General features: G+C 66.1%; 102 protein-coding genes, 2 pseudogenes and 2 riboswitches (1 of these 106 cut by a window edge). Of the genes and pseudogenes, 44 read left to right on the top strand and 60 right to left on the bottom strand.

The genetic code is table 11. From position 1 onward, the window contains the following. A protein-coding gene (locus PXJ20_RS27580; RefSeq protein ID WP_421032513.1) for an ABC1 kinase family protein crosses the window boundary here: on the top strand, window positions 1-995 show its 3' portion. The gene continues 568 nt to the left of window position 1, outside the view; the window shows 995 of its 1,563 coding nt (coding positions 569-1,563); its start codon lies off the left edge, out of view; it ends in the stop codon at window positions 993-995. Between the two features lie 47 nt (window positions 996-1,042). Here the strand turns inward: PXJ20_RS27580 and PXJ20_RS27575 are convergent, their stop codons facing one another. Together PXJ20_RS27575 and PXJ20_RS27570 are read right to left on the bottom strand one after the other, a co-directional pair. Next, window positions 1,043-2,461: an FAD-binding oxidoreductase gene (locus PXJ20_RS27575; RefSeq protein ID WP_421032514.1), complete on the bottom strand. Its 1,419-nt coding sequence runs from the start codon at window positions 2,459-2,461 to the stop codon at window positions 1,043-1,045. After that, window positions 2,458-3,465, bottom strand: a complete 1,008-nt coding sequence (locus tag PXJ20_RS27570) for an isopenicillin N synthase family dioxygenase (RefSeq protein ID WP_421032515.1) — start codon at window positions 3,463-3,465, stop codon at window positions 2,458-2,460. Before PXJ20_RS27570 ends, PXJ20_RS27575 begins: the two co-directional genes overlap by 4 nt. 271 nt (window positions 3,466-3,736) lie before the next feature. Here PXJ20_RS27570 and PXJ20_RS27565 point away from each other — a divergent pair, with 271 nt between their 5' ends. The 7 genes from PXJ20_RS27565 to PXJ20_RS27535 all read left to right on the top strand — a co-directional run bounded on the left by PXJ20_RS27565 (window position 3,737) and on the right by PXJ20_RS27535 (window position 9,288). Beyond that, entirely contained in the window at window positions 3,737-4,564 is an 828-nt protein-coding gene (locus PXJ20_RS27565) for a transporter substrate-binding domain-containing protein (RefSeq protein ID WP_421032516.1), read from the top strand. Window positions 4,565-4,573: 9 nt separating this feature from the next. Next, on the top strand, window positions 4,574-5,224 hold the full coding sequence (locus PXJ20_RS27560; protein ID WP_017778309.1) for an amino acid ABC transporter permease: 651 nt from the start codon (window positions 4,574-4,576) through the stop codon (window positions 5,222-5,224). Window positions 5,225-5,251: 27 nt separating this feature from the next. Then, window positions 5,252-5,914 carry an amino acid ABC transporter permease gene (locus PXJ20_RS27555; protein ID WP_017778308.1) on the top strand — a complete coding sequence of 221 codons (663 nt, stop codon included), beginning with the start codon at window positions 5,252-5,254 and terminating at the stop codon, window positions 5,912-5,914. 144 nt (window positions 5,915-6,058) lie between these two features. Continuing rightward, window positions 6,059-6,958, top strand: coding sequence for an amino acid ABC transporter ATP-binding protein (locus tag PXJ20_RS27550; RefSeq protein WP_421032517.1), 900 nt, complete (start codon window positions 6,059-6,061; stop codon window positions 6,956-6,958). A 180-nt stretch (window positions 6,959-7,138) separates the two neighbouring features. Then, window positions 7,139-7,930, top strand: a complete 792-nt coding sequence (gene hutC, locus PXJ20_RS27545; protein ID WP_017778306.1) for a histidine utilization repressor — start codon at window positions 7,139-7,141, stop codon at window positions 7,928-7,930. A gap of 145 nt (window positions 7,931-8,075) precedes the next feature. Further along, the gene (locus PXJ20_RS27540; RefSeq protein ID WP_017778305.1) at window positions 8,076-8,261 is read left to right on the top strand and encodes a hypothetical protein; all 186 of its coding nucleotides are present in this window, start codon (window positions 8,076-8,078) and stop codon (window positions 8,259-8,261) included. Between the two features lie 145 nt (window positions 8,262-8,406). Then, window positions 8,407-9,288 carry a DMT family transporter gene (locus tag PXJ20_RS27535; protein ID WP_421032518.1) on the top strand — a complete coding sequence of 294 codons (882 nt, stop codon included), beginning with the start codon at window positions 8,407-8,409 and terminating at the stop codon, window positions 9,286-9,288. Between the two features lie 98 nt (window positions 9,289-9,386). On the opposite strand, the gene PXJ20_RS27530 is transcribed toward PXJ20_RS27535, so the two are convergent. Beyond that, a complete protein-coding gene (locus PXJ20_RS27530; RefSeq protein ID WP_421032519.1) occupies window positions 9,387-10,361 on the bottom strand; it encodes a L,D-transpeptidase in 975 nt (324 codons plus the stop codon). A gap of 309 nt (window positions 10,362-10,670) precedes the next feature. Between PXJ20_RS27530 and nadE the strand changes: the two genes are divergently transcribed. Further along, window positions 10,671-11,528, top strand: a complete 858-nt coding sequence (gene nadE, locus PXJ20_RS27525; RefSeq protein WP_421032520.1) for an ammonia-dependent NAD(+) synthetase — start codon at window positions 10,671-10,673, stop codon at window positions 11,526-11,528. Window positions 11,529-11,726: 198 nt separating this feature from the next. On the opposite strand, the gene PXJ20_RS27520 is transcribed toward nadE, so the two are convergent. Continuing rightward, window positions 11,727-12,269 carry a hypothetical protein gene (locus PXJ20_RS27520; protein WP_421032521.1) on the bottom strand — a complete coding sequence of 181 codons (543 nt, stop codon included), beginning with the start codon at window positions 12,267-12,269 and terminating at the stop codon, window positions 11,727-11,729. Window positions 12,270-12,663: 394 nt separating this feature from the next. Here PXJ20_RS27520 and PXJ20_RS27515 point away from each other — a divergent pair. The 4 genes and pseudogenes from PXJ20_RS27515 to PXJ20_RS27500 all read left to right on the top strand — a co-directional run. Next, window positions 12,664-12,888 (top strand): annotated as a pseudogene (locus PXJ20_RS27515) (SDR family NAD(P)-dependent oxidoreductase); the annotation flags it as partial. A 1-nt stretch (window position 12,889) separates the two neighbouring features. Next, window positions 12,890-13,042: pseudogene (locus PXJ20_RS27510) on the top strand (L-rhamnonate dehydratase); the annotation flags it as partial. A gap of 556 nt (window positions 13,043-13,598) precedes the next feature. After that, the gene (locus PXJ20_RS27505; protein ID WP_421032522.1) at window positions 13,599-15,062 is read left to right on the top strand and encodes a mechanosensitive ion channel; all 1,464 of its coding nucleotides are present in this window, start codon (window positions 13,599-13,601) and stop codon (window positions 15,060-15,062) included. A 42-nt stretch (window positions 15,063-15,104) separates the two neighbouring features. Continuing rightward, window positions 15,105-15,818: a S41 family peptidase gene (locus tag PXJ20_RS27500; protein WP_421057453.1), complete on the top strand. Its 714-nt coding sequence runs from the start codon at window positions 15,105-15,107 to the stop codon at window positions 15,816-15,818. A 25-nt stretch (window positions 15,819-15,843) separates the two neighbouring features. Here PXJ20_RS27500 and PXJ20_RS27495 read toward each other — a convergent pair whose 3' ends face one another. Together PXJ20_RS27495 and PXJ20_RS27490 are read right to left on the bottom strand one after the other, a co-directional pair. Further along, window positions 15,844-17,559 carry a S10 family peptidase gene (locus tag PXJ20_RS27495; protein ID WP_421032523.1) on the bottom strand — a complete coding sequence of 572 codons (1,716 nt, stop codon included), beginning with the start codon at window positions 17,557-17,559 and terminating at the stop codon, window positions 15,844-15,846. Window positions 17,560-17,679: 120 nt separating this feature from the next. Then, window positions 17,680-19,242, bottom strand: a complete 1,563-nt coding sequence (locus PXJ20_RS27490) for a S53 family peptidase (RefSeq protein WP_421032524.1) — start codon at window positions 19,240-19,242, stop codon at window positions 17,680-17,682. Window positions 19,243-19,534: 292 nt separating this feature from the next. On the opposite strand from PXJ20_RS27490, the gene PXJ20_RS27485 reads away from it, so the two are divergent. Beyond that, entirely contained in the window at window positions 19,535-20,050 is a 516-nt protein-coding gene (locus PXJ20_RS27485) for a DUF1993 domain-containing protein (RefSeq protein ID WP_017778295.1), read from the top strand. A 68-nt stretch (window positions 20,051-20,118) separates the two neighbouring features. On the opposite strand, the gene PXJ20_RS27480 is transcribed toward PXJ20_RS27485, so the two are convergent. After that, the gene (locus PXJ20_RS27480; RefSeq protein ID WP_421032525.1) at window positions 20,119-20,802 is read right to left on the bottom strand and encodes a LysE family translocator; all 684 of its coding nucleotides are present in this window, start codon (window positions 20,800-20,802) and stop codon (window positions 20,119-20,121) included. A 62-nt stretch (window positions 20,803-20,864) separates the two neighbouring features. On the opposite strand from PXJ20_RS27480, the gene PXJ20_RS27475 reads away from it, so the two are divergent. From PXJ20_RS27475 to PXJ20_RS27460, 4 genes are all read left to right on the top strand, one after another. Further along, a complete protein-coding gene (locus PXJ20_RS27475; RefSeq protein WP_421032526.1) occupies window positions 20,865-21,422 on the top strand; it encodes an Lrp/AsnC family transcriptional regulator in 558 nt (185 codons plus the stop codon). 174 nt (window positions 21,423-21,596) lie between these two features. After that, a complete protein-coding gene (locus PXJ20_RS27470) occupies window positions 21,597-21,830 on the top strand; it encodes a hypothetical protein (protein WP_042303213.1) in 234 nt (77 codons plus the stop codon). 237 nt (window positions 21,831-22,067) lie between these two features. Next, window positions 22,068-23,102, top strand: a complete 1,035-nt coding sequence (locus tag PXJ20_RS27465; protein WP_421032527.1) for a DUF72 domain-containing protein — start codon at window positions 22,068-22,070, stop codon at window positions 23,100-23,102. Window positions 23,103-23,307: 205 nt separating this feature from the next. Continuing rightward, window positions 23,308-24,462, top strand: a complete 1,155-nt coding sequence (locus tag PXJ20_RS27460) for a methyl-accepting chemotaxis protein (RefSeq protein ID WP_421032528.1) — start codon at window positions 23,308-23,310, stop codon at window positions 24,460-24,462. A gap of 37 nt (window positions 24,463-24,499) precedes the next feature. On the opposite strand, the gene PXJ20_RS27455 is transcribed toward PXJ20_RS27460, so the two are convergent. The 9 genes from PXJ20_RS27455 to cbiE all read right to left on the bottom strand — a co-directional run bounded on the left by PXJ20_RS27455 (window position 24,500) and on the right by cbiE (window position 35,096). Continuing rightward, window positions 24,500-25,183, bottom strand: coding sequence for a Fe2+-dependent dioxygenase (locus PXJ20_RS27455; RefSeq protein ID WP_199541267.1), 684 nt, complete (start codon window positions 25,181-25,183; stop codon window positions 24,500-24,502). Window positions 25,184-25,271: 88 nt separating this feature from the next. Next, window positions 25,272-27,533 (bottom strand): TonB-dependent receptor, encoded by a 2,262-nt coding sequence (locus tag PXJ20_RS27450; protein WP_421032529.1) that lies wholly within the window; start codon window positions 27,531-27,533, stop codon window positions 25,272-25,274. Window positions 27,534-27,888: 355 nt separating this feature from the next. After that, window positions 27,889-28,257, bottom strand: a complete 369-nt coding sequence (locus tag PXJ20_RS27445) for a hypothetical protein (protein ID WP_199541265.1) — start codon at window positions 28,255-28,257, stop codon at window positions 27,889-27,891. A gap of 378 nt (window positions 28,258-28,635) precedes the next feature. Further along, a complete protein-coding gene (locus PXJ20_RS27440) occupies window positions 28,636-29,283 on the bottom strand; it encodes a DsbA family oxidoreductase (RefSeq protein WP_017778286.1) in 648 nt (215 codons plus the stop codon). 110 nt (window positions 29,284-29,393) lie between these two features. Then, a complete protein-coding gene (locus PXJ20_RS27435; RefSeq protein ID WP_421032530.1) occupies window positions 29,394-30,959 on the bottom strand; it encodes a methyl-accepting chemotaxis protein in 1,566 nt (521 codons plus the stop codon). A 278-nt stretch (window positions 30,960-31,237) separates the two neighbouring features. Continuing rightward, window positions 31,238-31,978, bottom strand: coding sequence for a precorrin-4 C(11)-methyltransferase (cobM, locus tag PXJ20_RS27430; protein WP_421032531.1), 741 nt, complete (start codon window positions 31,976-31,978; stop codon window positions 31,238-31,240). Window positions 31,979-32,005: 27 nt separating this feature from the next. Continuing rightward, entirely contained in the window at window positions 32,006-32,743 is a 738-nt protein-coding gene (locus PXJ20_RS27425) for a cobalt-precorrin-6A reductase (RefSeq protein ID WP_126879441.1), read from the bottom strand. Further along, complete coding sequence (locus PXJ20_RS27420) at window positions 32,740-33,843, bottom strand: cobalt-precorrin-5B (C(1))-methyltransferase (protein ID WP_421032683.1); 1,104 nt, start codon at window positions 33,841-33,843, stop codon at window positions 32,740-32,742. The genes PXJ20_RS27425 and PXJ20_RS27420 overlap by 4 nt, the downstream gene beginning before the upstream one ends. Beyond that, window positions 33,843-35,096 (bottom strand): precorrin-6y C5,15-methyltransferase (decarboxylating) subunit CbiE, encoded by a 1,254-nt coding sequence (gene cbiE, locus PXJ20_RS27415; protein ID WP_421032684.1) that lies wholly within the window; start codon window positions 35,094-35,096, stop codon window positions 33,843-33,845. Before cbiE ends, PXJ20_RS27420 begins: the two co-directional genes overlap by 1 nt. Before the next feature lie 98 nt (window positions 35,097-35,194). After that, a riboswitch (cobalamin riboswitch) is annotated at window positions 35,195-35,450 on the top strand. A gap of 130 nt (window positions 35,451-35,580) precedes the next feature. On the opposite strand from cbiE, the gene cobG reads away from it, so the two are divergent. From cobG to cobJ, 4 genes are read left to right on the top strand one after another with little or no spacing between them, the layout of a single operon-like run. Then, window positions 35,581-37,095: a precorrin-3B synthase gene (gene cobG, locus PXJ20_RS27410; RefSeq protein ID WP_421032532.1), complete on the top strand. Its 1,515-nt coding sequence runs from the start codon at window positions 35,581-35,583 to the stop codon at window positions 37,093-37,095. Next, window positions 37,088-37,714 (top strand): precorrin-8X methylmutase, encoded by a 627-nt coding sequence (locus PXJ20_RS27405; RefSeq protein ID WP_421032533.1) that lies wholly within the window; start codon window positions 37,088-37,090, stop codon window positions 37,712-37,714. Before cobG ends, PXJ20_RS27405 begins: the two co-directional genes overlap by 8 nt. Continuing rightward, window positions 37,711-38,469, top strand: a complete 759-nt coding sequence (locus PXJ20_RS27400; protein ID WP_421032534.1) for a precorrin-2 C(20)-methyltransferase — start codon at window positions 37,711-37,713, stop codon at window positions 38,467-38,469. Before PXJ20_RS27405 ends, PXJ20_RS27400 begins: the two co-directional genes overlap by 4 nt. Beyond that, complete coding sequence (cobJ, locus tag PXJ20_RS27395) at window positions 38,457-40,382, top strand: precorrin-3B C(17)-methyltransferase (protein WP_421032535.1); 1,926 nt, start codon at window positions 38,457-38,459, stop codon at window positions 40,380-40,382. The genes PXJ20_RS27400 and cobJ overlap by 13 nt, the downstream gene beginning before the upstream one ends. A 66-nt stretch (window positions 40,383-40,448) precedes the next feature. Here cobJ and PXJ20_RS27390 read toward each other — a convergent pair whose 3' ends face one another. Genes PXJ20_RS27390 through cobW form a run of 4 tightly spaced genes read right to left on the bottom strand, consistent with a single transcriptional unit; the run spans window position 40,449 to window position 47,457 of the window. Then, a complete protein-coding gene (locus tag PXJ20_RS27390) occupies window positions 40,449-41,081 on the bottom strand; it encodes a vWA domain-containing protein (RefSeq protein ID WP_421032536.1) in 633 nt (210 codons plus the stop codon). 56 nt (window positions 41,082-41,137) lie between these two features. Next, entirely contained in the window at window positions 41,138-42,256 is a 1,119-nt protein-coding gene (locus PXJ20_RS27385) for an ATP-binding protein (RefSeq protein WP_421032685.1), read from the bottom strand. Between the two features lie 26 nt (window positions 42,257-42,282). Beyond that, a complete protein-coding gene (cobN, locus tag PXJ20_RS27380) occupies window positions 42,283-46,323 on the bottom strand; it encodes a cobaltochelatase subunit CobN (protein WP_421032537.1) in 4,041 nt (1,346 codons plus the stop codon). A 6-nt stretch (window positions 46,324-46,329) separates the two neighbouring features. Further along, entirely contained in the window at window positions 46,330-47,457 is a 1,128-nt protein-coding gene (gene cobW, locus PXJ20_RS27375) for a cobalamin biosynthesis protein CobW (protein ID WP_421032538.1), read from the bottom strand. Window positions 47,458-47,667: 210 nt separating this feature from the next. Further along, a riboswitch (cobalamin riboswitch) is annotated at window positions 47,668-47,950 on the bottom strand. Window positions 47,951-48,106: 156 nt separating this feature from the next. Here cobW and PXJ20_RS27370 point away from each other — a divergent pair. The 3 genes from PXJ20_RS27370 to PXJ20_RS27360 are packed head-to-tail and all read left to right on the top strand — an operon-like array spanning window position 48,107 to window position 50,632. Then, window positions 48,107-48,700 carry a cobalamin biosynthesis protein gene (locus PXJ20_RS27370; RefSeq protein WP_421032539.1) on the top strand — a complete coding sequence of 198 codons (594 nt, stop codon included), beginning with the start codon at window positions 48,107-48,109 and terminating at the stop codon, window positions 48,698-48,700. Then, the gene (gene cobO / locus PXJ20_RS27365) at window positions 48,697-49,299 is read left to right on the top strand and encodes a cob(I)yrinic acid a,c-diamide adenosyltransferase (RefSeq protein WP_017778270.1); all 603 of its coding nucleotides are present in this window, start codon (window positions 48,697-48,699) and stop codon (window positions 49,297-49,299) included. Before PXJ20_RS27370 ends, cobO begins: the two co-directional genes overlap by 4 nt. Before the next feature lie 19 nt (window positions 49,300-49,318). Further along, window positions 49,319-50,632 (top strand): cobyrinate a,c-diamide synthase, encoded by a 1,314-nt coding sequence (locus PXJ20_RS27360; RefSeq protein ID WP_421032686.1) that lies wholly within the window; start codon window positions 49,319-49,321, stop codon window positions 50,630-50,632. A 54-nt stretch (window positions 50,633-50,686) separates the two neighbouring features. Here PXJ20_RS27360 and PXJ20_RS27355 read toward each other — a convergent pair whose 3' ends face one another. Further along, window positions 50,687-50,983, bottom strand: coding sequence for a hypothetical protein (locus tag PXJ20_RS27355; protein ID WP_421032540.1), 297 nt, complete (start codon window positions 50,981-50,983; stop codon window positions 50,687-50,689). A 731-nt stretch (window positions 50,984-51,714) separates the two neighbouring features. Between PXJ20_RS27355 and PXJ20_RS27350 the strand changes: the two genes are divergently transcribed. Beyond that, a complete protein-coding gene (locus tag PXJ20_RS27350; RefSeq protein ID WP_421032687.1) occupies window positions 51,715-53,643 on the top strand; it encodes a phosphatase PAP2 family protein in 1,929 nt (642 codons plus the stop codon). Window positions 53,644-53,767: 124 nt separating this feature from the next. On the opposite strand, the gene PXJ20_RS27345 is transcribed toward PXJ20_RS27350, so the two are convergent. The 8 genes from PXJ20_RS27345 to PXJ20_RS27310 all read right to left on the bottom strand — a co-directional run bounded on the left by PXJ20_RS27345 (window position 53,768) and on the right by PXJ20_RS27310 (window position 62,855). Next, window positions 53,768-54,562 (bottom strand): glucose 1-dehydrogenase, encoded by a 795-nt coding sequence (locus tag PXJ20_RS27345; RefSeq protein WP_421032541.1) that lies wholly within the window; start codon window positions 54,560-54,562, stop codon window positions 53,768-53,770. Between the two features lie 49 nt (window positions 54,563-54,611). Continuing rightward, a complete protein-coding gene (locus PXJ20_RS27340; RefSeq protein ID WP_421032542.1) occupies window positions 54,612-56,093 on the bottom strand; it encodes an FGGY family carbohydrate kinase in 1,482 nt (493 codons plus the stop codon). A gap of 104 nt (window positions 56,094-56,197) precedes the next feature. Beyond that, the gene (locus tag PXJ20_RS27335; protein WP_421032543.1) at window positions 56,198-57,733 is read right to left on the bottom strand and encodes a sugar ABC transporter ATP-binding protein; all 1,536 of its coding nucleotides are present in this window, start codon (window positions 57,731-57,733) and stop codon (window positions 56,198-56,200) included. Window positions 57,734-57,744: 11 nt separating this feature from the next. Continuing rightward, window positions 57,745-58,686 carry a sugar ABC transporter substrate-binding protein gene (locus PXJ20_RS27330; protein ID WP_017778263.1) on the bottom strand — a complete coding sequence of 314 codons (942 nt, stop codon included), beginning with the start codon at window positions 58,684-58,686 and terminating at the stop codon, window positions 57,745-57,747. A 200-nt stretch (window positions 58,687-58,886) separates the two neighbouring features. Continuing rightward, window positions 58,887-59,954: an ABC transporter permease gene (locus PXJ20_RS27325; RefSeq protein WP_421032544.1), complete on the bottom strand. Its 1,068-nt coding sequence runs from the start codon at window positions 59,952-59,954 to the stop codon at window positions 58,887-58,889. 167 nt (window positions 59,955-60,121) lie between these two features. Further along, window positions 60,122-60,919 (bottom strand): GolD/DthD family dehydrogenase, encoded by a 798-nt coding sequence (locus tag PXJ20_RS27320; RefSeq protein WP_017778261.1) that lies wholly within the window; start codon window positions 60,917-60,919, stop codon window positions 60,122-60,124. A gap of 111 nt (window positions 60,920-61,030) precedes the next feature. After that, window positions 61,031-62,011 carry a transketolase family protein gene (locus PXJ20_RS27315; RefSeq protein WP_421032545.1) on the bottom strand — a complete coding sequence of 327 codons (981 nt, stop codon included), beginning with the start codon at window positions 62,009-62,011 and terminating at the stop codon, window positions 61,031-61,033. Further along, complete coding sequence (locus tag PXJ20_RS27310) at window positions 62,004-62,855, bottom strand: transketolase (RefSeq protein ID WP_042303194.1); 852 nt, start codon at window positions 62,853-62,855, stop codon at window positions 62,004-62,006. The genes PXJ20_RS27315 and PXJ20_RS27310 overlap by 8 nt, the downstream gene beginning before the upstream one ends. Before the next feature lie 309 nt (window positions 62,856-63,164). Between PXJ20_RS27310 and PXJ20_RS27305 the strand changes: the two genes are divergently transcribed. From PXJ20_RS27305 to PXJ20_RS27265, 9 genes are all read left to right on the top strand, one after another. Then, the gene (locus tag PXJ20_RS27305) at window positions 63,165-63,941 is read left to right on the top strand and encodes a DeoR/GlpR family DNA-binding transcription regulator (protein WP_017778258.1); all 777 of its coding nucleotides are present in this window, start codon (window positions 63,165-63,167) and stop codon (window positions 63,939-63,941) included. Window positions 63,942-64,050: 109 nt separating this feature from the next. Next, complete coding sequence (locus PXJ20_RS27300; RefSeq protein WP_421032546.1) at window positions 64,051-64,758, top strand: FadR/GntR family transcriptional regulator; 708 nt, start codon at window positions 64,051-64,053, stop codon at window positions 64,756-64,758. Between the two features lie 79 nt (window positions 64,759-64,837). Next, the gene (gene ltnD / locus PXJ20_RS27295) at window positions 64,838-65,728 is read left to right on the top strand and encodes an L-threonate dehydrogenase (RefSeq protein WP_421032547.1); all 891 of its coding nucleotides are present in this window, start codon (window positions 64,838-64,840) and stop codon (window positions 65,726-65,728) included. A gap of 63 nt (window positions 65,729-65,791) precedes the next feature. Beyond that, window positions 65,792-67,162 (top strand): 3-oxo-tetronate kinase, encoded by a 1,371-nt coding sequence (gene otnK, locus PXJ20_RS27290; protein ID WP_421032548.1) that lies wholly within the window; start codon window positions 65,792-65,794, stop codon window positions 67,160-67,162. Beyond that, window positions 67,162-67,800 (top strand): aldolase, encoded by a 639-nt coding sequence (locus tag PXJ20_RS27285; protein WP_277599582.1) that lies wholly within the window; start codon window positions 67,162-67,164, stop codon window positions 67,798-67,800. The genes otnK and PXJ20_RS27285 overlap by 1 nt, the downstream gene beginning before the upstream one ends. Before the next feature lie 192 nt (window positions 67,801-67,992). After that, entirely contained in the window at window positions 67,993-68,769 is a 777-nt protein-coding gene (otnI, locus tag PXJ20_RS27280; protein WP_421032549.1) for a 2-oxo-tetronate isomerase, read from the top strand. An 87-nt stretch (window positions 68,770-68,856) separates the two neighbouring features. Next, entirely contained in the window at window positions 68,857-69,840 is a 984-nt protein-coding gene (denD, locus tag PXJ20_RS27275; protein WP_421032550.1) for a D-erythronate dehydrogenase, read from the top strand. A 139-nt stretch (window positions 69,841-69,979) separates the two neighbouring features. Next, window positions 69,980-70,966 carry an alpha/beta fold hydrolase gene (locus tag PXJ20_RS27270; protein ID WP_421032551.1) on the top strand — a complete coding sequence of 329 codons (987 nt, stop codon included), beginning with the start codon at window positions 69,980-69,982 and terminating at the stop codon, window positions 70,964-70,966. Window positions 70,967-71,032: 66 nt separating this feature from the next. Further along, window positions 71,033-71,323 (top strand): hypothetical protein, encoded by a 291-nt coding sequence (locus PXJ20_RS27265; protein ID WP_017778250.1) that lies wholly within the window; start codon window positions 71,033-71,035, stop codon window positions 71,321-71,323. Between the two features lie 177 nt (window positions 71,324-71,500). Here PXJ20_RS27265 and PXJ20_RS27260 read toward each other — a convergent pair whose 3' ends face one another. The 4 genes from PXJ20_RS27260 to PXJ20_RS27245 form a co-directional block, all read right to left on the bottom strand. Beyond that, a complete protein-coding gene (locus tag PXJ20_RS27260) occupies window positions 71,501-72,067 on the bottom strand; it encodes a DUF3005 domain-containing protein (protein ID WP_017778249.1) in 567 nt (188 codons plus the stop codon). A gap of 88 nt (window positions 72,068-72,155) precedes the next feature. Further along, entirely contained in the window at window positions 72,156-73,775 is a 1,620-nt protein-coding gene (locus PXJ20_RS27255; RefSeq protein ID WP_421032688.1) for a pyrrolo-quinoline quinone, read from the bottom strand. 374 nt (window positions 73,776-74,149) lie between these two features. Then, window positions 74,150-74,968 carry a flagellin domain-containing protein gene (locus PXJ20_RS27250; protein ID WP_042303184.1) on the bottom strand — a complete coding sequence of 273 codons (819 nt, stop codon included), beginning with the start codon at window positions 74,966-74,968 and terminating at the stop codon, window positions 74,150-74,152. Window positions 74,969-75,297: 329 nt separating this feature from the next. Further along, entirely contained in the window at window positions 75,298-76,482 is a 1,185-nt protein-coding gene (locus tag PXJ20_RS27245; protein ID WP_421032552.1) for an acyl-CoA dehydrogenase family protein, read from the bottom strand. A gap of 238 nt (window positions 76,483-76,720) precedes the next feature. Here PXJ20_RS27245 and PXJ20_RS27240 point away from each other — a divergent pair, with 238 nt between their 5' ends. The 3 genes from PXJ20_RS27240 (at window position 76,721) to PXJ20_RS27230 (ending at window position 78,444) form a co-directional block, all read left to right on the top strand. Then, on the top strand, window positions 76,721-77,137 hold the full coding sequence (locus PXJ20_RS27240; RefSeq protein WP_421032553.1) for a MarR family winged helix-turn-helix transcriptional regulator: 417 nt from the start codon (window positions 76,721-76,723) through the stop codon (window positions 77,135-77,137). A 49-nt stretch (window positions 77,138-77,186) separates the two neighbouring features. Continuing rightward, complete coding sequence (locus PXJ20_RS27235; RefSeq protein WP_421032554.1) at window positions 77,187-77,474, top strand: hypothetical protein; 288 nt, start codon at window positions 77,187-77,189, stop codon at window positions 77,472-77,474. A 145-nt stretch (window positions 77,475-77,619) separates the two neighbouring features. Beyond that, window positions 77,620-78,444: a MetQ/NlpA family lipoprotein gene (locus PXJ20_RS27230; protein WP_421032555.1), complete on the top strand. Its 825-nt coding sequence runs from the start codon at window positions 77,620-77,622 to the stop codon at window positions 78,442-78,444. 13 nt (window positions 78,445-78,457) lie between these two features. Here PXJ20_RS27230 and PXJ20_RS27225 read toward each other — a convergent pair whose 3' ends face one another. The 5 genes from PXJ20_RS27225 to PXJ20_RS27205 all read right to left on the bottom strand — a co-directional run bounded on the left by PXJ20_RS27225 (window position 78,458) and on the right by PXJ20_RS27205 (window position 83,184). Continuing rightward, window positions 78,458-79,480: an SGNH/GDSL hydrolase family protein gene (locus PXJ20_RS27225; protein WP_421032556.1), complete on the bottom strand. Its 1,023-nt coding sequence runs from the start codon at window positions 79,478-79,480 to the stop codon at window positions 78,458-78,460. A gap of 145 nt (window positions 79,481-79,625) precedes the next feature. Further along, window positions 79,626-80,921, bottom strand: coding sequence for an NAD(P)/FAD-dependent oxidoreductase (locus PXJ20_RS27220; RefSeq protein ID WP_421032557.1), 1,296 nt, complete (start codon window positions 80,919-80,921; stop codon window positions 79,626-79,628). A gap of 2 nt (window positions 80,922-80,923) precedes the next feature. Continuing rightward, a complete protein-coding gene (locus tag PXJ20_RS27215; protein ID WP_017778242.1) occupies window positions 80,924-81,682 on the bottom strand; it encodes an amino acid ABC transporter ATP-binding protein in 759 nt (252 codons plus the stop codon). Further along, complete coding sequence (locus PXJ20_RS27210; RefSeq protein WP_042303179.1) at window positions 81,679-82,335, bottom strand: amino acid ABC transporter permease; 657 nt, start codon at window positions 82,333-82,335, stop codon at window positions 81,679-81,681. Before PXJ20_RS27210 ends, PXJ20_RS27215 begins: the two co-directional genes overlap by 4 nt. Before the next feature lie 81 nt (window positions 82,336-82,416). Further along, on the bottom strand, window positions 82,417-83,184 hold the full coding sequence (locus PXJ20_RS27205; protein WP_421032558.1) for an ABC transporter substrate-binding protein: 768 nt from the start codon (window positions 83,182-83,184) through the stop codon (window positions 82,417-82,419). Window positions 83,185-83,370: 186 nt separating this feature from the next. On the opposite strand from PXJ20_RS27205, the gene PXJ20_RS27200 reads away from it, so the two are divergent. After that, complete coding sequence (locus tag PXJ20_RS27200; protein ID WP_277599570.1) at window positions 83,371-84,177, top strand: IclR family transcriptional regulator; 807 nt, start codon at window positions 83,371-83,373, stop codon at window positions 84,175-84,177. 66 nt (window positions 84,178-84,243) lie between these two features. On the opposite strand, the gene PXJ20_RS27195 is transcribed toward PXJ20_RS27200, so the two are convergent. The 3 genes from PXJ20_RS27195 to PXJ20_RS27185 form a co-directional block, all read right to left on the bottom strand. Next, complete coding sequence (locus PXJ20_RS27195) at window positions 84,244-84,543, bottom strand: antibiotic biosynthesis monooxygenase family protein (protein WP_017778238.1); 300 nt, start codon at window positions 84,541-84,543, stop codon at window positions 84,244-84,246. A 140-nt stretch (window positions 84,544-84,683) separates the two neighbouring features. Further along, entirely contained in the window at window positions 84,684-85,904 is a 1,221-nt protein-coding gene (locus tag PXJ20_RS27190; RefSeq protein WP_277599569.1) for a YeeE/YedE family protein, read from the bottom strand. A 364-nt stretch (window positions 85,905-86,268) separates the two neighbouring features. Then, the gene (locus PXJ20_RS27185; RefSeq protein ID WP_199541234.1) at window positions 86,269-87,291 is read right to left on the bottom strand and encodes a hypothetical protein; all 1,023 of its coding nucleotides are present in this window, start codon (window positions 87,289-87,291) and stop codon (window positions 86,269-86,271) included. On the opposite strand from PXJ20_RS27185, the gene PXJ20_RS27180 reads away from it, so the two are divergent. Continuing rightward, window positions 87,284-87,595 (top strand): hypothetical protein, encoded by a 312-nt coding sequence (locus tag PXJ20_RS27180; RefSeq protein ID WP_421032559.1) that lies wholly within the window; start codon window positions 87,284-87,286, stop codon window positions 87,593-87,595. The two genes, PXJ20_RS27185 and PXJ20_RS27180, sit on opposite strands and share 8 nt — an antisense overlap. Here the strand turns inward: PXJ20_RS27180 and PXJ20_RS27175 are convergent. The 5 genes from PXJ20_RS27175 to PXJ20_RS27155 form a co-directional block, all read right to left on the bottom strand. Then, window positions 87,556-88,788: an MFS transporter gene (locus PXJ20_RS27175; protein WP_421032560.1), complete on the bottom strand. Its 1,233-nt coding sequence runs from the start codon at window positions 88,786-88,788 to the stop codon at window positions 87,556-87,558. The two genes, PXJ20_RS27180 and PXJ20_RS27175, sit on opposite strands and share 40 nt — an antisense overlap. A 33-nt stretch (window positions 88,789-88,821) precedes the next feature. Then, on the bottom strand, window positions 88,822-89,385 hold the full coding sequence (locus PXJ20_RS27170) for a hypothetical protein (protein ID WP_421032561.1): 564 nt from the start codon (window positions 89,383-89,385) through the stop codon (window positions 88,822-88,824). A gap of 51 nt (window positions 89,386-89,436) precedes the next feature. Continuing rightward, a complete protein-coding gene (locus PXJ20_RS27165) occupies window positions 89,437-90,177 on the bottom strand; it encodes a hypothetical protein (protein ID WP_421032689.1) in 741 nt (246 codons plus the stop codon). Window positions 90,178-90,401: 224 nt separating this feature from the next. Next, on the bottom strand, window positions 90,402-91,772 hold the full coding sequence (locus PXJ20_RS27160; protein WP_421032562.1) for a sigma-54-dependent transcriptional regulator: 1,371 nt from the start codon (window positions 91,770-91,772) through the stop codon (window positions 90,402-90,404). Continuing rightward, complete coding sequence (locus tag PXJ20_RS27155; RefSeq protein WP_421032563.1) at window positions 91,757-93,241, bottom strand: sensor histidine kinase; 1,485 nt, start codon at window positions 93,239-93,241, stop codon at window positions 91,757-91,759. The genes PXJ20_RS27160 and PXJ20_RS27155 overlap by 16 nt, the downstream gene beginning before the upstream one ends. Before the next feature lie 372 nt (window positions 93,242-93,613). Here PXJ20_RS27155 and ilvD point away from each other — a divergent pair, with 372 nt between their 5' ends. Together ilvD and PXJ20_RS27145 are read left to right on the top strand one after the other, a co-directional pair. Continuing rightward, entirely contained in the window at window positions 93,614-95,476 is a 1,863-nt protein-coding gene (gene ilvD / locus PXJ20_RS27150) for a dihydroxy-acid dehydratase (protein WP_421032564.1), read from the top strand. Between the two features lie 182 nt (window positions 95,477-95,658). Further along, a complete protein-coding gene (locus tag PXJ20_RS27145) occupies window positions 95,659-96,828 on the top strand; it encodes an epoxide hydrolase family protein (protein WP_421032565.1) in 1,170 nt (389 codons plus the stop codon). A 48-nt stretch (window positions 96,829-96,876) separates the two neighbouring features. Here the strand turns inward: PXJ20_RS27145 and poxB are convergent, their stop codons facing one another. Continuing rightward, window positions 96,877-98,598 carry a ubiquinone-dependent pyruvate dehydrogenase gene (gene poxB / locus PXJ20_RS27140; RefSeq protein ID WP_413214429.1) on the bottom strand — a complete coding sequence of 574 codons (1,722 nt, stop codon included), beginning with the start codon at window positions 98,596-98,598 and terminating at the stop codon, window positions 96,877-96,879. A 386-nt stretch (window positions 98,599-98,984) separates the two neighbouring features. Next, entirely contained in the window at window positions 98,985-99,560 is a 576-nt protein-coding gene (locus PXJ20_RS27135) for a TetR/AcrR family transcriptional regulator (protein ID WP_413214428.1), read from the bottom strand. 156 nt (window positions 99,561-99,716) lie between these two features. Between PXJ20_RS27135 and PXJ20_RS27130 the strand changes: the two genes are divergently transcribed. Then, window positions 99,717-101,126 (top strand): amidase, encoded by a 1,410-nt coding sequence (locus PXJ20_RS27130; RefSeq protein WP_421032566.1) that lies wholly within the window; start codon window positions 99,717-99,719, stop codon window positions 101,124-101,126. Between the two features lie 193 nt (window positions 101,127-101,319). On the opposite strand, the gene PXJ20_RS27125 is transcribed toward PXJ20_RS27130, so the two are convergent. The 7 genes from PXJ20_RS27125 to PXJ20_RS27095 all read right to left on the bottom strand — a co-directional run bounded on the left by PXJ20_RS27125 (window position 101,320) and on the right by PXJ20_RS27095 (window position 110,548). Further along, window positions 101,320-102,711 (bottom strand): c-type cytochrome, encoded by a 1,392-nt coding sequence (locus PXJ20_RS27125; protein WP_421032567.1) that lies wholly within the window; start codon window positions 102,709-102,711, stop codon window positions 101,320-101,322. 10 nt (window positions 102,712-102,721) lie between these two features. Further along, window positions 102,722-104,497 (bottom strand): GMC family oxidoreductase, encoded by a 1,776-nt coding sequence (locus PXJ20_RS27120; RefSeq protein ID WP_017778224.1) that lies wholly within the window; start codon window positions 104,495-104,497, stop codon window positions 102,722-102,724. A gap of 3 nt (window positions 104,498-104,500) precedes the next feature. Continuing rightward, entirely contained in the window at window positions 104,501-105,220 is a 720-nt protein-coding gene (locus tag PXJ20_RS27115; RefSeq protein WP_421032568.1) for a gluconate 2-dehydrogenase subunit 3 family protein, read from the bottom strand. 252 nt (window positions 105,221-105,472) lie between these two features. Then, the gene (locus PXJ20_RS27110; protein WP_421032569.1) at window positions 105,473-107,026 is read right to left on the bottom strand and encodes a methyl-accepting chemotaxis protein; all 1,554 of its coding nucleotides are present in this window, start codon (window positions 107,024-107,026) and stop codon (window positions 105,473-105,475) included. A 327-nt stretch (window positions 107,027-107,353) separates the two neighbouring features. Further along, entirely contained in the window at window positions 107,354-108,856 is a 1,503-nt protein-coding gene (locus PXJ20_RS27105; RefSeq protein WP_421032570.1) for an alginate export family protein, read from the bottom strand. Beyond that, complete coding sequence (locus PXJ20_RS27100; protein WP_017778220.1) at window positions 108,853-109,767, bottom strand: VOC family protein; 915 nt, start codon at window positions 109,765-109,767, stop codon at window positions 108,853-108,855. Before PXJ20_RS27100 ends, PXJ20_RS27105 begins: the two co-directional genes overlap by 4 nt. 94 nt (window positions 109,768-109,861) lie before the next feature. Then, window positions 109,862-110,548: a hydrolase gene (locus PXJ20_RS27095; RefSeq protein WP_017778219.1), complete on the bottom strand. Its 687-nt coding sequence runs from the start codon at window positions 110,546-110,548 to the stop codon at window positions 109,862-109,864. A gap of 262 nt (window positions 110,549-110,810) precedes the next feature. Between PXJ20_RS27095 and PXJ20_RS27090 the strand changes: the two genes are divergently transcribed. Next, on the top strand, window positions 110,811-112,394 hold the full coding sequence (locus tag PXJ20_RS27090; RefSeq protein ID WP_421032571.1) for a Na+/H+ antiporter: 1,584 nt from the start codon (window positions 110,811-110,813) through the stop codon (window positions 112,392-112,394). 130 nt (window positions 112,395-112,524) lie between these two features. On the opposite strand, the gene PXJ20_RS27085 is transcribed toward PXJ20_RS27090, so the two are convergent. From PXJ20_RS27085 to PXJ20_RS27065, 5 genes are read right to left on the bottom strand one after another with little or no spacing between them, the layout of a single operon-like run. Then, window positions 112,525-112,929: a hypothetical protein gene (locus PXJ20_RS27085; RefSeq protein WP_421032572.1), complete on the bottom strand. Its 405-nt coding sequence runs from the start codon at window positions 112,927-112,929 to the stop codon at window positions 112,525-112,527. Beyond that, window positions 112,926-113,057 carry a hypothetical protein gene (locus PXJ20_RS27080; RefSeq protein WP_421032573.1) on the bottom strand — a complete coding sequence of 44 codons (132 nt, stop codon included), beginning with the start codon at window positions 113,055-113,057 and terminating at the stop codon, window positions 112,926-112,928. Before PXJ20_RS27080 ends, PXJ20_RS27085 begins: the two co-directional genes overlap by 4 nt. Before the next feature lie 17 nt (window positions 113,058-113,074). After that, on the bottom strand, window positions 113,075-113,212 hold the full coding sequence (locus PXJ20_RS27075; protein WP_017777619.1) for a hypothetical protein: 138 nt from the start codon (window positions 113,210-113,212) through the stop codon (window positions 113,075-113,077). A 36-nt stretch (window positions 113,213-113,248) separates the two neighbouring features. Continuing rightward, the gene (locus PXJ20_RS27070) at window positions 113,249-113,413 is read right to left on the bottom strand and encodes a hypothetical protein (RefSeq protein ID WP_421032574.1); all 165 of its coding nucleotides are present in this window, start codon (window positions 113,411-113,413) and stop codon (window positions 113,249-113,251) included. Between the two features lie 15 nt (window positions 113,414-113,428). Then, entirely contained in the window at window positions 113,429-113,593 is a 165-nt protein-coding gene (locus tag PXJ20_RS27065; protein ID WP_421057452.1) for an OmpA family protein, read from the bottom strand. Between the last annotated feature and the right edge of the window lie 177 nt (window positions 113,594-113,770).

The raw sequence follows: 113,770 nt of genomic DNA, 5'->3' as shown, positions 1-113,770 counted from the left end.
CGGAGTCGTTCACGCAAGATATTCAGCGCCGCTTCGATCTGCGCGAGCAGGCCGCCAGCCTCAGCCAGACCGGTCGACAGTTCGAAGGCGACGCGCGGCTCGTGGTGCCCGACGTGATCTGGGAACTGTGCACGGCGCGCACGCTCGTCGTGCAGCACGTCGAAGCGGTGCCGGCCCTCGATATCGCAGCGCTGCACGCGCACCACGTGAACGTAGCCGAAGTGGCCGTGCATCTGATCGAGGTCGTGACGCAGCAGGCGTTCGAGCACGGCTTCTTTCATGCGGCGCTCGACGCGAGACGCGTGCGCGTGAGCGTGGAGCCCGAGAGCCGCGGGCGGCTCGTGCTGGCCGAGTTCGCCGTGATGTCGAGCCTCTCGTCGCCGGAGCGCGACTTCTTCGTGCACGGCGCCACCGCGCTCTTCGAACAGGATTACGGACGGCTCGCGCAGATCCACCAGGCCGCCGGCCACGTGCCCGCCGACACGCGAACGGAACAGCTCGAAGCCGAACTGCGCACGCGCAGCGAGGCCCATTTCGCAGCCACCCCCGAAGACCGTTCGGCGGGCGCGGCGTTCCACCATCTGTTGCACGCTGTGCAGCCATTCGACGGCGCCGTGCCCGCGCGGCTCGTCACCGCGCAGCGGGCCTTTAGCCAGGCCGAGACGCTTGCGCGTGCCCTTCATCCCGAGATCGATTCGTGGAACATCGCGAGAAGCGTGCTGGCCGATATCGCGCGGCGCGATCTGGGCCATCGCGGCTGGATCGCACGGCTCTCGCGCGAGCTGCCGCACCTCGCGCATATGGTGCCGCGCACGCCGCAGCTACTCGTGCGCTATCTGGAGCGCGAGCATCGCGCGGATCGCAGTGAAACGCGGCTGCGGCTTGCCGCGGACATCCGGCGTGAGCATCGGCGCACGCGTGCGCTGCTGTGGGCCTGCGCGCTCTGCGGCGGCGTGCTGGGCGCCAGCGCGATCATGCTGACTGTGGTTCGCTGAAGGGATGCTGCGCGATGCCTGCCAGGAAGGCACCGCCCAGTACTGCGCTAAATCACCTTCCCCGGATTCAAAATCCCGTTCGGATCGAGCGCGCGCTTGATCGCGGCCATCGCAGCCAGTTCTTCGGGCGAGCGCGACACTGGCAGAAACTCCCTCTTGAGCAAACCGATGCCGTGCTCCGCCGAAACGGAGCCACCATACGGCGCGAGCATGGCGTAGACGAACGCGTAGACGTCGTGATGCGAAACGCCCGGCACCGAGTGTCCATCCACGGTCACGTGCAGATTCGAGTCGCCGATATGACCGAAGAAATACGAGCGATTGCCGGGCCACCGGCGGTCCAGCTCGGCGCGGCAATGATCGACGAAGCGCCCGATGTCGCCAATCGGCAGGCTCACGTCGAAGTTGACGGGATCGAGCCGCGACGGAAACTCCGCCGTGCATTCGCGGATGGCCCACAGCGCGCGGGCGTCCGCCTCTGTCTGCGCGATCACGGCGTCGCGGATGGCGCCGTCTTCCAGCGCCTCGCCCAGCAGGGTGGCGAACCGCTCGCCGCCGTCGGCCGCATCGAAGCTCGTGTGCTCCACGAGCGCATAGAGCGGGTGCGCCGTGGCGAACGGCGAGCGAGCGCTTGCCGTGAGCGCGACGCCAAAGTCGAAGAAGTCCGGCCACATGATCTCGAATGCGCCGATGTCGTTGCCCACCCGCGCCGATAACCGCCGCAGCAGACTCACCACGGCATCGTAGCTTTCGAGCGCGACGAGCGCCGTATGCCGCGCCGCGCGTCGCGGCTGCAGGCGCAACACGGCGCGCGTGATGATGCCGAGCGTGCCTTCGGAGCCGATGAAGAGCTGCTTCAGGTCGTAGCCGGTGTTGTTCTTCACCATCTTGTTCATCGAACTGAGCACGGCGCCGCTCGCGAGCACCACTTCGAGCCCGAGCACCTGCTCGCGCGCCGTGCCCGACTGGATCACGCGATTGCCGCCCGCATTCGTCGCGAGGTTGCCGCCGATCTGGCACGAGCCGCGCGCCCCGAGGTCCAGCGCAAGTTCGAAACCCGCCGCTTCGGCCGCTTCCTGCGCAGCCTGCAGCGTCGTGCCCGCGCGCACGGTCAGGGTGGCCGCGGCGCGGTCGATCTCTTCCACGCCCGCGAGACGGTCGAGCGCAATCGCGATGTCGGTGGCGCGCGCCACGGCGCCTGCCGCGAGTCCCGTCATGCCGCCTTGCGGCACCACGGGCTGACGCGCAGCGTTGCAGATGGCGAGCGCTCGCGAAACGTCATCGGTCGTGCGCGGCAGCAGCAGCGCCGCGGGACGCGCCGGGGCGTGATGCGTCCAGTCCGTCATGGAACGCTCGCCAATTTCGTCGCCTGTGCGCACCGCGTCGTTGCCCAGGGCCTCGCGCAGCGCCGCGAGAGTCGATGCAAGCGAAGCGCTCTCGCTCTCGCCCGCGCCCGAATCCGTCATGCCGTTTTCTCCTGTTCTCCTGGTTGTTGCTGTTGCTGGGCCGCGAGTTTTTTGCGGTAGCCCATCGAATCGTTGATGCGCCCAAGGATGTAGTCGCCCGCCGCCACAGGCGGATAGCGCACCTCGGCGGCCGACGTGCCCAGATCGCGCGGGTCGACCGTCGCACTGTACGTGGGATCGTAGAAGGTCGCGATGGAATAGCGCTCGCGGCCCGATGCATTGATTACGCGGTGCAGCGTGGAGCGGAAACGGTCGTTGGTCCAGCGCGCGAGCAGATCGCCCACGTTCACCACGAAGCTGCCCGCCATGGGCGGCGCATCGACCCACGTTTCGTTCGCGATCTCGCGCACCTGAAGCCCGCCCACCTGGTCTTGCCACAAGAGCGTGATGCAGCCGTAGTCCGTGTGCGGCGCGACGCCGAACTGGTCTTCGTCGGACTGCGGAGGCTGGGGCGGGTAATAGACCATCTGCGTGCGCTGCATCCGCTTCGTATAGCGCGAGGCGAAGAAGTGTTCGTCAATGCCGAGCCCCACGGCCACCGCGCGCAGCAGGTCCGCGCCGCACTGCGCGACGGCTTCGTAGTAGCCGTACAGCACCGGTTGCAGCGACGGCATGAAGTCCGGCCAGTTGTTCGGCCCGCGCAAGGCCTGGCCCGCGAGCACGTCGGGATCGTCTTCGGGCAACTCCAGGCCGATGCTGAAGAACTCCTTGTAGTCGGGGCGCGTCGCCTGGTACATCGTGGCGTCGCCGAGCGAATTGAAACCGCGGTGCCGTTTGTTGACCGCCGCGCGCCGCTTCGTTTCCACCGGGAACGCGAAGAACGTGCGCGCGGCTTCCTCGGCCGCGTCGATCACGTGCTGCGGCACGCCGTGATTCACGATGTAGAAGAAGCCGATCGTCGTGCACGCGTCGTAAATCTCGCGGCCGGCGCGCGCGAGCGCAGCGGCGTCGCCCGCGCGCACGCCGGCGAAGTCGATCACGGGAATGGTGGCAACGGACGGCATCGGCGGCTCCTCGAATGGGCTTCTGGGGTACGTAAGGCGCAGGTATCGAAGCGGTATATACCGCCAAAACGCCGGCCGCAAGCTGCATCGCAATGCGTGTTTTCACGGAGCCGCAAGCGCTTGCCAGATAGCGCGCGCAAGGCCGTGCGTGGCCGTTTATCCCTGCGGTTTTTATTTTTTTCGCGCCAAACCAGCGGTATATACTGCCCCGCACACTCGCGCCGTTTCGCGTTCCCGCGCGACTTTCGCTTTGCCACCCGGAGAGAGACCCATGAAGATCGCTGCAGGCTGGAAGCGTGGTTTGCTGATGCTCGCGCTGTGTTCCGCGAGCATCGCGGCCTACGCCGAAGATCAGCTCACGAAGGTGAAGAAAGCCGGCGAGCTCGTTGTCGGCACCGAGATGCAGTTCGCGCCGTTCGACTTCCTCGAAAACGGCCAGCAAGCGGGCTTCAACAAAGACCTGTTCGCCGAGGTCGGCAAGGAACTCGGCGTGAAGGTGCGCTTCATCGACCTGCCGTGGCCCAGCGTGCTGCCGGGCCTCGAAGCGGGCAAGTTCGACATGGTGGGCGGTCCGCTCACGGTCACGAAGGCGCGCATGGAACGCTACACGTACACGCTGCCCATCGCCGACGCCACCGACGCGCTGCTCAAGCGCGCCAACGACACCAGCATCAAGCAGTCGTCCGACATCGCGGGCAAGACCGTGGGCGCGGGCAAGGGCTCGGCGCAGCTCGATCAGTTGAAGAGCTATGTCGCCACGCTGCCGAAGGCGCCGGAGATTCGCGAATACGTGGACAACAACCAGGCCTACGCGGACCTCGCCGCCGGGCGCATCGTGGCCGTGGCCAACTCGATGACCAACATCGCGTATGTCGCGAAGCAGCGGCCCGAAACGTTCGCGGTGGTGCAGCCGCCGTTCGGCGCGAAGGTCTACTTCGCGTACTGCCTGCGCAAGGACGCCGACAGCAAGCCGCTCGCCGACGCCTTCAACGCAGCGCTCGTGAAGATGAACAAGGACGGCCGGCTCGCGGCGCTGCAGAAGAAGTGGTTCGGCGTCGCGATGGACGTGCCCTCCACGATGCCCTCCCCGAACTACTGAACTCCTGACATGTTCAGCCTGAGCGCGTTCGTGCAGGGGCTGCCGCTGCTGTTGCACGCGGCGGTGGCCACTGTCTCGATTTCGCTCGCCGGGCTCGTGATCGGCTTCTTCGTCGCGGTGGGCGTGTGCGCGGCGCGGCTTTCGTCGCATCGCGCCGCACGGCTTTTTGCCGGCGCCTACGTGTTCTTCTTTCGCGGCGTGCCGATGCTCGTGCAACTGCTGCTGGTCTACTACCTGCTGCCGTTCGCGGGCATCAACGTGCCGCCGCTCGTGGCCGCCATCAGCGCCGTGTCGCTCTGTTCGGCCTCGTACATTTCCGAGATTCTGCGCGGCGGATTCCTCAGCATTCCGCCTGGACAGATCGAGGCCGCGCGGCTGCTCGGGCTCGGTTCGTTCGACACGCTGCGCCGCATTCTCGTGCCGCAGGCGTTTCGCCTCACGCTGCCTTCGCTCGTCAACGAGATGGTGCTGCTCATCAAGGCGTCGTCGCTGATTTCCGTGGTGGGCGTGGCCGAAATTACGCGCACGGCGCAGAACATCGCCGCGAGCACGTATCGTCCGCTCGAAGCCTACGTCGCCGCGGGGCTCATCTACTTCGTGATCTGCGGCACGCTCGCGCTCGTGGCGCACGCCGCCGACGAACGCCTGCAGCAGAGTTAGCGCACGCCGCCCACCGCACAGACCGCCATGCAGCAGCTCGATCCCACCGTCATCACGCACAACCTGCCCGCCATCGGCGCGGGCTTCGCGATGACGCTCGGCACGTGGCTTGCCGGCGTCGCCATCGGCATCGTGCTCGGCTTCGTGATCGCGCTGCTGCAACTCTTCTGCGGACGATGGGTGCGCGGCGCGTTGCGCGTCTACATCGAACTGCTGCGCGGCACGCCGTTTCTCGTGCAGCTGTTCCTGCTCTACTACGGCGGCCCGTCATTCGGCATCACGCTCGAGCCGCTTACCGCAGGTGTGCTCGGGCTCGGCGTGTACGGCAGCGCCTATTTCGCCGAGGTGTTTCGCGCGGGCTTTCGTTCGGTGCCGCGCGGACATCTGGAAGCGGCGTCGTGCCTCGGCTTCACGCGCTGGCAAGCGGTGTGGCGCATCCAGCTGCCGCAGATGGCCGTGCTGATCGTGCCGGCGCTCGTGAACCTCATCATCGTGCTGAGCAAGGAAACGGCGGTGCTTTCGATCGTCACCGTGCCCGAGCTGACGTTCGTGCTGACCGGCATCGGCTCCGCCACGTTTGCCTTCGTCGAAACGCTGCTCGCGCTGTGCGTCTGCTATCTCGTGCTGGTGGAACTCGCGTCGCGCACCGGGCAGTGGGCCGAGGCGCGGCTCGCACGGTTTATGGCCTGAGCGTGAAGACTGCCTTCACGCGCCTCGCGCTCTGACTGCTGCCTCACAACTTGCTGTCTCACGATTGCCTGCCTCGCGATTCCCGGCCCGATCACCAGCAAAGCGGAACATCCCGGAAGGATCCGGAACAAGCGGAACAACCCGATGAACGTCATGACCGACCTGCCCTCCTCCTCTTCCGGCGCGCCGGCGCAAGCCGCCGGCCGCGCGACGCCGCTCATCGAAGTGCGCGGGCTCGGCAAGCGCTTTGGCGACGTCGACGTGCTGCGCGGCGTGAACCTGGACATTGCGCGTTCCGAAGTGGTCTGCATCATCGGGCCATCCGGTTCGGGCAAAAGCACGCTGCTGCGCTGCCTCGCCGCGCTCGAAACCTACGACGAGGGCGAGGTGCTCATCGAAGGGCAACTGCTCGGCTATAGCGAACGCAACGGCCGGCGGGTGCGCGCCACCGCGGCCGAGATCAACCGCGTGCGGCGCAACGTGGGCATGGTGTTCCAGCAGTTCAACCTGTGGCCGCACATGACGGCGCTCGGCAACGTCATGGAAGCGCTTGTGCGCGTGCGCGGCCTGCCGCACGACGAAGCACGGCGCCGCGCGGGCGCGATGCTGGAAACCGTGGGCCTTTCGCACAAGGGCGACGCCTACCCCGCGAAGCTTTCGGGCGGCCAGCAGCAGCGCGTGGCCATAGCCCGCGCGCTCGCCATGGAGCCGCACATCATGCTGTTCGACGAGCCGACGTCCGCGCTCGACCCCGAACTCGTCGGCGAAGTGCTGCAGGTGATGAAGCAGCTTGCGCGCGACGGTATGACGATGGCCGTCGTCACGCACGAAATGGGTTTTGCGGCGCAGGTGGCCGACAAGGTCGTGTTCATCGACCAGGGCCGCATCGCCGTGCAAGGCAATCCGCGCGAGGTGTTTCACGACGCTTCGCATCCGCGGCTGCGGCAGTTTCTGCAGAACTACTTCGACCGCAATGCGTTCTGGACGCGCGCGGAAGAGGCGGGCCCAGACGCGGGCCCGGACGTAGGCCGGGGCGCGGCATGATGGCGAACGGCGGACATCGCGGCGACTGTTGCGCCCGGCGCGCTGGGCACGGCATGAGCCTCGAAGGCTTGGCGAGGCTCATCCGCAGCACGCGCCGCTGTTGCGCGCGCTATCCGCGCGCGTGCCCAACGCGAGCTTTATCGACGCATTACACGCATCACTGAACGAGGAGGCTGCGCGATGTCCGTCACCACGCACCACGGGGCACGCGAGAAAGCCGGGGCGGCCAGCCCGGCACATGCTGGCGACGCGCCGGTGGCCCGCTACGAGCAGGTCAAGCACTACATCCGCTCCTCGATCGAAGCGGGCACCTGGCAGCCCGGCGACCGCATTCCATCCGAAAACGATCTGGTGGCCTCGCTCGGCGTCTCGCGCATGACCGTGAACCGCGCGCTGCGCGAGCTCACGGGCGAAGGCTGGCTTACGCGGCTTTCGGGCGTGGGCACGTTCGTCGCGGAGGCCAAGCCGCAATCCACGCTGCTGATGATCGCCCACATCGGCGACGAGATCCGCTCGCGCGGTCACGAATACGCCTGCGAAACGCTGCTCACGCAACGGGAGACGGCGCCGCTCGTAGTCTCGAACGCGCTGGAGTTGCCCGCGGGCGCGTCGGTTTTTCACGTGACGTGCGTGCATCGCGAGAACGGCTTGCCCGTGCAACTGGAAGACCGCTACGTGAATCCCGCCGTGGCGCCGGCCTTCATCGAGCAGGACTTTTCGACGGTGCGGCCGTCCGAATATCTCTATGCGGTCGTGCCCGTGCACGACATCGAGCACGTGGTCGATGCCGGCCTGCCCACGCCCGAAGAAGCCGAGCTTCTGCACATCTCGCCGGGCGAGCCTTGTCTCACGCTCGTGCGCCGCACGTGGTCGAACGGCGTCGCGGTGACCTACGCACGCTTCGTGCATCCCGGCTCGCGTTACCGGCTGGGCTGCCGCTTCACGCCGGAGTTCGCGCAGCGGCAAAGCTAAGCGGCGTTCGGTTCGCGTGCGAATCGCGAAGGAAATTCGGACTTCGTCAAGCCGCGATCGGCAGGACTGCATTTCGCAGCGGGCACGAATCGGGGGCGGTTGCGTTGCTACACTGCGCGCTCGTCAGTTCAAAGGAGCACGCGACGTGTACCGAAAGGGAATTGCGGTCGAAATCCAGTTTCCACCCGAACGGCTCAATGACGCAGCCGGCGATCCTTACTGGATCGATCTCACGCTGGACGAGGCGCGCCGGCTCTACGAGCAGTTGCGCACGCGCTTTGCCGGCGACACCAGCACGAATCAGCCGGTGGATACCTTTTCCATCGAATAACCGCTGCGCCGGATCGAAGCCGGCACAGGCCGCACGGGCCGCACGGGCCACACATACGCCGGCATTGCACGACTGAACAAGACGCGGCCCCGGGCCTCACGCGATACTGCGGGCTTTCGACTGCCCACGCCCGATTGCCCCACCCATGCCCATGCTCATTGCCACGCTGGCTGCCGCCGTGTTCGTCGTGCTCTGGTCCACGGGCTTTGTTGTCGCCCGCGCCATCACGCCGTTCGCCGACCCCAACCTGTTCCTGCTCGCGCGCTTCGGCGGTACCGCCCTGCTGTTCGCGCTTGCGGCTCTCGCGGCGCGGGCACGCTGGCCTTCGGGACGCGACCTCGGCAAGCATCTGTTCGCGGGCGCCCTGCTGCAGGGCGTGTACCTCGGCGCCGGATACTGGGCCGTCGCGCAAGGGCTGAGTGCCGGCGTCATGGCGCTGCTCGGGGCATTGCAGCCGCTTTTCACGGCGGCTGCGGCGGCTCCGCTTTTCGGCGAACGGCTGCATCGACGTGGCTGGGCCGGCATGGCGCTCGGCCTTGCCGGCGTCGCGCTGGTCCTCGCGCCGAAAATCACCGCGCCTGCCGGGCAGGTGACGCACGGCGCCGCGCCGCCGTGGCTCGTCGTGGCCGTCTCGATTCTCGCGGTGGGCGCCATTACCGCCGGCACGCTGTTTCAGAAGACGTCGCTCGCAAGGGCCGACCTACGCAGCGCCAGCGCCGTGCAGAACTTTGGCGCCGCGCTCGTCGCGTGCCTGCTCGCGCTTGCGCTCGGCGAGCATCGCTGGATTCCTTCGCCGGCACTGTGGGCTTCGCTCGCGTGGGGCATCGTCATGCTCTCCGGCATGAGCGTCACGCTGCTCGTGTGGATGGTTCGGCGTGGCGATGCCGCGCGCGCCACTGCGCTGCTCTTTCTTGCACCGCCGCTCGCGGCCGTCGAGGGGTATCTCGGGTTCGGCGAGACGCTGCTGCCGGTGCAGATTGCCGGCTTCGTACTGGCGCTTGCAGGGGTGACGCTGGCCCGGTCGTGAAGCGCCGATCACTGGCGCGGGGCATCCGCTCCACTCGGAGCGTCACGTCCGCTCGGGCGGTGCCGGCTTCCTCTCGATGCCGCTTCGGCCGTTCGCGCTCAATCCGCCGTGTCGCCGCCCGGCGGCAAGTTGGCTCCCGCCTTCGGCCCCGGCAAGGGCGACCATGCCGGGCGTACCTTGCGCTCCGAGTCCACGACCACGAGATAGCGCCCGGCCCACGGCGTGACGACGCGATCTCCATGCAGCACCCACAGCGGCTTGCCGGCTTCGACGGTCGCTTCGTATTCGGCATCGAGAATGCCGTAGTGATCGAGGAACGCATTGAGCGACGCGGGGATGCGCACACAGCCCTTCGAGTGCCGGACGCCGAGCAGCGGCTCGAGGCGATCGGGGTCGGTCGCATGCATCTGGAAGCGCATCTGCGAGGTGCCGCCCTTGCCCCACCCGCGCTCGGCCTCGGCCCAGCCGAAATCGAAAATGCGCATGTCGCGTTGGCCATAACCGCGCACGCCGTTCTCGTTCATGGTGCCTTCCGCGCGAAAGTCCATGTTCGCCGGCGTGTGCTCGAATACGCCGAGCGGCGTGACGAAGTGATCGTACTGGCCCGGCAGACCGGTCGCGACCGGTGACGCGCCGAGCAGTTGCCACCCTTCCACGGGCAGCGCGCGATAGTAGATGAAGAGCGCCTGCACGTTCTCGTTGCGATCCACGAGCACGACGTACTCGCCCGCAAGGCTCCCCAGGTTGTGCGCAGCGAGCGCGCCCTGCAACTGGCCGGCATAGAAGCGCTGATCCGCGTCGGGCACGTCGAGACGGCGCGTGACTTCGTGCGCGAAGGCGTCGCGCATCTTCAGGGCCGCGTTGGGGTCGCCGGGCTTTGCGCCTTCGGGAACGAACAGGCTCGATGCGGCCTGCGCAGGTGGTTCGGATGGCGGCAACGATGCGGACGACGCCGGCAGCGACGACTGCGCCAATGCGGCCGTTGCGACCGCACCGGTCGTGAGGCAGACAAAGAACGTCGCGACGACGTGCGCGGCCCATCGTGACTGCGCCCGAGCTTTCGCCGGCAACATGCGGCGATCCGGCGCGCGATCACTTTCGTGGCGATTGTCCATACCTTCCCCGTGTGTGCCGATACAGCCCGTGCCGGCACAAGTTTGTCCGTTCTGTTTCATGACGTATTCGAAAACAGGCTTCTGCGTATCATGAAGGCTAGTGCGTTCAGGCGCATCGACGCGCGCGTCGTAAGGCCGCGCATCGAGGTCGCATCATGAACAATCACGCATGATGCATGCCCGAAACAACTGGCCTGGCCAATCTTGAGTAGTGTGGAGCAGATGGATGACATCCGCTGCCCACGAGGCCACGAAGGAGATCGCCCCATGAAGCCATCGAATCATGCCGCGCACGAGGCGCGCATCCGCGCGGAAATGCACGTGACGCCCGACATCGATCCCGCCGCCGAAATCGAACGGCGCGTCGCGTTTCTCGCGCGTTATCTGCGTGCTAACGGATTGAAAGCCTACGTGCTGGGCATCAGCGGCGGGATCGACTCGGCCGCGGCCGGGCGACTCGCACAACTGGCGGTGGAGCGGCTGCGCGCCGACAACTATGAGGCACGCTTCGTCGCGATGCGTCTGCCCTATGGCACGCAACACGACGAAGCCGATGCCCGGCAAGCGCTTGCGTTCGTACGCGCCGACGAAACGCTGACCGTCGACGTGCGCCCGGCCGCGGACGCGATGATGACCTCGCTGGCCGCAAGCGGCCTTTCATTCGCGAGCCACGAACAACAGGACTTCGTGCACGGCAACGTCAAGGCGCGGCAGCGGATGATCGCGCAATACGCGGTGGCGAGCGCACGCACGGGCATCGTGATCGGCACCGATCACGCCGCGGAATCCGTCATGGGTTTCTTCACGAAGTACGGCGACGGCGGCGCCGACGTGCTGCCGCTGGCCGGCCTCGACAAGCGGCAGGTGCGCGCGGTAGCGAAAGCGATGGGCGCATCCGAAGCGCTGACGCAGAAGATTCCCACCGCGGATCTCGAAACGTTACGGCCGCAGCGTCCGGACGAAGAGGCTTATGGCGTGACCTACGAGGTCATCGACAATTTTCTGGAAGGCAAGCCCGTGAGCGAAGAGGCGCGCGAGACCATCCTCCGTTTCTATGACGTCACGCGGCACAAGCGCGCATTGCCTTACACGCCATACGATGAGTGGCCCGGCCGCGACGGGTGAAGTCAACGCGTCGACGGGCAAGCGTGGGGGCTACGGCGAGGCCGGTGCCGAGGCATCATGTTTGCGCGGGGCGCCTGACGTCGTGAGCACGTGGCGTTCGCGTGGTGCGCTTCGAGCGCTTCACTCGCTTCGCGCACTGGCACGCGCTCCCGCTATTAACGCAGGCTCGTGCTGAGGAATCCCAGCACCCTAAGCCTCTCAAGAGCCGTTGTCGCCAGACCTTTCGGCACTCGCGCTCGCGCCGTCGTCAAGCTCTCCATCGCAGCGGCGCGCAAGACGCCCGTACCGCGCCGGCCAGTTGCCGACGATGGCGGCCTGTGCCTCGGCCAGCGTCATGCGCCCCGCGCACACGCATCGCTTCAGCCTCGCGGTCAGCAATTCCTTGCGGCGCTCGCCGGCGTGCCCGGCCCATGGGCGCAGCTCGAAATTCGCGGCAGCGTCCGGAGAACCACCCAGCACGATAGGCACGCGGCGATCCAGCGCGTACGAGGTGCCGTCCTCGGCATCGATACCGTGCTTCGCCAGCATGCGGTCTTTGCGGGCCATGATGCTGTCGAGCGACGGAGACACCGCGTCGGCATAGCCGGGCCGGCAGATCGTGTCGGCAACTGAGTGCTGCGTCACACGATCGTCGAGCAGCGCCGCGTCTTGCGCCCACGCAGTGTGCATGCCCTGCATGCCGACCAGCCCGATTGCGAGTGCGAGTACGGTGCGTACTCTCCGCTCACGCAGCGTCTTCACGCCTCCACCAGGCGACAGGCGCGCCGTCTGGCGATTCTCTTCTGTGTCTGCGTCCGATGTGTTTCCTGTGCTGGCTGTTTTCCCTGCGTTCATTGGTCGGCACACCATGGATGCGGAATGGATGAGTTGAAGGCAATTAAAACATATCGAGGATGGCTGCGTCGTGAAAGACTGCCGTGGTCGCATGCGCCGCGGCAGCGTCGGGGCCAGCGCCTATGCGCCACACCCGCCATTCACAGCGTCAAATTGGCACCCCCCTTGGCCATCGAAGACATGGCACTTGTCCATCTGAAAAACAGAATCGTGTCGTTCTTCACGCCGCTTGTTCGCGAGCGCCCCGAGGTGGCCGGCGGTCGGCGGTCCGCGGGCAAGCGGCACGCGAACGGAACACCGGCAACTGGAGCCGGCCGTGTGGCGACGCGTGATCGAATGATCGAAGTCAATCTGATCGGCTCCTACCTCACGTGCCGCAGCGTGGTACCGCACATGGTGGCAAAGGGCTTGGGACGTATCGTCAATCGTCAACATCGCCTCGGTGGCCGGCAAGGAAGGCAATCCGAACGCGTCGCACTACAGCGAGTCGACGGCCGGTGTGATCGGCCTCACCCGATCGCCTGGCAATGGGCATGCCAACAACCAAGCACATTCGGACGTTCACGCTGCGCGGAGCGGGCGCCGACAACCACGATCAAGGCCAGCGACACTGGATCGACGATCACTGCGCAACGCCGATGAGCCGCTACCCCGAGTACCGCAGCAGCCGGCAGAGCTTCGCTGCTGACGCACGTATTCGACGATTCCGTTGCTCACGCGCCGCCTTGCGAACAGGCTGCCGGAGCAAAGCTTGCGATGCATGCTCAAGCATTCGCTTCGGCTGACCGACCGTTGGATCTGCAAGGAGTCGTAGTGTGTCGAATGTTCCCGCGTGCGAGACGACACAACTTCGTGACAAGGCGCGTACGGCTCATGAATCTGCCTCCTGGAAGTTATGTCGTGACGCCCTTAACGCACCCTTAACGCGCCCTTAAGGCGAGAGGGCAATTCTTGACTTATGCCGCACGCACGCACGCATGGAGACTGTGAATATTTCTGAACTCCGGTCGGCGCTCAGGCCAAGCGCATTTCGCTAGCCATCTCTTCCTCCATGGCCGAGCTGCGAGGCGCACTCGAGCGGGGGGCACGCTCAAAAAGATCCGATGCCGCATTGTCACGAATAGTCAAATCCGGCACCTGTCAGCGCTACCGCGATGTATGCTCAGCGAGCAGGTTCTATTGCTGATGTCCTACGTAGTCCAAATTGTGTTTCAACGACGGGGAGGGAATAAAAAAATGGACGTATCCAGTTTCGTTTCGCCATTGCTGGCCGCCTTGGGAGGTTTTCTACCGAAGATCGCCGGAGCCATTGGTCTTTTGATCGTCGGTTGGATCGTCGCCGCGATTCTTCGAGTGGCCGTACGCAAGCTCCTGTCCGCGTTGAAGGTGAATCAGCAGATCGCGCACGGCACAGGTCAGGTGATTCGCGTCGAACAGGGCATCGCGGCGGGCGTGTTCTGGTTTGCGATGCTCGTCACCGTCGTCGGCGTGTTCAACGCGCTGAATCTCTCCGCTGTCTCGAATCCCTTTTCCGCGCTCATTGCGCGGATGGTGGATTACCTTCCGAACCTGATCGGCGGCGTCACGCTCGCGTTGATCGCGTGGCTCGTCGCATCGCTACTGCGTAGTCTGGCGAACCGCGCGCTGAGATCGGGCAAGTTCGACGACAAGCTCACGGGCGGCGCGGGCATCGCGCCGGTGAGCGGCTATCTGGGCGACGTTCTGTTCTGGCTCGTGATCCTGATGTTCCTGCCCGCGGTACTGTCCGCGTTTGCGCTGTCCGGGCTGCTCGCGCCCGTGCAAGGCATGATCGACAAGCTGCTCGGCGTCGTGCCGAACCTCTTTGCGGCGGCGGTGATCGGCTTCGTGGGCTGGATCGTCGCGCGCGTGCTGCGCGGGCTCGTGACCAACCTGCTCGCCGCGGCGGGCGCGGACAAGCTGGCGCAGAACCTGGACAGCCCGACGCCGGTGCGCGTATCGAGCCTCGTTGGCACCCTCGTCTACGTGTTCGTATTCGTGCCCACGCTGATCTCCGCGCTCGATGCCCTGAAAATCGAGGCGCTCTCGGGCCCTGCCACCAACATGCTCAACCAGTTTCTCGGCGCGGTGCCGGACCTCTTTGCGGCCATCGTGATCGTGACGGTCACGTTCTACGTTGCGCGCTTCGTTGCCGCGCTCGCGCAAAAGCTGCTCGTCGCCGCGGGCGTCGACGGGCTACCCGCCGCACTGGGTCTTGAGCGCGTGTTCTCCGGCATGCTCCAGCCGTCCGTGCTGGCCGCGCGTCTGATCGTGTTCTTCGCAATGCTGTTCGCGACAGTCGAGGCCGCCAACCGGCTCGGCTTCGCGCAGGTACGCGACGTCGTGACACTGTTCATCGAGTTCGGCGGCCATGTGCTGATGGGCGGCGTGATCCTCGTGATCGGTTTCTGGCTCTCGAATCTCGCGCGTCGCGTCATCCAGCAAGCGGACAACGAACATAGCGAGTTGTTCGCCCGCATCGCGCAGTTCGCCATTCTGGGCCTCGTGTTCGCGATGGGGCTTCGTGCGATGGGCATTGCCAACGAGATCGTGCAACTCGCGTTCGGCCTCGTGCTCGGCGCAATCGCCATCGCTGTCGCGCTCTCGTTCGGTCTGGGGGGCCGCGAGGCGGCGGGCAAGCTGCTTGATCGATGGATAGGCCGCGGCCGGTCAGGCGAATAATCGTGGGGGCGCGAGTCACGTCGCGCCCCGCGTAATGCGGCAATTGCCTCGCCTGAAAACCGTGCGACTCGTCTACCGGCCGGCAGAAGACCGGTCGATGACCTTCGTTCTGACGCGCGCATTCATTCACCAGAACAACGTCACGTTGGAGCGCCCGGCACCAGGCTTCGGCTGCCGCAGCGTTGCAGGACACACATCGCCGTCGTGATGGGCAGCGCAACGTTCGGCAAGGCGACGATCCAGGTGACTGCTCCCTTGACGGGCGGCGCCGGCCTCATGCTGACCGTCGCGCGCTACTACGCGCCTACGGGCCGGTCCATCCAGAACGTGGGCGTTCAACCGGATCTGCCCGTGGACGACCACCCGCCCGATCACTCCGGCGACCTGCCTGCCGTGAGGGAGATCGATCTCGATCGCCATCTATCGAGCCAGGCCGGTCGCCCGGACACCGCGCTGGAGCAAACGCATGCGCGTGAGGTCACAGGGCAACTGCAGACAATCGAGGCTCAACGTGCGCAGTCGTCCAACCCGAGCGTCGGTAGGCGGCCGACGACTCAGCCAGTGGTGTACTGGCAAACCCGGCGACTTCATGTTGAGCCAGGCGCTGAACTGGTTGCAGCACAAGCCGGTGAGCTTGTCGAAAGCGAAGCCGGAATAGTGCGCGACACCACCGCAGTCGACACACCGCCAATGCATCGCCGATGCATCGCGCTTGCCGCCACCGAGACCGACGGCAAGCGCAACGCCGCCACCTGACGCCTGGCGCTTAACCGCGACGCCGCTAACTCGCCTTGCGTGCCTGGAGCGCCCGAATGCGGCCCACCGCCGCCGTGTCGGACACGGTTGCGTCGTACATCTTCGCGAGGTCAGCCTTGAGCGCGGTACGTGATCCGCCGTCCAGATAGACCATGTGCCCCGATGGGTAGAACCGCGCCGACAGGTTTTGCCGCACCGACTGGCTCACGAGCGGCATCTGCTGGAGATCGAGCACCGTCTGGTAGAACGGCGTGACGAAGTCGTAGAAGCCGTTTGCCGAAAGCACCTTGAGATCGACGTTGAGCGCCATCACGGCCGCGAGATCGCCCGCCGTATAAAGCACGATGTTGCCCTTCGAGTCCAGGCCCTTCTGTTCGCCCGTTGGGTCGATGTGGCTGAAGTCCCAGTTCAGGAACGCCTGGTCGTTCAGATCCGTGAACGACGAGTTCGACGTGTACTTGAGCTGCTCGTTCAGGTACTGGTTCCACATCGCGGTATAGACGCCGCTCACCGCCGTCATGGTCGGATCGTTGCCGCCCGAGTTCGGATCGATCTTGCCGGCAATGCCGGTATCGATAGCGGTGACGCGACCGTCATAGGCGCCCAGCGCCACGCCCTTCGACTTGAGCAACGTCGTCAGGAAGAGCGAATTGCCGCGGCTGTCGTAGGCTGCAACGTCGAGACTCCATGCAAGCAGCGTCGTCTTGTCGATGCCGGTGTACTCGGAGAGTTTTTCCACCGTGGCGTCGTCGGTGGACGGAAACTTGCGCAGAGCGGCGAGATAGTCGGTGCGCGCGAACTGCGCGACCTCTTCCACGAACGCACCCAGGTCCGTTGGTGTGGGCGCCACGCCGAGTTTGCGGTGATACCACGCGTCCGCTGCTGCCGTAGGCAGCGCACCCACCGGATTGCCCGCCTGTGTGTAGTCGAGGATCGACGACTGCAGCGTGACGCCGTTCAGATCCACGCCGTCCTCATGCAAGCGGTACGCGAGCACGCAACTGCGCGCCGTGCCGTACGACTCGCCGAACAGATACTTCGGCGAATTCCAGCGGTTGTTCTTCGTGAGGAACCGCTTGATGAACTGCTTGATGGAGTCGGCGTCTTTGTCCACGCCCCAGAAATCCCGGTTCTTGTGCGGCGCGATGGCTGCCGAATAGCCTGTGCCCACCGGGTTGATGAACACGAGGTCGCTCTTGTCCAACAGACTGTCTGGGTTGTCTTCGAGCTGATACGGCGCGGGCGGCGTGAAACCCGGCATCGAAGTCTTGATGCGCTTCGGCGCAAACGAGCCAAGCAGGACGAACACTGAAGACGAGCCCGGCCCGCCGTTATAGAAGAACGTGACGGGCCGCGCTTCCTCTTTCTGCCCGTCTTCGGTGAACGCCACATAAAAGATCCTGGCGTTCGGCAGCGAACTGCTCGGGTCGACCGTGACGAGATGGCCCGCCGTGGCCGTGTAGTTGATCTTCTTGCCGCCAATCACGATGGAATGCTTCGTAATGGCCGCGCTCTCGCTCGTATCCGTAACCGAATCGTCGGGACCGTTGCCGTAGGCGACGGGGTCGAAGAATGGCTGGTCGCCGCTGCGGTGCGCTGCCGGCGACGACGGCACCGGCGCCGGAGAAGGTGCCGCCAGTGCGGACGAAGCCGCGGAGGCTACCGACGCGCGCGATGCGGGCGACGCGTGGGAATTGTGGGACGACTGCACACTGCCGGAAGCTGAATCGGGGTTCGTCATGATCGCTCCATCGGATTCGTTATGCGTTTTCACGCCACGCGACCGCCCGGTGGCGAGCCGCGCCAGACGGAAACCGCCGGCAAGCCGGCGGCCCTTTCACCACACCACGTTCGCCAACGACTATAGAGCCGCGGCGATTTTCTGACCATTGGGGCTGCCAAGCCCCGTGCAGGCGTCCCAGCCCGGCGCCGCCTCGAAACTGCCGTTGTTGCCCTGGGTGATGTCGTTGCACACGCGTTGAGCCTTATACAGCTTCGGATTGATGAACCCGGCCGGCTGGCCCTTCGCTGCATTGATGCGCGCGATCAGTCCCGCCCACAACGGCGCCACGGCGCTCGTTCCGCCCACCACCGTTTGCGCGCCGTCCACCAGCACTTCATAGCCCGTTGCCGGCGATGCGTCTCCCGCAACATCGGGCACACCGCGACCGGAAAGCGCAATTTTCGAACCACCGGTTCGCGTTACGCTCAAGCCTTCCTGCCAGGCAGGGACCGGGAACGCCCCGCTCACCCCGCCACCGCCCGCGCCGCCTGAAGGTCCGTCGTTCCAGACGGTTTCGCTCGTCACCGACTGACCCGATGCCTGCACGCTCGTGCCGCCGCAGGCAAGCACATAAGGGCTCGACGCGGGAAAGTCGACGTGATCTGCGCCGTCGCTCACGCCGTCGCTCGATCCGCTGTCGCCCGATGCCACACATACCGTGACGCCCACCGCGACCGCGGCTTGCAGCACGTTGTTGAAGGCCTGCAGCGATTGCGCTGTCCACGCCGTTTCCGGTGCTCCCCAACTGATCGCGATGACGGATGGCTTGTGCGTGGTGTCGTGCACCGCACGGCTCACCGCGTCGACGAAGCCGGCATCGCTGTTCTGGGTGAAATAGACGGCGATGGTCGCGCCCGGCGCAACGGCGCCCGCGATCTCGATATCGAGCGCTACTTCGCCGTCGGGCCCGCCCGGGTCGCCTGTCGGCCGATTGCTGCCCTGGTCCACGCCCACGGCCACCACCTTCGGCGCCGGCACGCCGAGGCTCGAGAAATACTGCTGCAGGTCGGCGTTGCGATATCCGCCGCCCAGTTCGATAACGCCAATGCATTGGCCGGCGCCGTCGCCAGCCGGAAACTCGTAGAGCGCGGCCAACTGCGGCGGCGTGAACGACGCGGTTTCGCGCGCCTGGGCCGGCCGGAACGGGGGGCGGATACGAAAGTGCGGCCGCGCCTGCGGACGATTGTCCAGCCCGAGCACGGCGGTGACGACGCCGTGCAGATCGTCTGGCAAGTTGACCGGCCCGGTGCGCCCGCGATAGCGGCCGATGGTGTGATGCTCGTAATGCTGCAATTCGACGTCGAACGCCTTCTGGAATTCGGCAATCGTGCCCTTCAGTACGACGGTGCACGCGGCGGCGTCGGAACGGACGACGGCCAACCCATGCTGCGCCGCGAAAGCCTGCACCTTGGCAAGGTCGTCAGCGGGCGTGCCGAAGCGCTTCGCGAACTCTTCCCTCGAAAGCGGCTTCGCGTCCGGGGCGCCGGACTCCAGCTTCTGCATGAGCGCGTGGAACGCCGGTTCGTCCCGGCGACGCAGCATGACCACCACCTCGATTACCTCGGCCGGGTCGCAATGCCCAACCACCTTTGATCCTTCAGCAACTGCACGCTCACTTCCTGCCAGCGGATGTTTCGCCATGGTTTCGACACCTCCGGAATGCACGACGGTAGCCACGCGTTGCCCGCGCCGGGCACGGCCGCAGCACGCACGCTGCGACTCGAACCCGAGGGGAATTTCGTTTCAGTGGGATAGCGCAGAACCGTCCGACAAAACCATTCAAGCACAGTTCCTGCGCACCGGCACCTGTCCGTATGGCCGATGGCGACGCATTCAGAAGATGACGCATAATGGGCCGCCCGCAGCTTCCGGTGCGTCGCAGTGCGCAACCGGGCGAAGCGCGGCGCACACCATCGAAGAACGAGGAATTCCCATGTCCATTTCCATGTATCAAGCATCGGTGCCCGTGCTGCTGCACGGCTTGACCAACCTGCAAGCCATTCTCGGCAAAGGCGAAGCGCACGCGGCCGAAAAGCAGATCGATCCTTCGGTGTTCACGGGCGCACGCCTGTTCCCGGACATGCTGCCGCTCGCGCGCCAGATCCATATCGCGACCGACACCGCCAAAGGCTGTGCCGCGCGGTTGGCCGACGTGGAAGCGCCGCGCTACGAGGACGTCGAATTCACGTTCGACGAATTGCAGGCCCGCATCCAGAAGACGATCGATTACCTGAAGGAATTCAAGCCCGCGCAGATCGACGGCTCCGAAGAACGCACGATCACGCTCAAGATGCGCACCGGCCCCATCGAGTTCACGGGCATGAGCTATCTGCTGCACTTCGTGCTGCCCAATTTCTTCTTCCACGTGACCACGGCCTACGACATCCTCCGCCACAACGGTGTGGAACTGGGCAAGCTGGATTACCTCGGAGCAAAGCGGGGCGCTTGAAGATGTAGAAGGCGTTGGAGAGTGCCGCTGCGGCGGTCTCGATCGCCCAAATCGCCTCAACAATCGCCTCAATCGAGCGAGAGTCGCACCGCGAACCCGATCAGCGCAGCGGAAAATGCCCAGCGCTGCGCAGTCTGCGCGAGTGGATGCGCGCGGACCCAGTTCGCGATGCGTGCCGCCCCCAGCACGTAGAGGGCGTCGAAGCACGCGCCCATTGTGACCAGCACGACGCCCAGCTCCGTGACCTGAAACGCCACGGGGCCAGCGTCGGCACGCACGAACTGGGGCAATAGGACTGAGCAGAACAGCAGGGCCTTCGGGTTGAGCAGGTTCGTCAGCAGCCCCTTGACGAAGTCGACGCGCCGCGGCCGCTGCAGCGCCGCCGACACCGCGGCTGCGCTGGCCGCAGGCTGACGAGGCGTGGCCGCGCGACTATCGCCAGCTCCGGCCCCCGGCAACGCAAACACGGGCGAACGGAATATCTGCACGGCGACCCATGCCAGATAAACCGCGCCCGCATACCGCACCACCTCGTAGAGCCAGGGTGCGTTGTGAAGCAGCGCGGCCACGCCGCACGCAGACAGCGTCACATGCGTCGCGCGCGCCGTGCCCAGGCCGGCTGCGGCCGCGAGGCCGCTGCGCACGCCTCGTCCGATACTGGTTTGCAGGATCAAGGCCATGTCGGGGCCCGGCAAGGCATAGACAACGATCAGTGCGGCAACGAAGACGACCAGAAGGTGAGTGGAAACCATCGCAGAAAACCCCGGCAGGAACCCGTTTTGTCGGGCTCTATCTTGCTATCGCCACACGAGGGATGTCTGGCGACTTTCATTCCGTGACCGGCTTCGCCTGGAGGAATACGCTAACATCCACACTTAATTTCGAGAATTCCATTTTCGCCGTGAACAACCCCGAACTCGACAGGATTGACCGCGCCATCCTCTCCGCCGTACAGGCGGATGGCCGCATCCCGAACGCGCGCCTCGCCGAAACGGTGGGGCTCAGCGAGACGCCCTGTGCGCGGCGTCTGAAACGACTCGAACAGGAAGGCTATATCGAGCGGTATCGGGCCATGCTCTCGCGCGAAGCGCTCGGGCTCGGTGTGGTGGCGTTCGTGTACGTGCGCTTTGCCGTCCACGACCGCGCGCTCGCCGACCGCTTCGAACGCGAGGTGTTGGCCATTCCCCGCATCCTGTCGTGTCATAACGTCTCGGGCAGTGCCGATTACATCCTGCAGGTCGTTGCCCGCGACCTGGACGACTACGGTACGTTCATGCGCGACGAGCTTCGCTGCCTGCCGGGCGTGACGTCCGTGGAATCTTCGCTGTCGCTGCGCGAAGTGAAGGCCAACGGCGGACTGCCCGTGCCGTGAGCAGCACGGATTGGCGGGCGCGCCGCAGAGACCTTGCCGCCCTGCGGGCGGATCTCGTCGTCGCTCGCACCGTCGCCTTCCGCAGCGCGCCGCACGCCCGATCCACTCCGATCCACGGTCCCGCCGAACGCGAGCCGTTTTTCCCGAATCTGATTTGAACCTGACGGAGCATCCATGACACCCGAAGAAGCACGAGCCGAAGAAACCCGCGCAATGGACCGTGTGCTCGCGGCGACGCAGCGCGTCCACACCACCTTTGCCGCCCTTCAGTCCCAGTTTCCGCCCAAGGGCGACGGACGCCCGTCGCAACTCGCCTTGCAGACGTTCGACGCCGCGCTGGAGGAGCTCGAAGAAGCCCAGGCAGCGTTCGACGAATTGCTGAACGACCTGCTTGACGGGAACCGCTGACCGGCATACCTGCCCACCCCGGTCGCTTGCCAGCCGGCGAAGCACGATGGATCGAGCAGGCAGGTGACCGGAACCGATTCGGAGGTGCCCTGCGGGACAGACCGTTAGTTGCGAACAAACATTCGGGACGTCACGCCCCAATGCGCTCGCTCGCCAGCGAAACACCATCCGCGTTCACGCTGTCTCACCCGATATCCGGCGCCGGCGCGCCGCGATAAGGGAAACAAGGGGGACGGCATGAAAACCATCCGCATCGGCATTTCGGGTTGGCGCTATGCGCCCTGGCGCGGCGTGTTCTATCCGCCCGGGCTGCGGCAGGCGCAGGAACTGCACTACGCCGCGCAGGCGTTGCCCACCATCGAGATCAACGGGTCGTTCTACAGCCTGATGCGCCCGTCCGATTACGCCGGGTTCTACGAGCAGACGCCGCCCGGCTTCGTCTTCGCCGTCAAGGCGCCGCGCTTCTTGACGCATCGGTTGCGCCTCAAGAACATCGAAGCCGCGTTTGGCAACTTCCTCGCATCGGGCGTCTTCCAACTCAAGGAAAAACTCGGCGTCTTGCTCTGGCAGTTTCCGGGCTCGTTTCGGTTCGACGCCGAGCGCTTCGAGCACTTCTTCGCCCTGCTGCCGCGCGACACGCAAGCGGCGCTCGACTTCGCACGCGAGCATCACGACGAGCGCGTCGCCGGCCGCTCGACTCTGGCTATCGACCGCAAGCGGCCGCTGCGCCACGCCATCGAGATCCGACACGAAAGCTTCCTCTGCGAAGCCTTCGTCGATCTGCTGCGCCGCCATCGCATCGCACTCGTGTTCGCGCATTCCGCCGGCAAGTGGCCCTATGCCGAAGACGTGACGAGCGACTTCGTCTATCTGCGGCTGCATGGCAGCGAGCAGATGTACCACGGCGCCTATCCCGACGACGCCCTCGCCCATTGGGCCGAACGGATCGCGGCCTGGCATGCGGGCGCGGAGCCCGCGGACGCCCGGCGCATCGGCCGCCCGGCACCGAAGCCGCGCGGCCAACGCGATGTCTTCTGCTATTTCGACAACGACGTGAAGGTGCGCGCACCGTTCGACGCGCGCCGCCTGATGACCCGCCTCGGGCTCGACGCGCACCTCCCGCCCCTGCCCGAATACGAAGGCAAAGCACCCCGCACGGGCAGCCGCCCGCCATCGCCGGCAAGCGACCGGGAAAGCAGACCCGAAAGCAGCCCAAAAACCGGTCCAAAGACGGGCCCAGAAAGCGCCCCGCCAAGCCGCCGCGCGAATTGACTAAACGATCGCTTATGCATCGCCCGAAAAAACGCTGCAAGTCTGTTGCACGCTTCGCGTAAACCCCCGTGAATCGCCGTCCCCCGCCTTGCCGTAATAACGCGTAGATGCTGGCCGGCCGCGGAATGGAACATCGCGCCGATGCCGCACGCGCCACCCGAGCCGCGTGCCTGGCAGCCTTTATAGAAGCGTGACCGAGGTGACTGTGATCCGACTCTCCAATTTCCGTCTCACGACGCGTATTTCCGCGGGCTTCGCCGCAATGATCCTGCTCGTGCTCTGCGCGAGCGGCGCCGCGCTATGGGCGGTGCAACTCGCCAGCTCGGAGCACGCCGCGGGCACCGCCACAAGCACAGCGGCGAGCGCGCTCGTGCCGGTGGTGATCGTGTCGTCGGGGCTGGCGGTCGCGGTGGGCGTGATGCTGGGCTGGGGCATCCGGCGCGCCATCAAGACGCCGGTCGAGGGCGTGGTGGCGACCGTGGGCCGTATTGCGGGCGGCGATCTGGCGACGAAGATCGAATCGGCCGGTCGCGACGAAATCGCGTGGCTCAACTACGAACTCAACATGATGCGCAAGAAGCTCCAGTCGACCATCGCCGAAGTGCGACAGTCCGCGGAAACGGTGGCGCAGGCCTCGTGCGAGATCGCCGCCGGCAACAACGACTTGAGCACGCGCACCGAGCAGCAGGCACTGAGCCTGCAGCGCACCGCGCATTCCATCGCCGCGCTCACGGACGCCGTGAAGAACAACGCCGAACACGCCGCGCAGGCCAACGATCTGGTCGCCTCCGCGAGCGAAGTGGCCACCGAAGGCGGGCGCACGATGAGCGAAGTCGTCGCGACGATGGGCGAGATCAACACGAGCGCGACGAAGATCGGCGACATCATCAGCGTGATCGACAGCATCGCGTTCCAGACCAACATCCTCGCGCTCAACGCCGCGGTGGAAGCCGCCCGCGCCGGCGAGCAGGGCCGCGGCTTCGCCGTGGTCGCAACCGAGGTGCGCGCGCTCGCGCAGCGCAGTGCCACGGCGGCCAAGGAGATCAACGAGCTCATCAGCCGCTCCGTGGAGCGCATCGAAACGGGTGTGCGGCTCGTGGACGTGGCCGGCCGCACCATGGAAGAGATCGTGAAGAGCGTGAAGCAGGCCGAGCAGATCATGGGCGAGATCAGCACGGCCACGACCGCGCAGCGCACCGGCATCGAGCAGATTCACACCGAGATCGCGCAGATCGATAACGCCACGCAGCAGAACGCGGCGCTCGTCGAGCAGGCGTCGGCGGCGGCCGGGTCGCTGCAGGAACAGTCGCAAACGCTGGCCGAAGCCGTGAAGATCTTTCAGGTGAAGAAAGCCGGATAACGCAGGCGGCCGCCCGTCTAGTCCTACCGGTTCAGGCCTACGTCTCGCTCCAGAGTCGCAGCAGGTTGTGATAACAGCCGACGAGGCTGCGGCGCGCCGCGTCGTCGGCGCCTGTTGCATTGAGGCGCTGGATCGCCGTGTCCATGTCGAACAGCAGCGCGCGCTGCGTGTCGCTGCGCACGAGGCTTTGCACCCAGAAGAAACTCGCGAGCCGCGTGCCGCGCGTGACCGGCGTCACCTGATGCAGGCTCGTTGCGGGATACACCACCATGTGCCCGGCCGGCAGCTTGACCTGGTGCACGCCGTAGGTGTCTTCGATCACGAGTTCGCCGCCGTCGTATTCGTCGGGATCGCAGAGGAAGAGCGTCGCCGAAACGTCGGTGCGCAGCTTCACGCCGTTCGGCAGTACGCGCACCGCGCCGTCGACGTGACTGCCGAACGTCATCCCGCTCTCGTAGCGATTGAAAAGCGGCGGATACACCTGATTCGGCAGCGCCGCGCTGATGAAGAGCGGATTGCACTCGATGGCGCCCACGATCACGTCGCCCAGTTCGCGCGCCACCGGCGAATGCTCGGCGATCTGCTGGTTGCGCTTCACGGGCGCGCCCTGATAACCGGCTGTCGCGCGGCCATCCACCCACGCGTCGCCTGCGCCTTCCAGACGCTCGCGCACGTAGCGCACCTGGTCGGCGGTCAAAACATCGGGAATGGGCAGCAGCATGGGTGGACCTTCGATACAGATTGAATGACGCCCGCCGCGTTCAGAGGCGAGCTTGAAAGCGCGTTCAAAACCGGCTTCAGGACCGGCTTCAGAACCGGTAATTCGCCGTCGCCAGCAGCGTGCGCCCAATGCCCGGCACCGACCGGCCCCCGTCCGACTGAATCAGCGCGTCGTAGTAGCGCTTGTTCGTCAGATTCAGCACGTTCAACTGCACGTCGTAGCGCTTCGTGTGATAACCCGCCATCGCGTCCCAGCGCGTATAGCCGCCCACCTCGACGAGATTCGTGTTGGCCGCATAGCGCGCGGACATGTAGGTCGGACCGCCGCCGATCTGCCAGTGCGGCGTGATCGCATAGGTGCTCCACAGCGTCAGCGTGTTGCGCGGCGTATTGGCCGGCACGTGGCCCTGGGTGCCGTCGCGTGCGGAGACGATGCGCGCGTCCATGTACGTGTAACCCGCGAAGATCTGCCAGCGCTCCGTGAGGCGGCCCGTCGCGCTCGCCTGGAAACCGTTCACGCGCACGTCGCCGTCGAGCGTGTATTCCGTCGACGACACCTGGGTTCGCGCGTTGCGCTTTTCCTGCTGGAACAGCGCCGAGGTTACCGAGAGGTTGCCGTTCAGCAGATCCCACTTGCTGCCCACTTCGAACGAACGCGTCGTTTCGGGCGGCAGGTTCTGCGTGAGATTCGTGACCGTGAGCGCTTCCAGCGACGGATCGAACGACGTGCCGTACGACGCGTAATACGACTGCCAGTCGCTCGGCTGCCAGATCACGCCGCCGCGCACGCTCGTGTAGTTGTTGGTCTGCGCGGCATAGGCCGGCGCGTTGATGGTGTTCGAGATATGCGCCTGGTAGCGGTCCCAGCGCAGCCCGCCCACCACCTTCCAGTGCTGGCCGAGCGAGACCGTGTCGTTGACGTAGGTCCCAATCGAATTCGCCGACGACGACGCGTAGTTTCCCTTCGTCGTGGTCACGCCGGCCGGATCGGACAGATAGACCGGATCGATCAGCGACACCACCGGCAGGTTGCCGCGCGTGTAGGCCTGGTTCGAGTACGTCTCGTGGCCCAGTTCGACGCCCGCGATCAGGTCGTGCGCAACGGGACCGGTCGTGAATTTGTACTGCGCCATCGTGTCGTTGTAGATGGCGTGGTTCTGGATCACGCGGTCGTGGCTTTGCAGCTTCACGTACAACTGGCTCAGCGGAATCTGCGTGTAGTTGCCGTTCGAGAGCGCGGTGCTCGTGGCGAGCGGCCCCGTGAGCACCGCCTGCGGCGCGGTTTCGCGCGCGTCCGTCATGGAGTGCGAAATCTGCGTGCGGTTGGTGATCGTGAAGTGGTCGTTGAAGCGGTGCTTGATGCTCGCGTTGAACGTCTGCACGTCCTGGATCGTGCGGTCCGACGTGATGCCGTAATACGTGTTCCGCGAAACCGGCGCGGGATGGCCGTTGAGCGGCGGCACGCCGTAGTCGGGCTGATCGTAGTTGTGCTGGATGAGCGCGGACAGCGTGATCTCGGTGGGCGTGCCGATACCGAAGCGCGCTTCGGGCGCAAAACCGTAGTCCTTGTTGTGCATCTCGTCGCGGCTCGAGCCGAGCGACTGGCCGAACGCATTGAGCCGGATCGCCGACGTATCCGTGAGCGGCCGGTTCACGTCGACTGCGGTGCGGTAGCGGTCGTCGGTGCCGATCATCGTGGAAATTTCCGCCGAAGGTGTGAGATTCGCCTTCTTCGTGACCTGGTTGATGACGCCGCCCGTGGAGCCGCGGCCGAACAGCATCGACGAAGGCCCGTACAGCACTTCCACGGCTTCCAGGTCGAACGTGTCGCGATAGTACTGGTTGCGGTCGCGAAAGCCGTCCAGATAGATGTCGTTTTGCGCCGTGAAGCCGCGCAGGTTCACGTTGTTGCCGATCTGCCCGCCCTCCGCGCCGCCGATCGTCACGCCCGGCGCGTTGCGCAGCGCGTCCTGAAACGACGTGGCGGCCTGTGAGTTGAGCAGCGCCTTGTTGATGACGGTAACGGTCTGAGGAATGTCCCGCAGCGACGTGGGCGTCTTCGCGCCCACGGTCGCGCGGTCGGCCTGGAAGTCCTGCTGGTCGGTGGCACTGGACACCACGACAGCAGGCAAAGTGCCTTCGCTGGCAAGCTGGGTGCTGCCCTTCGCGTGGGCGCTGGCCGTATTGGTGGTGCTGGTGGCGCTAGCGGTGCTGGTAGTGCTGCGCGTCCCGCTGGCGCCGGCAGGCGCCGCAGCAGCGGATGCGGATGAGGTTTGAGCGGACGCGTGCGTGGCGGCCGATGTGACGCACAGCAGTGCCATCGCTGTGGCCAGCGGCTTCTTGTCGAACATGGAATCCCCGTCGAAGATGAACACGCGCCAACCGGTCGAACGAAACCGGGGGCGGCGCGATGCTGGCTGGCGGGGCGACCTTTACGCGCGGAGCGAAGGTGCGAGGCTGGCTACGATTAGTTTTGCGTTGCGATCATCGGACGATGCGCGGCATGTCGCCACGCATCCAGATGCGAATCGTTATCATTACACGCGTTTCAAAATCTTTCAAGCCTTCGGCTGGTGCTCGACGAAAACGAGGCCACGGCGGAACGGCGGCAATGCGCCTTCACGGCGTCGAGCCTTCGAGCCTTCACGGATTCAAGCCTTCAAGCCGATCTTCGGCAAACCGCGCCGGCAACCCGCACGCAGCCCCCTACCGTGCCGCGTCGCGCGTAGTCTGCTGCACGGGCGGCAGCGCGGAAAGCGAGGACGAGCAGGCCTGCAGCGCCGCCATCGCTTTTCGCGCGACGGCCAGCGTTTCCTGGCACACGAGCGGGCGCACCGAGTGCGGACAGCCGCCGTCCGCATCGATTCGAGCCAGCGCGTCGCGCACTTTGCCGAGTGCCGCCTCGGGCGAACCGGCGTCCTTGACGAGGTGGGCAATGTCGAATGCGCTGCCCGAAGGCAGTTCGACGTAAGCGGGGCATGCCGATTTGGCGAAGGCGTCCGTCACCGGCATGGCAACGAGGAAAACGGCCGCGCACCAGACTGGAACGCGCGACCCGTCGGGAATGTCTTGCATGATTCGCCGCTCCCGTCCGTGATGCCCGGCCCGACGGGCCGGCGCACGCGCCGCAGAGGCCGACGGCGCAAACCCTGGCGGCCGGCGGCAAGGCCTGACCGCAGCCCACTGCGCTCCGGCGAAGGGTCCACGCCGAAGCGAGCCATGCTCAATGCATTCTAAGAGACCGTGCCGACAATTCAACGTCGCGACGGACGCTTTGTGCGGTGACGCACTCTGCAAAGCGCTTTGCAGTGCGTTTGCAGACGGTCTGCAAACGCTTTGAAGACATCTCGCGCCGTGCTCGCCACATGGGCGCAAGAGCCGCATTTGTCGTACCCGACAGGGCACGCAGAGCGCTGGAGACCCGCCGCAGATCACGGCCGCTTCACAACCCCATCAAGCCTGCGCCTCCGCCAGCACCTGCCGCACCACCTGCTCGAACGCTTCCACCGGCTGGCCGCCTGTCACGAGATAGCGGCCGTTGAAAATGATGGACGGCACCGACTGAATGCCCATCGACTGGTACTGCGCTTCTTCCGCGCGCACCTCGTCGGCGTAGGCGCCGCTTTGCAGCACCTGGCGCGCCGCGTCGGCGTCGAGCCCTACCGATCGCGCCGCCTCCACCAGCACTTCGTGATCGCTCGGGTCTTTGCCTTCGCCGTGATAGGCGCGCAGCAGCGCGAGCTTGAGCGGCAACTGCTTACCTTCGATGCCGGCCCAGTGCAACAGCCGGTGCCCGTCGAAGGTGTTGTAGACGCGCGTGCGCGGACCGAAGGTGAAGCCCACGCTCTCGCCGCGCTCGCCGATCATCGTCTGGGTCTCGGCGATCTGCTCGGGCGTACGGCCATATTTCTTGCCGAGATAGTCCACAATGGCCTCGCCGCCCGGGCCCATCTGCGGATTCAGTTCGAAGGGATGCATCACGACCTGCGCGTCCACCTCGTTGCCCAGGCGTGCGAGCGCAAGTTGAAGCGAAGAAAGGCCGACGGCGCACCACGGGCACGCGATATCGGAGACGAAATCGATTCTGAGCGGTTGGGTCATTGCGTTCCTGAAAGCGATAGCGGTTGCGGCCGCGCCCTGTGCGCAGCGTGAGGCGCACAGGTTAACCGGAATCGCCGCAGGCCGCAGAACGCGGCCGTGCACCTATGCGCTCACGCCATCGCCTCGTCCCGCACGTTGAACTGCGCGACGGCCTCATAGAGCCGCGCGCTCTGCGCTTCCAGCGAGAGCGCCGCCGCCGATGCTTCCTCCACGAGCGCCGCGTTGCGCTGCATCGTCTGCTCCATCTGCGTCACGGTGGCGTTCACCTGTTCGATGCCGGCGGACTGTTCGTCGGAGGCGAGGCTGATCTCGTTCATGATCGTGTTCACGCGCGCCACCGCATCGACGAGCGCGCTCATCGTCGAGCCCGCCTGTGTGACGAGCTTGCTGCCGTCCTCCACCCGCTGCGTCGAGTCGCCGATCAGTTCCTTGATCTCCTTGGCCGCCGATGCACAGCGCTGCGCGAGCCCGCGCACTTCGGCTGCGACCACGGCGAAGCCCCGGCCCTGCTCGCCCGCGCGCGCCGCCTCCACCGCGGCGTTGAGCGCGAGGATGTTGGTCTGGAACGCGATGCTTTCGATCACGCTCACGATGCCCGCGATCTTCGACGCGCTCTCCGAAATCGAGCCCATCGTCAATACGGCGCGCTGCATGGCATCGCCGCCGCGCGAGGCGAGATCTGCGGCGCCCGCGGCATGGCTGCGCGCGTCGCGCGCGTTGTCGGCGTTCTGGCGCACCGCCGCCGTCAGTTGCTCGACGCTCGCGGCCGCTTGCTGGAGCGAAACCGCCTGCTGTTCCGTGCGAGCGGAAAGGTCGACGTTGCCGCTCGCAATCGCGCGCACGTCGCCCACGATGGTGTGTGCGCTCGTGCGCACCTGCAGCACCGTCTTCGCGAGCCCCGTCTGCATCTGCTTCAGGGCGTCGAGCAGGTACGCCATCTCGTTTCGGCGCGTCGCCACCACTTGAGCGGTGAGGTCACCCTGCGCGATCTTCTGGAAGTGATCCACCGCGAGATGAATGGGCCCCACCACCGCCTTTGCGAGCGCGCGCTGCGCCACCACGCCGATCACGAGCGCGAAGAGCGCCACGGCCGCCATGCCGCCCACGAGCTTGCGCAGGCGCGCATCCGCCGCTTCGTAGCGGGCTTTTTCACGCGCCACCTGGAAGTCTTCGAGCGCGCCGATGGCCTGCTGGTAGGACGCGAAAAGCGCGGGCGGCATCTCGCGCTGGGTCTGGAGAAAATTGAACGTGTCGTCCTGATCGAGCTGCGCGAGCGCCTTCGTGACCACCTGATCGAGCAGCGCCTGGCGGTGTTGCTGCAGCGTGGCGACGAGCGCCTGTTCCGCCGCGTCGGCCGCATGCAGGCGTGTGTAGGCGTCGAGTTCCGCATTGCTTTGCGCGAGCAGTTCATGCAGCCGTGCAATCGCCTCTTTCGCCGGTTGCCCCGCGCTCAGCATCTGCCCCACGTCGCCCAGCGCGCCGCGCAGCACGAGCATGCGTTCGGAACTGGTTTTCAGATGCAGCAGCGCGGCCGTATCGTCGCGATACATGGCTTCGAGCGAGGCGTTGCCCGCATAGAGCCCGGCGATGCAGGCGCCCACGACGAGCATGAGCAGGACGGTATAGCCGCCGATGGTCGCGGCCAGCCCGCCGCGGATGGTGAGTTGTTTTCGCATGACGTGCCCTGAAGCGCCAGCCGGCGCATGTCGGCTGGGCGCGGGATACCCCGGTTCGGATGAACGAGCTGCGTGTGGCGCCCGGCAATCGAACGAAGAATCGAACACGTGTCGAACGCGTGCCGAACGATTGATCGCGGGGCCCAATCGGGATGACGTCAGAACACGTCACGAAATTTTGCGCGCATCCGACATGGATATGACGAATTGCGCCAGCGGCGCACGGGCCGGGCTCAGTCAGATGCGTTGGCGAGATGCGTTGGCGCCCTGCCCAACCTTCATTGACCGGCGGCCAGCGCCCTGGCATAGAGCGACGAATCGGCGAAACCTTCCGCAGCCAGCACGCGGCCCACGAGAATCAGCGCCGTGCGTTCGATGTCGGTCTGCCCGACTTTCCCCGCGATGTCGGCGAGCGTGCCCGTCACGCGTTCCTCGTCCGGCCAGCTCGCGCGGTAGATCACCGCGACGGGGCAGTCCGCGCCGTAGTGGGGCAGCAGTTCGTCGACGATGCGCGCCATGTGACGCACGCCCAGATGAATCGCCAGGGTGGACCGATGACGCGCGAGGTCGCCTAGTTGCTCGCCCTCGGGCATCGCGGTCTTCGTTGCATAGCGCGTGAGAATCAGCGTCTGCGAGATGCCGGGTAACGTGAGTTCGCAGCCGAGCGCCGCCGCGCACGCCGCCGTCGCCGTCACGCCCGGCACGATTTCGTAGGGAATGCCAAGCGCGCGAATGCGGCGAATCTGCTCGCCGATCGCGCCATAGAGCGACGGGTCGCCCGAATGCACGCGCGCCACGTGCTGCCCGTTTCGATGCGCCTCGGCGAGCAGCGCGACGATCGTATCGAGATCGAGATCCGCCGTATTGACCACGCGTTCAGCCGTGTTGCCCGCGAGCACGGCGGGCGGCACGAGCGACCCCGCATACAGGATCACGGGACAACTGCGCACGAGCCGCTGCCCCTTGACCGTGATGAGTTCGGGGTCGCCTGGCCCCGCACCGATGAAGTACACCGTCATTCGTTCGCTCCGTGATGATTCGTCGGATTACCGCCGGTGCGCGGCGCGCCATGCACGGATGGCGTCGAGCAGCGCAGCTGCGTCGTCGAACGCGCGATCCGCTTCGGGCAGCGTGGGCCGCTGCAGCAGGATCACCGGCAAGCCGCGTTCGCGCGCCACGTCGAGCTTCGCTTCGGTCGCGACGCCACCGCTGTTCTTGCTGACCACGACGTCGGTGCCGCACTCGTCGAACAACGCGCGCTCGCCTTCCAACGTGAACGGACCGCGCGCGCCGATCACGCGGCAACGCGCGTTGCCGGCGTGCGCGTCGAGGCAGCGCACGGTCCAGTATTGATGCGCGGGAATTTCGTCGAGACGCGCGAGCGGCTCGCGCCCCGAGGTGAAGAGCGGCCGCGCGAACGGCGCGAGCGCCGCCATCAGTTCGGACCAGTTGCGCACGAAACGCCAGTCGTCGTGCGGCCCCGGCTGCCATGCGGAACGCCGCAGCGCCCAGCACGGCACGCGAGCCGTGCGGCACGCCGCGACCGCGTGCCCGCTGATGTTCGCCGCATACGGATGCGTCGCATCGACCACGAGGTCCATGCGCTGCTCGCGCAGATACCGCGCGAGCCCGTCGCTGCCGCCGAAGCCGCCCACGCGCACCTGGCATGCCAGATCGCCGGGCACCTTGCCGAGTCCCACGAGGCTATAGACGTCGTCGCGCGCCAGACCTCGCGCGATCCTGAGCGCGTCGCCCGTTCCGCCGAGCAGTAACAGGCGCTTCATCGTGCTTCGCCGACGAAGCAGCCCTCGCGGTTGATGGCGAACATTTCCACGGCAACTTCGGGCGGCACGATGCCGCGCGCCACCTCGAGCGCCTCGCGACACACGATATCCCCCAGCGCGATGCCCTCTGCCTGCGCAAGCGCGAGCGCCTGCTGGCTCGTGTTGGACGCGCGCATCGCGGCCTGCAGTTCGTCGCTCGCGCCGTGTTCGGCGGCCCATTGCGCGAGCAGCGGCAAATCGATGCTCGACTGCCGGCTGTGTAGATCGAGGTGCCCGGCGGCGAGCTTGCTCAACTTGCCGAATCCACCGCACAGGCTGAGCCGGGCGACGGGCGCGCGACGCAGATGCTTGAGCACGGCGCCCGCGAAGTCGCCCATTTCGATCAGCGCCATGTCGGGCAGGCCGTAGTGGCGACGCATGGCGTCTTCGCTCGCGTTGCCCGTGCAGGCGGCGATGTGCGTGATGCCGTTGGCGCGCGCCACGTCGATACCCTGATGGATCGACGCGATGTAGGCCGAGCACGAGAACGGCCGCACGATGCCCGTGGTGCCGAGAATCGAGAGCCCGCCCACGATGCCGAGCCGCGGGTTCATGGTCTTGAGCGCGAGAGCCTCGCCGCCTTCCACGCCGATCGCCACCTCGAAGCCGCCCGTGTACGCATACTGCGCCGCGAGTTGCGCGAGGTGGTCGCGCATCATCTGGCGCGGCACGGGATTGATCGCAGGTTCGCCGACGGGCACGACGAGCCCGGCGCGCGTCACGGTGCCCACGCCGGGCGCCGCGTGAAAGCGCACGCCGGGTTCCGTGCTCAATCGCACGCGCGCGAAGACCACTGCGCCGTGCGTGACGTCGGGGTCGTCGCCGGCATCTTTCACGGTGCCGGCTTCGGCACCCTCGGCGCCATCATGACCGTTCACGAAGCGGCAGTACTTGAGCTTCATCGCAACGTGCTGCCCCTTCGGCAAGACGATTTCAGCCACATCACCTGTCTCGCCGCCCAGCAGCAGACGCGCCGCCGCGAGCGACGTTGCCGTCGCACAGCTTCCCGTGGTGTAGCCGCTGCGCAGTGGCCGCGGCGTTTCAGACGTTTCGTCGCGCATCATCGTTGCTCGCCGTTGCGAGCGGTCGCGCCGCCATCGTCGGGCGAAGGCTTCGTGACTTCGTAGAGCGTGACCGGCAGCGCCGGCCGCCATGTGTCGAAGCCACCCAGCGGCAGCGCCTCGTTGAGTGCGATGCGCGTGAGTGTGCCGCCGCAACGGTCGCGCCACGCCACGAGCGCAGCATCGCCCTGCAACGTCACCGCGTTGGCCACGAGCCGGCCGCCTTCCCGCAGGTTCGACCAGCACGCCTCCAGCACGCCGGGCACGGTCACGCCGCCGCCGATGAACACGGCATCGGGTGCCGGCAAGCCAGCCAGCGCATCGGGCGCACGGCCCGCCACCAGCACGAGCCCGGGCACGCCGAGCGCGTCGCGATTGTGCTCGATGAAACGCTGACGGTCCGCATCGGCTTCGATAGCAAGGGCACGACATGCGGGATGCGCGCGCATCCATTCGATACCGATCGAGCCGCTGCCCGCGCCCACGTCCCAGAGCAGTTCGCCGGGACGCGGCGCGAGACGCGCGAGTGTGATGGCGCGCACGTCGCGCCTGGTGAGTTGGCCGTCGTTGAGAAAAGCGTCGTCGGGAAGACCGCAGGTGAGCGGCAACGAACGCGCGTGCGTGGCCTCGCATGCGAGGGCTACGACGTTGAGCGCGGCCACGTCCTTTGCTTCGTCGGTCTGCCAGGCGGTTGCGCGCGTGTCGATGCGCCGTTCGCGATCTCCGCCCAGATGCTCGAACACGTGCATGCGCGTGGCACCGAACCCGCGCTCGCACAGCAGCGCCGCGATGGCGGCCGGCGAGCCGCCGTCGCGGCTCAGCACGAAGATGCGCGCGCCGTCGTGAAGATTTGCATTCAGTGCCGCAAGCGGGCGGCCCACCAGCGACACCACCGCCACTTCCTGCAACGCCCACCCGAGCCGCGCCGCCGCGAGCGAAAGCGACGACGGCGCCGGCAGCACGCGCCATTCGTCGGCGGGCAATGCCCGCGCGAGCGTAGCGCCTACGCCGTACAGCATGGGATCGCCGCTCGCGAGCACGCACACCGGCTTGCCGCGACGCGCGAGCACCGGCGCAATGTCAAACGGCGAGGGCCAGGGCTCGCGTTGCGCCCCAATGCGCGCGGGCAGCATGGCGAGGTGCCGCTCGCCACCCACCACCACATCTGCTTCGAGCAACGCGCGCCGCGCGGCCCGGCCGAGCCCGGCAAACCCGTCTTCCCCTACCCCCACCACCGTCAGCCAGGCCGGCATCGCATCGTTTCCTTTGAGCTTGATCAGTGCCGCCTCGCCTTCGCTTGTTCGGGCTTCCATGCGGCCTCGCCACGGGGTCGTGCCCGTCGCAAAAAAGAGGATAATACCGCCTCGCCGGTGCCCTACGGGGCTGAAAAGGGAACACAGCAAAGCTGTGGCTGCCCCCGCAACTGTGAGCAGAAAGTCCGCGCCGCCACGCGCCACTGGACGATCGGGCAAGCCAGCCGATCCACCGGGAAGGCCAGCACGGACGCCGGGTCGCACATGGTGTTCAGCGCGTTTTTTCGTGCGTCGTCCATGAGGCAACCCGGCAAGCTGCGAGCCAGGAGACCTGCCGGCAAGAACGTTCGTGCAAGCCAACACCGGGCGGGGTGCACCGGTGCAGCGTGCTCTCCTCGCCACGCAGGGAGCGCACCTGGCCGCAGCGCGACGCCTGATTCTTCGTTGAGCCTTCTCACCGATTTCACTGAACGAGCGCTGCGCATTGAGCCACGATTTCTCTCTTTCGCTTCGGCCTTCCGCCTGTCCCGCGCTTACGCGCATCGTGAACGCACGCGACGGCGGGTTGTGCCGCATCAAGCTGCCCGGCGGCGAACTGCTCGCCGCGCAGGCCGTCGCGATTGCCGAGGCGGCCAGCGAACACGCGTCCGGCGTGATCGAACTGACGAACCGGTCCAACGTGCAACTACGCGGCGTGCGGGCGGGTCACGAGGCCGCGTTGATCGCGCGACTGCTCGCGGCGGGGCTCGGGCCGCGGCAACTGCCGGGCGCGTCGCCCTTTGCGTCTGACGCGTCATGCAACGCACCGTCGTTGACCCCGCGCCTCGCTGCCGCCGACGACGTGCGCAACGTGATGGTGAGTCCCACCGCGGGCCGCGATGCCGGCGCGCTCATCGACACGCGTCCGCTCGCCGCGCAACTGCTCGCGCTGCTGGAAGGCGAGCCGCGTTTCGCGGCGCTCTCGCCGAAGTTCGCGTTGCTGCTCGACGGTGGCGAGCAGCTCGCGGCGCTCGATCATCCGCACGACATCTGGCTCTCGGCCATCGCGCCCGAGCAACATGCCGACGAAACGTGGTTCGCGTTCGGCCTCGCGGGCAAGCCTTCGTGCACGCAGCGCTGCGCACTGGCCGCCGTGCAGACGGCCAACGTGCCCGCGCTGGTTCGCGCGCTGCTCACGCTCTTTCTCGACCTCGCCGGCCCCGACGACACGCGCATGCGCCACCTCGTCGCCACCCACGGCGAGGCCGCGCTGCTCGAACACCTGGCATGCCGTATCGATTTTCCGTTGCGCCGTGACGCCGCCGTCGACGCGTGGCGCCGCCAGCCGGCCGATGCATCGCTGCGATTCGGCGCGCATCGGCAACGCGATGGCGAACGCTGGTACGTGGGGGCCCAGCCGCCGCTCGGTCGGCTCGATGCGCCCGCGCTGCACGAACTCGCGCGGCTGACCGAACAGGTCGCCGCAAAGCACGGCCGCGCGACGCTGCGCGCCACACCGTGGCAAGGCCTGCTGCTGCCCGACCTCGAAGCGGCCGCGCTAGCGCAGGTCGAACGTGGGCTGGATGCACTCGGACTGATTCAGGACGCGCGGCATCCGCTCGCAAGGCTCGTCGCGTGCGCCGGCTCACCGGGCTGTGTGAAGGCGCATGCCGACACGAAAGCCGATGCCCTCGTGCTCGCGCCGCACCTACCTGCGGACATGAACGTGGAAGTCCACCTCAGCGGCTGCGTGCGCTCGTGCGCCGCCGCGCACTGCGCGCCCTATACGCTGCTGGCGGTGGAACCGGGACGCTACGACGTCTATCGGCGCATCGAGCAGGCGGCCGCGCAAGCGCCTTCCGATGAAAACGAAGCTCTTGACCTGGCCTTGCGCCCCGAAAACCCGCGCTTCGAACACCCGCGCTTCGGCGAACGCCTCGCTGCCCACCTCACCCTCGACGAGGCTGCCCGCGTGCTTCACGCGGCACGCCCGGACGCCGGAGTTTCTTCCCATGCTTGATTACGTCCGCGACGGCCAGGCCATCTACCGCGAGTCTTTCGCGACGATACGCGCCGAGGCCGATCTCTCCCGCATCCCGCCCGACCTCGAAAAGCTCGCGGTGCGCGTGATCCACGCGTGCGGCATGGTCGATGTCGTCGATGCGCTCAAGTTTTCGCCGGGCGCCGGCACGGCGGGGCGCGAGGCACTCAAGCGCGGCGCCCCGATTCTCTGCGACGCCCGCATGGTGGCCGAAGGCGTCACGCGCGCGCGGTTGCCCGCGGCGAACCCGGTGCTCTGCACGCTCGGCGACCCGGCCGTGCCGCAGTTGGCACGCGAGCTTGGCAACACGCGCTCGGCGGCGGCGCTCGAACTCTGGCGGCCTCATCTGGAAGGCAGCGTGGTCGCCATCGGCAATGCGCCCACGGCGCTCTTCCATCTGCTCGACATGCTCGACGCGGGCGCGCCGCGGCCCGCGCTGATTCTCGGCTTTCCGGTGGGGTTCGTGGGCGCCGCCGAATCGAAAGCAATGCTCGCCGCCGACAGCCGCGGCGTGCCCTACGTGATCGTGGCAGGCCGGCGCGGCGGCAGTGCGATGGCCGCGGCCGCCGTGAACGCGCTCGCCTCGGAGGCTGAATGACGACGCAGAGGACAACGCAGCAGACAACGCAGCGCGGACGACTCTACGGCATCGGCGTCGGCCCAGGCGACCCCGAACTGCTCACGCTCAAGGCGCTGCGTTTGCTCAAGGCCGCACCCGTGGTCGCGTATTTCGTCGCGAAGGGCAAGAAGGGCAACGCGTTCAGCATCGTCGAAGCGCACCTCGCCCACGAGCAGATCCAGTTGCCCCTCATCTACCCCGTAACGACCGAAACGCTTGCGCCACCGCTGTCGTACGAAGCCATCATCGCGGACTTCTACGACACGGCCGCCGCCGTGGTGAGCGCGCATCTGGATGCGGGCCGCGACGTGGCCGTGATCTGCGAAGGCGACCCGTTCTTCTACGGCTCGTACATGTACCTGCACGACCGCCTCGCGCCCCACTTCGACGTAGACGTGGTGCCCGGCGTCTGTTCGATGCTGGGCGGCGCGGCGGTGCTGGGCGCGCCGCTCGTCTATCGCAACCAGAGCCTTTCGGTGCTCTCCGGCGTGCTGCCCGAAGACGAACTACGCCGCAGGCTCAAGGACGCCGATGCGGCCGTCGTCATGAAACTGGGCCGGAACTTCGAAAAGGTGCGGCGCGTGCTGGATGAACTGGGTCTCGCGAGCCGTGCGCTCTACGTGGAGCGCGCCACGATGGCGAACCAGCGCATCGTGCCGCTCGCCGACGTGGACCCCATGGCGTCGCCGTATTTTTCGCTGCTCGTCGTGCCGGGGGAAAAATGGCAAGGGTAAGCGCACCGCCCGCGATCGTCGTGCTGGGGCCGGGGGCGCTCGACACCGCGCGACGCATTCAGGCGAGCTACGCGGGCGCGCAACTGCACGGGCTGCACGCGCGCGTGGATGCGGACGTGGCGTTCACCGAACTCGGCGTCCATCTGCGCACGCTCTATGCGCAGGGCACGCCCATCGTGGCGCTGTGCGCGGCGGGCATCGTGATTCGCAGCCTCGCGCCCGCGCTGGCGAACAAGGGCACCGAGCCGCCCGTGCTTGCCGTGGCCGAAGACGGCAGCGCCGTCGTGCCGCTGCTGGGCGGACTTGCGGGCGTCAACGTGATAGCGCGCGAGATCGCCGCGACGCTCGGCGTAGCGCCCGCCATCACGACGAGCGGCGAACTGCGCTTCGGCACCTGCCTGCTCAATCCACCCGAAGGCTACGCGCTCGCGAGCCTCGAACAAGGCAAGCGTTTCGTCTCCGATCTGCTGGCGGGCGAGCATGCGCGCATCGAAGGCGAAGCACCGTGGCTCGACGGCGTGCCGTTGCCGGTGGACGCATCCGCGCGGCTCACGATCCGCGTGACGGCCGAGGCATCGGACGAACGGCGCGATGAACTCGTGGTGCATCCGAAGAGTGTGGTGGCGGCCGTAGGGGATTTGAACGCGCCGGATGGCGCGCATACGGCCTGCAACGATGGCGCAGCGAAGAACGGCGCGCACGACCTGACGGCGAAGAACAGCACGAGCGGCGAAGAGAACAATCTGGACGGGACCGACCACTCAATCGCAGCACCCGGCCTCAACAGCCGTTCCGGTTCCGATGGCGAACCCGACTCGACCGGCACGCCAATCACCAAGGCCGCCTCCCTCGTGCACCGCGTTCACGAGGCGCTGCGCGCGCAAGGTTTGGCACCGCTTGCGCTCGCCGCATTGCTCGCGCCTGAAGAGCGCATGGACGACAACGCCCTCGAAGAAGCGGCGCGCTCATTGGGCGTGCCGCTGCGGTTTAGCGCCGCCGGTGACGCAACGGAGCAAGGCAACGCGCCCCACGAGCGCGCCGGACACCTGCTCCGCACAGCGTTGCGCGTGCCTCACGAAATCCATACGCACCACAACGGCATTGCCCTCGCCGTCGCGTCGCGGCCCGTTGCGGCGGCTCTGCCGGGCGAGGCGCGCGGACGCGTGACGGTGGTGGGTCTGGGCCCCGGCAGCGCCGAACTGATGGTGCCGGCCGCACGCACGGCGCTCCATGAGGCCACCGACATCCTCGGCTATGCGACCTACGTGAACATGGCCGGCCCGTTCCGCGACGATCAGCGCGTGCATCCCACCGACAACCGCGAAGAGCTTCAGCGCGCGCGCCACGCCTTCGCGCTCGCGAGCGAGGGGCGGCGCGTCGCGATCGTCTCGTCCGGCGACCCCGGTGTGTTCGCGATGGCAGCCGCCGTGCTCGAAGCGCTCGATACCGCCGACCACCCGCGCTGGCGCAAGGTGGCGCTCGCCATCGTGCCGGGCGTTTCGGCGGCGATGGCCACCGCGGCGCAGGCAGGCGCGCCGCTGGGCCACGACTTCTGCATGCTCTCGCTCTCGGACAACCTCAAGCCCTGGCGCATCATCGAGCAACGGCTGCGCCACGCCGCCGAGGCCGATCTGGTGATGGCGTTCTACAACCCGATCTCCCGCGCGCGGCCCTGGCAGCTCGACCGCGCGCTCGACATCGTGCGCGGCTACCGCGCGCCGCAGACGCGCGTGGTGCTGGGCCGCGACATCGGCCGGCCCGGCGCCACGCTCGTCACGACGACGCTGGGCGCCTTGCGCGCCGATCAGGTGGACATGCGCACGATGGTGATCGTCGGATCGTCGACCACGCGCGGCGTGGCGGGCGGCCCCCACGGCGAGTGGATTTATACGCCGCGGTGGTATGAGGCGTAAGGGCGGGTTGGCGCGCCGGCTTTTTTCAGTCGTGACCGGTCTGCCGCGCCCTGCTCGCCGCTCACCTCATCCGGTCAGCGCTTCCGCCCGCACCCACTCCGCGTCCCACGCCTGCGCGAGCCGGCCGCACACCTGAAGCGCCGGCACCTCGCGCTCGAAGTCCACGAACACGATGCGATCGGCCCAGGCCGGCTTCGCGGGGCGTTCGCTGCTGCGGCCGTCGGTGAGAATCCAGAGCGCGCGGTGCTGTGCCGGTTGTCTGCGCGCGGCACGCTGAAGCACCTGGCCCGCTGTGCGCAGACCGAGCGCGAAAGGCGTTCCGCCTCCGCCGCCCACCGGCGCGAGCCATCGTTCGTTCCACCAGCGCGGCACGCCCGGACCGAAGCGCACGTCAGCGCGCACACCGCCGAAAGAGACCAGCGCCACCTCGACGCGTGCCCGCGCCGCGGAATCGAAGCAGCGCACCAGCAGGCCCTTGGCGAGCGCGAGACGTTCGCCGCCCAGCATCGACGCCGAGCAGTCCAGCACGAAGCAATGCAACTCGCCGCGCTCCGCGGTTTGGCGCACGTAGCGCAGATGGTCCGCGCGCAGCGGCGCGTTGCGCTTGCGCGCGAAGGTGGCGGGCCACGCGATGCGCGTGCTGCCGCCCGTGCCGATGCTCGTGCGAGATCCGCCATCGCGCCGTGCGCTCACGCCCACTTCACCCGGCCATCGGAATCCGCTGCGCGAGTCAGCGGCGGCGCCTTTCCGATGGCTCAGCGTTTTTTTACGGACAGCGGGATCACGCCCTTCACGTTGGCGATGCCCGTGTGCTCGGGCGCAAGGTAACCCCAGTCGCGCTCGCCGCCCGGGCTCGGCGTTCCGGCATCGGGTTGCGCCGCTGCCGCGTGCGGCGGCGATCCATGACGAACGTCGCCGCCTTCTGTGGAACGGCCTTTCTCTTCGTGAGCGGCGCCAGCCGTGTCACCTCGCGGTGCAGACGACGAGCCAGGCGATGCAGCCCGCTCGCCGCGTTGCCCGCCCTCCTCCTCGCGTCGCCGATGCCGCAACACCGCGGGCGCCACGCGGTCCACGTGTACGGTCGTGATGGCCGTGGCGCGCGCCAGCGCGGCCAGCGCGCGGGCTGCACGCAACATGACGAGGTCGGCACGCAAGCCGTCCACGCCGGCTTCGATGCAACGCGCGCTCACGTCGGCGTGAATCGCGTCGTCGAAGGCGAGCGCGGGCAGCGCTTCACGTGCCTCGCGGATGCGTTGCGCCACGGCTTGCTGCTCGTCGGCATAGGCGCGGCAAAACGCATCGGGATCCGCGTCGAATGCGAGCCGCGTCTTCACGATTTGCTGCCGCGCGGCCACATCGAAGCAGTTGTCGAGTTCGACCATGAGCCCGAAGCGGTCCAGCAGCTGCGGGCGCAGTTCGCCCTCTTCCGGGTTCATGGTGCCGATCAGCACGAAGCGCGCCGCGTGGCTGTGCGACACGCCGTCGCGCTCCACCACGTTCACGCCGCTTGCGGCGGCGTCGAGCACGGCGTCCACGAGCGCGTCGTCGAGCAGGTTCACCTCGTCCACGTACAACACGCCGTGATGCGCCTGCGCGAGCAAGCCTGGCGAAAACGTGACGCTGCCGCCGCGCAGCGCTTCGTTCAGGTCGAGCGAGCCCACGAGCCGCTCCTGGGTCGCGCCGAGCGGCAGCGTGACGAAGCGGCCCTCGGGCAGCAGTTCGGCCAGCGAGCGCGCCGCCGTCGATTTCGCCGTGCCGCGCGGCCCGCTCACCAGCACGCCGCCCACGCCGGGGTCCACGGCGGCGAGCAACAGCGCTTCGCGCAACGCGGTCTGGCCGACGAGGGCACTGAACGGATAAGACCGCGGCAACATGCCGGGCACGGATTCAGCGGATGCGTTCACGATGACCTCTCTTCAATGCGCTCGTCGATGGCGAGCAACTGGCTTTCGATCTGCGCGCGCCGTTCGCCGGGTGCCTGCCACAGGCCGCGGTCCATCGCCTCGACCAGCCGCTCGCACACCGAACGCAGCGCGTGCGGATTGTGCTGCTGCATGAAAGCGCGCGTGTCGGCGTCATTGACGTAGGCGTCCGCCACCAGCGCGTATTGATGGTCCGAGACGACGCGCGCGGTTGCGTCGTAGCCGAACAGGTAGTCCACGGTCGCGGCGATTTCCGCGGCCCCCTTGTAGCCGTGGCGCTTCACGCCGTCCAGCCACTTCGGATTGACCACGCGCGAGCGGATCACGCGCGCTATCTCTTCGGCGAGCGGCCGCACGCGCGGTGCGGCAGGGTTGCTGTGGTCGCCGTGATAAACCTGCGGCTGCTGTCCCGCGAAATGGCGCACGGCCGCCGTCATGCCGCCGTGGAACTGGTGGTAGTCGTTCGAATCGAGCACGTCGTGCTCGCGGTTGTCCTGGTTCTGGAGCACGACGTCGATGGTGGCAAGCCGCGTAGCGAACGCGCCGTGCGCGGCTTCGCCCGCGCCCGTCTGCGTGTAGGCGTAGCCGCCCCAGGCGCGATAGGCCTCGGCGAGGTCTTCGTCGGTCTGCCACTGGCGCGTGTCGATCATCTGCTGCAAACCCGCGCCGTAGGTGCCGGGCCGCGCGCTGAACACGCGCCAGCCGGCCCGCTGGCGGGCTTCCTGCGCGTCGAGCCCGCGTGCGATCCACGCGTCGCGCTCGCGCAGCACGCGCGCGCGGATGGGGTTCACGTCCTCGGGCTCGTCGTCGAGATCCGCCACGGCCTGCACGGCGGCGTCGAATAGATGCATCACGTTCGGAAACGCGTCGCGAAAGAAGCCCGACACGCGCAGCGTGACGTCGATACGCGGACGCTCCAGCGCGCCCGCCGGCAGAATCTCGAAGTCCGTCACGCGATGGCTGCCCGCCGCCCACTTCGGCCGCACGCCGATGAGCGCCAGCGCCTGGGCGATGTCGTCGCCGCCCGTACGCATGGTCGCCGTGCCCCAGACCGAGAGACCGATGGCGCGCGGATAGTCGCCGTGCTCCTGAAGATGCCGCTCCACCAACTGGCGCGCCGACTTCACGCCGAGCGCCCACGCGGCCTGAGTGGGAATGGCGCGCGTATCCACCGAATAAAAGTTGCGGCCCGTGGGCAGGACGTCGGGGCGGCCGCGTGACGGCGAGCCGCTGGGGCCCGGCGGCACGAAGCGGCCTTCCAGACCGCGCGTGAGCTGGCGCAATTCTTCGCCACCGCAGGCGTCGAGACGCGGCAGCACGTCGTCGCGCAGACGGTGCAGCACCTGGGTCGCGAGCGGCAAGGCGGTTGCTGCTTGCGCGGCATCGAGCAAACCGGCAAGGCGGGATGGCCCCGCATCCGCGCGAGCCGCTTCTGCCGCTTCTGCCGCTTCTGCCGCTTCTGCCTCTTCTGCCTCTTCTGCCTCTTCTGCCTCTTCTGCCTCTTCTGCCTCTTCTGCCTCTTCTGCCTCTTCTGCCGCTTCTGCCGCTTGTGCCTCTTCTTCCGCTTCAATCCCTTCAGCCGCATCGCCCGCCGTCGCTTCGCAGACGCCTTCGAGCAACACCGCCGCCAGTTGCTCCAGCCGCTCGCGGGTGTCGCCGTTGTGGCGCCACGGCGCATCGCTCACGGCTTCGAGCCACGCGGGCCGCGGGCCGGTCCACGGCGTGGACCATTCCGCCGTCAGCGGATCGAAGCAATCAGCGATGCCGAGATCTTTCGCGAGCGCATCGATCAAGCCCGCGTTCGCGCCTTGGCCGTCGCCGGCAGGAAAGCGTGCGAGCGCGAGCAGCGTGTCGCGTCGCTCGCGCCCTTCGGGCGAATGGCCGAACACGTGCAGGCCGTCGCGGATCTGCGCTTCCTTCAGTTCGCAGAGCCATGCGTCCACGCGCACGAGCAGCGCGTCTTCCTCGTCCGCCCCGCGCGGCTTTGCGACGCTCAGTTCCTCGTGCAGACGATGCTTCACGATGGTCTCGAGAATGCTTGCGCGCAGCAGCTTCGCGCGCCGCGCGTCGACCATCAGTGCCTCGTAGTATTCGTCGACCTGGCGTTCGAGGTCCTGCATCGGCCCGTAGTTTTCGGCGCGCGTGAGCGGCGGCATTAGATGATCGACGATCACCGCATGCGCGCGCCGTTTCGCCTGGCTGCCCTCGCCGGGGTCGTTGACGATGAACGGATAGAGATGCGGCGTGGGCCCCAGCGTGAGGTCGGGCCAGCACTGCTCGCTCAACGCCACGCTCTTGCCGGGCAGCCATTCGAGGCTGCCGTGCTTGCCCACGTGGACGATCGCGTCCACGCCGAACGTGTGGCGCAGCCAGAAGTAGAACGCGAGATACGCGTGCGGCGGCACGAGGTCGGCGTCGTGATAGCTCGCGTAGTCCGCGGCCTCGCGCGAGCGCGAGGGCTGAATGCCCACGAACACGTGGCCGCAGCGCCATCCCGCGATCATGAAACGGCCGCGGCGCACCGTGGGGTCCTGCTCGGGCGCCCCCCATCGTGCGTTCAGCGCGTTGCGCACCTCGGCGGGCAATGCGTTGAAGTGCGCGAGGTAGTCGTCGAGCGCAAGGCTCTGCAAGGCGGGGCGCAGGTCGCGCACGGTGGGGTCGTTGGTCACCCCTTCGGTCAGGCGGTTCATCAACGCGGCGCCGTTTGCGGGCACTTCGGCCACGCGATAGCCTTCGGCAAGCAACGTTTGCAGAATGCCCACCACCGACGCCGGCGTATCGAGCCCCACGCCGTTGCCGATGCGCCCTTCGCTCATCGGATAGTTGGCGAGCACCAATGCGACGCGCTTGTCGCTGTTCGGCAGGCTGCGCAGCCTGCACCAACGCCGGCTCAACTCGGCCACGAACGCCACGCGTTCCGCGTCGGGCTGATAGCGCACCACGTCCACTTCGGTATGCGGGCAGCGCCACGCGAAGCCCTTGAAACTCACGGCGCGCGTGATGATGCGCCCGTCCACCTCGGGCAGCGCGACGTGCATGGCGATGTCGCGCGAATGCAGGCCCTGGTTGTCTTTGAGCCAGTCATCGCGATTGCCCGAACTCAGAATCACCTGAAACACAGGCGCGTCGCCGGTGAGCGCGAGCGATGCAGGGGCAGCGGGTTCATCCAGCGACGACGCCGCGAACGCCGTCGTATTGAGCACGAGCGCGACGCCATGGTCGGCACACAACTGCGCGACGACGTCGCGGCTCATCGCATCTTTCAGCGACGTCACGGCAATGGGCAGCGGATTCATGCCGCGCGCTTCGAGCGCTTCGATCAGCGCATCGAACACGGCCGTGTTGGCGGCCTGCACGTGCGCCCGATAGAAGAGCAGCGCGACCACCGGCGCGCCTTCACGCCAGCGGGCCTGCCAGTCTGCGACCGTCGGCAGGGTTGCCGCCGTGCGGGCCTCATTCGCGGGATTCGCCGGGTAGTACAGCATCGCAGCGGGCAGCGGCACGGGCGGCGCGGGCTCGCGGCCCCAGCCCAGCGCGTGCCAGGCGATGGCGCGCAGGAAGCCTTCGGCATTCGCGAGGCCGCCTTCGCGCAGATAGCGCCACAGTTGCCGGCACAGCGCGGCGTCGGCGGTGCTTCTCGCAATGAGATTCGGGTCTTCCTGCAAGTCGCCCGAAAACATCGCGAGCGTCTGGCCCCTGCGCTGCGCGAGTTCCACCACGCGCTCGATGCCGTAAGGCCAATACGCTTCGCCGCCCAGATGGTCCACCACGACCACGCGCGCGTGCTGCAACACGTCGTCGATATAGAAGTCCACCGACGCGGGCTGGCGCAGGAACGCGACATTCGCGAGCCGCAGGCTCGGAAAGCCCGGCCCCATGCGTTCGATCACGCTCGCGAGCAGCGAGAGCGTGGTGTCGGCCGAACTGAGCACGACGATGTCGGCCGGACGCTGGTCGATGCGGATCACGCCCGCCGTGTCGTCGACGAAACCGCCGGGTACGGTGCGCAGCAGATGCATGGCGGTCTAGCGTCCCGTGGCTTCGGCGGTGGTGGAGGCTAGCGCCGCGTCGAACGCTGCTTGCAGCACGGCCTGATCGAGGTCTTCGCCAATCAGGACGAAGCGGCTCGTGCGCGCCTGGTGGCCCATTTCGTCACGCATTTCATCCTCACGCCAGCGGCGGTCGAAGTAGCTGTCGAAGCGCCGGCCCACGCCTTGAATGACGAGCCGCATCGGCGCGCCGGGCAGCGCGGCGAAGCCCTTCGCGCGGTAGATGGTGTGACGTTCCACGAGCGCGCCCAGCGCCGCAATGGCCGCCTCGCGCGTGGCCGGCGCACCCGTGACGACGACCGAATCGAAGTCGTCGTGATGGTGATGGTCGGGATCGTTCGACGAGCCGTGATGGTCGGGACGTTGATCGATGGTGGCTTCGGACGCCGCTGCGAGCCCGAGCAACGCGGGCAGCGCAAGCTGACCGCCCTGCGCGCGCAGAATCTTCACGTGCGGCGGCAGTTCTTCGCGAATCAGCGCCTCCACGGCGGCCTGCTCCGCTTCGCCGATGAGGTCCGTCTTGTTGAGTACGACGAGGTCCGCGGCGCTCAATTGATCTTCGAACAGTTCGTGCAGCGGCGACTCGTGATCGAGATTCGGATCGGCGCGGCGCTGCGCGTCCACGGCGTTCGGGTCCGCGGCGAACTGGCCGCTCGCGGCGGCGGGTCCGTCCACCATCGTCACGACGGCGTCCACGGTGAAGCTGTTGCGAATCGAAGGCCAGTTGAAGGCCTGCACGAGCGGCTTGGGCAGCGCGAGCCCCGACGTTTCGATCAGCACGTGGTCGATCTGCGCGCGCCGCTCCACGAGCGCTTCCATCACGGGGAAGAATTCTTCCTGCACCGTGCAGCACAGGCAGCCGTTCGCGAGTTCGTAGAGCTGGCCTGCGCCTTCGCTGTCGTTGCCGCTGTCGCCTTCATCGCAGCCGATGCCGCAGCCCTTCAGTATTTCGCCGTCGATGCCGAGTTCGCCGAACTCGTTGACGATGACGGCGACGCGCAGGCCGTTGGCCTCGCGAAGAATGTGACGCAGCAGCGTGGTTTTGCCGCTGCCGAGAAAGCCGGTGACGATGGTCACGGGAATCTTGCGCATGAGTTCTGACATGCGGGGCCTCGATGGTTCAGGTAGTGGCCGTGCCACGCCGCACGATGCGCGCCTCACGCGTCGCATGGAAGGTGCATGAAGCAACCTGACTTGCCGAAGCAAACGAAGCCACGCTGGAAAGCAGTCAGGCGCCCTGGCGGGTCGAGCCGATTGAGCAACGGCCGGCATGCGCATAACGATGCCGACCCAGCGGAACGCCGCTCACCCGCAGCGCCCACTCTTCGCTCTGGCCGGTATCCGGGCTGGCGAAAGCGCCGCTTCACCTTCCCACGCGAGTGATGTTGTTTCTCGCGCAGTGGTTGTCTGCATGCGCGGCCTTGCGCGCATACATCGAAGCCGGCTCCGCATCGCATGTCGCGATGCTTTCGCTTACCGTTGCGGGGGCAGCACAGTTTGGTTCGGACCGTGCGTCAATAGACGGCGAACCGCTGTTTCCCGTTTAACTGCGCGCGCAAGGAACGCGCGCGCGAGCACCAGATCGCCACGGAGTGTAGGTGCCACGGCTGGCTGCGTCAAGGAAGCCCGGCGGGGCTGCGAAGGGCCTGGGTGAGGGGCCTGGGTCGGCGGCCTGTGCGAGGGGCCTGTGCTATCGTATGCGCCCGCCTGCGGATGGGCGCGGGCCTATCCAACCCAGTCGATTCAACCCAGCATGAGCCGCACCGCAATGCCGGATTCGTTGACCGCCGCGAACGCGCAAACCGCACAGCCGGTTCACGACGCCGATGCCACGCATGCCACCCAAGCCACCGATGCCGCCGACCGCGCGGCCACGCACCGCTCGGGCCGCTCGCTCGTGCTCGGCATCGGCTGCCGGCGAGGCGTGTCGCTCGCTCAGATCGAAGCCGCGGTACAAGCGGCGCTGCGCGATGTGGCAGACGATGATGACGCTGCAAAACGCGCTTCAACGCATATCGGCGAACACGTCGCCTGCCTCGCCACCCTCGACGCGAAAGCGCACGAGCCCGCCTTGCTTGCGTTCTGCCATCGTCACGCGTTGCCGCTGAAGGTTTTTTCCGCAGAAGAGATCGCCGCCTGCCTGCGTGAGCACCCTGACCTCGCCCGTTCGCCCGCCGCGCTCGACCATGTCGGCGTAGCAGCCGTGTGCGAGCCGTGCGCGCTGCTCGCGGCGCGAGGCGGCCGGCTCGTTGCAGCGAAACGCGCCTGCGACGGCGTGACAGTCGCCATTGCCGACGCGCACGCATCCCGTCACAGCCCTAATCAGCCACCCATGAGGACACCATGAAGACCGATCCCGACGCGCATCAGCGCATGACGCAACGGCGCCGCGAAGGGCACGAGAAGAAGCAGGCGGCGGCCACCGTCGAAAAGGGCCTGCTGATCGTGCATACCGGCAACGGCAAGGGCAAGAGCACCGCCGCCTTCGGCATGGGCGTGCGCATGCTGGGGCACGGCCAGCGCCTTGGCGTCGTGCAGTTCATCAAGGGCGCGCTGCACACGTCCGAGCGCGACTTCCTCGGCACTCACCCGCAGTGCGATTTCGTGACCATGGGCGACGGCTACACCTGGAACACGCAGAACCGCGACGCCGATATCGCCACCGCGCGCAAGGGCTGGAACGAGGCCGTGCGCATGATCGAGAGCGGCGAATACTGCATGGTGATTCTCGACGAACTGAACACCGTGCTGAAGTACGAATACCTGCCGCTCGACGAAGTGCTCGGCGTGCTGCAAGCGCGCGACCCGAGCCTGCACGTCGTGGTGACGGGGCGCCATGCGCCGGACGCGCTCATCGACGCCGCCGATCTCGTCACCGAAATGCGGCTCGTTAAACACCCTTATCGCGAGCAGGGCGTGAAGGCCCAGCGCGGCGTGGAGTTCTGAGGTGCCGCATCTACCCGGTATGCCGCCGCGCTGCCCCGCGCTGTTCGTGAGCGCGCCGGCTTCGGGCCAGGGCAAGACCACGATCACGGCTGGCCTCGCGCGCCTGCACCGGCGCGCTGGCCGGCGCGTGCGCGTCTTCAAGACCGGCCCGGACTTTCTCGACCCGATGATTCTCGCGCGCGCGAGCGGCGCGCCCGTGCAGACGCTGGACCTCTGGATGGTGGGCGAAACGGCGTGCCGTCAACTGCTGGCCGAGGCGGCGCGCGAAGCCGACCTGATCCTGATCGAAGGCGTGATGGGGCTCTTCGACGGCACGCCCTCCAGCGCCGACCTCGCCGCCACCTTCAACGTGCCCGTGGCCGCCGTGATTTCCGCGAAGGCGATGGCGCAGACCTTTGGCGCCATCGCCTTCGGCCTCGCATGCTTTCGGAAAGACGTGCCCTTTTACGGCGTGCTGGCGAACCACGTTGGCTCGGCACGTCATGCGCAGATGCTGGAAAGCGCGCTACCCAACGATCTTCGCTGGCTCGGCCACGTCGCGCCCGCCATGGAGATGGCACTGCCCGACCGGCATCTGGGCCTGCATCAAGCCGATGAAATAGACGACCTCGAAGCACGCATCGAACGCGCCGCAGATGCGCTGGCCGATACCGCGCTGGCGCAGTTGCCACCCGCCATCGAATTCGCGGCCGAGCCGCGCGAGACGTTGCCGCCGCTGCTCGCCGGCCTGCAGATTGCCGTGGCACGCGATGCCGCGTTCTCGTTCATCTATCCCGCGAACCTCGCGCTGCTCGAAGCGCTGGGGGCGCACGTGAGCTTCGTTTCGCCGCTCGCGGACGAGCCCGTCCCTGCCAGCGCTCACGCGCTGTATCTGCCGGGCGGTTATCCCGAACTGCACGCCGCGACGCTGGCGGGCAATATGCACAAGGCGGCGCGCACCGCGGCATCCATTCGCGAGCACGCGGCAAAGAACAAGCCGATCGTCGCGGAATGCGGCGGCATGTTGTATCTGCTGGAAACGCTCACTGACGTGAACGGTGAATCGACGCCCATGCTCGGTCTGCTGCCCGGCCATGCCACGATGCAGGCGCGGCTCGCGGCGCTCGGCATGCAGGCGCTCGACACGACACACGGCACGCTCCACGGGCACACGTTCCACTACTCGCGCATGACGACGGCGCTTACGCCGCTGCGTTACACGCGCCATGCGCAAAGCGATGCGCAAGGCGAACCGGTGTGGCGGCATGGGTCGATCTTCGCGACCTATATGCACGGTTACTGGCCGTCGAATCCAGCGCTGGTCGCTGCGCTATTTCGCGGCGAGGCGGTCTGACGGCGGCCGCCGCCGCCGCCGCGATATGCCTCGGGCCCCACGCCCCACGCCTGATCAGGCGTCGAGCCCATCCACCTGGTCGCGCCCCTGACGGCCCGCGAACACGTCGTCCACGAAGCGCTGCCCCGCGGTGAAGCCGGCCATCAGCGCCGTGCTGGCGCTGTCGAAGGGCCGGTCGTTATCGTCGGACAAGTTCCATGCGGGAAACGCGCGGGACGACATTTCGTGCCGCACATTCACGATGGCGAGATAGCCCGTTCGGACCAGCACCGTCCCACCGACAATGGCGTCCGGCAAGCTGTCCGCCTCGACGGTAATTTCATAGCCCCGATATTGATAGACGCGCTGCATTTCTTCCTCCCATGCAGCACAGTGTAGGTCGCCAGAAAGCGCGTGGCGAAAAGAATTGACGCGCCGGGACCATCGGCTTCAATCGCATGAGCAGGCGAATCTGCGGCGGATTATTCGCAGCGGATCGCTTTGTCGATATGCGCCTATATCAGACGTGAGTTCATTGGCGCCCAGGAGAAGCAAGACTGGGCAATCGCAATGCGTAAATCGCGTGACAGCCGAACGTCGCCTGAATGACAATCGCTGCCGGAGTATCGGGCGCTATAACGCTATTACCTCCAACCGACAAAACGACGACAAAACGAATAAGCCGCGAAAATAGCGCGCAGTTCGTTCACGGTCACGGCAGGCCGAATCGCAGCACGGGTTGCCGATGTGATCGCTTGAAGCCCACCCCATCCGCCACGTCGCGTCGACGCCCGCAAATAGAGGCAGACAAATGACGTCTTTCCTGTCCCACTGCCCCGCGCATTTAACGCCTTCCTTAATGCGTTTAACCGAATTGTCATATAAGAGACCCATCCCATATTCTGAGCAGATTCGACGCCATTTCAGTCATCTGCCATTACACTTTTACGCCTTCTAGCCCTCGTCTTATTCAATGTTTCTCGTGCCTTTCTCGAATCTTTCATAAAGCGACCGTATCTTGCTCGCTTTCTTGACAACGACCCGGGAATCACACCATGCCCGTGCACCGCACGCCACGCTTCGTTTCGCCTCACGCTTTCGCCATGGCCGTCGCCGTCTCGTTCCTCGTCGCTGCCTGCGGCGGCGGCGGGGTGAGCGACAACGCGCCGCCCGCCACCGTCGCGAAAGTGCCCTCGCCGCCGGCCGACCCGGGCTTCGTCGACAGCGCGCCGGTGCAGGCCAACGTGCTCGCCTTCGTCGACAACGCGGCCACCAACCAGCGCGGCGACGCGCGTTACGCCACGATGAGCACGAACGCCGGCGTGCGCGTGCTGAACGGCTTTCGCACGCTCTGGCAACCGCTCACGGACCTCGTGGACGCCGGCGTGAACGCGCCCGCTGTCGGCAGCTTCCCCGCCATCACCGCGTCGACGTGGACGGGCCTGCCGAACGACGGCACGCCGAACGGCACCGCGCTCAACCCCACGGTGCTCAACGCGAACATCCAGTACGTGGTGGGCGCCACCACGCAGCGCACCGCGGCCCAGGCTTCCGCCGCCTACTTCGACGACCGCCGCGGCAAAGGCTACAGCGTCACGGACGGCATGGGACCGCTCACCACCGCGTGGCGCACCGCGGCGCAGCAGACCACGAGCATCACCACGATTCCCGCCGACGCCACCACGACGCTCTACAACGACAGCGGCAACAACACGGGCGTGGGCGGCAGCGCGAATGCGCAGTTCGGCGCCGTGGTGGACCTCGTCAACGCAATGGGCACGAACGGCTCCACGGAACCCGCAAAGCGTTTCTACAAGTACGAGCGGCCGTACCGCTGGAGTTCGAGTGTCGTCGTCGCGCCCACGCTCGTGCCGGCCGAAAGCACCACGCCCGCAACGGACGGCGGCTTCCCGAGCGGCCACGCGGCGGAAGCCTTGCGCGACGCGCTCGCCATGGCCTACGTGGTGCCCGAGCGCTACCAGGAAATGCTGAGCCGCGGGCTCGAACTGGGCGAGAACCGCATCTTCGCGGGCATGCACTCGCCGCTCGACGTGATGGGCGGCCGCATACTCGCCGAAGCCGTGGTCGCGGCGAACCTCGCTGATCCGACCAACGCCACGCTCAAGCAGACCGCCGTCTCGCTCGCGCATGCCACGCTCTACGCCGCCACCGGCACGACGGCGACTACCTTCCCAGCGTTCGCGGAGTCGGGCACGACGGCGACAGACCGCTTCGCCGACTACGCCACCAACAAGGCCAACTATCTGCGCCGCCTGACCTACGGCTTTACGCCCATCGCCTCGACCACCGCGGCGCCCGTCGTGCCGAAGGGCGCCGAGGTGCTGCTGGAAACGCGCCTGCCCTACCTCAGCGCGGACCAGCGGCGCGTCGTGCTGAAAACGACCGAACTCGCCTCGGGCTACCCGCTGCTCGACGCCGCCGAAGGCTGGGGCCGCCTCAACCTGTTCGCGGCGGCGGACGGATACGGCCAGTTCTCCGGCAACGTGAGCGTGACGATGGACGCCACCCAGGGCGGCTTCAACGCCGCCGACACGTGGCGCAACAACATCGGCGGCAGCGGCAAGCTGACCTTCGCGGGCACGGGCGCGCTCACGCTGGCGGGCACGAACAGCTATAGCGGCGGCACCGAGGTCCAGGGCGGCACGCTCGTAGCCGCGTCGCCCCAGGCCTTCGGTGCCGGCGACGTCTACGCGAGCGGCGGCACGGTGGTCGTCCGCACAGGCGCACGCATGAGCATCAACGGTCAGTACACGCAGTTGAAGAACGCCACGCTCGAACTGGATCGCGGCGCGGGCGACACGGGCCGGCTCGCCGTGGCCGGGCTCACCACCTTCGTGGGCGGCACGTTGCACGTGAAGTTCGCGGCGGGCGCCGCGCCGAAGGTGGGCGACATCGTGCCGCTGATCGACAGCGCGCAGTTGCAGGGGCGCTTCGATTCGGTCGTGGTAGACGGCTTCAAGGTGACGCCGCTCTACAACTCGGGCGGCGTGGAAGTGCGCATCGACGGTTGAGGCCGAGCTTCGTCACGGCAACGGCGGCGAAGAAAAAGGCGGATGCAAGCGCGGCAAGGTAGCTGCCGCGTTTTGCTCGCGTCCACTCGCCGTCGCGACCGTTGCCTCCCCGCACCGGCGCAGCTCACGACATGAACATCCCGCCATCTACGTTGATGGTTTGTCCGGTGATATAGGCCGCGTCGCCGGAGGCGAGGAACGCCACGAGGCCCGCCACGTCCTCGCCGGTGCCCGCGCGTTTCATGGGAATGCCCTTCACCCATTCCGCCATGAGTTCGCCGGGTTGGTAGTCGCCCAGCAGCTTGCCCCAGGCCTCGTCGTTGTAGGCCCACATCTCCGTCGTGATGATGCCGGGGCAAAACGCGTTGACGGTGATGCCCGTGGGCGCCAGTTCTCTTGCGAGGCTCTGCGTGAGCCCCACCACGCCAAACTTGCTCGCCGCGTAGTGCGGCGTATAGATGAAGCCCTGGCGCGCCTGGCCCGAAGCGGTGTTGATGAGACGGCCCGGCTTTCCCGCTGCGAGCATACGCGCCGCTGCCTCCTGGCAGCACAGGAACACGCCCTTGGTGTTGACGGCGAGAATCTTGTCCCACTCGTCTTCCGTGAGGTCCTGCAGTTTCGCGATCGTGATGACGCCCGCGTTCTGCACCGACACGTCCACCTCGCCCAGCTTCGCCGCCACCTCGTCGTAAAGCGCCTTCACCTCGGCTTTGTCCGTCACATCGGCTTCTACCGCGATGGCGTTGAAGCCCGACTCGAGCAGTTGCGCGGCGGCGTCGAACACGCGTTTCTCGTTCGCGCACAGGCACACCTTCGCGCCCTCGCGCGCAAAGCGCTCCGCAATGCCGAGGCCGATGCCGCGGCTGCCGCCCGTCACCACGACTACCTTGTTCGTGAAACGTCTGATTGCGTCGTTCATGTGGGTTTGTCCTTGCTGGTTAGTGGCCATGCCGCGGGTGCCGATGCCCTCACTCGAGCCGCGCGATCCAGCGCAGCCATTGCGCGTGATGCCTGGCCGCCTGCTCGCGGCCGCTGCCGGGCACGACGCGTCGCAGCACCTTGCGCTGCGCGCGGTTCGCGCCCAGCTCGCTCGTCAGGCCCAGTTGCAGCAGGCCGAGCGCCGCGGCGCCCGCCGCTGAAATTTCCGTCAGTTCGAGCGTGCTCACCGGGCGGTCCAGCGTGTCCGCCAGAAACTGCATGAGAAACGGACGCTGCACGAGCCCGCCGTCCAGAAACAGTTCCACGAGCGGCAGTTGCGCCGCGCGTTCCATCACGGTGATCACGTCCTTGATCTGATAGACGATGGACTCGTACGCGGCGCGCACCACGTGCTGCCACGACGTCGAGAAGTCGAGCCCGACGATCTGCGCGCCGCCCGGGTACTTCCAGTGCGGGCAGCCGATGCCGGAGAACGCCGGGATGAAATAGACGCCGCCGTTATCGACTTCGCTGAAGGCCTGCTCGGCGGCAGCGAAGTCGTCGAAGAGGCGCAGTTTGTCCTTGAGCCAGCCGGGCGTGGAACCCGCGCTGATCACGATGCCTTCGAGCGCATAGTCCACGCGTCCGCGCGCGCCAAAGCAGAGCGTGGACACGAGACCGTCGACAGGCGCCTGCGGCCGCGGCCCCACGTTCATCATGATCGACGAGCCCGTGCCCATCGTGGCCTTGGCAAGGCCCGGCGAGAGGCAGCCCTCGCCCACGGCGGCGGCATGCGAGTCGCCAATCATCGCCACGATGGGGATGGGCTTCGGCAGCAAGCCGTCCAGGTCCGTCGAACCGAAATCCGCCGCCGAAGGTTTCACGTCGGGCAACCGCAGCGCGGCAAGCCCGAATTCGTCGATCAACTCGCGATCCCAGTTCAGCGTGTGCAGGTTGAACAGCATCGTGCGCGACGCGTTGGTGTAGTCCGTGAGATACGACGCACCGCGCGTGAGCTTGAACAGCAGCCAGCTATCGACGGTGCCGAAGCGCGCCTCGCCCGCCTCCATCGCGCGGGCCACGTGGGCGTCGTTGCCGCGCAGCCAGATCAGTTTCGACGCCGAAAAATACGGGTCGATCAAAAGCCCCGTGCGCTCGGCAATGCGCGCGGCCATGCCGTCGCGGCGCAATTGCTCGCAGATGCCAAGCGAGCGCTGGCACTGCCACGACACGGCGGGCGCGAGCGGCTCGCCCGCGGCGTCCCACAGCACGGCCGTTTCGCGCTGGTTCGAAATGGCCAGGCCCGCGAGTGCGGCGACGTCGCCATCGAAGGCCGCGAGGCATTGGGCCGTAGCCGTGAACACCGAGCCATACAGTGCGTGCGGGTCCTGTTCGACAAAGCCGGCCTGCGGGTACGTGCAGCGCACGGGCGCGAACCCTTTCGCGCGAACGGTGCCCTCTGCGTCGAAGATCAGCGCCTTGGTGCCGCTCGTGCCCTGGTCGATGGCCAGCACGTATTGCATTGAGGACATGTGACGAAGTCCGTGAAGTTTCAACACTGTTTTCTATTGGCGGGCGCGGCAAGGCTGGGGGCCTGGGGTCTGGATGCAAGGAACCCGGCGCCCGCAGGCACACCTCACGCCGTGGCGAGTTCCATCACGCGCACGTCGCTCGCTTCCTCGCGCGGCAGCACGCCCTTGCAGCGGCCGCGCGCCAGCACCATCACGCGGTGAGACAGACCCAGCACCTCGTCGAGGTCCGAGCTCACCACCACCACGGCCACGCCGCTCGCCGCGAGTTTCGCAATGACCTCGTAGATGGCGGCGCGCGCGCCCACGTCGATGCCGCGCGTGGGCTCGTCGAGAATCACCACCTTCGGTTCGCGCGCCAGCCACTTCGCGAGCACGACCTTCTGCTGGTTGCCGCCCGAGAGGCTGCCCGCGCGCTGCTGCGGCCGCCCCTTCACGCCAAGCCGCGCGATCAGTCCGTTGGCGAAGTCACGCACCTGCTGCGGCTGCACCCAGCCACGCGCGCCGAGGCGGTCGAGGCTGCCGTACGCGAAGTTGTCTTCAATGGAGTGTTCGAGCACGACGCCCTGCTCCTTGCGGTCTTCGGGCACGAGCACCACGCCTGCGCGAATGGCTTGTGCCGGGCTGCGCAGATGTAGAGCCTCGCCCTCCACGAGCACGCTGCCAGACGAAACGGGATCGGCACCCGCGATGGCCCGCACGAGTTCGGTACGCCCCGCCCCGACGATGCCTGCGATGCCGAACACCTCGCCCGCACGCACGGAAAACGAAACGTCGCGAAATGCGCCCTGCTGCGACGTCAGCGAACGCACGTCGAGCACGGTGCGTTCGCGCGGCGCGGCAAAGTGCGGAAAGATGCGCTCCACGTTGCGGCCCACCATCTGCTCGATCAGCGTCTTCACGGGCACGCTGCCGTTGTCGTGGCTCGCAATCAGCCGCCCGTCGCGCAGCACGACGATGCGGTCGGCAATGCGCTCGATCTCTTCCAGCCGGTGGCTGATGTAGATGAACGACACGCCCTGCGCGCGCAGCTTCGCGATCTGCTCGAAGAGCCGGTCGGTTTCCGCGCCGCCCAGCGCGGCGGTGGGTTCGTCGAGAATCAGCAGGCGCGCGTCGAGCGTCAACGCCTTGGCGATTTCCACCTGCTGCTGCGCCGCCACCCGCAAGGTGCGCACGAGCCGGCTGGCCGACACGTCGAGCCCGAGTCGATGCAACTGCTCTTCGGCGCGGCGCGACATCTCCGCGCGGTCGATCTTGCCGTGCCGCATGGGCAGCCGTCCGACGAAGACGTTCTCCGCAATGGAGAGATCGCGCAGCAGCCGCGTTTCCTGATGGATCAGGCCGATGCCGCTCGCGAGCGCGTCGCGCGGCGACTGCGGGGCATACGGCTCACCACGCCAGAACATGCGGCCGCCGGCATCGGGTTCGAGCGCCCCGGCAATGATCGACGAGAGCGTCGATTTGCCGGCGCCGTTCTCGCCCAGCAGCGCCACCACGGTACCCGGACGCACGTCCAGATCGATGCCGTCCAGCACCGTGTTGCGGTTGAAGGTCTTGCCGATGCCTCGCACGACGAGCCCGTCGTGCGTCACGTCGGGCATACCGTCGCTGATCCGGCCCGAGGCGGCTGCGCTCGCGATCATGATGAACTCCGTTACGGATGCTGCGAGATGAACGGTCCGACGTTCTCTTTGGTGGTGAGCGTAGCGGGCAGCAGCTGCTGGGCCGGCACGCTCTTCTTCGCGATGAGCTCAAGCGCCGAGTCCACGGCCATGCGGCCCATGCGCTGCGTCTGCTGCGTCATGGTCACGTCGATCACGCCGTCGCGCACGGCCTTGAGGCCCGCGAAGTCACCGTCGAAGCCGGCGATCAGCACCTTGTGCCCCACGTTCGAGACCTTGACCGCCTGCGCGGCGCCCAGCGCCATTGCGTCCGCGTGGCCGAAGATCACGTTGATGTTGGGATTGCGCTGGAGCATGTCCTGCGCCACCGCGAAGCCCTTGTCCTGCGCCCACTCGGCGGGCTGGCGCGCCACCACCTTGATGCCCGGCGCCTTCGCGATGGCCTTGCTGAAGCCCTTCTCGCGCGCGAGTTCAGGCGTCGTGCCCAACTGGCCTTGCAGCTCGGCGAGCGTCGCGGTGCCCTTGGTCTGCTTCACGATCCACTCGCCCAGTTGCTCGGCGGCGGCTTCGCTGTCGGTCGCGATGAAGGTGTTGCCCGGGGCGTCCGGCGGATTGCGGTCCACGGCGATCACGGGCACGCCCGCGGCCTTCGCGGCGCGCACCGGCACGCCGGCAGCCGTCGCGCCGGCCGGAATGTAGATGAGCGCGTCGATCTTGCGCGTGAGCAGGTCCTGAATCTGGTTGACCTGGGTGGCGGCATCGCCCTTCGCGTCGACCGTGATGACGTTCACGCCCTTCTCTTTACCGTAGGTTTCCACCGACTGCTTGATCTGGTTGAAGAAGTCGGCCTGCAGGTTCGCAACGGCAAGACCGATGGTGGTGGTACCCGCCGCCGACGCGCTGGGCGCGGCCAGCGCGAAGCCGAGCGAGGCAGCAAGGGCAAGCAGGGATGCACTGGCGGAACGTCGATTCATGTCTGTCTCCTGGTGATGCTTGTTGTTGATGTGACGCGGTTGATGTGACGCGATTGAGGTGATGCGGTTGAAGCGGAGAGGCCCGGAAGCGAAGCGGCTCGAAGCGAAGCCGCCCGGAAGCGATGAAACGGCCCGCGCATTCCGGCGCCATACGGCCCGGCTTGCGGCAAGTGAAAAGCGGGCCGCGGCCGGCCGGATCCCTACGCGGCGTTGCGGCGGCGCAGTGTGTCGGCGCCCACGGCGAGCACGATCACGAGGCCGATCACGATCTGCTGCACGAACGGCGACACGCCGATGAGGTTGAGCCCGTTGCGCAGCACGCCGATGGTCAGCACGCCCACGGCCGTGCCGAGCACCGTGCCCGTGCCGCCCGCGAGGCTCGCGCCGCCGATCACCACGGCCGCGATGGTGTCCAGTTCGTAGCCCGTGCCCGCGCTGGGCTGCGACGAATCCAGGCGGCTCGCCAGCACCACCGCCGCCACGCCGGCCAGCGCGCCGCACAGCGTGTAGACCGCGAGCGTGGTGGCACGCACTTTGATGCCCGCAAGGCGCGCCACCTCGGCGCTGCCGCCGATGGCGTAGAGGCTGCGTCCCGCCGCGCGGTATTTGAGGATCACGAAGCCCACTACCATCAGCGCGACGAAGAGGCCCACCGTCGCGGAAAGAAAGCCGAAATGGCGGTCGATGGAAAGTGCCGTGAACCAGTCCGGGTAACCCACGATCTGCTCGCCGTTCGTGATGATGTTGGCGAGCCCGCGCGCCACGGACATCATCGCGAGCGTCGCGATGAACGCGGGCAGGCGCATCACGACGTTGAGCAACCCCGAGACGAGGCCGCACAGCCCGGCCACGAGAATGCTCGCGGGAATCGCGACGACGAACGGCAGGCCCGCGGTGTTGGCGAGCCAGCCCATCACCATCATGGCGAGCGCGAGCACGGAGCCCACCGAAAGATCGATCCCGCCGATGATGATCACCGCTGTCATGCCGAGCGCCATGATGCCGAGCACCGTGATCTGATCCAGCACGTTGAGCAGATTGCGCACCGAGAGGAACGACGGCGTGAGAAGCGAGATCACCACGCACAGCAGCACGAGGCTGATGAGCGGCCCCTGTTCGAGCAGCACGGGAAGCCACGCGCGGCGCGAGAACCCGGCAGCGGCACTGCCAGCACTGCCAGCACTGGCAGCACCGGCGGCGCCGGCGGCGCCGGAACGGCCGGCTGCGCGGTCCGGCAGTTCAACGCTGTTTTCGATGGACTTGCTCACGTCTCGTCTCCTGTTTTTCCCTTTGCTACACGGCTCGGCACGCGAGTCGACTCGCGACTCGACTCATGCATTGGCGCCGCACCCTGCTCGCGCCACCGGCACGCAGAACGCCAAGGCAGCCGCGCGCGAAAACACAGCGCAAGAACACAGCGCAAAACCCGGCCGCGTCAGCAGATCGTGTATCCGCCGTCGATCATCAGGTCGGCGCCCGTAATCATGTCCGCGCCGTTCGATGCGAGGAACAGGATCGCAGCGGCAATCTCGTCGGTATAGGCGAAACGGCCTGCGGGAATCAGTTCCTTCATGCGCTCGCCCTTTTCGCCTTCCCACGCGGCGGCGCCCATCGGCGTGAGCACGACCGTGGGCGACACGGTGTTCACCGTGATGCCGCGCCGGCTCCATTCCTTCGCGAGCACCTTCGTCATGCCGATCAGGCCAGCCTTCGCCGACGTGTACGCGCAGTGCTGATCGATCGCGACCGTGGCCGCCTGCGACGCGATGTTGATGATCTTGCCGCGATGCCCGCGTGCGAAGACATGCCGCGCGAAGTGCTTCGAGCACAGGAACGGCCCCGTCAGATTCACGTCGATCTGCCGGCGCCATTCTTCCAGCGTGATGTTTTCGGCGGGCGTGAGCGTGATCGTGCCCGCGGCGTTCACGAGCAGATGCAGCGCGCCGAAGCGTTCGGCTGCGGCGTCCATGGCCGCGGCCACGTCGTCTTCGTTGCCCACGTCGCAGGGAAAGGCCGCGGCGTGGTCAGCGCCCAGCGTTTCGATGGCGGCGGCCACGCGCTCCTCTTCGAAGCGCGGATAAAGAATCGCGACGCGTGCGCCCTTGGCGATCAGCGCTTCATTGGTGGCCATGGCGATGCCGCCCAGGCCGCCCGACACGACAGCCACCTGGCCATCCAGCCGGAAATTGAAATCGACGCCGTGTCTCAACGACATGTCGTACTGCGTTGCCATGCCCATCTCCTGAATGTCTGCCTGTTTCGTCGGATGCTTTAGGCCGGGATTTTTAGGTGGGTTTTGCGTGGGCGCCGTCCCGCGGCCATAAGGCCCTAAGGCCCTGCGGCCCTACGCCGCCGCGAGCGGCATGCCGACCAGCTCCAGCACCGCGCTTTCGATGCCTTGCGCGTCGATGCCGTAGTAACGGCGAATACCGGCGCGCGTGCCGTAGTGCGCGAACTCGCCTTCGGTGACGCCAAGCATGCGCAGCCGCCGCGCCACGCCGCGCCTTGCAAGCTGCACCGCGACCAGCGCGCCGATGCCGCCATGCAGCGAATGCTCTTCCACGGTCACGATGTCGTCGTGGGCACACAGTATGTCGGCGAGCAGGTCAGAGTCGAGTGGCCGGATGGACGAGAGGTTCACGAGCGTCGGCGCCACGCCGCGCGCGCCAAGCGCCTCGCAGGCGGCGAACGCCTCGCCCACCACGGAGCCGAGCGCCACGATCGCCACGCGCCGCCCGCCGGCTTCGTCGATGGGCTGGCCGCGCCGCAGCACGTCGGGCCGGCCGGGCTGGAAGGCGTAGTCCGCCTCGTGCAGCACGGGGAATTTCGCGTTGTCGAGTCGGATATAGACCGGGCCCTCGAAGGCCGCCGCGTAGCGCACGATCTGCGCGGCCTCCAGCGCATCGCACGGTGCAAAGATCTGGACATTGCCGAGCCCGCTCATGATCGAAACGTCGTCGATGGCATGGTGCGTGGAAGCGAGCGGCCCGTAAGCGACGCCCGCGTTGAGCCCCAGCATCTTCACGTTGGTCTGGCTGTAACAGACGTCGTTCTTCACCTGTTCGTTGGCGCGCGCCACCAGAAACGGCGCCGCGTTCGCCGTGAACACCACGTGGCCGGCGAGCGCCATGCCCGCCGCCATGCCCACCATGTTCTGCTCCGCGATGCCGACGTTGACCACGCGGTCGGCGTAACGCTTCTGGAACGCGCCGATCTTCGAGGTGGAGGTGGAATCGCTCACCATCACGATCACGTCGGCGCCGCCGTCGGCCAGCTCCGTGAGCGCGCCGACCACACCGTCACGCAGATCCGCCGCTTCATGCATGGTCCAGCTCCTTCAGGGCGAGCGCGAGCTCGTCTTCGTTCGGGTACTTGTGATGCCAGGCGGCCACGTTCTCCATGAACGACACGCCGCGGCCCTTCACGGTCTGCGCGATGACTGCCTTGGGCTTGCCATTGCGAAAATCCAGGCTTTCCATCAGTTTCGAAAGTTCGGCGGGGTCGTTGCCGTTCGCCTCGTGCACTTCCATGCCGAAGGCGGCGAACTTCTCGCCGAGCGGTTCGGGATCCATGATGTTTTTCGTGGCGTCCGCCAGTTGCAGGTGATTGCGGTCCACGATCACGACGAGGTTGTCGAGCCGAAAGTGGCTGGCCGCCATCGCGGCTTCCCAGTTCGAACCTTCTTCGAGTTCGCCGTCGCCGGTCAGCACGAACACGCGACCCGGCACGCCGCCGTCCGGCGCCTGGCGGCGCTTCGCGAGTGCGAGGCCGGTGGCGATGGGCATGCCGTGCCCGAGCGCGCCGGTATTGACGGTCACGTACCCGGGCAGCTTCTGGCGCACCGGGTGGCCGGGCAAGCGCGTGCCGTCGCGCAGATAGCCGGAGAGTTCCTCGTCGGCGAGCCACCCCAGCTCGGCGAAGCAGCAATAGAGACCGCCCACGCCATGGCCCTTGCTCAGCACGAACTGGTCGTGCCAGACCGGTGCCTGCGGCAGCTCGGCGCGGTAACGCATGACCCGGAAGTAGAGCGCCACGAGAATGTCGACCTCGGACATATCCGCGCCCGTGTGGCCGTTCTTCGCATGCGCGTTCATCACGCAGATGCGCTTGCGGATGGCCCGCGCACGCGCCTTCAGGTCGGGTTCATCGAGCCGGAATGGGTTTTCCATGGACTTTCCAATTGTTTCCTTTTGCTTGCCTTCAGTTTCTATTTCTGGGAAGAGAAAGTCAAGGCGTTTCCTATGCTTTCCGGGCCAGGGAATACCCTCGAAGTAAGGCATAGCCTCGGACAAGCCACCATTGCGCGCTGCACGGAGACGCTCTCGCGCGCTGGCAACGCGTCACATGACTTTCCAAAAAGAAAGCCGCGCTATAATCGACGGAAACCATACGCAAGAAGCCATGCGCAGCTGCGCCCGGCATCGCCACCCACGACGCGATGCGACGGCCGGCCCGCAGGCGCCCTACCGGAAAGCACGATGGATCAGAAAACCCGCTGGGAAAACATCTACGCGAGCGTGCGCGACATGAAAGCCGTGAGGCTCTCGGACCTCGCGCGCACCTTCAACGTCTCCATGCCCACCATCCGCAAGGACGTCGACGCGCTGGAACGCGACGGGCTCGTGGAGCGCGTGCACGGGCTCGTGCGCCTCAAGACGCTCTCGTACATGTTCGACGGCACGGGCATGAGTCACCTGCAACCCACGGCCGCCAAGGTGTGGATCGGCGCGAAGGCGGCCACGCTGGTGGGCAACGGCGACTCCATGATCCTCGACTGCGGCGCCACCACCACCGAAATGGCGAAGAACCTGGTGGGCCGCCAGCATCTGCGCATCGTCACGAACGCGCTCAACATCGCGATGCTGCTTGGCAACGAACCGTCGAACCGCGTAATGCTCACAGGCGGCCAGTTCATGCCGGAGACGCTTGCCGTGTCCGGCGAGAAGGCGTCGGCGTTCTTCGAAGGCATGTTCGTGGACAAGCTGTTTCTGGCGGCGGGCGGCGTCTCGAAGGAAGGCGGCATCTCGTATCCCGACTTCATCGACCTGCACGTGAAGAGCGGCATGATCGGCGCCGCGCGGCACGTCTATCTGCTCGCGGATTCGCAGAAGTTCGGCCGCCGCGAGTTCGCCACGTTCGGTGCGATGGACCGCGTGCATACGGTCGTGACGGACCGGGGCCTCGCGCCCGAATACGCGAAGTGGCTCGACGGTATGGGCGTCGAAGTGATCTACGCGGACGCGCCGTCGCCGTAACGGCGGGGACCCAGGGCAACCGGAAGCACGCCGCCGTCGAGGGTTATCCCGAATGTCGTCGTGCGCTCAGATTTGTATGATGACCATATCACCCGATCACCTAAGCACCATGTTCGAGACCATTTCCGCGCCTGCCATGAGCGAGCGCGTCGCCCAGCAACTGCTCGCGCAGATCGACGCCGGCAGCTTCAACAGCACCGGCAAGCTGCCCACGGAAGCCGTGCTCGCGCGCGAATTCGGCGTGAGCCGCACGGTGATCCGCGAAGCCGTTTCGCGGCTCAAGAGCGAAGGCGTGGTCGAGCCGCGCCAGGGCAGCGGCGTCTATATCGCGCGGCATGCGGCCATCCGGCCGCTGCGCATCGATTACGCGGAGGCCGTGGAGTCGTCGGGTTCGCTCGCGCATCTGCTCGCCGTGCGCCGCGCCATCGAGGCCGAGGTGGCCGCCGAGGCCGCCCTGCACTGCACCGCCGCCGGCATGGACGAGATCGACGCCGCCCTGCGCCGCATCAACGAAGCCGTGGCCGAAGGCCGCGACGGCGTGGCCGAAGACATGGCGTTTCATCGCGCCATCGCGGTCGTGACGGGCAACCCGTACTTCCTCAAGACACTCTCGTTTCTGAACCAGTACCTCGAAGCCGGCATGAAGGTGACGCGCGGCAACGAAGCCACGCGCGAGGACTTCTCGCGGCAGGTCCGCGAAGAGCACGCGGCCATCGTGGACGCGATTCGCTCGCGCGACCCCATGGCGGCCCGCAACGCGGCCCGCACGCATCTGTACAACGCCGCGCGCCGCCTCGCGGAAGCCGGCATCAGTTGAACGCGCTGAATGCGCTGAATGCACGGAACGCGGCGGCAATAACGCGCCGCTCTCTCTTGCGAATCGACCAGGATCTGCCATGTCACGAAATGTTGGAGTCATCGGCCTGGGGGCCATGGGCCTGGGCGTTGCCCGCTCGCTGTTGCGCGCCGGTTTTCGCGTGCACGCCTGCGACGTGCGTGCCCACGTGCTCGAAGCGTTTGCTGCTGAAGGCGGAGTGGCCTGCGCCACGCCAGCTGACGTTGGCGCGCAATGCGACGTGGTGATCACGCTCGTCGTGAACGCGGCGCAAACCGAAACCGTGCTGTTCGGCGAGCACGGCGCCGTGGCCGCCATGAAGCCGGGCAGCGTCGTGATAGCGAGCGCCACGGTCGCGCCGGACTTCGCCGTGGCGCTCGGCAAGCGTATCGAGGCGGCCGGCGTGCAGATGCTCGACGCGCCCGTCTCCGGCGGCGCCGCGCGCGCGGCATCGGGCGAGATGACGATGATGACCTCGGGCCCGGCCACCGCCTACGCCGCGTGCGAAGACGTGCTCGCCGCCATCGCGGGCAAGGTCTATCGGCTGGGCGACGCGCACGGCGCCGGGTCGAAGGTGAAGATCATCAACCAGTTGCTCGCGGGCGTGCACATTGCCGCGGCAGCCGAAGCCATGGCGCTCGGCCTGCGCGAAGGCGTGGACCCCGATGCGCTCTACGACGTCATCACGCACAGCGCCGGCAATTCGTGGATGTTCGAGAACCGCGTGCCGCACATCCTGAACGGCGACTACACGCCGCTGTCCGCCGTGGACATCTTCGTGAAGGACCTGGGCCTCGTGCTCGACACCGCGCGCCGCACGAAATTCCCGCTACCCCTGTCGGCCACGGCGCACCAGATGTTCATGAGCGCATCGAGCGCCGGCCACGGCGGCGAAGACGACGCCGCGGTCATCAAGACCTTCCCCGGCATCACGCTGCCGGGCGCCCGCTGATCTGCAAACGCAGCGCCTCGAGCGTTGTGAAGGCCTGCAAAGAACGTCTTTCATGAGCCCCTCATGAGTACCGATACCGAAATCCAAACCGCCCAAACCGCTTCCCGTCCCCTGCTCGGCTGCATTGCCGACGATTTCACGGGCGCCACCGACCTCGCCAACATGCTCGTGAAGAGCGGCATGCGCACGGTGCAGACCATCGGCGTGCCCGAGCCCGACGCAAACGAAAATGCAAACGGCGCGCCGATGCTCGCCGCCGACGCCATCGTGGTCGCGCTGAAGTCGCGCACGATTGCCGCTGCGGACGCCGTCGCGCAATCGCTCGCCGCGCTCGAATGGCTGCGCGCCCAGGGCTGTCGCCAGTTCTTCTTCAAGTACTGCTCGACGTTCGATTCCACGGACGCGGGCAACATCGGCCCCGTGGCCGATGCGCTGCTCGATGCACTGAGCGATGTGTCGAGCGATGCATTGGCCAATGCCTCCGGCAGCGGCTTCACGATTGCCTGCCCCGCGTTCCCCGAAAACGGACGCACGGTCTACCGCGGGCATCTCTTCGTGGGCGACGCGCTGCTCAACGAATCGGGCATGGAGCACCATCCGCTCACGCCGATGAAAGACGCCAACCTCGTGCGCGTGCTGCAACGGCAGACGGCATCGAAGGTCGGCCTGGTTCGCTACGACGCGATCGCGCTGGGCGCTGCGGCCGTGCGGGCCTCCATCGACCAGCTGCGCGCCGAAGGCGTGCGCCTCGCGATTGCGGACGCGCTCACAGACCGCGATCTCTACGTGCTCGGCGAAGCCTGCGCGGACCTGCCGCTCGTGACCGGCGGCTCCGGCGTCGCGCTCGGCCTGCCCGCGAATTTCCGCCGCGCCGGGCTCTTGCCCGAACGCGACGACGCGGACGCGCTGCCGCGCATCGAAGGCCATGCCGCGGTGCTGGCGGGCAGCGCGTCGAAGGCGACCAACGCCCAGGTGGCGGCGTGGCGCGCGCATCGTCCGGCGTTTCGCATCGACCCGCTCGCGGCCTCGCGCGGCGAGCCTGTCGTCGACGAAGCACTCGCCTTTGCGCGCCGTCATCTGCCCGAGCCCGTGCTGATCTACGCCACCGCCACGCCCGACGAAGTCAAGGCCGTGCAGCAGACGCTCGGCGTGGAGGCCGCAGGGCACCTCGTGGAAAGCACGCTCGCCGCCATCGCGCAGGGCCTGCGCGAAGCCGGCGTAACGAAGTTCGTCGTGGCAGGCGGCGAGACCTCGGGCGCCGTCGTGCAGGCACTCGGCGTGAAGTCGTTGCAGATCGGCGCGCAGATCGACCCGGGCGTGCCCGCCACCGCGACCATCGGCGCGCGGCCGCTCGGCCTCGCGCTGAAGTCGGGCAACTTCGGCGCCGTGGACTTCTTCGAGAAGGCGCTGCGCGAACTGCAAGGAGCCCACTGATGAGCGCCGAAGCGAAGCTGCGCGAAGAAATCTGCACGGTGGGCGCGAGCCTCTATGCACGCGGTCATGCCGTGGGCAGCGCGGGCAACATCAGCGCACGCCTCGCGGACGGCTGGCTCATCACGCCCACAGACGCGTGCCTCGGCCGGCTCGATCCCGCGCAGATCGCGAAGGTGGACGCGAACGGTGTGGCCGTGTCGGGCGCCAGGCCGTCGAAGACGCTGACCCTGCATCGCGGCATCTATGCACGCAATGCGGCAGCGCACGGCGTCGTGCACACGCATTCCACGCATCTCGTCGCGCTCACGCTCGCGGGCGTGTGGCGCGAGACCGACGTGGTGCCGCCCATCACGCCGTACTACGTCATGAAAGTGGGACACGTGCCGCTCATTCGCTATCGCCGGCCCGGCGACCCCGAGGTTGCCGCCGAAGTGGCAGCACTCGCGGATCGCGTGCGCGGCGTGCTGCTGGAACGCCTGGGCCCCGTGATGTGGGGCGAGTCGGTCTCGCAGGCGTCGTATGCACTCGAAGAACTCGAGGAGACAGCACGGCTCTGGCTCATGACGCAACCGAGGCCCGAGCCGCTTGCCGAAACAGCCATCGACGAATTGCGCTCGACTTTCGGCGCACGCTGGTAGCCGTTTTTTGCACGCCCTGCGGACGCGGCTACGTGGAAGGGTTTCCGCACTGCGTAAGCACAGGCTCCGCGAGCCGCTACGTGATCGGCACCCTTGCCGTGGCCCACGCCGACGACGCGGGTCAACCCATAATCTGCGCGGGCACGTCGCGCGCGTGCCCTGCGCCCCACTCACCTTTCAGGACTTGCCGCCATGCCTCGCTTCGCTGCCAACCTCTCGATGATGTACAACGAGCACGCGTTCCTCGACCGCTTCGCCGCTGCCGCGCGCGACGGTTTCAAGGCCGTCGAATATCTGTTCCCGTACGACTTCGAAGTTGAGGCGCTGCGCGCCCAGCTCGACGAACACAGCCTCGTACAGGCGCTTTTCAACGCGCCGCCCGGCGACTGGGCCGCGGGCGAACGCGGCATCGCGGCGTTGCCGGGCCGCGAAGACGAGTTCAAGCGCAGCATCGATACGGCCTTGCGCTACGCCAGCGTGCTCGGCAACACGAAGCTGCATGTCATGGCCGGGCTCGTCGCGGCGGGCGCAGACCGCGCGCGCTATCACGCGACTTACGTCGCGAACCTCGCCTATGCCGCGCGAACCGCCGCCACGCAGGGCATCACCGTGTTGATGGAGCCCATCAACACGCGCGACATGCCGGGCTATTTCCTCAACCGCCAGGACGACGCGCATGCGATTCGCGCCGAAGTGGGCGCGCCCAATCTGAAGGTGCAGTTCGACTGCTACCACTGCCAGATCGTGGAAGGCGACCTCGCGATGAAACTCAAGCGCGACTTCGCGGGCATCGGCCACATCCAGATTGCGGGCGTGCCGGAGCGGCACGAGCCGGACATCGGCGAACTGAACTACCCGTACCTGTTCGAGCTGATCGATGCGCTGGGCTACGACGGCTGGATTGGCTGCGAGTACCGGCCGAAGGCGGCCACCTCCGATGGGCTTGGCTGGCTCAAGCCTTATCTGTGAGGCGCGGTCCGGTCTTGCGGCTCCATTCGAATCTGTATCTGCAACCATCACCGTTGCTGTTTCAGCTATTCAAACGAGGCACATGACATGAAGGTACTGATCACCGGCGGCGCCGGCTTTCTCGGCCAGCGCCTCGCCCGCAGGCTGCTCGAACGCGGCGAACTCGCGGGCCCGAACGGTCGCGCCGAAAAGATTTCGATGCTCGTGCTGCTCGACGTGGCCGCGGCCCCTGATTTCAGCGATGTGCGCGTGAAGACGATGGTGGGCGACATCGCCGATCGCGCGGTGCTGGAACAGGCCATCGATACCGACACGGCCGCCGTGTTCCACCTCGCCGCCATCGTGAGCGGCCAGGCGGAAGCGGAGTTCGATCTGGGCATGCGCATCAATCTGGACGCCTCGCGCACGCTGCTCGAGGTGTGCCGCGCGCGCGGGCACCGTCCGCGTGTGGTGTTCACGAGTTCGGTCGCCGTCTACGGCGGCACGCTGCCCGACGTGGTGCGCGACGACACTGCACTGAACCCGCAGTCGTCATACGGCACGCAGAAGGCGATGGCGGAACTGCTGCTCAACGACTACACGCGCCGCGGTTTCGTGGACGGCCGCGTGCTGCGCCTGCCCACCATCAGCGTGCGGCCGGGGCGGCCGAACGCGGCGGCGTCGTCGTTTGCGAGCGGCATCATTCGCGAGCCGCTGAACGGCGAGACGAGCGTGTGCCCCGTGCCGCGCTCCACCCGCCTGTGGCTGCTCTCGCCGCGCCGCGCCATCGACGCGCTGGTGGCGGGCTGCGAACTCGACGCCGCGGTGCTCGATGCGCTGCCGGGCAACCGGCGCGTCGTCAATCTGCCGGGCATCTCGGTCAGCGTGGACGAGATGATCGCGGCGCTGCGCGAAGTGGCCGGCGACGACGCAGTGAAGCGCATTCGCCATGAAGTGGACGACCGCATCGCGAAGATCGTGGTGAGCTGGCCGGGCCGCTGGGACACCTCGCGGGCCGAACGGCTGGGGCTGCATGGGGATGCATCGTTCGTGGAAGTGATTCGGGCGTATGTGGAGGATGAGCGCAAGTAAAGGCCCGGCGCATTGTCCACTCCAGGTGAACTGACTTTAAAACCCTCGACGACTTCCGCCGCAAGGGTCCCGATCCTAGACTCACCTCCATCGCGACAACCGCACGCCGTGCGGCTCGCATCATCGATCGGGACCCGTCATGAAGAAGATTCTGCTTGCCGTACTCGCCACGCTGGGCGCGTCGGCCGCGTTGGCCTCGGCCTCAGCTTCGGCTTCAGGTTCAGCCAGCCATGCACGTGCCGTCAATGCCGGCGCGCCGCGCCACCCCACCACGTACCACACCGTGAAGGTGGACGGCCTCGACATCTTCTATCGCGAAGCCGGCCCGAGCGATGCGCCCGCTATCCTGCTGCTGCACGGCTTTCCGTCGTCGTCGCGGATGTTCGAGCCGCTCTTCGCGCGCCTCTCGGAGCGCTACCATCTGATCGCGCCGGACTACCCCGGCTTCGGCCATAGCGATGCGCCCGCACCGCAGGACTTCGCCTACACGTTCGACCATCTCGCGGCCGTCACGAACGACTTCCTCGAAACGCTGGGCGTGCAGCGCTACGCGATGTATGTGCAGGACTACGGCGGACCGGTCGGCTTTCGGCTCGCGCTTGCGCATCCCGAGCGCCTGACCGGGCTCATCGTGCAGAACGCGGTGGCGCACGAAGACGGCCTCGGCCCGCTGTGGGAAAAGCGCCGCGCGTTCTGGGCAAACCGCGAAGCCAACGAAGCCGACTTGCAGCGCACCTTCCTTTCGTTCGACACGACGAAGCAGCGCCACGTGGGCACGAGCCCGCATCCCGAGCGCTACGACCCGGACCTGTGGACCGACGAATACGCGTTTCTCACACACCCGGGGCAGAAGGCAATCCAGACCGACCTTTTCTACGACTACCGGACCAACGTGGCGTCGTATCCCGCGTGGCAGGCGTGGCTCAGAAAGACGCAGCCGCCCACGCTCGTGGTGTGGGGCCGCTACGATCCGTCGTTCCAGGTGGCCGAGGCCGCGGCGTACCAACGCGATCTGCCCCATGCGGAGATTCACGTGATCGACGCCGGTCATTTCGCGCTGGACGAACGCGCAGACGAAGTAGCGGCGCTGGTCGGCCGCTTCATGCAGCGCCTGCCCCAAAGCTGAAAGCGAAGACCCCGCGTGGCCGGTGCGTACAATACGGGCTCTCCGATTCCCGAAAAGAGCCCTCGTATGGCAATGAAGAAAACCGACCTTGAGAAGAACAAGGCGCTCAAGCTGACTCATTCGATGAAACAGACGCATTCCGATCGCTTCGGCAAGGGCGCGACCGAAGCACCCGTGAGCCGCAAGGAGCAGCGCAAGCTGGACCAGGCGAAGGGGCTCGTGCCGTTCGCCTGCAAGCTGGACAGCGAGCTCGTGGAAACGCTCAAGGCGCGCGCGGCCGGGCATCCTGACGGCATGAACGGTCTCGTCGAGGAATTGCTGCGGCGTGCATTGGCGGGCGGCGATCAGGCGGCTTAATCAGGCGGCTTGAGCGGGGCGTGGCGCAGCCCGCAGTGGGCCCCGCCCCTCTCAAGCCCACCTTCAGCCCATAACGCTGCCGCGGCCCCCACAAGCGGCGCGGCGGCAGCGTTGCAAGTCACGCGGCGAAGCCCCCACCTCACAGCCCCGCCACACCCGTTCGCTTCGCCCGAACCGCTATTCCGGATCGTTGCCGATGCGCTCGAACCGGATCATCTGTTCGGCCTTCGTGCCATTCGACTCTTCGCGGTACACCGTGCCGCAATACACCACGCGATAACCGTCGCGCGCCCGCACCTCCGGCAGGTTGCCGGCCGGCCTGCTGTCCACGCCGCCCAGCCCGGCTGCGGGCGCCGGAATGTAGTTGTCGAGCGTGGCATTCGACGTAACGACGTTGTCGTGCCAGACCGACGCGTCCCGCTTCGCTTCCAGCGACTTGCCGTCGGTGTCCACGGTGTTGTCGGTTGCGTCCATGCCCGCGCTGTCCACGGAAACAATGCGGCTGTTCGCGCGCTGCACCGGGTCTCCCGCCTCGCGCGTCACCTTGTCCATGTCGATGGACGGCAACGCGGACTTATCGCGGGTCGAAGTCGCCTCGGCGGAGCCGGCGTGCCGGGTCTGTCCGAACTCCTTCGCCTGCGTGGCGGCGTCGGGCGAATCACCGGCCGCGGGCGTCTTGGCCGGGCTTTTCGCGGCCATCTCTTTTTGCTGCTGCTGGGTAGGATTGGCTTCGGCGTTCTGCATATCCACCTCACGTACTCGAGTGCTCATCGGGATGCTGTCGTGAGAGCGCGCATGCGGCGTGCCCGGCCTTTCTCTTCTGTAAAAGGCACTACGGCAGCAGTCCGAACACCGCCACGCCGCTGGTCGTGCCGACATACACGTGCCCATGCGCGATCATCGGCGTGATGAACTTGTTGCCGGCGCCGAACGTGTCGCGCGAGCCGGCCTGGTTGCTGTTGTACAGCTCGTTGGCGAGATTGCCGGCGTCGAACGCGTGCAGCGCCGCGACGCTGCCGTTCTCCGCGGCCCAGACGATGGCATTGCTCGATCCGTTCGCGGAAATACTGGGTGTCGCGCCGGGATACTGGAACGTGCCTGCGCTTTGCGAAGCCGGCGCAGTGGCGAGACGTGCAGCGTTGATCGGAAACGCCTTGAGGTGGTCGCCGAGCGCGCCGATGTAGACCGTGTTGCCGTAGAACGCCGGCATGCCGAACACGCCGGCCGCGAGTTGCCCGTCTATCTCCTGCCAGATCACGTTGGTCGAGCTGTTGAACTTGCCCATGGCGTCGCGATTCACGACGTAGATCTTCGCGTCCTTGCCGGCGCCCACCGCAAGATGACGCACGGTGCCGCTCGCGTCGGCGAGATCGGGCAGCACCAGCGCGCCGCCCGAGCCGAGGTCCTGATCTCGCGACGAAAGCGCCGCCGTATCGAAGGTCGCGAAATAATCCGCGACTGCGAGGCGAGGCGAAGTCGCGAGCTTCAAGAACGTGTTGCCATAGTCGCCGCTCGACGGAAAGCCCTGTGCGTCGAGCGTGGCATCGAACGTGCCGTTCGCGTCGAGCAGATAGAGCGAGGCGCCATCCGAGGCCATGCCCGCGCCGCTCATCCATACCGATCCCTCGCTGCCGTTCGGCGTGAGATTGAGCACGCTGGTCTGCACGAGCGTGCCGGCGCTGTACGCCATCACCCAGCCGCCATACACGCCCTGATCGCAATGCGAGGTCCACCCCAGATACACGTTGCCGTTGACAAGCGCGAGCGCCTGGCGCTCCGCGTATTGTTGCGGGTCGAACACCGTCACGCCGTTGCTGCTGTTCGCGCCCGCGCCGGGATAGGTCGCGGCGATCTGCGCCGGCCCGCCGAGCGCCTCGGCGCCCGTCGTGAGATCGAGCGCGTGCAGGCGTTGGTGAATGGCGCCGCTCGCGTCCTTGCTCATGGCGACGGCATAGAGCACGCCATTCGCGCCGCGCGTGCGATCGATCACCGGTGTCGCGGTAATGCCTATTTCAGGCGTGATTTGCTGGCAGTTGCGATCGTCGCTCGTGGTCTCGCCCGGGCCCAGCAGCGAACGCTGCCAGAACGGCGTGTTGGTGTCCGCATCGAATGCGTAGACGCTGGCGTGCTCGGTGGCAACGTAGACCACGTTGTGCGGCTTGCCGCCAATCGAGAGGCTGCTCACGTAGAGCGGCTGCGCGTCCACCTTGCCGTCCACGGCGAGGAACGCGACCTTGCCGAAATGCGTGGAATTGACGTTGGCCGGCGTGAGCGTCGTTTCGGCCAGGTACTGGCCCGTGCGCGCGGCGTCGTTGTGATACATGAGCACGTCCGTGGGGGACGATACCGTGGTGTTGACCGGCGCGGACGGCGTGGACGTTGCGGCTGCGCTGCCGGATCCACCGCCTCCCCCGCCGCACGACGCGCAAATTGCGACGATGAGGCATGCCATTGTCGCGAAGGCCGTACCGCGGCGCGCGGTGGCGCGGGCCTGTACCTCGCGGAGGTGGAGCAAGCGGTGCATGTGCGTCTCCCGCGCGGCCCGAAGGCCGCGAAGACTGCGTGTCTTGCCGATGCAGAGTCCGCCGTGGGCTGCGCGTTTCGGCACGGGGAATGAGCAATTGCCGTACCGGAGGCGTTTTATTGCGCCCTATTTTCAGAGCGTTATCGATGTGAGAAAGCCATGCTAGCCGGGTCTGCGGCCAATAGAGAACGAGCCCCAAAAGCGAAACGAGCCCTACGCCGCCCGAAAGCCGCGTAGAGCCCGTTCCAAAAAAAGTGACGCACCCCGCAAGAGGCGCGTCACCGAAGGTACTGCGTGGACGTTTATTGCAGGAGCTTCAGCACTTGCTGCGGCAGCGAGTTCGCTTGCGCGAGCACCGAGATACCGGCTTGTTGCAGCACTTGCGCCTTCGAGAGGTTCGCCGTTTCCGAAGCGAAGTCCGCGTCGACGATCTGCGACTGGGCGGCGCTCAGGTTGGTCGATTCCGTCTGCGTGTTCGTGATGGCCGACTGGAACGTGTTCTGCGTTGCACCCAGCGTTGCCTGGAAGTTGTTGACTTGCGCCAGCGCGGCGTCGATTGCCGTGATCGCGTTCTGCGCGCCCGAGGTCGTCGAGATGTCGATGCCCGAGACGCCGAGGCCCGACGCGTTCCACGTCGTCGAACCGAAGTTCGCCGTGATCGTCTGGTTGGCCGATGCGCCGATCTGGAAGTTCACGCTGCCGAGGCCGCCCAGCACGCTCTGGCCGTTGAACGTCGTTTGCGTTTCAACGCGGTTGATTTCCGTCAGACGCGTCGTGACTTCAGTCTGCAGGTTCGCTTGCGCTGCCGAGCCGAGCGAGCCGTCGCCCGATTCCACGGCCAGCTGGCGGATACGCTGCAGGTTGGCCACGGTCGACGAGATCGCGCCCGAGGCGGTTTGCACCATCGAAATGCCGTTGTTCGCGTTCATCACGCCCTGGTTCAGCGCGTTGATGGCGGCGGTTTGCGTCGTGGCGATCGCGAGGCCGGCGGCGTCGTCAGCGGCGGTGTTCACGCGCTTGCCCGACGACAGACGCGTAATGGCTTGCGACAAGGCGCTTTGCGAACCGGACAGGTTGGTCTGCGTCGTCAGCGACAGGATGTTGGTGTTGATGTTCAGCATGGCTTCCTCTAATGAATTCGGTTGGGTATCCGGTTGAGTAACAGGACGATGGTGGTGGTGCTCGCTTGCTGCGGTCCGTTCCAGCAACCTGTATGTCCGGGTTATCGTCGGGCACGGGACAAACTTGAGGGGGAAGCCATCGTTGCGACGGGGAATCGCCCGCCGGCGTGAGCACCGGCGGGGAAAGCGGGAAGGCGGCGTAATAAAAGGTAACGGGACAACGGCGGACGTGCCCGTATATAGGTCCGGAATGATGCAGCGGTCCCCACGGTCCTGAGCGGTCCTGAGCGGTCCTGCGGTGGTCCCGCAGGAATCCGTCAGCGAGTCGTCTACGAATAGAAAGAAGGCGACGGCAACGTATCGTTCAACGCCCACTCGCCGAGTTCCTGAAGCTTGTAATCGACGGGATCGTGCAGCGTTTGCGTGCGCAGATTGCGCCAGAAGCGGTCGAGTCGCAGCGCGCCTTGCGTGGCCCGAGCACCGGCCACTTCGAACAGCCGGCTCGTCAGATCGAGCCCCACGCGCGTGGCCGCTACCTTCGCCGTTGCCACCGCCACGGCCACCTGCCCTCGTCCTGCTTCGTCCAGCGCGGTGCCTTCGTTCCATGCCGCGTCGAATCGCGACGCCGCCTGCTGCACGAGAAGCCGCACGCTTTCCAGGCCTACCCAAAACTCTCCATAGCGCAACAGCGTGTAAGGATCTTCGTTCACGCTCTTCGCGGGCGATTTGAACCACGGCCGCGACTCGTGCAGCGTGTAGTGCTTCATCTGCGCGAACGCGCCTTCGCTCACGCCGAGAAACAGGTGCGCGAAGATCAATTGCGCAAGCAGCGGCCGCAGGCACGCAAACGGCGTGCTGAGCGGCCCCGGATCGAGCAGCATTTCGCTTTCCTGGACGCGTACCTGATCGAACGCGGCACTGCCGCTATCGGTTTGACGCTGGCCGAAGCTGTCCCAGTCCGAAGGGATGGTGATGCCCGCGCGCGCGGTGGGCACCGCGGCAATCAGCAGCTTGCCGCTGGCTTCATCCACGCCGGACGCAATCAGCATGTCCGAATCGAACGCACCGGAGCAAAAGCTCTTGCGGCCTGAAAACTCATAGCCGCCATCGACTTTACGCACGACGGTCCGCTTGTCGAGCGGATTGAGCGCGTTGCCCCAGAACCGGTTGTGGCGTGCTGTCTCTTCGAACCAGGGCTCCCACTGAGCGGGCCGCGCGAACAGTTGCACCGTGGCCAGCAGCAGATGATGAAAACCGTAGACGTGCGCGATGGAGCTGTCCACGCGCGCGAACTGCCGCACGGTATCGAGCGTTTCGATCCAGTTCGCGCCCTGCCCGCCGTACTGCTTCGGAATGGAGAGCGCAAGCAGACCGCTGCCGCGAAGCGCATCGCGCTCCGCTTTCGGCGTGCCGCCGCGCGCGTCGCGCTCGGCAGCCGTTGCGGCGAAGTCTTGCACGAGACGGTCAATCGTCCGCTGAATCGATGAGAAGTCGGACTCGGATGATAAGGACATGGATCTTGCCTCCAGCACGGAATGGGAGCGGGTTCAACCCGCTATCTTAAAAGCGCGCCGCGCGCGCGTCCCGGCCAGAATACCGAATGCTTCGAAGCGGGAGTGATATGGGCGGCGAGGATGAGGGCAAGGAAGGCCTACGGGCCGAAATGCGTCGGTTCGCGCCTGGAGAACTTCCAGGCCGACACGAAGCCACATATGATTGCGTTGCTAACCACTTCATGGTCTAATCGCCGCCATGTTCGATCACTGCCTGTATTTCAATTCTGCTGCCCTGGCCCGCCTCGTTGAGCGAGAATGGACCGCTGTTTATGCCCCATTCGACCTCACGCCGCCGCAGGGCTTCGTTTTGCGCGTCGTGCTCGCCTCGCCCGGATGTCTCGCCAGCCAGGTCGCCGACATGCTGGGCATTGCCCGTCCCACGGCGACGCGACTCGTCGACAACCTTTGCCAGAAGAAGCTTGTGGAGCGCCGGCAAGGAAAATCCGACGGCAGAGAATGGTGTCTATACCCCACAGCCGCGGGCAAGGCGCTCGACAAACCGATCAATGCGGCAAGCGCCAACGTCGCCAAGGCACTGCGCGGACGAATCGGGACCGGCTTGTTCGACACAACGATCAGCAGCATGCGGGACGTCAGAAAGGCGTTGGACTAACGCCTTTTTTGATCACAAATAGTTGTTATGCTAACCAAATGGAGCCGGCATGAAAGGCACTGCGATACGAGAATCGAAGAAGTGCATCGCGCCACGCAAGCAACGCCTGGCGATAACCCGTGACGCACAAAAGTGGATTGCAGGGCTCACGATCACGGCAATATCCATCGCGCTGTTCGTCACAGCCGCCGTCTCTTCAATGAAAAGCGTTCCGGTGAACAACGCGCGATGTCTCGCGCAGATCGCCAAAGAAGAACACACGACGCTGGAAGCGTTCTTTCAAAACCCTTCCGGACGCGATGCTCTAGCACAGGCGCTCGCCGCGTGTGCCCAATGATGGCTCCGGCGGCGCCCTTTCTAATGCACGATTCGACCTGTCCATATAACCACCCACGGCATGAGGAACGCAGACAAAAATATTTGTCAGCCCGTCATGCCGTTCTCTAGCATCGAGCCCTGTCGAACCCCAAAACGAACCCCACATGCACAAACGAAAACTGCTCGGTACGGCGCTGACGGCGCTCCTTCTCGGCTGGAGTATTGCGAATACGGCCTCGGCCGCAACCACGGAAAAGACGCTTCGCGTCGGCATCATGTCCGGCGAGGACGAAGACGTCTGGAAAGTGGTTGCCGCCAACGCGGCAAAGCATGGCCTCGCCATCAAGATCACCACGTTCGCCGATTACACGCAGCCCAACGAGGCGCTGGCCCAGCACGACCTCGATGCCAACTCGTTTCAGCACAAGCCCTACCTCGAGGCGCAGATCAAGGCGCGCGGCTACAAGATCGTGCCCGTGGGCTACACCTATGTGCAGCCCATCGGCCTCTATTCGCGCAGGGTGAAGTCCGTTGCCGACCTTCCGCAAGGCGCGACAGTGGGCGTGCCAAACGACCCGAGCAACGAAGGGCGCGCGCTGCTCCTGCTGCAATCGCTCGGCCTCATCACGCTGAAGCCCGCCGTGGGTCTCTTGCCGACGGCGCGCGATATCGAACGGAATCCGAAGAATCTGCACGTCAAGGAACTCGATGCCGGCATCGTCGGCCGTGCCATCGGCGACCTCGATGCGGCCGTCGTGAACACCGACTGGGCCATCAAGGCGGGCATCAAGATTCCGCAGGAACGCATCGCGCAGGAGAAGGTGCCGAACAATCCGTATCGCAACTTCATCGCCGTGAACGAGCAGGACGCGAACGCGCCGTGGGTCCATGACCTCGTGGAGAGTTATCAGCAACCCAATGTGTCCGCCGCAATCCTGAAGGTTTATCGCGGCGCCACGCTGCCCGCGTGGGACGGCGCGCCGCAGTAGTTCCGCACACTGCTCAGCGCCCGAGCCCGCTCTTCGCAATCTGTTGCTCCACGAACTGCGCGAAGAGCGTATGCAGGCGGGTGGCGGGATGCAGGTCGTCGGCGAACATGTAGGTCTGGTCGGCGTTGGGCGTCGTGTAGGTGGCCGGTGAACAGAGCAATGCGGTGTCGTGCGGCGTCTTCGCGGGGTCGCACGCCGTGCCCGTGTTAGAGACGGCGAAGCCGTTGGCCTGGAAATTCGCGACAACCTGGTTGAGCCAGGTGAAGGCATCGATCTCGATGACCTTGCTCTGAAGACCGTTGGTCTGCAAACCCGCGTTCAGCGTGTCGTTGAAGCGTTGCGAAAGCTGCGTCAGATTCGCGCCGCCGTCCGCGGACGTCACGCCTTTGGGCGACAGCCCGATGTTGGGCAGATTGACCACGACGACGTGCGTCGCCCCACTCTGCACGATCTGCGCGACGAGCTGGACGAGCGTGTTCGCCGCCGTTTGCACCGTGGGCGCGGCAGCGGGCAGCGAGCCGGCACGCAGCACGTCGTTCGCGCCGGCCCACACCAGCACCAGCTGGTTCGCGTTGAAGCTTCCATGCGCGGCCAGATAACTCGACACCTGCTGGTTCATGGGCATTTCGATGTTGCCCAGCACGTCGGTCAGGTAGTCGTACAGGTTCGCGGGCGTGGCCACCGTGGCGCCGCCCTCTGCGTAGCCCAGACCGCTTTGCGCGCTGAGCTTGTGGCTGGCGTCGATCGAGAAGGCGGGCGTCAGCGTGTCGCCGTAGTACTGCGCGACATCCTGCGTCCACACCTGGCCAGGGTTGGTCGTGAAGCGTCCGCCGCCCAAGGCGCTCGCAAGCGGCGCATAGGTGCCGACGTCCGAGAGGCTGTCGCCGAACGACACCACCTGGAGATGCACGCCGCCAGCGGGGCCCGCCGTGCCGGCGCTACTGCCCGAGCCGTTTCCTCCGCCGCCGCACGCCGCGGTCAGCAGACTCATCGCGACAACAATTGCGGCACACACCCTTGCGTTCATGCGTTGCATGGCTTTCCTCCAGTGGACGGCGGCTTTCACGTGACGGACGTTGCGCCCGCGAACCTGCTGCACATGCAGCACATGCAGCGGGCTCTACCGTGTAGCAAGAAAGGTGCGCCGAGGTTTGCGGCGCTGGAGGAAGGTCTTGTCGCGCTCAGGCGATGGCGTCCATCAGCCGGTACCACGCAACGCCCGCCGCGATGTAAAAGCGCTGCAGCCCATGGAATGGGATCGGTTTGACCGCGGTGACGGCAAACGGAAACGGAGCGCGGGCGTCGCCTGCAATGCGCGCGGCAAGATGCTTGCCTAGCGTCGTGGCCATCGCAATGCCGCGGCCGTTGTAGCCAAGCGCGATGCTGAGCCCCGGTGCCGGCTCGTGGACGTGCGGCAGAAAATCGGCCGTGATCGCGACGCGCCCCGCCCACCGATACTCATACTCGATGCCCTTCAATTGCGGATACATCAACTCGACGGCGCGCTCCAGGTGCGCCCAGTCGTTGTTCGCACGCGGGTCCGAAAAAGGCCCGCGACCGCCCATCAACAACCGCCCGGCCGCATCGCGCCGGAAGTACAGCAAAAGACGACGCGAATCGGAGGCCACTTCACCGCCGCGCAGAATGGCGTCGCCCACGCCGGGAGCCAGCGGCCGCGTAGCGACGATAAAGCTGTTCGCCGCGATCACCGACTGCCGCAGGCCCGGCCAAAGCGCCCCGGTATAGCCGTTGGTCGCGATCACGACGTGCTGCGCGACCACGTTCGCGCCGCCGCGCGTCTGCACCTGCCAGCCGCGTGCGTCACGCGAGAGGCGCGTGACCGACGTGTGTCCATGCACGGCAACGCCGAGCTTCTGGGCCGCGCGCGTGAGACCCCGCACATAGCTGAGCGGCTGGATGCTGCCGGCACGGTGATCGATCCATCCGCCCACATAAGCGCTCGTGCCAAGCCGCTGCGAAACCCCTGCGGCATCGAGCAGGCTGACCTTCGCGCCGCGCGCCGCCCATTGCTGCGCACGGCGCGTCACGGTTTCGAGCATCGCACGCGACGGCGCTGGCTGGATCCAGCCGCCCCGTACCGCCTCGCAATCGATGCCGTACCGCTCGATCAGTTCGAACACGCTGTCGGCCGCGCCGCCCACCGTCTCCACCAGACGATTGCCCGCTGTTTCGCCGAACCGTTGCACGAGTTCGTCGGGGTCGTACTTGAGCCCGGGAATCACCTGACCGCCATTGCGGCCCGAGGCGCCCCACCCCGGCTGCGCGGCATCGAGCACGCACACCTTCACGCCGCGCTCCGCCAGATGCAAGGCCGTCGAGAGGCCCGTGAACCCTGCACCCACGATCGCCACGTCGCACGATACCGACTCGCGCAGAGCCGGCGTATCGGGCGCAGGCTGCGCCGTTGCGGCCCACAACGAATCGGGCAGCATTGCACCTTCTTTCACTTCGATCATGTTCAGTTCGGGTTAGCGCCGGCGGGCGTGCCGTCAGGAGACAGCAGGCGCCGCAGGAAGTCCTGCGTGCGCGGATGCTGGGGATGGCTCAGGACCTCGCGCGCGGCCCCCGTCTCGCAGATCGTGCCGCCGTGCAGGAAGCACACGCGGTCGGCCACTTCGCGGGCGAAGGCCATTTCGTGCGTGACGACCACCATCGTCATGCCGTCGCGTGCGAGCGCGCGCATCACGGCCAGCACTTCGCCCACCAGCTCGGGATCGAGCGCGGACGTGGGCTCGTCGAAGAGCAGCGCCGCAGGCTCCATGGCAAGCGCGCGCGCAATCGCCACACGCTGCTGCTGACCGCCCGAAAGCTCCGCAGGATACGCATTCATCCGATGCGAGAGGCCGACCTTATCGAGCAGGTGCCGCGCCTCGTCGCGCGCCCGCGCAACCGGCGTGCGGCGCACATAGACCGGGCCTTCCATCACGTTTTCGAGGGCCGTTCTGTGCGCAAACAGGTTGAAGCGCTGAAACACCATGCCCACGCGCATGCGCAATTCGTGAATGTTCTTCGCGTGCGCATCCACGCGCACGCCGTCTATCGTGATGGACCCGGAATCGTAGGTCTCGAAGCCGTTGATACAGCGCAGCACGGTCGACTTGCCCGACCCGGACGGCCCGATCAGGCACACCACTTCGCCCGCCTCGACGTTGAGGCTCACACCCTTGAGCACTTCCTGGTGGTGAAAGCGCTTGTGTATCGCGTTGATTTCGATCATCGACTTTTCCTCACGGCGAGCCGCTTGCCAAGCTGGTTGACGCCGAACATCAGCGGCAGGCTCAGCACCAGATACAGCAGCGCGACGAGCGTGTAGACCGTCATGTTCTGGAAGGTCGACGACGCAATCAGTTGCCCCGCGCGCGTGATTTCGGCAACGGTGATGGTGGAGGCAACCGACGAGTCTTTCAGCAGCATGACGAGCGTATTGCCGTAGGGCGGCAGCGCGATCCTGAAGGCCTGCGGCAGCACCACGCGCCGCATGATGAGCGGGCCGCGCATGCCGATGGCGTGCGCGGCTTCAATCTGCCCGTGGTCGATGGCTTCGATGCCCGCGCGAAAGTTTTCCGCCTGATACGCGGAGTAAGCGATGCCAAGCCCGATGACCCCGGCCTGAAACGCCGACAGCTGCACGCCCAGGTCCGGCAGCACGAAATAGATGTAGAAGAGCTGCACGATGATCGGTAGCCCGCGGATCAGATTGATCACGGTGCTGCCGAACGCCGATGCGGCACGGTTGCGCGACACCTTGAGCAACGCGAGCACCAGACCGAGGACCGAACTGAGCACGAATGCACAGGCCGTGATCTCGATCGTGATGACTGCGCCTTTCAGCAGGATCGGCAAAAAGTCGATTGCGTTCTGCACGAACATCGCGTCTCCCGACACACTTCGCAGATCGTCCGGGCCGCTATCAGGCACGGACGGCTTCGAATACAGCGCAACGTCTCGCCGTTAGCTCATGTGCCACTTCTGCAGAATTTGCTGCAGCGTGCCGTCGGTCTTCATCTTCCTGATGGCCGAGTTCAGCTGTTCGAGCATGGCCGTGTCGCCCTTACGCACGACGAAGCACACCTGCCCCTTCACCGCCGACTGATACTCCGGCACGAGCCGCACCTGCGGATTGGCACCCTGCTGCAGCTGATAGGCCACGATGGGCTGATCGGCGAAACCCGCTTTGATCCGGCCCAGCGCCACGTCGCGCATGATGTCCGCGACGGAATCGTAGGTGCGCACTTCCTTGAAGATGCCCTTCTTGTTCAACGCATCGACGAACGCCGTGCCCACCTGCGCGCCCACCACTTCGCCCTTGAGATCGTCCATCGAGGTGTAGTGGCCTTTGTCGTCGGCCCGCACGACGAGCCCTTCGCCGTACGAATAGACCGTGTCCGAAAAATCGACGATCTGCTGGCGCGCGGGCGTCTTCAGCATGGCCGCGGAAATGATGTCGATCTTCTGCGTGGTCAGCGATGGAATCAGCGCGGAAAACACGCTCTGCTGCACCTCCACCTTGAAGCCACCCGCGCGGCCCGCCGCTTCGATAGCATCCACCATCATTCCCTGAATGGAATTGGTTTTGACGTCGAGGAACGTGAACGGCACACCCGTGGCCGTTGCGCCCACCTTCCAGGTGGGCTCGGCGCGCGCGGCGCCCGAGGAAATGACGAAACAGGTGGCAAAGCCGGCTGCAAGCAAGGTAAGGCGTTTGACGAACGTGACCATGCATTTCTCCTGGCAAGGCGCCGCCGGATCGACATGAACCGTCGGCAATGTTGTTTTGTGACCGCGAGATCATGATAGTCGAATCAAAAAAATCGCAAATAGATTTTTGTGTATCGATATTCGATACGATATGATGCGGTATTGCACTCACCCCGCATTCAACGCGCGTTCAACGGACGGACCACGATGGACAATTCGCCTGCCGACAATGACGCCGGAAACGGCACCGACCTGCTCTTCAATCAGTCGCTGGAAAAGGGGTTGAACGTGCTGCGCGCGTTCAGCGCGAAGCGCCGCACGATGACGCTGGCCGAAGTGGCCGAGGCGGCGTCGATGTCCAAAAGCTCGGCGCAGCGCATGGTCTACACGCTGGAGAAGCTGGGCTATATCCGCAAACATCCGCTCACGCGCCGCTACCAGCTGGCGCCGCGCGTGATGCAGATCGGCTTCAACTATCTGGCTGCGGACACCTTGATCGACGTGGCGAATCCGTTCCTCTCGGAACTCACGAACATCACGGGCGAGACGACCAACCTCACGGAGCCCGATGACGACGAGATGGTGTACGTCTCGCGCTTCGTCTCGACGAAGTTCGTGCCGATACACATGCCCATCGGCAGCCGCATCCCGATGTATTGCACTGGCAGCGGGCGCGCATTCCTGAGCGCGTTGCCCGCGGACGAGGCACGCGCGCGCCTCGAGCAGATGAATCGCGTGGCGTTCACGGCGAACACCGTGACCGACGTGGCACGGCTCGGCGAACTGCTCGCCGAAGTGCGCCAGAACGGCTATGCCACGAACCGCGAAGAGTTGTTCATTGGCGATATGTCGATCGCGGCGCCGGTGGTGGGAAGCCAGGGGCGCCCCGTCGCCGCGGTACACGTGGTGGCGCCCACCAGCCGATGGACTTTCGACGACGCACGGCTAAAGCTCGCACCGGCCGTAATCGATTGCGCGCGAGGCATCAGCAATTCGATACGAACGCTCGAGTAAGCACGCGAGGGGTCATGCGAGCGTGCGCCGCGCTCATACCAGACTCACACCAGGTTCGAACCAGGTTCAAACTCCGCCGTCGCCGTATTGCCGGATGACCTTCGCGATCACGACGCGGTAGCCGTCGAGCCAGCGCGCCTGCTTGCCCTTCGCTTCGCGGTGCGCCGGATGCTCGATCAATTGCCGCAGCGCCGCTTCCGACTCCCAGTAGTAGATGTTCTGGATCAGCCCCGCGCTTGCGTTCTCCCAGGTCTCCTCGCCGAGATAGCCGGGAATCGCGCGCGCGGCTTCCGCGATCTGTTTGTCGAGGCGATGGAACTCGTCGTCGAATTGACCGGCCTTGAAAACGAAGGTGGACGAGTACATGCGGCTTCCTTTGAGTGATCGAAAAAAGCGGACGGCGCACCCCGCCTGCTGCCTTCCCGTCGAATAAAAAAAGGCAACGCGCGAGGCGTTGCCTTCCTTGCTGCATCCAGCACCGGAATTCGTGGCCGAAGCCGCTGCGATCAGCAACCCGTCTGCTTCACGCGCTCCACGGCGAGCCCGAATGCCGGACGCAGCTTCGTGCCCACCACGTTGCCGAGAAACGCCGCGACGAGCCACAGCCAGCCGTGCAGGCTGCCCGACACGATGCCGCTGAAATACGCGCCGATATTGCAGCCGTACGCAAGACGCGCGCCGTAGCCGAGCAGCAGCCCGCCCACCACGGCCGCGATCAGCGAGCGCAGCGGCAGCCGCCACACCGGCGCATAGCGGCCGGCGAGCGATGCAGCCACCATCGCGCCGATCACGATGCCGATATCCATCACCGACTTCACGTCGTGGCTCACTGGGGCGGCGAGCGCCGCCGCGTTCGGGCCGGTGCTCCACACATGCCAGCTCGCAACGTCGACGCCCATTGCCGAGAACGCCTTGGCACCCCACAGCGCAAACGCCGACGTGACGCCCCAGGGACGGCCCGAGATCGCAAGCGTCACGAAGTTGAGCACGGCGAGCACCACGCCGCCCACGAGCAGCGGCCACGGGCCACGCAGCCAAGACGACGTGTTCGGTGCGTCGTCGCTCACGAGACGGCCGTGACGGCGTTTTTCGATCAGCACGGTCAGCGCGGCAATCAACGCGAACACCACGAGGTTCAGCGCGATGGCGGGGCCCGCGCCCAGCGTTTTCACGAGCGAGATGGGCTGCAGATGCGGCAGCGCGCTCCAGAACGGCAGATGCGCGGTACCCACCACGGAACCGACGACGAACGCAATCAGCGTGACCACCATGCGCGTGCTGCCGCCCCCCACCGTGTAGAGCGTGCCGGAGGCGCAGCCGCCGCCCAGCTGCATGCCGATGCCGAAGATGAACGCGCCGATCAGGACCGACACGCCGACGGGCGCCACCTCGCCCGCCACCGGATGACCGAACAACGTGCCGGCCGAAAGCGCCGGGAAGAACAACAGCACGCCCACTGCGAGCATCAGCATCTGCGCACGCAGACCGGCGCCGCGCCCGTCCGCGATGAACACGCGCCACGCGGACGTGAAGCCGAACGCGGCGTGATAGAGCGTCATGCCGAGCAGCGCGCCCAGCACGTACAGCGTGGCCTGCTTCGCGCTGACGGTCTGCGCGAGATAGAGGGCACCGAGTACGACGAGCGCGAGCGCAACGGCAAGCGGCTTCGGATTGATGTTGACGAGCCGGCTAGACGCGCCGCCGAACGGCGTGGAGAGATCGGACATAGTGAGCGGAAGCGGTCGCGCTCAGCGCACAGGGGCGGCACGCCGGCAAAAAGGGCGGTCGCTGCGCGGGCGAAAGGCCGCGAAAAGTCGTTAGGGGAAAGTTCGCAAGTATATCGAAATGTCACGATTCGGCTGGGACGTACCCTGAGCCGCGGCGCCTCGCGCCAAGGGCTGCCGCGCGTCGTGCCGCGGGCCCGCCAGGCCCGCCAGACGGGGCTTGGCGAGCATTCGTCGCGATTCAAAGCCGGCCGCCTAATAACGTGCTCGTATATCGATATTTCGAATCTGGCTTGACAGATGCCCGTCGAAAAAACCACCAGGAACTGACCATCCGACCGCCGGCAGCCGGCAGCCGGCAGCAGACTCAGATCACCAGGTGCCTCGCCTCCTCGTGCATGCTCGCGGGCGGCAGCAGGTCGGCGCGCGAGAAGCGCACGAGCGCAAATGCGCGCCAGGTGCCCGGGTCGGCGGGGAGGCGCGCAAGGCGAAATTCGATCTCCTCGCCCTTCGCCGGGTCGTTGTCTTCGAGCACCACGTTCATCGCGTTGAGTCGCAAGCGCTTTCTCGTCACGTCGAGATGCGAAGCCGGATCGGCCAGCACGTCGCAGATCAGCTGGAGTTCGCGTTGCAGGGCGTCGGTCTGCAGTCCCAGGTCGGCGAGGCTGCGCTCGTTCTCGTCCATCAGCGACTGGATTTTCGCGCGCTCCGCGAGGTCGGGCGCCGTGCCGCTGCCCATCACCTGGCGCATGCCCACGCCGCCCCGCTCGAGCAGCTGCATGCGTGCCTTCAGCAGCGCGCGCTCCTGCTGGAGTGCATCGCGCCGGGCCGTATCGGCTTCGACGTGCGAGAGCCCTTCCAGGGCCAGCTGATCGAGCACGCGTCGCACGATTTCGCGCCGCAGAAGTGTTTCCGTGAGTCCGCATACACGGACTTGATAATCGCCGAAGCTGACCGTGGTACGCATGACGTCAGAGCGAACCTCGAGGCCGACCTGTTTTGCGCCCGGCGCACGACGTTCGGTCATCGCCATGCCGAGCACCGCGAAGACCTCGCCGGCGGCCGGACATTCGTCGAAGAAGTGCTGCAAATCGGTGGAGCGGCTGAGCGCCGGGGCCACGTCGTCGGGCGCGGTGAAGAACGCGTGAATACAGGCGTCGGAAGACCATGCCGCGGCGCTGGCCTCGCGTGCAGGCGGTAGCGACTCGACCAGACCTTCGACGTACTGCAGCGAAACACTCACGGCACGCGCAAGGTGTGCCTCGTACTGCCCGACCAGCCGCAATTGCGGATGCAGCTTGACGATGCGCTCCACGGCGTCGCGCACCTCGTCGCTTGCGGCCGGCGGTACCGCAGTGTTTCGATGCCACATCCAGCTCAACATGCCCATGTCCGTCTTTCCTTGCCTGCGCTCGCGCCTCGCGCTGCATGGTCGGCTGCACGCCGGAATTTCCGGCAACGGCCAGCAAGCAACTGTCTTGATTCGGCGCCCGAATCTCACCTTAGCCACGCGGGCAACGGGTTCTTTGATCCTGGTCAGTTGTCTCTCGTTGAAGGCATTCGATCTGACCGACAACGTCGGGCCACCCAAACGGGCACAGGCTGATGCCGCGCATGAGAGCGAACACCCTGCCTCACGAGCGGAAAACTGGATTCATGCGGCCAAAGACGGATCGCTTGCGACGTCACGCTGAATGGCGCACGCCGTTTTTAGCGCGGCGCCAAACAGAAGCCAGAGCGCGAGCGACCCTGTCGACACGGCACCCAGCACGAGAAAGGCGGTTGCGTAACCGAAGTGCTGGGCGAGCACGCCGCCCAACGCAGGGCTGAGCGCAGCGCCCATGCCCTGCACGGTCATGACCATGCCCTGCCCGACGTTGACGCGCCCGGTTCCCTGCAACAGTCGCACCACCAGTGCGGGCACCGCCACGCTTTGCAGGCCGGCACCGATGCCATCGAGCGCCTGCACCGGCCACACGCCCCACGCGTCGATGAACATCGCGGCAACGAGCCCGCGAAGCGGCAGCGCGAGGAACGTGATCAGGATGACGCCCCAGTAGCCGATACGCCGGATGAGGCGGCTCGCCAGGAACGCCGCGACCACCATGACGAGTTGCGCAACCACGATCGTCTGCGCAGTGAAGGCGCCTGGATCGCCCTTGTGCGCGGCGACCACCGCCAGCCCGTAGAGCGGAAGCATCGCCGCATTACCCAAATGGAAGATCGCCAACGAGGCGGCCAGCAGCAGCAACGGCCGGCAGCTCAGCAGCACGCGAAAGCCGCTTGCGTGCTCATGGCTTGCCGCCGACGAACCGCCCAGCCCTCGCGCACTGTCGTGATCGATCGAATCGCGCCGGATGAGCAGCGTCGAGGTCACCGTCATCACGCCAAATACGCCGGCGAGTACGAACACCGCACCGAACCCATACCGCCAACCCAGCCAGCCCGAAAGCGCGGCACCCACCACATTGCCCGCGTGATTGGCCACCTGGTTGCGACCGAACTGCCGGTCAAAGCCCTGTTCGCGCGCGATACCGAGCGTCAGGCCCGCTAACGCGGGCCCCAATGCGGCCCCTGTTACGGCCGTGAAGATCTGGGAAGCGGCGACCATCCAGTAGCTGTGCGACACCCATAGGACGAGCGATGCGAGTGTCGTCATGCCCGCCGCAATCACGACGACGCCGCGCTTGTGACGCGTGCCATCGACGAGCGCACCGGCCGGTGAAGTGGCGAGCATGCCGGCGACGCCGCCGAGCGTCATGACCGTTCCGATCGCGCCCGGATGCCAGCCCTGTGCCTGCAGAAAGACGCCAAGGAACGGCCCGATGCCCGCCTGCACATCGGCCACGAAGAAGTTGAGCCCTTCCAGTGCGTATCGGGGATTCATGGATGCCCAGGTTATGCGTGTGCCGCCATGCGCTCAGGCCGTTACCGGCGTATCGACGAGTTCGGCAATCTCGTCCACCTCGATCGTTCGCCCGTGGCGGTTCTTGATGCCAGGCCCCCAGGCCTGGACATGCGCGCCCGGCGCCAGGTATTTGGCGAGGTATTCGGCGAGCTCTGCCGCCGCGTGAGTCGGCATGCGCAACGACGTGCCGTCGTCGAGCAACGCCCCGCGCAACTCGCCCTTCGGGCCGAAGAGCGACAGCACCACTTCACCGGACGCTTCCATCGGTTTGCGTTCGCCAGGCGGCTTGCGATGCTTCTCCCCCTCGTGGTGTGGACCTTCGTCGAGAATGAGCACGCCGCTCGTTGTCGTAAGGGAAACGGCGGCAATCATGTCCGCATTGCGGGGCTTCACCCCGCGCACCCGGACCGCATCGCCCGGCGCGACGTGCCGCGCAAGCTGTTTCGACAGATGCGGCGGAAAGTGCACCTGGCGCGCGCCAAGGACGAGCCCGTCCAGTTCGCCGTGCGGATTCAACAGAAAGCGCGTGACCTTGCCGCGGGTTTCCGGAAGGCTTGCGGGGTCGATCCAATGCATGTCGTTTCTCCGAAATCGATGTGAGCCAAAGATTGTTCAGGTAGCGCTCGTTCAGGGCGCGGGCGGAATACGGTCGTAGCGTCCGTAGATCTGGGTCAGGTTGCCGGGCGAGCCGAACGACGTTGCCTGCAGCGCCGTGCCGTACTGATTGCGCGTGCCGTAACCCTGCGCGGACACCGTTGCGCCCGTCCTGACGAGCGCCGCGAATTGCTGCGCGACAGGCGGCGTGAGTTTGATGACCGTGCCGTCCGCGAGGATCACGCCGTCGGGTTCGCCTCGTCTTGCGGTCGTGACATACGCGACCTGGCCTTGAGCGCTCATCGGCGCGAGGCGTGCGCCTCGCAACTCGCGCGGCAGGGGCCGGGCATCCGGCGGCGGGGGTTGATCGACGAGTTGCTGACCGCTTCGGGCGTTGGTGATGCGTTGGGCGTCGAAGCTGCCTCCCGCGTCGCGCCAGCCACTGACCTGCACCACGTCGCCTGGGTGGACCGCCGACGTGAGCTGCGCGCTCATGTGAGGCGGGAACCTCACCAGCACTCCATCACGCGTGAGAAAGCCGTCCACGTCGCCGTCCGGATTGGTGAGAAAGCGGGTGACGGTGACTTGCGTCGCGGTGAATGCGCCTGAATCGGCGAGGCCGGTCGGCGGAACGTCCCCAGGCGGCGCCAGCGGCGCTGCTGGAGGCGGTGGCGGGACATCCTGTGCCACGGGCGGCGGCGGAACCGGGGCTCCTTCCGGTCGAGGTTGCGCTGCGCATCCGGCGCTCGTCGCGAGCAAGGCGGCGAAGCTCATTGCGCTCACGACGCGGACGGCGATGCGTTGTCTGGGGTATGGGGTCGATGGCACGGTTCACTCCTTTCATGTCGCGCGGAGTGTTTTGCAAAGGCCATGCCATTCGTCCCGAGTCTGTGTTCTCGGGCTTCCGTGGTGATTTGCGCGGGGATTTGCGCGATGCAGACGCGTCGACGTGTCAGGAAACCGGACATACGCTGTCCGCTTCCTTGACACCCTTGCCGTTACGACGCGTTCCCGGAGAGGCCCAGGCTCGTCATACGCGTGTAGAGCGATTGACGGCTGATGCCGAGCTTGCGCGCCGCCTCGGCGCGATTGCCTTCCGATGCGGCCAGCGCGTGGACGATCAGCGCACGTTCGAGCCGTGCAACGGCTTGCGTGAGGGGCAGTTCGAGAAGGTCGGGAGGAATGGCGTCATCCGCGCCGCCTTTCGCCGCCGAGAGGAAACCGAAGTCTTCGCGCATGAGCACCTGTCCCGGCGCCAGCGCGCTCGCACGCTCGACCGCGTTGGCCAGTTCGCGGACATTTCCCGGCCAGGCGAACGTGGCGAGCAGACGCTGTGCATCGGCGGAAAGATGCTTGCGTTGCGTGCCGCTGGACGCGCTCGAAAGAAAGTGTTCGGCAAGCGGCAGAATGTCGGCCACGCGCTCGCGCAATGGCGGCATGTGCAGCGGAATCACGTCGAGGCGAAACAGAAGGTCCTGTCGAAACGTGCCTGCCGCGACCATCGAGGGAAGATCGCGATGCGTCGCCGCGACGACGCGCACGTCAACCGTCACGACGCGGTTCGTTCCAAGCCGCGTGACCTGGCGCTCCTGTAGCACGCGCAGCAGCTTGGCCTGCATGGCAAGCGGCATGTCGCCGACTTCATCGAGAAACAGCGTGCCGCCGTGCGCTTCTTCGAAACGCCCCGCCCTGTCGCTCTGGGCGCCCGTGAACGCGCCCCTTGCGTGCCCAAACAGTTCGCTTTCGAGCAGGTCGTCGGGAATCGCCGCGCAGTTCACCGCAACGAACGGGCCGCCGGCGCGCGCCGATGCGCGATGGAGCACACGTGCTGCGACCTCCTTTCCGGTTCCCGTTTCGCCGGTGATAAGCACGGTGGAGTTCGTTGCCGCCGCGCGGCCGATGCGTTTCTGCACGTCACGCATGGCTTCGCTCACACCGAGCAGTTGCGGCTCGCGCGATGCGGCTTCATCCGGGAATGCGCGCGCAACGGGCGCGTTGCGCTGGGTGGAAAAAATGCGTTCGAGCAGCGCGGCGATCTCGTCGCGTCCCACCGGTTTGGTGAGATGCTCGAAGGCGCCGAGCCGCATCGCGCCGATGGTGTTGTCGCTCGTCGCGTGCGCCGTGAGCATGACGACCGGCACGGTCTGCCATCCCGGCGTGTTGCGCAGCGTTTCGAGCACGGCAAGGCCATCCGCGCCCGGCAAACGGAAGTCGAGAAAGACGCAGTCGGTGGCAGCGTGCTCGTGCAACCGCTCGAACGCTTCCTTGCCCGAGCGCGCTTCGAGCGGCTGGTGGCCAAGGTCTTGTACCGTTTCAGCGAGGCCTTCGCGAAAGGCGTCGTCGTCGTCGATGATCAGTATGGTCGCCATGGCAAGTCGATCACGAAACGCGTCATGTTCAAATCATCCGCAAGATACGCACGCCCGCCATGCGCAGACGCGATCTCGCGCACCACGGCGAGGCCCAGACCCGAACCGTCAGGCCGCCCGGTCACAAAAGGCTCGAAGATGCGCTCACGTTCCGTCGCGCTCACGCCGGGACCATTGTCGACGACTTCGAGCCTGAGCCGCTCGCCCTCGTCCGAGCTTGCCTTGCCTGCGCGAATCGTGACGTGACCGCCGGACGGCGCATGCCGCAGCGCATTCACCACGAGATTGTCGAGCGCGCGGGCCAGTTGCGCCGCGTCGAAAACCGGGTTCGCCTCGCAACCGGCCATGTCGACACTGAGTTCGACATGACGGCTTTCAGCGCGCGACTCATGCGTGCGCACCATCTCGTCGAGCCACGCGCGCAAGTCGACCTCGCGTGCCTGGACCGTTATCGGCTGTGTCAGCGCGAGCAGGCTCGCAACCTGCGATTCGATGCGCCCCACCTGTTCGATGATGGTCTTCAAGGCGGCTTCGCGGCGCGCACCGTCGCCTGCAAGCGCGTTCTCGGCCTTGAGACGCATTGCGCCGGCCGGGTTGCGAATCTCATGTGCGATTTGCGCAGCCATCTTGCCCAGCGTGCTGAACCGCTCGGCCTGCGCAAGCTGCGCACTGAGCGCGTTGGCTTCCCGCTTCAAGCGTTCGGCACGTTCGACATAGCGGTTGAGCGCATCCACGATCTGATCCAGGTCGCGCTCGCCGAGCCGTTCGAGCCGCTTGCCCTGTTCGAACTCGCCATCCGGCGCAAGCGCATGTTCGAGCCGTGCGAGATTGCGCTTCCAGCGCCGGAGTGCCAGCGCCAGAACCCCCGCCAGCCCGACGATGATGGCCAGCACGCTCGCGAGGATGGTCACGGCGCGTTCGCCGTAAGGCCCGAGCGGTGGCCGCGCACGCGTGAGCACCCACGCGAACACGTCCGTTTGGTGCGGCACGGGACACGCCACCGCGACGACGGCATCCGCTCCGCTCGAGACAACGTCGGCCTGTGTCTGCCGCGCGCTCGCTACCTTTCTCAGCGTACGCAGAATGAGCGGCGTCTCGGCTTCGGGGATATCGCGTTTGACACCGCTGCCGTCGTAGGTGGGAAAGGCGTAGGCAAGAAAGCCATTCGGCGCGCCGGACGCCGGCTCGCTCGTCCAGAAACCGCCTTCTATACCGTCGGTGCGGATCAGCACGAGATCGAGCACCGCGTGCATGAGGTCGACGTTGGCTTCGCCGGGACGTTGCATCGACAGGTCATAGCGGGAGGCGACCGCCGTACACGCCGCGGCCGCCTGCTGCTTCGCGGTCGCCACGCGCTCGCCCAGCGCAGACGACAGGACGAGCCATACGGCTGCGCTCAGCAGGCCGCAGAGAACGGCGACGAGCATCCAGAGTGCGAAAAGCTGGGTGGCGAACGACGGTCTCGGCATGAGCATCCCGTGTGAGCACCGTTGGTGCTTTACCTGGAAACTTAACTGGCAAACTTGATTGGCAAAACTTATCTGGCAAAACTTATCTGGCAATTCAGCTGGCAAATCCTCCGCCACCCGCGGCAGGATACGCACTTTTTGCGGTGCACGGTGTCTTGCCGCGTGGCACGGCTGGAGCAGCATTTGTCTACCCATACGCGCGGCGAATCAATTGATCGAGCAAAATATATTGGACGACGCAGGCAAGTTCTCGCAGTATTGGCAACCGAACTGCGCGCACCCTATCCGCACGGCCACCACTGTCCGCCGTGACGCCTCCTTGAAGGCGGCGCTTTTTCCAACCTTGATAAACAGCAACACCAGAGGACACAGATGCCTAACTATCGGTCACGCCTGTCTACGCACGGTCGCAACATGGCCGGCGCCCGTGCCTTGTGGCGCGCCACCGGCATGAAAGACGACGATTTCGGCAAACCCATCATTGCCGTCGTCAATTCGTTCACACAATTCGTTCCGGGCCACGTCCATCTGCGCGATCTGGGCGCGCTCGTCGCCAAAGAGATCGAAGCGGCCGGCGGCGTAGCCAAGGAATTCAACACGATCGCCGTGGACGACGGCATTGCCATGGGCCACGGCGGCATGCTGTATTCGCTGCCCTCGCGCGAGTTGATCGCCGATTCGGTCGAATACATGGTCAACGCACATTGCGCGGATGCCATGGTCTGCATCTCCAATTGCGACAAGATCACGCCGGGCATGCTGATGGCCACCATGCGCCTGAACATTCCCGTCGTGTTCGTTTCCGGCGGTCCGATGGAAGCGGGCAAGGTCAAGTCGCCGACAGACGGCCACGTCATCGCCAAGATCGACCTCATCGACGCGATGATCAAAGCCGGCGACCCGAAAATCAGCGACGCCGAAGTGGCCGAGGTCGAGCGCAGCGCCTGCCCGACCTGCGGCTCGTGCTCCGGCATGTTCACCGCCAACTCGATGAACTGTCTGACCGAAGCGATCGGCCTGTCGTTGCCCGGCAACGGGACGATCGTCGCCACGCATGCATGGCGTAAGGGCTTGTTCGAACAGGCGGGACGCCTGATCGTGGATCTGTGCCGTCGCTACTACCAGGAAGAAGACACGTCGGTTCTGCCGCGCAGCATCGCCACCCGGCAAGCCTTTGAAAACGCCATGGCCCTGGATGTCGCGATGGGCGGATCCACCAACACCGTGCTGCACCTGCTGGCGGCAGCGCAGGAAGCCGGTGTCGACTTCACGATGTCGGACATCGATCGCATTTCGCGCAAGGTGCCGTGCCTGTGCAAGGTCGCGCCTGCGACCGACAAATACCATATCGAGGACGTCCATCGCGCGGGCGGCATCCTCGGCATTCTTGGCGAACTCGCTCGTGCCGGGCTGCTCGACCTGTCGTGCGGCAACGTGCATAGCGGCACGCTCGGCAAGGCCATCGAAAAGTGGGACATCCTGGGCGGCGCGGGCGAAGACGCGCAGAAGTTCTATCGCGCAGCGCCTGGCGGCATTCCGACGACGGTCGCATTCAGCCAGGAAGCCACCTTCGCTGCACTCGATACGGACCGAACAGCCGGTTGTATTCGCAGCAAGCAAAACGCTTATTCGAAGGACGGTGGCCTCGCTGTGCTGTACGGCAATCTGGCCGAGAAGGGTTGCATCGTCAAAACGGCAGGGGTCGACGAATCGCAGTGGGTTTTCTCCGGTCGCGCGCGCGTGTTCGAAAGCCAGGACGATGCCGTGGAAGCGATCCTCGGCGACAAGGTGGTGGCGGGCGATGTGGTGGTGATCCGCTACGAAGGTCCTCAGGGCGGCCCGGGTATGCAGGAAATGCTGTACCCCACGTCGTATCTGAAATCGAAAGGCCTCGGCAAGACGTGCGCGCTGTTTACCGATGGCCGTTTCTCGGGCGGCTCGTCAGGGCTCGTGATCGGCCACGCGTCGCCGGAAGCAGCCGCCGGCGGCACGATAGGTCTCGTGCAGGAGGGCGACGTCATCGAGATCGATATTCCGCAGCGCAAGATCCATCTGGCGGTCGCAGACGATGAATTGGCGCGCCGCCGTGCAGCCATGGATGCACGCGGCGACAAAGCGTGGCTGCCGGCTCATCGCGAGCGCGTCGTATCGCAGTCGTTGCAGGCCTATGCCGCGCTGGTGACGTCCGCCGACCGCGGAGCCGTGCGCGACGTTTCGCTGCTCAAGCGCAAGTAACGCGCACGATGCAGCTCGGGCTCAGGCCACTCAGGCCGCTCAGGCGACTCAGGCCACTCAGGCCGCGCCAACGGCAGGGGCACGACGTGCCATGAGCCCATGTCCAGGCGCCTCACCGGCGCCTGGACGCCAGGACAACCGGCCCCGGCGGGTGTCACTCTCCTTGAAAGCGGGACGCGAGCATGGACCTGCGAGACTTCAAGATCAACGTTCCGGACGGCCAGATTGCCGACCTGAAGCTGCGTCTGCGTAACACGCGCTTTCCTGCCGCGCTGGATGCAGACCAGTGGGACGACGGCGCGAGCCTCGCCTTTGTCCGGCGCCTGGCAGACTACTGGCTGCATCAATTCGACTGGCGTGCGCAGGAAGCGCGGCTCAACTGCCTCCCTCAGTTCCAGGCGACAGTTGAAGGACACGACATTCACTTCGTCTACCAGACCGGCAAAGGGCCCGCACCCATGCCGCTCGTCCTGACGCACGGGTGGCCGGGCTCCTTCGTCGAGATGGAACGCGTGATCCCGCTGCTGACAGACCCCGCATCGCATGGCGGCGATGCGGCCGACGCATTCCATGTGGTCGTCCCTTCGTTGCCGGGCTTCGGTTTTTCCGCGGCTCCGGCAGGCCCCGGCGTCAGCGCCCACCACGTTGCCGGGCTGTGGCTGAGGCTGATGAACGGACTCGGTTTCGATCGCTTCGCGACGCAAGGCGGAGACATCGGAGCCGGCGTCTCGATGTGGTTGGCGCGCCGGTTTCCCGAGCAGATCATCGGCGCCCATCTCAACTACATTCCCGGCAGTTTCCGGCCATCGCTCACCGGCAACGTTCCGCCGGTGAGCGCGGACGAGCAGGCGTTTCTCGACAAGGTTGCGGCCTGGTCAGCGGCAGAAGGCGCGTATGCGGCTGTGCAAAGCACCAAACCCCAAACCCTGTCGTACGCGATGACTGATTCGCCCGTGGGGCTTGCCGCCTGGATCGTCGAGAAGTTTCGCAGCTGGAGCGATTGCGACGGCGATGTCGAGCGCGTCTTCACGATGGACCAGTTGCTGACCGATATTTCCCTTTACTGGTTCGGCCACATGCTCGACGCGTCGTTTCGCATTTACAGGGAAAACCGGCTACGCCCGCTCGCTTTCGGTCCGAACGAACGGGTAGCCACGCCGCTAGGCGTCGCGCTATTTCCCCACGAGTTACCGACACCGCCGCGTTCCTGGGTCGAACGCGTTTTCGACGTGCAACGATGGACGCCCATGCCACGCGGCGGCCACTTCGCAGCGCTGGAGCAACCCGAGCTGCTGGTCGAAGATATCCGCGCCTTCTTCCGTCCGCTGCGTCGCGCGAGTGGTCAGTCGTGAAACGAGCCTGCCGGGTTCCCGCGCCACGCGGCGAACCCGGGCGTGCGGCTAACGCAGGTTGGTACGCACGAGCTCGACGATCTCGTCGCCGCGCCCATTGAGAATGGCACGCATCATGTAGAGGCTGAAGCCCTTCGCCTGGGCGAGTTCAATCGTGGGCGGCATCGCGAGTTCGTGTTTCGACGTGACCACATCGACAAGCGCCGGACCCGGATGGCTGAACGCCTGCTTCAGCGCGCCCGCCACGTCTTCCGACTCCTCTACGCGAATGCCGAAAATGCCGGCGCCTTTCGCAATGGCCGCAAAGTCGGTTTTACTGAGATCGACATTGGTATCGAGATAACCGGCCGCCTTCAATTCCATCGAAACAAAGCCGAGCAGGCTGTTGTTGAACACCACCACCTTGATCGGCAAATCGAGCTGCCGCGCGGTAAGCAGATCGCCGAGCAGCATCGACAAACCGCCATCGCCCGATAGCGACACGACCTGCCGTCCGGGATGCGCGGCTTGCGCACCGAGGGCCTGCGGCATCGCGTTGGCCATGGACCCGTGATTGAACGAGCCGTGCAACTGACGCTTGCCGTTCATCGTCAGATAGCGCGCCGCCCAAAGGGTTGGCGTGCCGACGTCCGCGGTGAAGATCGCATCGTGGCTGGCGGCCTCGTCGATCATCTTCGCCAGATACTGCGGATGGACGGGGCGGCCAGGACCGGCCGGTGTCGCCAGATCGTCCAGGCCCTTGCGGGCGGACGCATAGTGCTTGCGCGCGTTGTCGACGAAACTGCGGTCCGTCTTGCGTTGCAGCCTCGGCAACGTCGCGGCGACGGTTTCCTTCACCGTGCCGACCAGCCCGAGCGAGAGGGGCGCGCGATGCCCAAGCTGCGAGCCCTTCCAGTCGATCTGGATGATCTTCGCGTTCGCCGGATAGAACGCGCGATAGGGAAAGTCGCACCCGAGCAGCAGCAGCGTGTCGCACGACATCATTGCGTGATATCCCGAGCTAAAGCCGATCAGGCCGGTCATGCCGACGTCGTAGGGATTGTCGTACTCGACGAACGGCTTGCCGCGCAGCGCGTGGACCACCGGTGCGCCGAGCGCATCGGCAAGCGCGACGACTTCGTCGTGCGCGCCCTGCGTGCCGCTGCCGCACATGATCGTGACCGCGTCGGAGGCATTCAGCATGGCGGCGAGGCGATCGAGATCCGCTTCGGCCGGCAGAATCCGCGGCGGCGCGCTTTCCGTCCAGGACGGCGCTTCTGTGGGACCTTCGCTCAGCGCCACATCGCCCGGCAGCACGATCACCGACACGCCGCGTTCCTCGACGGCCGTGCGCATCGCACGCGCGAGCACGCGAGGAAATTGCGCGGCGGACGACACCACCTCCACGTAATGGCTGCACTCCTTGAACAGTTCCTGGGGGTGCGTTTCCTGAAAGTAGCCCAGGCCGATTTCGGTCGACGGAATGTGCGCGGCAATGGCCAGCACCGGCTGCTGGTTGCGATGACAGTCGAAAAGGCCGTTGATCAGATGCAGGTTGCCCGGGCCGCAACTGCCTGCGCACACCGCGAGGCGTCCGGTCGAGGCCGCGTCCGCACCGGCGGCAAAGGCGGCCGCCTCTTCGTGGCGAGTGTGCATCCAGCGGATCGAGCCGACCTGATCGAGGCTGTAGGCGAGCCCATTCAGACTATCGCCGGTCACGCCCCAGATTCGTTCGACACCCGCGGCGGCGAGTGTCGCGGCAAGATAGGCGGCAATGGTAGTGCTGGCCATGCTTGACTCCTTTTCACAGTTGAAAGGGCTCGACCGGATGGGGAAAACCACGATCACGGTCGCGACGCCGGCACCCACAGCCGCGCGCGGAAACGGCGCGGCGCGGGTGTGCCACACGTATCAAGGTAGGAGGACATCGTGAAAAAGTCCTGAATTCCGGCTGAAAACACCTGTATCAGACAGACTGAAATCCATCTGTATGGCGCCTGGCGGGGCACTGTAGTCCACGTGCAATGCCAGAGAAAGGGCACCACCAGATACACAAGGTCCTGCGTTTGGGGTGTCGTTGGTTCGCGTGAAGCGCGGCGCTTTCATCGCTTTCATTTGAAATGCGTGGACGCGACCCTATTCAATCGCTCGTGTACGACCAAGCCTTCACAGACGGCTCAACCGGGCAGGAGCCCCGATTCGCGGTAAGTCTTGATCAGCGAATCAAAGAGCGATATATCCGAACGGCCGCGCGCCATCAACTGCGCGCCGGCCACTGCCGCATAGATCGCGCGGGCCCGCCTTTCAGACTCCCTGTTACTGAGATGGTCCGCGGCAGACAAAACTTTGCTGAGCCAGGCCACGTTCACGTCCGCGAATTTCTGAATCTCGGTCTTGACCACGTCCGGCAAATCGTCGTACTCAGCCGCCATGAAACTGGACAGGCACATCCGGTTTTCGCTCTCAAGGGACTTGCGAAAGGTGGCCGGATACCGTCGCAACCAGCGCGCGGGCTCCGGCGAGTCCAGCCACATTGCCTCCAGCGCCGCGGCTGAGTTCTCCCAGTAGCGCTTCGCTACAGCGGCCGCAAGATCGGCCTTGCTCGGAAAGTGATGGTAGATGCTTGCGGCCTTGATGCCGACAGCCTGCGCGAGATCGCGGATATTGAGGCCGCCGTAACCATGCGCCTGCGCGATCTTCGTTGCGGCCATCAGAATCTTGTCGCTGGAGTTGGTGCCTTCTGCATTCTTCACTGGCCGCGTCCTTGAAGAGAGAACTTGTTGACGGCCAGAATTATAGCGCCTATGGTAAACCTAACTATCGTTAGGTAGAAACTCAGCGTGGTCTTTCATCGTCTCTTCCCGTCTTCAATCGTCTTCAATTTCGTGAGGTCATTTGTGAGGTCATTTGTGAGTTCCGACATCGTCTTTCAGGACGCCACCCGGCTGGCAGAACTGATCCGCACCCGCCAGATCTCCCCGGTCGAAGTCATGCAGGCCCATCTCGAACGCATCGAGGCTATCGACCCAAAGGTCAATGCCATCGTCACCGTTGCCGACGACGCGCTCAAGACAGCGAGGCAAGCAGAAGCGGCCGTCATGGCCGGTGAGACGCTCGGCCTGCTGCACGGCGTTCCCTTCACGGCCAAAGACTCCATCGACACCGCCGGTGTTCTGACCCAACGCGGGTCGCCCATTTTCAGGGGGCGCGTGCCGGACACCGATGCGACGAGCGTCGCCCGGCTGAAAAAGGCGGGCGGGATTTTGCTGGCAAAGACGAATCTGCCGGAGTTTTCGTACTGGATAGAAAGCGACAATCTGCTCAGCGGGCGTTCAAACAACCCATGGGATCTGGAGCGCACGCCGGGAGGATCGAGCGGCGGCGAGGCGGCGGCCATCGCGGCGGGCATGTCGCCGCTGGGCCTCGGCACCGATCTCGCCATTTCCGTGCGTGGCCCGGCCGCGCAAACGGGCATTGTTTCGCTCAAAGCGACGCACGGGCGCGTTCCGATGACGGGCATTTTCCCGCGTGCGCCGCGTCGCTTCTGGCACGTCGGACCGATGGCCCGGAGTATCCGCGACCTCGCGCTCGCCTTCTCCCTGCTCGCTGGACCCGATGGGCTCGACGCATACGCGTCGAGCACCGCGAACTTCGACGCCGGCGCAGGGCGCTCGCCGCATCGTCCGCTGCGCGTAGGCTGGCTCGTGGAACCGGGGTTCGGGCCCATTGACCCGGAAGTTGCCGCCACGGTCAAGGCAGCCGCAGACGCGCTGCAGAGCAACGGTGTCGATGTGGCGCCCGTGCGAATTGCCGCGCTCGAGCGCGACTTCGCTCTGGATGTCTTCAATCGCCTGCACGTCATGGAGATGAAACCCGCATTCGCGCAAGTGACGGCCGGTCATAGCGAAGACGAGCTGTACAAGATGGCGAAGACCATGCGCGCCCTTCCCGAGACGTCCATGAAGGACTACATAGACGCCGAGCAGGCGGCTGAACGGTTGCGCGACGGGTTTGCAGCCTGCTTCCAGGAATACGACGCACTGCTTACGCCCGTCCTGCCGATTCCGGCACACAGGCATGGTGCCGATACCTTCGTCATCAATGGAAGAACGGTCGATGCGACCTTCCTTCAGGGCGCAACCGTACCGCTCAACATCACCGGCTTGCCCGGCCTCTCCATGCGATTCGGAACGAGCAAGGAGGGGCTACCCATCAATGTGCAGCTGGTCGGCAGCTGGCTCGCCGAATCCACCATCCTGCACCTTGCCTCGCTACTGGAAAGCGTGAGCGCTGTGCGAGACCTTCATCCGGCACTTTGATGCACCGAAGACGAGGCGTATCCGTGGGCGCCCAAAGTCGAGCCGGCCCACGGGGTCCGCGCAATGCATCCGTCCAGGTACGCGACACGTGAGGCGTGCAAGTCACGATTCGCGCCCTCCCGGACGTCGGCGTGCGGAGGACCGTGGTGAGCCGCACGCCGATCCCGGCACTGCACTGTCAATACGTCGCCTGTTATTCATTCTCCGCGCGAACGGGCTGCGCGGACGCATCGGACGTCTTGCGCACCTTGGCCACTTGCGCCGCCGTCACGGCCGACGCGCGGTTACCCCAGCTCGAGCGCACGAACGTCAGCACGTCGGCCACGTCGCGGTCCGTCAGCCGCTGCGCGAAACCCGGCATCGCGTAGTGTGCGGGGCCGGCCTTCGTCCATGGCATTGCACCGCCTTGCAACACGAGGTGGATCAGCGAAGTCGGATCGTTCGTGTTGACCACCGTCGACAGCGCGAGCGACGGGAACGTGCCGCCGTAGCCGCGGCCGTCCGTGCGATGACAGGCCGCGCAGTTGTCGATGAAGGTCAGCGCGCCGTTGCTGCGATCGGCGCCGGCGCGCAGCGCCGTGGCGGCGGCCGGATCGGCCGTGAGCGCACGGCCCGACGCATCGGCCGGTGCGAGGGTCTTGAGATACGCCGCGATCGACGCCAGATCCTGATCGCTCATGTGCTGCGTGCTGTTCTCGACCACCTCCGTCATGCCGCCGAACGCCGCCGAATGCGCGGTGCGCCCGCTCTTCAGGAACGCGACGATATCGGCCGCGCTCCAGCTCGCGAGCCCGTCCTTCGCATCGCCGCGCAGGCTCTTCGCCAGATAGCCGTCCACAACGCCGCCTGACAGGAACGTCTTGCCGTCGTCGTTGAGCGCCGTTTCCTGCAGCGCGAAGCCGCGCGGCGTGTGGCATGCGCCGCAATGCGCGAGCCCTTCCACGAGATAGCGACCACGCGCAACAGGGTCGTTCGGCAGCGGGGCGTCGTCGGCGACGGTATCCGGTGCGAACGCCATACGCCAGAAACGCAGCGGCCAGCGCATCGACAGCGGCCACGGAATGTCCGACGCGCGATTGCCCTGCGAAACCGGCTCGACGCCGTGCATGAGGTAGGCGTATAGCGCCTTCACGTCGGCCGGCTTGACCTTCGCGTACGACACGTAAGGCATCGCCGGATAGAGCGACGTGCCGTCTTTCGCCATGCCGTGCCGCAACGCGCGATCGAACTCTTCCAGCGTGTAGCGCCCGATGCCGGATGCCGCATCGGGCGTGATGTTGGTCGAGTAGATCGTGCCGACAGGCGACGCGATACCGAGACCGCCCGCGAACGGCTTGCCACCCTTCGCGGTGTGGCACGCGATGCAATCGGCCGCGGCGGCCAGATAACGGCCTTTCTCGATCAGTGCCGCATCTGCGCTCGCCGCAGCAGGTGTCGCGCTCGCTGTCGCTGTCGCGGTCGTAACGGCAGCGGCCGGAGCGGCGCTCGCGGCCGGCGCAGTCTGCGCCGATGCCACCGCCGCAAAACCGGCAGCAACAAGCACGGCCGCCGAAAGAACGGTCAACGTGATTCTGGTTGGGGTCATCGCCGTCTCCTTATGCCTGCACCAGCGGAGCCGGGTTCTTCAGGTACTGCTCGCGGATCGCCTTCGCGGAGTGGTAGGCGAGCGCGGCCACGATGCCGGTCGGGTTGTAGCCCATGTTCTGCGGAAAGGCCGAGGCGCCCATCACGAATACGTTGGGCACGTCCCAGCTCTGCAGGTACTTGTTGACGACGCTCGTTGCAGGCGACGCCCCCATCACCGCACCGCCGGTCGTATGCGTCGACTGATACACGCGCGTGTCGTAGTGCTGGCCCTTCTTGCGAATGGCCCGGAAGTACTTCTCCGGCCGCATGGCTTTCGCCACGTCCTCCATGCGCGTGCCGATGTAGTCGAGCATCGCGTATTCGTTGTCGTGCCAGTCGAACGTCATGCGCAAGAGCGGCAGACCGTGCGCATCGCGATAGGTCGGATCGAGGTCCAGGTACGCGTCGCGATACGGCATCACCGAACCGGAAATGCCGATCGTCATGTAGCGCTGGTACGCGTCCGTGATGCCGGCCTTCCAGCCGCTGCCCCACGTGGGTGTGCCGGGTACGGTTGCCGCCTGCTTGATCGGTCTGCCCCCGGTGCGAATGTGGCGGATGCTCGCGCCGCCCACGAAGCCGAGCGGTCCGTGATCGAACTGGTCGCCGTTGAAGTCGTCCATGCCTACGCCGCCCGCGCCCGTGCCGATAAACGGATTGAGCTGCGTCCCCTTGGGCAGCAGCACATTGATGCCGCCGTTCATCTGGTACGCGTAGTTGCGTCCCACCACGCCTTCGCCCGTCTTCGGGTCGTACGGCTTGCCGATACCCGAGAGCAGCAGTAGCCGCACGTTATGCATCTGGAACGCGGCCACGATCACCATGTCGGCCGGTTGCTCCACTTCGCGGCCCTGCGCATCGATGTACGTCACGCCGGTTGCACGCTTTCTGTCCGGCGAAAGCAGCACTTTCGTGACGTACGATTTCGTGCGCAGCTCGAAATGGGGCTTCTTGAGCAGCACGGGCATGATCGTGGTCTGCGGCGAGGCCTTCGAGTACATGTAGCAACCGAAGTCTTCGCAGAAGCCGCAGAAGTTGCACGGCCCGAGGCGCACGCCGTACGGGTTCGTGTACGGCGTCGATGCATTCGCGGCGGGCGCCGGGTACGGATGAAAACCCGCTTCGCGCGCGGCCTTTTCGAACAGCGTCGCGCCGAGGCCGTTCGTGAGCGGCGGCGTGGGAAACTCGCCGGTGCGCCGGCCTTCGAGCGGATTGCCGCCCGCCTGGATTTCGCCATTCAGATTGCCGGCCTTGCCCGAGGTGCCGAACACCTTCTCCGCGAAATCGAAGAACGGCTCCATCTCGTCGTAGGTCACGCCGAAGTCCTGCACCTGCATGCCCTCCGGAATGAACTTCTTGCCGTAGCGCTCTTCATAGCGCGTGCGCAGCTGCAGTTCCTCGGGCAGCATCCGGTAATGCATGCCGTTCCAGTGAAATCCCGCGCCGCCCACGCCGTTGCCGAGCAGAAACGAGCCGTGCTGGCGGTACGGCACCGCGAGATCGTCCACGCCATGGCGAATGGTCACGGTCTCGCCCGATAGATCCTGGAAGAGCGCGCCGCGTACGGCGTACTTGAGTTCGTCGGCCACCCGCGGATAGTTCGCGTCGGTGGGCGTATCGCGCATCGCGCCGCGTTCGAGCGCGACAACGTTGAGCCCCGCATCGGTAAGTTCCTGTGCGAGGATCGCGCCGGTCCAGCCGAACCCCACGATGACGCAGTCCACCTTGTTCTTTTTGATTGCCACGTCTTACCCCCGCTTACCGTCGATCGACACCGGACCGTACGGATATTTCGCACCTGGCTGATCGATCCAGTCCATGAAGTCCGCGCGTGCGCCGGGAAACCCGACCATCTTCCAGCCGGCCATGTCCTTGTTGCCGCCGTAGATCGGATCGGAGAGGAATCCTTCCTTCGTATTGCCAAGCAGGAACGAAAAGAAGGTGCGCGCCGGCACCGTCTCGAACGCGATCTTCGCGTGCTCGAGTTCGTGCAGCACCTGCTCCTGGGTCTTCGCATCGAGCTGCGCGAACGTCTTGCCGTACTGCTTCTTGCAGTGCTTCTCGCAGGCTTCGATGCCGTGACGGTAGATGTCGCGCGGCGCGAAATTGATCTGGTAGCCCATCTCGGGCGCTACGTCGGGATGGAACGGCCCCTGCATGTACCAGAGCTTGCCGTGGCCGTACGGCGTCTCCATCTGCCGGTCGATGTATTCGGGCACGCCGGCCTTGAGGGCACCGGGACCGTGTTCGTCCTCGGGAATCAGCCGGTCCACTGCGGCGTGCAGGAAGGTCCATTCCGCGTCGGTGAAATAGGCAGGTCGATACGCTGCGCCCTCGGTAGCGGAGGAAGAAGCGGCGTTGCTGCAGGCGCTTTGCGTAAGCGCGGCGCCCGACGCGACAGTGGCGGCGGGCACGATGGCCAGCACCTGTCGCAGGAAGCGACGGCGCGGTTCCGGTTTATTTGACATCGGTCTTCTCGTGGGTTGTTGTGAAGTGCCCCGGACTGCGTATCAGCCTGTGCATCGACAGGCTGACGCAAGGAGAGCGAAGCATCGCAAGATGGCCGGCAACAGGCGCGCGCGTTGCACCGGCCCTGCCTCATTGAAGCAGGTCGCCGGTCGCGCACATGCCGCGCTCAAACCATCTTCGGGCGGCCTTCAAGGCCGCCCATGCGCGAGAACGTCGGCGGCATCGAGCGGCAAGGCAAGACATGCCGCCCTTCAGGCAACGTGCTCGCCGAGTGTGAACTGTGCCGCCGCATCCGCGAGCGTGCGCGCCTGGTCTTCGAGCGAGCGTGCGGCGGCCGCCGCCTCTTCCACGAGCGCGGCGTTCTGTTGCGTCGCGTGGTCCATGTCGTTCACCGCGACGCTCACCTGGCTCAGCCCGTGGCTTTGCTCCTGGGTCGCCGCCGAGATTTCGCTCATGATCGCGTTCGCGCGCGAGACAGCGTCGATCAGGTCGCTCATCGTGTCGCCGGCCTCGTTCACGAGCTTCGCGCCTTCGTCGATGCGCGAAGTGGAGTTGGCGATCAGGTCGCGAATTTCCTTCGCCGCCGAAGACGAGCGCTGCGCGAGCGAGCGGACCTCGCTCGCCACCACCGCGAAACCGCGCCCCTGCTCGCCTGCGCGCGCCGCTTCCACTGCCGCGTTGAGCGCAAGAATGTTGGTCTGGAAGGCAATGCCCTCGATGATCGATGTGATCTCGGCAACGGCTGTCGAGCTCTGGCTGATCGCGCCCATCGTGTTCACGACGCGCGCCACGACGTCATGGCCGCGCCGTGCGATATCCGATGCGGAAGACGACAGCTCGCTCGCCCGCCGCACGTTGTCGGCGTTCTGCTGCACAGTGCTCGACAACTGCTCGGTGCTCGATGCGGTTTCCTGCAGCGCCGCGGCCTGAGATTCGGTGCGTGCCGACAGATCGGCGTTGCCGGCCGAGATCTGGCGCGTCGCCGTCGCGATGGCGTTACTGCCTTCGCTCAGCGTGCGAACAGTGCGCCTCAAGCTCGACTGCATTTCAGCCAGTCCTTCCAGCATGCGCCCCATCTCGTCGTGCGAACGCGCTTCGATCCGGCGGCCCAGGTTGCCCTGCGCGATCTCGCCGAAGTGCGCCACGGCATCGTTGACCGGCACGAGAATCGCCTTGCGCAGGAAGTACCAGCCGCCGACCGCGGCCGCGAGGCCTGTGACGATCGCCGCAATGCTGCCCGCAAGGAACAGCTGGTATTGACGCTCCGTTGCTTCGTACTCTTCCTTCGACTGGTTGAACTGGTAGCGCTTCAATGCGTTCGCGGCTTCCTGCATGCTCGTGTAGATCTTGCCCACGCTGAACATCAGCTTGAGGATCTGGTCGCGGTCGCCGCTCTTCGTCGCTTCGCGAAAACGCGCGAGTTCGGCTTCGGTCTGTTCGTACTGGCTGGTCACGCCTGCGGCAAGCCGGTCTTCTTCAGCGTCGCGCGGCAGCGAAAGATACTGGTTCCACGCCGCGGCCGCCGCGGCTTTGACCTCGTCATCCTTCTTGTACATGTTCAGCGCATCTTCGGAGCCGGGATTGATCGCCGCACGGTCGAGCGACGTGCGTTGCCGGCCCACCATGATGGTCATCTCGCCAACTGCAATGGACTTGGGCAACTGCTCGGAATAGGTGCGCCGGTTCGCGTTGTTACTCGTGACCATGCCGGCAATGCCGAGGGCACCAATAATGACCAGCAGGACGCCTAAGAAGGACATGGCCGCAACCAGGCGGCCATTGATAGAGATGTGGGTTCGAAGCATCGTGACGGAGACCTTTATTACGTTCTGTAAGAGTTCCGTGCATCAACGCGACACGGCCCCACCTGGTTATCGGCCGCTTCCCCGACGTCTTTACAGTGATTGCTTAAACCAGCGCGAAAGGCACGCGGGCAAACGCTCCGCTCGCGATCGCGAGGTTGTCGGCAGGCGTGAATGAGGGGCGGGAAGTCCGACACATCGGACACCGAATGCCCCTTTGCTTCATGAGCGCCTGGCCTGATTGATCGACATGAAAGACGCGCTGTCGCGGGCGGCAGATCGAAGACGATCCATTCGGCTCCATTCCTTCGCCGCAGGCACCCGCGAGTCCTACCACCCGTATTTGAGTTCGACGCCCGCGTAGTCGGCGTTGCGCCCGCCTGCCTCGCGTATCGTGTTGCCCACCTGGAAATGCACGGCTTCGATGGAGCCGATCAGGTTGGCCGCCATCGTCCAGTCCGCGCGCAGCTGCACGTACATGCCCGTCCACAGGCTGCCTTTACCCGCGGTGCCGGGCACCACCTGGCTGCCTTGCTGGTACACGGCATCGCCTGTCGTCGCGCGCCATTGGAAACCGAGCGCGCCCAGCAGCGCGAGGTTCGCTGTCGGCTTCACCGTAATGGAGGGCTTCACGTGGATCAGGTTCGAGTAACCGGTGTAGCTCGCAAGCGTGAAGTAATAGCCGTTCGGAAACAGCGGATTGAACGTCTCCACGCGGCCATCGTGCGGGTGCCGGTCACCCGACGCCGCATCGATCTGCAGGCCGATACGAGGCGACCACGGCAGGTCGAGCTTGTACCCGGCGATGGAGCCGATCGCCCACGCGCCGATCGTGCTGTTGCCCACCGTCCCCGTCTGCAGCATGCCTTCCACGTCCCAGTCGAAGCGGCCGTGCGTGCCCGTGTACCGCAGATCCCAGACGTCGCGACGCTCCGCGCCGACTGCATCCAGAAACCGGGCGTTGCTGCGGTTGTAGCGCGACCAGTAGCCGGAAAGATCGCCCGGCCCCACCGACTGGCGCTCGAAACGCACGCCGCTGAACGTGAGGTCGCGGTTCGATACGTCGTCGAACGCGGTGGCGTCGCGGTATTGAACCGGTTGCGTCGCGTAGGCAATGAATCGCCATTTCTGGTATTCGTAGTCGGCCCACACGGCGTCGAACGCCTGCCGCACGTTCGGGCCGTCGCGCACGGAAATGAAACGCTGCAAGTCGAACGCCATCTCCTGCCGGCCCACACGAAACTTGAAGATGCCGCCGCCCAGCGCGCCGGTGTAGGTGGCGAACGCCTGCTCGAGATCGAGCGGGTTCTTGTCTACCGGCGTGACGGAATCCTTGGCCCATGCGCGCGCGTCCTCCAGTTGCGCGAAGAACTGCCAGTGCTCGCCGACGCGTGCGTCGGCATGCACTTCGACGCGCTGAATCAGATACGTGTCCGACTGCGCCTTGCCGATGCCGAAGAGCCGTGCGTTGTTGGTTTCCATGCGCTCGCGCAGATTGACGCCGAGCGAGAGCCAGGAAGACGGTATGCCGGGCAACGGCATGTACTTGAGCGCATCGAGCGGCTCGCGCGGCACACAGGGGTTCGCGAGCACCGACCAGTCTTCCTGCCAGCGATTGAACATGACGACCGGGCGTTTGGCGCTGCATGCCGCAACCTGCGTGGCGGCGCTTCCCGCAGCGGCGGCCGTTGCGTTAGCGGGCACCGCGACGGTATCGGCGAGCGCCGCGTCCGCGCCCGTCAGCAACAAGCCGCCGACGAACGCCGGAAACACCCTGCGCTTGCGCACGAGCCCAGCAAGGAATGCGGCAAAAAGCGCGTCGGCGGACTTCATTTCGCTGCGTCGGCGTGGATTTCGGCGATGTAGCCGCCCGGGAACTGGACGATCGCGGCATGGCGCCCGTCTGCCGTGAACGGCGGCACGAGCACCGTCACGCCCGCGGCTTTGGCCTTCTCCAGCGTGGCGTCGAGATTGGCCACTTCATAGCCGGTCGTTTCGCGGCCGAACGGGTACGGCAGATGGCCGTCGGTCGCGAGCACGGTCATCTTGCCGAAGCCCGACTCGATACGAACGCGGCGATACGTGTCGTCAGGCCGGCCGATCTCGATACCGGGCGCCTTCGCCTCGTCGGACACCACCTTGCCGTGCGAGAACTTCACGAAATCGTGCACGAGCTTGTTGAGGCTTTGCGGCGAAACGTAGACCCGATTCTCGGGAACCGTCTGTAGCGCGTCGTAGTGCGGAACCCGGTTATGCCAGTACAGCTGCATGTTGAGGCCGCCCGGCCAGGTCACGATGACGTCGCGGCCAATCGGATCGGGAAAGGTGTCGACGATCACGTCGGCGCCGAGCGCGCGCGCCGACTTGACCGCCGCATCCATGTCGGTCACGAGATAGCCGGTGCGCTCCGCGCCGAACGGATACGGAATCGGCGTCTTGAAGCCAAACACGGAGATCGTGCCCGAGGGCGTGAAAACGAGTTGCGACATGGTCTGGCTGGGCGTGGGCGTGACCTGGAATACGCCCTGCTTCGACTTGCTGCCGCCGAAGGTCGCGACGAAGCTGTCCGTGAAGCGGTCGAAGTCTTCGGGCGCGACGTAGACATGCGTGGTGTCGTACTGCGGACCGACGGCAACGGCCGGCGGCGTGGCTGGCATCACGGGCGGTTTCGCAAACGACACGGGCGCGGCGACGAGCCCGCCCGCGATCATCAGCGCAACCAGTGCGCAGCGAATGGCTTTCATAACGGAGTTTCCTTCGTTGAGTACAAGCGCGAAGCCAATGGGACGCGTTCGCGCCGAACGCGTCCTGTCGGCTTCGGGAACAGCGGGGGCGCGATTACTTCGCGGGCACGGCGGCCAGTATTTCGTGCGGCACCGACGTGCGCTGCGCGGCCTTGTGAACCATCGTGTACGCGTAATCGACGCCCATGCCGTACGCGCCCGAGTGTTCCTTCGCGATGGCCATGACGGCGTCGTAGGTCTCGCGGCGCGCCCAGTCACGCTGCCACTCGAGCATCACCTGCTGCCAGGTGACGGGCACGACGCCGGCCTGGACCATGCGCTGCATCGCGAAGTCGTGCGCGTCTTTGGAGGTACCGCCCGACGCGTCGGCCACCATGTAGATTTCGTAGTTGCCTTCGAGCATGGCGCAAAGCGCGAACGTGGTGTTGCACACCTCCGTCCACAGGCCGGCCACGACGACTTTCTTGCGGCCGTTCGCGGCCAGCGCGTCGCGCACTTTCTGGTCGTCCCACGAATTCATCGAGGTGCGCTCGAGCACCTTGTGATCGGGAAACACGTCGAGCAGTTCGGGGTAGGTGTAGCCCGAAAAGCTTTGCGACTCGACCGTCGTGATGGTGGTGGGAATGTTGAATACCTTGGCCGCTTTGGCGAGACCGACCACATTGTTCTTCAGCACCTGGCGGTCGATGGACTGCACGCCGAAAGCCATTTGCGGCTGCTGATCGATAATGATCAGCTGGCTGTTGTGGGGAGTCAGGACTTCAAGATTGGGATTGCTCATGGCAGAAATATCCTGTGAACGGGTGAAAGGAAGCCCCCGCGCCGAATGAACGAACGGACGGGCGGAGCCTCAGGTGTGATGCGCCGGGAGAGTGGCCGTACAGCCGCACTTATTGGACACGCAAAATCGCGGGCCCGACAGATAAAAAAAGTTAATTAATCTGATTCAGGAAATCCGCTCTTAATTAATCTTAATGGGACCTTTCAGGTTCTTGAAACGCGATACCCTTTCGGGCACCCTCGCACCATCCGGCACTCTGCGCATGACCAACGTCGAGCTGTTCCATTACCTGCTGCTGTTGATCGCCGGCGCGAGCGCGCTCACCTGGCTGGCCGACCGGATCTCGATTCCGCCGGCGGTCGTGCTGTTGCTGGGCGGCTGTGTCATCGCCGTGGCCGGCAAGGGCGTGACCGGCATGGACCCGGACCTCCTGCTCGTGGCCGTGTTGCCGCCGCTGCTGATGTCGAGTTCGTTCTATACGGCGTGGAAGGAATTCCGCGCAGAACTCGGCACGATCGTTTCGCTCGTGCTGGGTGCCGTGGCGTTCACCACGGTCGCGGTCGCCTTCGCCGTGCATGCGTTCAATCCCGGCTTGCCCTGGGCCGCGTGCTTCACGCTCGGCGCAATCGTCTCGCCGCCGGACGCCGTCGCCGCGAAAGCGATCCTGCAGCGCTATGCGCTGCCGCCAAGGCTCGTGGCCGTGCTCGAAGGCGAAAGCCTCGTCAACGACGCGTCTGGTCTGCTGCTCTACCAGATGGCGGTTTCAGCGGCGCTCGCCGCTACCACGATTACGGTCGCGAGCGGCACGGGCCTCTTCTTCAAGCTCATCCTGCTCGGCATCGCCGTGGGCCTCGTGTGCGGCCAGGCGATGTGCGCGGTGCTGACGCGCCTCGTCGATTCGAAGCTCGGCATCGTGCTGACCTTCACGATGGCGTGGGCGAGTTACGGCGTCGCCGAAGCGATCGGCGGCTCGGGGGTGCTCTCGGTCGTCACCTGCGGACTCGTGCTCGGCATACGCCAGCATCGCGTGTTCAGCGCCGACATGCGGATCAAGGCCAAAGCCACGTGGGAAGCCATCGTGTTCGTGCTCGACGCGCTCGTGTTCGTGCTGATCGGGCTCGCGCTGCACGGCATTCTCGCCAGCGTGAACCAGGAAGGCGCGGTGGTCATGGCGGGCTTGCGCGTTGCGTTGCCGGCCACGGCGGCGGCTGTCGTCGCGCGGCTCGTGTGGGTGTTCGCCGCGATCTGGCTGCCGGGCCGTCTGCGCGCACGGCGCACGGGGGGCCACGCCTGGTCGTTCGGCGAAGCGGCCGTGATGGGATGGGCCGGCATGCGCGGCGTGGTCAGTCTGGCCGCGGCGTTGGCGCTGCCCGATCACTTCGCAGGCCGCGACGTGATCATTTTCAGCACGTTTGTGCTGATCATCACCACGCTCGTCGTGCAGGGCGGCAGCCTCGCGCCGTTGATCCGGTTGCTGAAGCTGCGAGCGCCCGCGCGCCACACGATGTCCGAGCACGAGACGCGTGCGCGCACGTTCGGCGCCTCGCTCGCGGCGCTTGCGGACATCGGCAAGCGCGAGGACGGCATCGAGCCGGCCATGCTCGCGCGGCTGCAAGCGGAATACCGCGTGCGCGTCACCTCGAACGAGAATGCCCACACCGCGGGCGAAGCGCGCATCGAACATCGGGCGCGCTTGCTGCGCGTCGAACTCGAGCTTGTCGGCGTCTCGCGCGACACGTTGCTCGCCCTGCATCGCGCCGGCAAAGTCGACGACGCGGTGCTCCACCGCATCGAGTCCGAACTCGACCTGGAAGAGCTGCGGCTACTGCGTCTGCTCGAACCGTAACGGTTTAGCAGGCCATTCACCCGGCGTCCAGGCACGTCTTTGCACGGCCCTACCCAGCGTTTGCATGGCCCAGGCGGATGGGTGCTCTCGTCACACGTCCCCGGAAAAGTCGCCGCGTGGCCAGAGCGCGTCAGACGTGCGGGTCATCGCGCGATCCATCGTGAGCCTCATGTACGTAACGCGGTCTGAACTGGCTGCCCAGCCTGAAGGCTGACATGCGCCGTGCCGGCAGACGCGGGCGCGAACGCTGCAACGCGCCGAGCTGCACGAGTTCGTTGACGGCATCGGTCCAGCGTCTGGCCGTAAAGCCGCAGGCCGCGCGCAGGTCGAGATCGGGAATGGGGCGCTGCTGGCCGAAATCGAGCAGCGGCACGACCAGCAGCGCGACGAGGAAAGCGTCGTCGCTCAGCGCGTGCTCGACGAGCCGCGCAAGAAAGGTGCGTTGCACATTCGAGAGCGCGGCGTGCAGCGTCTTGACCGACACCGCGCCCGGTATCGCGAGGCAAGGCATGGGTACGAAGCCGTAATCGCTCATGGCTGCTCCGCTTCGTTTTCGGTATTCGTGAACGGTCGCCACACCCGCGCGGCATCGCGGGGCAGATCACTCGCCACGACGCGTGCTGCCGTAGCCGGCATGGGACCGGTGATGTTGGTGCACTTCATGCGAACGGGTCTCCGTGTCAGAACGAGGTGCCGGCCTGGCAGCCGCCGGCCGCCGCGCCATTGGTTGCGTTCATGCCGCAGCCGAGAAGCGAGCAGCCGGACAGCGCGAGGACAGCCACGACGGCGAGCAGGTGGAGCAAGCGGTGCAGGATCATGTCGGTGACTCCGTTCAGTAGCCCGTTGCCGGTGCATCAGCGGGGAAAGACGACGGCGATGAGAAGCCTGAGAAACATCCACGCGGCGAGCACCGATAGCGGGATGACGAGCAGCACCGCGGCAAGCAGCCAGGCCGCGTGCGGCAACGCGTGCGGGTCTCGCCCTTCGTGGGGCGCTCTGGTTGCGGCTTCGCTTCGCATGCACGCCTCCCACGCTTAGAGCGGCACAAACTCGATGCGCCGGTTCTCAAAACGTCCGGCGGCTGTCAGCGTGCCGGCCACTGCACGGTCCGCCCCGAACCCACGCGCAACCAGCGACGCCGCCGGTACGCCCGCATTCACGAGAAAGCCGCGTATGGCATCGGCGCGCCGCTGTGTCAGGGCAGTCAGGGCGAGCGGGCCGTTGCCGTCGTCCGCGCAGTCTCCGTGCGCAGTTCACTGTCGTCGGTGAACCGCCAGTCGCCGCACTGACCGCAGATGCGCACGCAGCCCGCGTAGATCTGGATCACGGCGTCGTCGCCCCATGCCTGCCGCACGCCGCAGCCACGCACGCTGTCG

It is taken from the genome of Paraburkholderia sp. A1RI_3L (genome assembly GCF_048957895.1).
Classification (GTDB): Bacteria; Pseudomonadota; Gammaproteobacteria; order Burkholderiales; family Burkholderiaceae; genus Paraburkholderia; species Paraburkholderia kururiensis.
The sequence above is the reverse complement of the archived record's forward strand: the minus strand, read 5'-3'. Positions and strand labels throughout refer to the sequence as shown.

Bases quoted from the DNA above. Each gene is read 5' to 3' on its own strand.
- PXJ20_RS27575 (WP_421032514.1), bottom strand. From the start codon at position 2,461: ATGACGGATTCGGGCGCGGGCGAGAGCGAGAGCGCTTCGCTTGCATCG.
- PXJ20_RS27570 (WP_421032515.1), bottom strand. From the start codon at position 3,465: ATGCCGTCCGTTGCCACCATTCCCGTGATCGACTTCGCCGGCGTGCGC.
- PXJ20_RS27565 (WP_421032516.1), top strand. From the start codon at position 3,737: ATGAAGATCGCTGCAGGCTGGAAGCGTGGTTTGCTGATGCTCGCGCTG.
- PXJ20_RS27560 (WP_017778309.1), top strand. From the start codon at position 4,574: ATGTTCAGCCTGAGCGCGTTCGTGCAGGGGCTGCCGCTGCTGTTGCAC.
- PXJ20_RS27555 (WP_017778308.1), top strand. From the start codon at position 5,252: ATGCAGCAGCTCGATCCCACCGTCATCACGCACAACCTGCCCGCCATC.
- PXJ20_RS27550 (WP_421032517.1), top strand. From the start codon at position 6,059: ATGAACGTCATGACCGACCTGCCCTCCTCCTCTTCCGGCGCGCCGGCG.
- hutC (WP_017778306.1), top strand. From the start codon at position 7,139: ATGTCCGTCACCACGCACCACGGGGCACGCGAGAAAGCCGGGGCGGCC.
- PXJ20_RS27535 (WP_421032518.1), top strand. From the start codon at position 8,407: ATGCCCATGCTCATTGCCACGCTGGCTGCCGCCGTGTTCGTCGTGCTC.
- PXJ20_RS27530 (WP_421032519.1), bottom strand. From the start codon at position 10,361: ATGTTGCCGGCGAAAGCTCGGGCGCAGTCACGATGGGCCGCGCACGTC.
- nadE (WP_421032520.1), top strand. From the start codon at position 10,671: ATGAAGCCATCGAATCATGCCGCGCACGAGGCGCGCATCCGCGCGGAA.
- PXJ20_RS27505 (WP_421032522.1), top strand. From the start codon at position 13,599: ATGGACGTATCCAGTTTCGTTTCGCCATTGCTGGCCGCCTTGGGAGGT.
- PXJ20_RS27495 (WP_421032523.1), bottom strand. From the start codon at position 17,559: ATGACGAACCCCGATTCAGCTTCCGGCAGTGTGCAGTCGTCCCACAAT.
- PXJ20_RS27490 (WP_421032524.1), bottom strand. From the start codon at position 19,242: ATGGCGAAACATCCGCTGGCAGGAAGTGAGCGTGCAGTTGCTGAAGGA.
- PXJ20_RS27485 (WP_017778295.1), top strand. From the start codon at position 19,535: ATGTCCATTTCCATGTATCAAGCATCGGTGCCCGTGCTGCTGCACGGC.
- PXJ20_RS27480 (WP_421032525.1), bottom strand. From the start codon at position 20,802: ATGGTTTCCACTCACCTTCTGGTCGTCTTCGTTGCCGCACTGATCGTT.
- PXJ20_RS27475 (WP_421032526.1), top strand. From the start codon at position 20,865: ATGTCTGGCGACTTTCATTCCGTGACCGGCTTCGCCTGGAGGAATACG.
- PXJ20_RS27470 (WP_042303213.1), top strand. From the start codon at position 21,597: ATGACACCCGAAGAAGCACGAGCCGAAGAAACCCGCGCAATGGACCGT.
- PXJ20_RS27465 (WP_421032527.1), top strand. From the start codon at position 22,068: ATGAAAACCATCCGCATCGGCATTTCGGGTTGGCGCTATGCGCCCTGG.
- PXJ20_RS27455 (WP_199541267.1), bottom strand. From the start codon at position 25,183: ATGCTGCTGCCCATTCCCGATGTTTTGACCGCCGACCAGGTGCGCTAC.
- PXJ20_RS27450 (WP_421032529.1), bottom strand. From the start codon at position 27,533: ATGTTCGACAAGAAGCCGCTGGCCACAGCGATGGCACTGCTGTGCGTC.
- PXJ20_RS27445 (WP_199541265.1), bottom strand. From the start codon at position 28,257: ATGCAAGACATTCCCGACGGGTCGCGCGTTCCAGTCTGGTGCGCGGCC.
- PXJ20_RS27440 (WP_017778286.1), bottom strand. From the start codon at position 29,283: ATGACCCAACCGCTCAGAATCGATTTCGTCTCCGATATCGCGTGCCCG.
- PXJ20_RS27435 (WP_421032530.1), bottom strand. From the start codon at position 30,959: ATGCGAAAACAACTCACCATCCGCGGCGGGCTGGCCGCGACCATCGGC.
- cobM (WP_421032531.1), bottom strand. From the start codon at position 31,978: ATGACGGTGTACTTCATCGGTGCGGGGCCAGGCGACCCCGAACTCATC.
- PXJ20_RS27425 (WP_126879441.1), bottom strand. From the start codon at position 32,743: ATGAAGCGCCTGTTACTGCTCGGCGGAACGGGCGACGCGCTCAGGATC.
- PXJ20_RS27420 (WP_421032683.1), bottom strand. From the start codon at position 33,843: ATGCGCGACGAAACGTCTGAAACGCCGCGGCCACTGCGCAGCGGCTAC.
- cbiE (WP_421032684.1), bottom strand. From the start codon at position 35,096: ATGCCGGCCTGGCTGACGGTGGTGGGGGTAGGGGAAGACGGGTTTGCC.
- PXJ20_RS27405 (WP_421032533.1), top strand. From the start codon at position 37,088: ATGCTTGATTACGTCCGCGACGGCCAGGCCATCTACCGCGAGTCTTTC.
- PXJ20_RS27400 (WP_421032534.1), top strand. From the start codon at position 37,711: ATGACGACGCAGAGGACAACGCAGCAGACAACGCAGCGCGGACGACTC.
- cobJ (WP_421032535.1), top strand. From the start codon at position 38,457: ATGGCAAGGGTAAGCGCACCGCCCGCGATCGTCGTGCTGGGGCCGGGG.
- PXJ20_RS27385 (WP_421032685.1), bottom strand. From the start codon at position 42,256: ATGTTGCCGCGGTCTTATCCGTTCAGTGCCCTCGTCGGCCAGACCGCG.
- cobN (WP_421032537.1), bottom strand. From the start codon at position 46,323: ATGCATCTGCTGCGCACCGTACCCGGCGGTTTCGTCGACGACACGGCG.
- cobW (WP_421032538.1), bottom strand. From the start codon at position 47,457: ATGTCAGAACTCATGCGCAAGATTCCCGTGACCATCGTCACCGGCTTT.
- PXJ20_RS27370 (WP_421032539.1), top strand. From the start codon at position 48,107: ATGAGCCGCACCGCAATGCCGGATTCGTTGACCGCCGCGAACGCGCAA.
- cobO (WP_017778270.1), top strand. From the start codon at position 48,697: ATGAAGACCGATCCCGACGCGCATCAGCGCATGACGCAACGGCGCCGC.
- PXJ20_RS27360 (WP_421032686.1), top strand. From the start codon at position 49,319: ATGCCGCCGCGCTGCCCCGCGCTGTTCGTGAGCGCGCCGGCTTCGGGC.
- PXJ20_RS27355 (WP_421032540.1), bottom strand. From the start codon at position 50,983: ATGCAGCGCGTCTATCAATATCGGGGCTATGAAATTACCGTCGAGGCG.
- PXJ20_RS27350 (WP_421032687.1), top strand. From the start codon at position 51,715: ATGGCCGTCGCCGTCTCGTTCCTCGTCGCTGCCTGCGGCGGCGGCGGG.
- PXJ20_RS27345 (WP_421032541.1), bottom strand. From the start codon at position 54,562: ATGAACGACGCAATCAGACGTTTCACGAACAAGGTAGTCGTGGTGACG.
- PXJ20_RS27340 (WP_421032542.1), bottom strand. From the start codon at position 56,093: ATGTCCTCAATGCAATACGTGCTGGCCATCGACCAGGGCACGAGCGGC.
- PXJ20_RS27335 (WP_421032543.1), bottom strand. From the start codon at position 57,733: ATGATCGCGAGCGCAGCCGCCTCGGGCCGGATCAGCGACGGTATGCCC.
- PXJ20_RS27330 (WP_017778263.1), bottom strand. From the start codon at position 58,686: ATGAATCGACGTTCCGCCAGTGCATCCCTGCTTGCCCTTGCTGCCTCG.
- PXJ20_RS27320 (WP_017778261.1), bottom strand. From the start codon at position 60,919: ATGGCAACGCAGTACGACATGTCGTTGAGACACGGCGTCGATTTCAAT.
- PXJ20_RS27315 (WP_421032545.1), bottom strand. From the start codon at position 62,011: ATGCATGAAGCGGCGGATCTGCGTGACGGTGTGGTCGGCGCGCTCACG.
- PXJ20_RS27310 (WP_042303194.1), bottom strand. From the start codon at position 62,855: ATGGAAAACCCATTCCGGCTCGATGAACCCGACCTGAAGGCGCGTGCG.
- PXJ20_RS27305 (WP_017778258.1), top strand. From the start codon at position 63,165: ATGGATCAGAAAACCCGCTGGGAAAACATCTACGCGAGCGTGCGCGAC.
- PXJ20_RS27300 (WP_421032546.1), top strand. From the start codon at position 64,051: ATGTTCGAGACCATTTCCGCGCCTGCCATGAGCGAGCGCGTCGCCCAG.
- ltnD (WP_421032547.1), top strand. From the start codon at position 64,838: ATGTCACGAAATGTTGGAGTCATCGGCCTGGGGGCCATGGGCCTGGGC.
- otnK (WP_421032548.1), top strand. From the start codon at position 65,792: ATGAGTACCGATACCGAAATCCAAACCGCCCAAACCGCTTCCCGTCCC.
- PXJ20_RS27285 (WP_277599582.1), top strand. From the start codon at position 67,162: ATGAGCGCCGAAGCGAAGCTGCGCGAAGAAATCTGCACGGTGGGCGCG.
- otnI (WP_421032549.1), top strand. From the start codon at position 67,993: ATGCCTCGCTTCGCTGCCAACCTCTCGATGATGTACAACGAGCACGCG.
- denD (WP_421032550.1), top strand. From the start codon at position 68,857: ATGAAGGTACTGATCACCGGCGGCGCCGGCTTTCTCGGCCAGCGCCTC.
- PXJ20_RS27270 (WP_421032551.1), top strand. From the start codon at position 69,980: ATGAAGAAGATTCTGCTTGCCGTACTCGCCACGCTGGGCGCGTCGGCC.
- PXJ20_RS27265 (WP_017778250.1), top strand. From the start codon at position 71,033: ATGGCAATGAAGAAAACCGACCTTGAGAAGAACAAGGCGCTCAAGCTG.
- PXJ20_RS27260 (WP_017778249.1), bottom strand. From the start codon at position 72,067: ATGCAGAACGCCGAAGCCAATCCTACCCAGCAGCAGCAAAAAGAGATG.
- PXJ20_RS27255 (WP_421032688.1), bottom strand. From the start codon at position 73,775: ATGGCATGCCTCATCGTCGCAATTTGCGCGTCGTGCGGCGGGGGAGGC.
- PXJ20_RS27250 (WP_042303184.1), bottom strand. From the start codon at position 74,968: ATGCTGAACATCAACACCAACATCCTGTCGCTGACGACGCAGACCAAC.
- PXJ20_RS27245 (WP_421032552.1), bottom strand. From the start codon at position 76,482: ATGTCCTTATCATCCGAGTCCGACTTCTCATCGATTCAGCGGACGATT.
- PXJ20_RS27240 (WP_421032553.1), top strand. From the start codon at position 76,721: ATGTTCGATCACTGCCTGTATTTCAATTCTGCTGCCCTGGCCCGCCTC.
- PXJ20_RS27235 (WP_421032554.1), top strand. From the start codon at position 77,187: ATGAAAGGCACTGCGATACGAGAATCGAAGAAGTGCATCGCGCCACGC.
- PXJ20_RS27230 (WP_421032555.1), top strand. From the start codon at position 77,620: ATGCACAAACGAAAACTGCTCGGTACGGCGCTGACGGCGCTCCTTCTC.
- PXJ20_RS27225 (WP_421032556.1), bottom strand. From the start codon at position 79,480: ATGCAACGCATGAACGCAAGGGTGTGTGCCGCAATTGTTGTCGCGATG.
- PXJ20_RS27220 (WP_421032557.1), bottom strand. From the start codon at position 80,921: ATGATCGAAGTGAAAGAAGGTGCAATGCTGCCCGATTCGTTGTGGGCC.
- PXJ20_RS27215 (WP_017778242.1), bottom strand. From the start codon at position 81,682: ATGATCGAAATCAACGCGATACACAAGCGCTTTCACCACCAGGAAGTG.
- PXJ20_RS27210 (WP_042303179.1), bottom strand. From the start codon at position 82,335: ATGTTCGTGCAGAACGCAATCGACTTTTTGCCGATCCTGCTGAAAGGC.
- PXJ20_RS27205 (WP_421032558.1), bottom strand. From the start codon at position 83,184: ATGGTCACGTTCGTCAAACGCCTTACCTTGCTTGCAGCCGGCTTTGCC.
- PXJ20_RS27200 (WP_277599570.1), top strand. From the start codon at position 83,371: ATGGACAATTCGCCTGCCGACAATGACGCCGGAAACGGCACCGACCTG.
- PXJ20_RS27195 (WP_017778238.1), bottom strand. From the start codon at position 84,543: ATGTACTCGTCCACCTTCGTTTTCAAGGCCGGTCAATTCGACGACGAG.
- PXJ20_RS27190 (WP_277599569.1), bottom strand. From the start codon at position 85,904: ATGTCCGATCTCTCCACGCCGTTCGGCGGCGCGTCTAGCCGGCTCGTC.
- PXJ20_RS27180 (WP_421032559.1), top strand. From the start codon at position 87,284: ATGCCCATGTCCGTCTTTCCTTGCCTGCGCTCGCGCCTCGCGCTGCAT.
- PXJ20_RS27185 (WP_199541234.1), bottom strand. From the start codon at position 87,291: ATGGGCATGTTGAGCTGGATGTGGCATCGAAACACTGCGGTACCGCCG.
- PXJ20_RS27175 (WP_421032560.1), bottom strand. From the start codon at position 88,788: ATGAATCCCCGATACGCACTGGAAGGGCTCAACTTCTTCGTGGCCGAT.
- PXJ20_RS27170 (WP_421032561.1), bottom strand. From the start codon at position 89,385: ATGCATTGGATCGACCCCGCAAGCCTTCCGGAAACCCGCGGCAAGGTC.
- PXJ20_RS27165 (WP_421032689.1), bottom strand. From the start codon at position 90,177: ATGAGCTTCGCCGCCTTGCTCGCGACGAGCGCCGGATGCGCAGCGCAA.
- PXJ20_RS27160 (WP_421032562.1), bottom strand. From the start codon at position 91,772: ATGGCGACCATACTGATCATCGACGACGACGACGCCTTTCGCGAAGGC.
- PXJ20_RS27155 (WP_421032563.1), bottom strand. From the start codon at position 93,241: ATGCCGAGACCGTCGTTCGCCACCCAGCTTTTCGCACTCTGGATGCTC.
- ilvD (WP_421032564.1), top strand. From the start codon at position 93,614: ATGCCTAACTATCGGTCACGCCTGTCTACGCACGGTCGCAACATGGCC.
- PXJ20_RS27145 (WP_421032565.1), top strand. From the start codon at position 95,659: ATGGACCTGCGAGACTTCAAGATCAACGTTCCGGACGGCCAGATTGCC.
- poxB (WP_413214429.1), bottom strand. From the start codon at position 98,598: ATGGCCAGCACTACCATTGCCGCCTATCTTGCCGCGACACTCGCCGCC.
- PXJ20_RS27125 (WP_421032567.1), bottom strand. From the start codon at position 102,711: ATGACCCCAACCAGAATCACGTTGACCGTTCTTTCGGCGGCCGTGCTT.
- PXJ20_RS27115 (WP_421032568.1), bottom strand. From the start codon at position 105,220: ATGTCAAATAAACCGGAACCGCGCCGTCGCTTCCTGCGACAGGTGCTG.
- PXJ20_RS27110 (WP_421032569.1), bottom strand. From the start codon at position 107,026: ATGCTTCGAACCCACATCTCTATCAATGGCCGCCTGGTTGCGGCCATG.
- PXJ20_RS27105 (WP_421032570.1), bottom strand. From the start codon at position 108,856: ATGAAGTCCGCCGACGCGCTTTTTGCCGCATTCCTTGCTGGGCTCGTG.
- PXJ20_RS27100 (WP_017778220.1), bottom strand. From the start codon at position 109,767: ATGAAAGCCATTCGCTGCGCACTGGTTGCGCTGATGATCGCGGGCGGG.
- PXJ20_RS27095 (WP_017778219.1), bottom strand. From the start codon at position 110,548: ATGAGCAATCCCAATCTTGAAGTCCTGACTCCCCACAACAGCCAGCTG.
- PXJ20_RS27090 (WP_421032571.1), top strand. From the start codon at position 110,811: ATGACCAACGTCGAGCTGTTCCATTACCTGCTGCTGTTGATCGCCGGC.
- PXJ20_RS27085 (WP_421032572.1), bottom strand. From the start codon at position 112,929: ATGAGCGATTACGGCTTCGTACCCATGCCTTGCCTCGCGATACCGGGC.
- PXJ20_RS27080 (WP_421032573.1), bottom strand. From the start codon at position 113,057: ATGAAGTGCACCAACATCACCGGTCCCATGCCGGCTACGGCAGCACGC.
- PXJ20_RS27075 (WP_017777619.1), bottom strand. From the start codon at position 113,212: ATGATCCTGCACCGCTTGCTCCACCTGCTCGCCGTCGTGGCTGTCCTC.
- PXJ20_RS27070 (WP_421032574.1), bottom strand. From the start codon at position 113,413: ATGCGAAGCGAAGCCGCAACCAGAGCGCCCCACGAAGGGCGAGACCCG.